Source organism: Streptomyces alanosinicus (genome assembly GCF_014650595.1).
In the GTDB taxonomy this organism is placed as follows: Bacteria; Actinomycetota; Actinomycetes; order Streptomycetales; family Streptomycetaceae; genus Streptomyces; species Streptomyces alanosinicus.
Genome location: NZ_BMVG01000003.1, coordinates 115028 through 229744, shown reverse-complemented (window position 1 = coordinate 229744; position 114717 = coordinate 115028). Strand labels below are relative to the sequence as shown.

99 protein-coding genes and 3 pseudogenes (1 of these 102 running past the window's edge) are annotated in these 114717 nt (G+C 71.8%); 57 read left to right on the top strand and 45 right to left on the bottom strand.

What is annotated here, in order from left to right; translation table 11 throughout:
* Positions 1-226: 226 nt before the first annotated feature.
* Positions 227-724 (top strand): ATP-binding protein, encoded by a 498-nt coding sequence (locus IE277_RS09625; protein ID WP_189950528.1) that lies wholly within the window; start codon positions 227-229, stop codon positions 722-724.
* A gap of 147 nt (positions 725-871) precedes the next feature.
* Here IE277_RS09625 and IE277_RS09620 read toward each other — a convergent pair whose 3' ends face one another.
* On the bottom strand, positions 872-1915 hold the full coding sequence (locus IE277_RS09620; protein ID WP_189950525.1) for a DUF2637 domain-containing protein: 1044 nt from the start codon (positions 1913-1915) through the stop codon (positions 872-874).
* Between the two features lie 461 nt (positions 1916-2376).
* Here IE277_RS09620 and IE277_RS09615 point away from each other — a divergent pair, with 461 nt between their 5' ends.
* Complete coding sequence (locus tag IE277_RS09615) at positions 2377-3174, top strand: GntR family transcriptional regulator (protein ID WP_189950523.1); 798 nt, start codon at positions 2377-2379, stop codon at positions 3172-3174.
* Positions 3175-3321: 147 nt separating this feature from the next.
* Here the strand turns inward: IE277_RS09615 and IE277_RS09610 are convergent, their stop codons facing one another.
* The gene (locus tag IE277_RS09610) at positions 3322-4089 is read right to left on the bottom strand and encodes a hypothetical protein (protein ID WP_189950521.1); all 768 of its coding nucleotides are present in this window, start codon (positions 4087-4089) and stop codon (positions 3322-3324) included.
* A 167-nt stretch (positions 4090-4256) separates the two neighbouring features.
* Entirely contained in the window at positions 4257-5930 is a 1674-nt protein-coding gene (locus IE277_RS09605) for a PucR family transcriptional regulator (RefSeq protein WP_189950520.1), read from the bottom strand.
* A gap of 344 nt (positions 5931-6274) precedes the next feature.
* Between IE277_RS09605 and IE277_RS09600 the strand changes: the two genes are divergently transcribed.
* The 6 genes from IE277_RS09600 to IE277_RS09575 all read left to right on the top strand — a co-directional run bounded on the left by IE277_RS09600 (position 6275) and on the right by IE277_RS09575 (position 13848).
* The gene (locus tag IE277_RS09600) at positions 6275-7168 is read left to right on the top strand and encodes an FAD binding domain-containing protein (protein WP_189950518.1); all 894 of its coding nucleotides are present in this window, start codon (positions 6275-6277) and stop codon (positions 7166-7168) included.
* Positions 7168-7749: a (2Fe-2S)-binding protein gene (locus tag IE277_RS09595; RefSeq protein ID WP_189950516.1), complete on the top strand. Its 582-nt coding sequence runs from the start codon at positions 7168-7170 to the stop codon at positions 7747-7749. Before IE277_RS09600 ends, IE277_RS09595 begins: the two co-directional genes overlap by 1 nt.
* A 1-nt stretch (position 7750) precedes the next feature.
* Complete coding sequence (locus IE277_RS09590; protein WP_189950514.1) at positions 7751-10135, top strand: xanthine dehydrogenase family protein molybdopterin-binding subunit; 2385 nt, start codon at positions 7751-7753, stop codon at positions 10133-10135.
* Between the two features lie 211 nt (positions 10136-10346).
* A complete protein-coding gene (locus IE277_RS09585; protein ID WP_189950512.1) occupies positions 10347-11813 on the top strand; it encodes an NCS2 family permease in 1467 nt (488 codons plus the stop codon).
* A 47-nt stretch (positions 11814-11860) separates the two neighbouring features.
* Positions 11861-13012 carry an XdhC family protein gene (locus IE277_RS09580; protein ID WP_189950511.1) on the top strand — a complete coding sequence of 384 codons (1152 nt, stop codon included), beginning with the start codon at positions 11861-11863 and terminating at the stop codon, positions 13010-13012.
* 188 nt (positions 13013-13200) lie between these two features.
* The gene (locus tag IE277_RS09575; protein WP_189950509.1) at positions 13201-13848 is read left to right on the top strand and encodes a LysE family translocator; all 648 of its coding nucleotides are present in this window, start codon (positions 13201-13203) and stop codon (positions 13846-13848) included.
* Positions 13849-13862: 14 nt separating this feature from the next.
* Here IE277_RS09575 and IE277_RS09570 read toward each other — a convergent pair whose 3' ends face one another.
* Together IE277_RS09570 and IE277_RS09565 are read right to left on the bottom strand one after the other, a co-directional pair.
* Positions 13863-14312: an SRPBCC family protein gene (locus IE277_RS09570; protein ID WP_189950507.1), complete on the bottom strand. Its 450-nt coding sequence runs from the start codon at positions 14310-14312 to the stop codon at positions 13863-13865.
* Positions 14313-14380: 68 nt separating this feature from the next.
* Positions 14381-15148: a polysaccharide deacetylase family protein gene (locus IE277_RS09565; RefSeq protein WP_189950946.1), complete on the bottom strand. Its 768-nt coding sequence runs from the start codon at positions 15146-15148 to the stop codon at positions 14381-14383.
* A 221-nt stretch (positions 15149-15369) separates the two neighbouring features.
* Between IE277_RS09565 and IE277_RS09560 the strand changes: the two genes are divergently transcribed.
* Positions 15370-16026 carry a phosphoribosyltransferase gene (locus tag IE277_RS09560; RefSeq protein WP_189950505.1) on the top strand — a complete coding sequence of 219 codons (657 nt, stop codon included), beginning with the start codon at positions 15370-15372 and terminating at the stop codon, positions 16024-16026.
* Between the two features lie 110 nt (positions 16027-16136).
* Here IE277_RS09560 and IE277_RS09555 read toward each other — a convergent pair whose 3' ends face one another.
* Positions 16137-16985, bottom strand: a complete 849-nt coding sequence (locus tag IE277_RS09555; RefSeq protein WP_189950504.1) for a patatin-like phospholipase family protein — start codon at positions 16983-16985, stop codon at positions 16137-16139.
* Positions 16986-17191: 206 nt separating this feature from the next.
* On the opposite strand from IE277_RS09555, the gene IE277_RS09550 reads away from it, so the two are divergent.
* The 3 genes from IE277_RS09550 to IE277_RS09540 all read left to right on the top strand — a co-directional run bounded on the left by IE277_RS09550 (position 17192) and on the right by IE277_RS09540 (position 21051).
* The gene (locus tag IE277_RS09550; protein WP_189950502.1) at positions 17192-18757 is read left to right on the top strand and encodes an effector-associated domain 2-containing protein; all 1566 of its coding nucleotides are present in this window, start codon (positions 17192-17194) and stop codon (positions 18755-18757) included.
* Between the two features lie 122 nt (positions 18758-18879).
* On the top strand, positions 18880-19059 hold the full coding sequence (locus IE277_RS09545) for a hypothetical protein (protein ID WP_189950500.1): 180 nt from the start codon (positions 18880-18882) through the stop codon (positions 19057-19059).
* Between the two features lie 36 nt (positions 19060-19095).
* Positions 19096-21051 carry an HEXXH motif domain-containing protein gene (locus IE277_RS09540; RefSeq protein ID WP_189950499.1) on the top strand — a complete coding sequence of 652 codons (1956 nt, stop codon included), beginning with the start codon at positions 19096-19098 and terminating at the stop codon, positions 21049-21051.
* 46 nt (positions 21052-21097) lie between these two features.
* Here IE277_RS09540 and fxsT read toward each other — a convergent pair whose 3' ends face one another.
* Entirely contained in the window at positions 21098-25558 is a 4461-nt protein-coding gene (gene fxsT, locus IE277_RS09535; protein ID WP_229881082.1) for an FxSxx-COOH system tetratricopeptide repeat protein, read from the bottom strand.
* Positions 25551-26462 (bottom strand): AAA family ATPase, encoded by a 912-nt coding sequence (locus tag IE277_RS09530; RefSeq protein WP_229881079.1) that lies wholly within the window; start codon positions 26460-26462, stop codon positions 25551-25553. The genes fxsT and IE277_RS09530 overlap by 8 nt, the downstream gene beginning before the upstream one ends.
* Between IE277_RS09530 and IE277_RS47025 the strand changes: the two genes are divergently transcribed.
* Positions 26449-26691, top strand: a complete 243-nt coding sequence (locus IE277_RS47025; RefSeq protein ID WP_229881076.1) for a hypothetical protein — start codon at positions 26449-26451, stop codon at positions 26689-26691. The two genes, IE277_RS09530 and IE277_RS47025, sit on opposite strands and share 14 nt — an antisense overlap.
* Positions 26692-26701: 10 nt before the next feature.
* Here the strand turns inward: IE277_RS47025 and IE277_RS09525 are convergent, their stop codons facing one another.
* A complete protein-coding gene (locus tag IE277_RS09525) occupies positions 26702-28279 on the bottom strand; it encodes a VMAP-C domain-containing protein (RefSeq protein ID WP_229881073.1) in 1578 nt (525 codons plus the stop codon).
* 261 nt (positions 28280-28540) lie between these two features.
* Between IE277_RS09525 and IE277_RS09520 the strand changes: the two genes are divergently transcribed.
* Complete coding sequence (locus tag IE277_RS09520; protein WP_189950495.1) at positions 28541-29422, top strand: S-4TM family putative pore-forming effector; 882 nt, start codon at positions 28541-28543, stop codon at positions 29420-29422.
* 38 nt (positions 29423-29460) lie between these two features.
* Here the strand turns inward: IE277_RS09520 and IE277_RS47020 are convergent.
* The 4 genes and pseudogenes from IE277_RS47020 to IE277_RS09505 all read right to left on the bottom strand — a co-directional run.
* Positions 29461-29619 (bottom strand): annotated as a pseudogene (locus IE277_RS47020) (transporter); the annotation flags it as partial.
* A 356-nt stretch (positions 29620-29975) separates the two neighbouring features.
* Complete coding sequence (locus tag IE277_RS09515; RefSeq protein ID WP_189950493.1) at positions 29976-30767, bottom strand: S1 family peptidase; 792 nt, start codon at positions 30765-30767, stop codon at positions 29976-29978.
* A gap of 205 nt (positions 30768-30972) precedes the next feature.
* A complete protein-coding gene (locus IE277_RS09510) occupies positions 30973-33801 on the bottom strand; it encodes an ATP-binding protein (protein WP_189950491.1) in 2829 nt (942 codons plus the stop codon).
* A gap of 151 nt (positions 33802-33952) precedes the next feature.
* Positions 33953-34783: a helix-turn-helix transcriptional regulator gene (locus IE277_RS09505; protein WP_189950488.1), complete on the bottom strand. Its 831-nt coding sequence runs from the start codon at positions 34781-34783 to the stop codon at positions 33953-33955.
* Between the two features lie 178 nt (positions 34784-34961).
* On the opposite strand from IE277_RS09505, the gene IE277_RS09500 reads away from it, so the two are divergent.
* Together IE277_RS09500 and IE277_RS09495 are read left to right on the top strand one after the other, a co-directional pair.
* The gene (locus IE277_RS09500) at positions 34962-36635 is read left to right on the top strand and encodes an AMP-binding protein (protein WP_189950486.1); all 1674 of its coding nucleotides are present in this window, start codon (positions 34962-34964) and stop codon (positions 36633-36635) included.
* On the top strand, positions 36632-38242 hold the full coding sequence (locus IE277_RS09495; RefSeq protein ID WP_189950484.1) for an AMP-binding protein: 1611 nt from the start codon (positions 36632-36634) through the stop codon (positions 38240-38242). Before IE277_RS09500 ends, IE277_RS09495 begins: the two co-directional genes overlap by 4 nt.
* Before the next feature lie 79 nt (positions 38243-38321).
* Here the strand turns inward: IE277_RS09495 and IE277_RS09490 are convergent, their stop codons facing one another.
* On the bottom strand, positions 38322-39263 hold the full coding sequence (locus tag IE277_RS09490) for a hypothetical protein (protein ID WP_229881072.1): 942 nt from the start codon (positions 39261-39263) through the stop codon (positions 38322-38324).
* Positions 39264-39460: 197 nt separating this feature from the next.
* Here IE277_RS09490 and gcl point away from each other — a divergent pair, with 197 nt between their 5' ends.
* Entirely contained in the window at positions 39461-41248 is a 1788-nt protein-coding gene (gcl, locus tag IE277_RS09485) for a glyoxylate carboligase (RefSeq protein ID WP_189950482.1), read from the top strand.
* A 71-nt stretch (positions 41249-41319) separates the two neighbouring features.
* Here the strand turns inward: gcl and IE277_RS09480 are convergent, their stop codons facing one another.
* The 6 genes from IE277_RS09480 to IE277_RS09455 all read right to left on the bottom strand — a co-directional run bounded on the left by IE277_RS09480 (position 41320) and on the right by IE277_RS09455 (position 47303).
* Positions 41320-42087 carry a S1 family peptidase gene (locus IE277_RS09480; RefSeq protein WP_189950480.1) on the bottom strand — a complete coding sequence of 256 codons (768 nt, stop codon included), beginning with the start codon at positions 42085-42087 and terminating at the stop codon, positions 41320-41322.
* A gap of 122 nt (positions 42088-42209) precedes the next feature.
* Positions 42210-42989, bottom strand: a complete 780-nt coding sequence (locus IE277_RS09475) for an alpha/beta fold hydrolase (protein WP_189950478.1) — start codon at positions 42987-42989, stop codon at positions 42210-42212.
* Between the two features lie 128 nt (positions 42990-43117).
* Positions 43118-43351: a hypothetical protein gene (locus IE277_RS09470; protein ID WP_189950476.1), complete on the bottom strand. Its 234-nt coding sequence runs from the start codon at positions 43349-43351 to the stop codon at positions 43118-43120.
* A gap of 501 nt (positions 43352-43852) precedes the next feature.
* Positions 43853-45310 (bottom strand): catalase, encoded by a 1458-nt coding sequence (locus tag IE277_RS09465; RefSeq protein WP_189950474.1) that lies wholly within the window; start codon positions 45308-45310, stop codon positions 43853-43855.
* 196 nt (positions 45311-45506) lie between these two features.
* Positions 45507-46421 (bottom strand): 2-hydroxy-3-oxopropionate reductase, encoded by a 915-nt coding sequence (locus IE277_RS09460; protein WP_189950472.1) that lies wholly within the window; start codon positions 46419-46421, stop codon positions 45507-45509.
* A gap of 42 nt (positions 46422-46463) precedes the next feature.
* The gene (locus IE277_RS09455) at positions 46464-47303 is read right to left on the bottom strand and encodes a TIM barrel protein (RefSeq protein WP_189950470.1); all 840 of its coding nucleotides are present in this window, start codon (positions 47301-47303) and stop codon (positions 46464-46466) included.
* Between the two features lie 148 nt (positions 47304-47451).
* Here IE277_RS09455 and IE277_RS09450 point away from each other — a divergent pair, with 148 nt between their 5' ends.
* The 9 genes and pseudogenes from IE277_RS09450 (at position 47452) to IE277_RS09410 (ending at position 54205) form a co-directional block, all read left to right on the top strand.
* Positions 47452-47709, top strand: coding sequence for a YkoF family thiamine-binding protein (locus IE277_RS09450; protein ID WP_189950468.1), 258 nt, complete (start codon positions 47452-47454; stop codon positions 47707-47709).
* Positions 47706-48068: a helix-turn-helix domain-containing protein gene (locus IE277_RS09445; protein WP_189950466.1), complete on the top strand. Its 363-nt coding sequence runs from the start codon at positions 47706-47708 to the stop codon at positions 48066-48068. The genes IE277_RS09450 and IE277_RS09445 overlap by 4 nt, the downstream gene beginning before the upstream one ends.
* A gap of 152 nt (positions 48069-48220) precedes the next feature.
* Positions 48221-48733, top strand: coding sequence for a 2-oxo-4-hydroxy-4-carboxy-5-ureidoimidazoline decarboxylase (gene uraD, locus IE277_RS09440; protein ID WP_189950464.1), 513 nt, complete (start codon positions 48221-48223; stop codon positions 48731-48733).
* 4 nt (positions 48734-48737) lie between these two features.
* Complete coding sequence (gene uraH, locus IE277_RS09435; protein ID WP_189950462.1) at positions 48738-49142, top strand: hydroxyisourate hydrolase; 405 nt, start codon at positions 48738-48740, stop codon at positions 49140-49142.
* A gap of 4 nt (positions 49143-49146) precedes the next feature.
* Positions 49147-50070: a factor-independent urate hydroxylase gene (gene pucL, locus IE277_RS09430; RefSeq protein ID WP_189950460.1), complete on the top strand. Its 924-nt coding sequence runs from the start codon at positions 49147-49149 to the stop codon at positions 50068-50070.
* A 52-nt stretch (positions 50071-50122) separates the two neighbouring features.
* Positions 50123-50299: pseudogene (locus tag IE277_RS09425) on the top strand (purine permease); the annotation flags it as partial.
* A 70-nt stretch (positions 50300-50369) separates the two neighbouring features.
* A complete protein-coding gene (locus IE277_RS09420; RefSeq protein ID WP_189950458.1) occupies positions 50370-51755 on the top strand; it encodes an 8-oxoguanine deaminase in 1386 nt (461 codons plus the stop codon).
* Between the two features lie 382 nt (positions 51756-52137).
* The gene (locus IE277_RS09415; RefSeq protein WP_189950456.1) at positions 52138-53505 is read left to right on the top strand and encodes a nucleobase:cation symporter-2 family protein; all 1368 of its coding nucleotides are present in this window, start codon (positions 52138-52140) and stop codon (positions 53503-53505) included.
* A 73-nt stretch (positions 53506-53578) separates the two neighbouring features.
* The gene (locus tag IE277_RS09410) at positions 53579-54205 is read left to right on the top strand and encodes a TMEM175 family protein (protein ID WP_229881069.1); all 627 of its coding nucleotides are present in this window, start codon (positions 53579-53581) and stop codon (positions 54203-54205) included.
* On the opposite strand, the gene IE277_RS09405 is transcribed toward IE277_RS09410, so the two are convergent.
* The 6 genes from IE277_RS09405 to IE277_RS09380 all read right to left on the bottom strand — a co-directional run bounded on the left by IE277_RS09405 (position 54202) and on the right by IE277_RS09380 (position 60405).
* Positions 54202-54624, bottom strand: a complete 423-nt coding sequence (locus IE277_RS09405) for an acyl-CoA thioesterase (RefSeq protein ID WP_189950454.1) — start codon at positions 54622-54624, stop codon at positions 54202-54204. The genes IE277_RS09410 and IE277_RS09405 overlap by 4 nt on opposite strands.
* A gap of 51 nt (positions 54625-54675) precedes the next feature.
* Entirely contained in the window at positions 54676-55299 is a 624-nt protein-coding gene (locus tag IE277_RS09400; protein ID WP_189950452.1) for a hypothetical protein, read from the bottom strand.
* Positions 55300-55418: 119 nt separating this feature from the next.
* On the bottom strand, positions 55419-56018 hold the full coding sequence (locus IE277_RS09395; protein WP_189950451.1) for a histidine phosphatase family protein: 600 nt from the start codon (positions 56016-56018) through the stop codon (positions 55419-55421).
* Positions 56019-56053: 35 nt separating this feature from the next.
* Positions 56054-57214, bottom strand: a complete 1161-nt coding sequence (locus IE277_RS09390; protein WP_189950449.1) for a serine hydrolase domain-containing protein — start codon at positions 57212-57214, stop codon at positions 56054-56056.
* 87 nt (positions 57215-57301) lie between these two features.
* Complete coding sequence (locus IE277_RS09385) at positions 57302-59110, bottom strand: FG-GAP repeat domain-containing protein (protein ID WP_229881067.1); 1809 nt, start codon at positions 59108-59110, stop codon at positions 57302-57304.
* Between the two features lie 86 nt (positions 59111-59196).
* The gene (locus IE277_RS09380; RefSeq protein WP_189950447.1) at positions 59197-60405 is read right to left on the bottom strand and encodes a pyridoxal phosphate-dependent aminotransferase; all 1209 of its coding nucleotides are present in this window, start codon (positions 60403-60405) and stop codon (positions 59197-59199) included.
* 81 nt (positions 60406-60486) lie between these two features.
* Between IE277_RS09380 and IE277_RS09375 the strand changes: the two genes are divergently transcribed.
* Positions 60487-61113 carry a winged helix-turn-helix transcriptional regulator gene (locus IE277_RS09375; RefSeq protein ID WP_189950445.1) on the top strand — a complete coding sequence of 209 codons (627 nt, stop codon included), beginning with the start codon at positions 60487-60489 and terminating at the stop codon, positions 61111-61113.
* Positions 61114-61193: 80 nt separating this feature from the next.
* Here the strand turns inward: IE277_RS09375 and IE277_RS09370 are convergent, their stop codons facing one another.
* Genes IE277_RS09370 through IE277_RS09360 form a run of 3 tightly spaced genes read right to left on the bottom strand, consistent with a single transcriptional unit; the run spans position 61194 to position 64810 of the window.
* Entirely contained in the window at positions 61194-61997 is an 804-nt protein-coding gene (locus IE277_RS09370) for a hypothetical protein (protein ID WP_189950443.1), read from the bottom strand.
* Positions 61997-63259 (bottom strand): VWA domain-containing protein, encoded by a 1263-nt coding sequence (locus IE277_RS09365; protein ID WP_189950441.1) that lies wholly within the window; start codon positions 63257-63259, stop codon positions 61997-61999. Before IE277_RS09365 ends, IE277_RS09370 begins: the two co-directional genes overlap by 1 nt.
* Before the next feature lie 9 nt (positions 63260-63268).
* A complete protein-coding gene (locus IE277_RS09360) occupies positions 63269-64810 on the bottom strand; it encodes an IucA/IucC family protein (RefSeq protein WP_189950439.1) in 1542 nt (513 codons plus the stop codon).
* Between the two features lie 89 nt (positions 64811-64899).
* On the opposite strand from IE277_RS09360, the gene IE277_RS09355 reads away from it, so the two are divergent.
* Entirely contained in the window at positions 64900-66423 is a 1524-nt protein-coding gene (locus tag IE277_RS09355; protein WP_189950437.1) for an IucA/IucC family protein, read from the top strand.
* A 19-nt stretch (positions 66424-66442) separates the two neighbouring features.
* On the opposite strand, the gene IE277_RS09350 is transcribed toward IE277_RS09355, so the two are convergent.
* A complete protein-coding gene (locus tag IE277_RS09350) occupies positions 66443-67198 on the bottom strand; it encodes a CAP domain-containing protein (RefSeq protein WP_189950434.1) in 756 nt (251 codons plus the stop codon).
* Between the two features lie 392 nt (positions 67199-67590).
* On the opposite strand from IE277_RS09350, the gene IE277_RS09345 reads away from it, so the two are divergent.
* A complete protein-coding gene (locus IE277_RS09345) occupies positions 67591-68505 on the top strand; it encodes a HipA family kinase (RefSeq protein ID WP_189950432.1) in 915 nt (304 codons plus the stop codon).
* A 61-nt stretch (positions 68506-68566) separates the two neighbouring features.
* On the opposite strand, the gene aceB is transcribed toward IE277_RS09345, so the two are convergent.
* The gene (gene aceB, locus IE277_RS09340) at positions 68567-70192 is read right to left on the bottom strand and encodes a malate synthase A (RefSeq protein WP_189950430.1); all 1626 of its coding nucleotides are present in this window, start codon (positions 70190-70192) and stop codon (positions 68567-68569) included.
* A 184-nt stretch (positions 70193-70376) separates the two neighbouring features.
* Positions 70377-70979 (bottom strand): nucleotidyltransferase family protein, encoded by a 603-nt coding sequence (locus IE277_RS09335; protein ID WP_189950428.1) that lies wholly within the window; start codon positions 70977-70979, stop codon positions 70377-70379.
* 130 nt (positions 70980-71109) lie between these two features.
* Here IE277_RS09335 and IE277_RS09330 point away from each other — a divergent pair, with 130 nt between their 5' ends.
* Positions 71110-71427, top strand: coding sequence for a DUF5955 family protein (locus tag IE277_RS09330; protein ID WP_189950426.1), 318 nt, complete (start codon positions 71110-71112; stop codon positions 71425-71427).
* 39 nt (positions 71428-71466) lie between these two features.
* On the opposite strand, the gene IE277_RS09325 is transcribed toward IE277_RS09330, so the two are convergent.
* The gene (locus IE277_RS09325; protein WP_189950423.1) at positions 71467-72261 is read right to left on the bottom strand and encodes an IclR family transcriptional regulator; all 795 of its coding nucleotides are present in this window, start codon (positions 72259-72261) and stop codon (positions 71467-71469) included.
* 272 nt (positions 72262-72533) lie between these two features.
* Between IE277_RS09325 and allB the strand changes: the two genes are divergently transcribed.
* The 6 genes from allB (at position 72534) to IE277_RS09295 (ending at position 77686) form a co-directional block, all read left to right on the top strand.
* On the top strand, positions 72534-73874 hold the full coding sequence (allB, locus tag IE277_RS09320; protein WP_189950421.1) for an allantoinase AllB: 1341 nt from the start codon (positions 72534-72536) through the stop codon (positions 73872-73874).
* A 47-nt stretch (positions 73875-73921) separates the two neighbouring features.
* Entirely contained in the window at positions 73922-75055 is a 1134-nt protein-coding gene (gene alc, locus IE277_RS09315) for an allantoicase (protein ID WP_189950934.1), read from the top strand.
* Between the two features lie 123 nt (positions 75056-75178).
* Positions 75179-75997 carry an AIM24 family protein gene (locus IE277_RS09310; RefSeq protein WP_189950419.1) on the top strand — a complete coding sequence of 273 codons (819 nt, stop codon included), beginning with the start codon at positions 75179-75181 and terminating at the stop codon, positions 75995-75997.
* Positions 75998-76071: 74 nt separating this feature from the next.
* Positions 76072-76695: a dihydrofolate reductase family protein gene (locus tag IE277_RS09305; RefSeq protein WP_189950417.1), complete on the top strand. Its 624-nt coding sequence runs from the start codon at positions 76072-76074 to the stop codon at positions 76693-76695.
* 93 nt (positions 76696-76788) lie between these two features.
* Complete coding sequence (locus IE277_RS09300; RefSeq protein ID WP_189950415.1) at positions 76789-77154, top strand: hypothetical protein; 366 nt, start codon at positions 76789-76791, stop codon at positions 77152-77154.
* Between the two features lie 136 nt (positions 77155-77290).
* Positions 77291-77686 carry a guanyl-specific ribonuclease gene (locus tag IE277_RS09295; protein WP_189950413.1) on the top strand — a complete coding sequence of 132 codons (396 nt, stop codon included), beginning with the start codon at positions 77291-77293 and terminating at the stop codon, positions 77684-77686.
* Between the two features lie 193 nt (positions 77687-77879).
* Here IE277_RS09295 and IE277_RS09290 read toward each other — a convergent pair whose 3' ends face one another.
* On the bottom strand, positions 77880-78863 hold the full coding sequence (locus tag IE277_RS09290; RefSeq protein WP_189950411.1) for a ScbA/BarX family gamma-butyrolactone biosynthesis protein: 984 nt from the start codon (positions 78861-78863) through the stop codon (positions 77880-77882).
* A gap of 145 nt (positions 78864-79008) precedes the next feature.
* Here IE277_RS09290 and IE277_RS09285 point away from each other — a divergent pair, with 145 nt between their 5' ends.
* Together IE277_RS09285 and IE277_RS09280 are read left to right on the top strand one after the other, a co-directional pair.
* On the top strand, positions 79009-79638 hold the full coding sequence (locus tag IE277_RS09285) for a ScbR family autoregulator-binding transcription factor (protein WP_189950409.1): 630 nt from the start codon (positions 79009-79011) through the stop codon (positions 79636-79638).
* A gap of 90 nt (positions 79639-79728) precedes the next feature.
* Positions 79729-80502, top strand: a complete 774-nt coding sequence (locus tag IE277_RS09280) for an SDR family NAD(P)-dependent oxidoreductase (RefSeq protein WP_268252294.1) — start codon at positions 79729-79731, stop codon at positions 80500-80502.
* Between the two features lie 57 nt (positions 80503-80559).
* Here IE277_RS09280 and IE277_RS09275 read toward each other — a convergent pair whose 3' ends face one another.
* Positions 80560-81165, bottom strand: a complete 606-nt coding sequence (locus tag IE277_RS09275) for a TetR family transcriptional regulator (RefSeq protein ID WP_189950406.1) — start codon at positions 81163-81165, stop codon at positions 80560-80562.
* Between the two features lie 219 nt (positions 81166-81384).
* On the opposite strand from IE277_RS09275, the gene IE277_RS09270 reads away from it, so the two are divergent.
* The 3 genes and pseudogenes from IE277_RS09270 to IE277_RS09260 all read left to right on the top strand — a co-directional run bounded on the left by IE277_RS09270 (position 81385) and on the right by IE277_RS09260 (position 84743).
* Positions 81385-82197, top strand: coding sequence for an AfsR/SARP family transcriptional regulator (locus tag IE277_RS09270; protein ID WP_189950404.1), 813 nt, complete (start codon positions 81385-81387; stop codon positions 82195-82197).
* Between the two features lie 225 nt (positions 82198-82422).
* Positions 82423-82682 (top strand): annotated as a pseudogene (locus tag IE277_RS09265) (hypothetical protein); the annotation flags it as partial.
* Between the two features lie 129 nt (positions 82683-82811).
* A complete protein-coding gene (locus IE277_RS09260; protein WP_189950401.1) occupies positions 82812-84743 on the top strand; it encodes a helix-turn-helix domain-containing protein in 1932 nt (643 codons plus the stop codon).
* 96 nt (positions 84744-84839) lie between these two features.
* Here the strand turns inward: IE277_RS09260 and IE277_RS09255 are convergent, their stop codons facing one another.
* The 8 genes from IE277_RS09255 to IE277_RS09220 form a co-directional block, all read right to left on the bottom strand.
* Positions 84840-85991 (bottom strand): IS701 family transposase, encoded by a 1152-nt coding sequence (locus tag IE277_RS09255; protein WP_229881062.1) that lies wholly within the window; start codon positions 85989-85991, stop codon positions 84840-84842.
* A gap of 326 nt (positions 85992-86317) precedes the next feature.
* Positions 86318-87520: a 3-hydroxybenzoate 6-monooxygenase gene (locus IE277_RS09250; protein ID WP_189950398.1), complete on the bottom strand. Its 1203-nt coding sequence runs from the start codon at positions 87518-87520 to the stop codon at positions 86318-86320.
* A gap of 42 nt (positions 87521-87562) precedes the next feature.
* Positions 87563-88834, bottom strand: a complete 1272-nt coding sequence (gene aroA / locus IE277_RS09245; protein WP_189950396.1) for a 3-phosphoshikimate 1-carboxyvinyltransferase — start codon at positions 88832-88834, stop codon at positions 87563-87565.
* Between the two features lie 82 nt (positions 88835-88916).
* The gene (locus IE277_RS09240) at positions 88917-89258 is read right to left on the bottom strand and encodes a hypothetical protein (RefSeq protein ID WP_189950393.1); all 342 of its coding nucleotides are present in this window, start codon (positions 89256-89258) and stop codon (positions 88917-88919) included.
* Positions 89246-91159 carry an anthranilate synthase family protein gene (locus IE277_RS09235; protein ID WP_189950391.1) on the bottom strand — a complete coding sequence of 638 codons (1914 nt, stop codon included), beginning with the start codon at positions 91157-91159 and terminating at the stop codon, positions 89246-89248. Before IE277_RS09235 ends, IE277_RS09240 begins: the two co-directional genes overlap by 13 nt.
* Before the next feature lie 26 nt (positions 91160-91185).
* Entirely contained in the window at positions 91186-91845 is a 660-nt protein-coding gene (locus IE277_RS09230; RefSeq protein ID WP_189950389.1) for an isochorismatase family protein, read from the bottom strand.
* A gap of 19 nt (positions 91846-91864) precedes the next feature.
* Complete coding sequence (locus IE277_RS09225) at positions 91865-92635, bottom strand: 2,3-dihydro-2,3-dihydroxybenzoate dehydrogenase (protein WP_189950387.1); 771 nt, start codon at positions 92633-92635, stop codon at positions 91865-91867.
* 62 nt (positions 92636-92697) lie between these two features.
* Positions 92698-93873, bottom strand: coding sequence for a 3-deoxy-7-phosphoheptulonate synthase (locus IE277_RS09220; protein ID WP_189950385.1), 1176 nt, complete (start codon positions 93871-93873; stop codon positions 92698-92700).
* A gap of 635 nt (positions 93874-94508) precedes the next feature.
* On the opposite strand from IE277_RS09220, the gene IE277_RS09215 reads away from it, so the two are divergent.
* Genes IE277_RS09215 through IE277_RS09195 form a run of 5 tightly spaced genes read left to right on the top strand, consistent with a single transcriptional unit; the run spans position 94509 to position 100242 of the window.
* Complete coding sequence (locus IE277_RS09215; protein WP_189950382.1) at positions 94509-95606, top strand: acyl-CoA synthetase family protein; 1098 nt, start codon at positions 94509-94511, stop codon at positions 95604-95606.
* Entirely contained in the window at positions 95606-97003 is a 1398-nt protein-coding gene (locus IE277_RS09210; RefSeq protein WP_189950381.1) for an aldehyde dehydrogenase family protein, read from the top strand. Before IE277_RS09215 ends, IE277_RS09210 begins: the two co-directional genes overlap by 1 nt.
* A gap of 48 nt (positions 97004-97051) precedes the next feature.
* Entirely contained in the window at positions 97052-98014 is a 963-nt protein-coding gene (locus tag IE277_RS09205; protein ID WP_189950379.1) for an oxidoreductase, read from the top strand.
* A complete protein-coding gene (locus tag IE277_RS09200) occupies positions 98011-98511 on the top strand; it encodes a cupin domain-containing protein (RefSeq protein WP_189950377.1) in 501 nt (166 codons plus the stop codon). Before IE277_RS09205 ends, IE277_RS09200 begins: the two co-directional genes overlap by 4 nt.
* 57 nt (positions 98512-98568) lie before the next feature.
* Positions 98569-100242, top strand: a complete 1674-nt coding sequence (locus IE277_RS09195) for an FAD-binding oxidoreductase (protein ID WP_189950375.1) — start codon at positions 98569-98571, stop codon at positions 100240-100242.
* 69 nt (positions 100243-100311) lie between these two features.
* Here IE277_RS09195 and IE277_RS09190 read toward each other — a convergent pair whose 3' ends face one another.
* Positions 100312-100626: an ArsR/SmtB family transcription factor gene (locus IE277_RS09190; protein WP_189950373.1), complete on the bottom strand. Its 315-nt coding sequence runs from the start codon at positions 100624-100626 to the stop codon at positions 100312-100314.
* Positions 100627-100745: 119 nt separating this feature from the next.
* On the opposite strand from IE277_RS09190, the gene IE277_RS09185 reads away from it, so the two are divergent.
* The 4 genes from IE277_RS09185 to IE277_RS09170 all read left to right on the top strand — a co-directional run bounded on the left by IE277_RS09185 (position 100746) and on the right by IE277_RS09170 (position 105661).
* A complete protein-coding gene (locus tag IE277_RS09185; RefSeq protein WP_229881059.1) occupies positions 100746-102284 on the top strand; it encodes an FAD-dependent monooxygenase in 1539 nt (512 codons plus the stop codon).
* A gap of 158 nt (positions 102285-102442) precedes the next feature.
* Entirely contained in the window at positions 102443-103693 is a 1251-nt protein-coding gene (locus IE277_RS09180; RefSeq protein WP_189950928.1) for a sensor histidine kinase, read from the top strand.
* A gap of 62 nt (positions 103694-103755) precedes the next feature.
* Entirely contained in the window at positions 103756-104427 is a 672-nt protein-coding gene (locus IE277_RS09175) for a response regulator (protein WP_189950371.1), read from the top strand.
* Positions 104428-104479: 52 nt separating this feature from the next.
* The gene (locus tag IE277_RS09170; RefSeq protein ID WP_189950369.1) at positions 104480-105661 is read left to right on the top strand and encodes a cytochrome P450 family protein; all 1182 of its coding nucleotides are present in this window, start codon (positions 104480-104482) and stop codon (positions 105659-105661) included.
* A gap of 71 nt (positions 105662-105732) precedes the next feature.
* Here IE277_RS09170 and IE277_RS09165 read toward each other — a convergent pair whose 3' ends face one another.
* Complete coding sequence (locus IE277_RS09165) at positions 105733-106755, bottom strand: Gfo/Idh/MocA family oxidoreductase (protein ID WP_189950367.1); 1023 nt, start codon at positions 106753-106755, stop codon at positions 105733-105735.
* Between the two features lie 118 nt (positions 106756-106873).
* Between IE277_RS09165 and IE277_RS09160 the strand changes: the two genes are divergently transcribed.
* From IE277_RS09160 to IE277_RS09130, 7 genes are all read left to right on the top strand, one after another.
* Entirely contained in the window at positions 106874-107623 is a 750-nt protein-coding gene (locus IE277_RS09160) for a GntR family transcriptional regulator (RefSeq protein WP_189950926.1), read from the top strand.
* A gap of 198 nt (positions 107624-107821) precedes the next feature.
* Positions 107822-108826, top strand: coding sequence for a sugar ABC transporter substrate-binding protein (locus tag IE277_RS09155; RefSeq protein ID WP_189950366.1), 1005 nt, complete (start codon positions 107822-107824; stop codon positions 108824-108826).
* On the top strand, positions 108823-109854 hold the full coding sequence (locus IE277_RS09150) for an ABC transporter permease (RefSeq protein ID WP_189950364.1): 1032 nt from the start codon (positions 108823-108825) through the stop codon (positions 109852-109854). The genes IE277_RS09155 and IE277_RS09150 overlap by 4 nt, the downstream gene beginning before the upstream one ends.
* Entirely contained in the window at positions 109851-110642 is a 792-nt protein-coding gene (locus tag IE277_RS09145) for an ATP-binding cassette domain-containing protein (protein WP_189950362.1), read from the top strand. The genes IE277_RS09150 and IE277_RS09145 overlap by 4 nt, the downstream gene beginning before the upstream one ends.
* A gap of 142 nt (positions 110643-110784) precedes the next feature.
* The gene (locus IE277_RS09140) at positions 110785-111930 is read left to right on the top strand and encodes an ROK family glucokinase (protein WP_189950360.1); all 1146 of its coding nucleotides are present in this window, start codon (positions 110785-110787) and stop codon (positions 111928-111930) included.
* Positions 111927-112508: a sugar kinase gene (locus IE277_RS09135; protein WP_189950358.1), complete on the top strand. Its 582-nt coding sequence runs from the start codon at positions 111927-111929 to the stop codon at positions 112506-112508. Before IE277_RS09140 ends, IE277_RS09135 begins: the two co-directional genes overlap by 4 nt.
* A gap of 97 nt (positions 112509-112605) precedes the next feature.
* Positions 112606-114717, top strand: the 5' portion of a protein-coding gene (locus IE277_RS09130; RefSeq protein WP_189950356.1) for an SCO1167/SCO6262 family helicase. Its footprint extends 759 nt past the window's final position; 2112 of the gene's 2871 nt are visible here — the first part of the coding sequence; the start codon lies at positions 112606-112608; its stop codon lies off the right edge, out of view.

The following is a 114717-nucleotide window of genomic DNA, read 5'->3' as shown; positions in this document are numbered from 1 at the left end:
CGCATCTGCCTTGCCGTTTCGCGGGGTCCGTGGCGCCCAGTGCCCGGTGGGAGGCCGGTGATCCCGGTACGGGATGGATCGCCGGGCGGCCCGGACGCCGTACCGCCGTGGCCGAACCGCCGGTCATCGGGCCTGGGTCATGACTGCCTGTGTGCGGGCTGGGCAAGCATCCCCCGTGAACGTGTTCGACCAGGGGGCAGGGTCCGGCGGCGTGCGGGCGGGGGTCATGAAGAGTCAGGCACGAGGGGGCGGTCCCGCGGTCGCCGAAGGCTCCTCGGCGGCGACGGGGGAGACGGTGGGGGAGTCCACGGGGGAAGTGACCGGCACCATCACGGAACACGCGCACCGGTTCCGGCGCAGACTGGGGCGGGCGGATCTCAGGGCGGTGCCCGAGGCCCGCCGGGAGTTGCGCGAACTGCTGCGGCACTGGGGCAAGCCCGGCCGCTCGGAGATCGCCGAACTGCTCACCAGTGAACTGGTCACCAACGCGCTGGTCCACACCGAGCACGACGCGGTCCTCACGGCCGTCGTGGAGCCGGGCGGACTCCGCGTGGAGGTAAGGGACTTCGTGGCCCGCAGACCGGCGCTGACGGGCCCGGACACCGACGACGACACCCATGGGCGGGGCATGGTGCTGGTGCAGTCCCTCGCGGACGCCTGGGGCGTACGGCCGCACGGGGTGGGCAAGTCGGTGTGGTTCGAACTGGGCGCCGAGGCCGCGTGACGCTCCGCGGGCCTCGCGGGCCCGCACGGTACGGCGGGACAGGGTGCTCTCAGGGTTCGGCGGGACAGGGTGTGCAGGAGGAAGGCCAGGACACGGGTCGGGGCGTGACCCGCGTGGTCACGCCCCGACCCGTCATGAGCGGTGCTCCTAGCCGAACTGCTGCTCCAGATCCTTCAGCTTGCGCTCCAGGGAGTCCAGACGGGGCAGGGCCATGGTGTCGTCCTCGGCGGTGAGGTCGACCGTCGTGTGCTCAGCGGATCCGCTGCGGACCGGCTGCAGGGAGGGACGGGCGCGGACGGGCAGTTGTTCCGCGGTGGATATGGCAGGCTCCGCGGTGACTTCGGCGGAGCCACGTTCCACCGCCTGTACCTCGACCTGCCGGGCGCCACGCCCGACGAACCCGCGATGGCCCCGGCTGATCGCCTTCAACTGAGCCCGCTCCAGGCGGTGCTGCTCACGCCGGCGCTGCCGGGTCTCGTCCTTGGTCCGCTTGTCCTCGCGGACCTCCTCGACGGCCTCGTCCAGGCTGCGCACACCCTCCAGCAGCATCAGCGACCAGGCCTTGTAGGTCTCGCGGGGGGCGCGCAGCCAGCGCACGATGCGGATCTGCGGCAGCGGGCGCGGCACCAGGCCCTGCTCGCGCAGCGCGGCCCGGCGGGTCTGCTTCAGCGCGCGGTCGAACAGGACGGCCGCGGACAGCGACATACCGGAGAAGAACTGCGGGGCGCCCGCGTGGCCGGCTCCCCGGGGCGCGTGCACCCAGTTGAACCAGGCCGCCGCCGCGGCGAACATCCACACGAGGATCCGGGAGCCGAGCGCGGCGTCACCGTGGCTGGCCTCGCGCACCGCGAGGACGGAGCAGAACATCGCCGCGCCGTCCAGGCCGAACGGCACCAGGTACTGCCAGCCGTCGGTCAGCCCCAGGTTCTGCTCGCCGAAGCCGACGAGGCCATGGAAGGAGAGGGCGGCGGCGACCGCCGCACAGCAGAACAGGAGCACATAGGAGGCCGTGCCGTAGATGGCCTCTTTGCGTCTGCGACGCTCCTCGCTGCGCTCCCAGGAGTCATCCGCGCTCGCGTTCTCCCCGGAGGAGCGCTTGCCGCGCGCGAGCACCGCCACCGCTGCCAGCATGCCCAGGAGCAGTACGGCGCCCGGAAGCAGCCAGTTCAGCGATATGTCGGTCAGCTTCATCAGGGGTCCCTTGCATTGGGATAGGGCGTAACGCCCGCCATAGTGGCCCACTCCCGATGGCCCTCAGGGGGTTTCGGGGCAAGAGGCCGCCAATGAAGTGCAAGGGGATGCCCAGGACGGCGTTCTGCTCGAACTGCCGCTTGAGGGGCGGGAGTTGAGTTCGAATAAGACTACCCGGACGGGCGGTTCCGTGGAAACTTCCTGCGACTGGTGGGGAAGGTGTGACGTGCTGTTGCGGGAGCCGTCCGCGCATGGTGGCCGTAGCCGATGATGATCTTAGTGGACCCGGCGGGTCCGGCGGCACCGCCGATCCTTGATCGCGGGCGCCGTGATTAGGCAAGGCTAACCTCGCCCGATCTTCTTGGAGTTTGAACTGTCGCCCCGGGCGCCTATGGTGCTTGACGGACAAGTGACAACTCACCGTTAATGACCCAAGTGCCGACAAGCCGCCAGGAGGACCCGTGAAGCAGAGCACGCAGGGCTCCGCCGGGCCGGGGACCCCGCAGCGCCGTACCGGCGGCGGCCGGGTGCCCGCCCAGGCGCGCGTGGCGGACGTCCTCGACGCCGTCCGTGAGCGGGGCGCCGCCCTGCCCGCCGCGCGGGGCGAGCACACCCACGGTGAGCGGCCGGTTCCCGGTCCGCGATCGGCGGTGCAGCGTTCCTCGGTGCGCGGGCAGATCCTGGACGCGCTGCGTACGGCGCTGGTGACCGGGGAGCTGAAGCCGGGCGAGGTCCACTCCGCGCCGGTGCTCGGCGAACGGTTCGGCGTCTCGGCGACGCCCGTGCGGGAGGCCATGCAGCAGCTCGCCCTGGAGGGCGCGGTCGAGGTCGTGCCCAACCGGGGCTTCCGGGTGGTCGAGCGGGGGGCGCGGGAGTTGGCCGAGCTGGCGGAGGTCCGTGCGCTCATCGAGGTGCCGGTGATGCTGCGGCTCGCCCGGACGGTGCCGGGCGAGCGGTGGGCCGAGCTGCGTCCGCTGGCGGAGGAGACGGTGCGCGCGGCGGCCGACGGCTGCCCGGCGACGTACGCGGAGTGCGACCGGGCCTTCCATCGCGCCCTGCTCGCCCTGTCGGGCAACGACCAGCTGGTCGGGGTCGCCGCCGACCTCCACCGCCGCTCCCAGTGGCCCCCGGTCCGGCACGGCCGGGCGTATCTGGTCGCGGACGCGGCGGAACACATGGCTCTCCTGGACGCGCTGATCGCCGGGGACGTGGATGTGGTGCGGGGGCTGGTGACCGGGCACTTCGCCGGCGTCGGCTGAGGGGCGCTCGGTGGTATGCCCGGGCGGGCCGGGCGCGGCGGCGGGATCATGCGGCCGACGTCAGCCGCAACTCCCGAGGGGCGCGGGGAACCGCGCGACCAGACCCCGCCGGCCCGCACTCGGCAATGAGTCGGCACCCGCCCGCCCCTACGCCGTAGCCACCCCCGGCCCCGGCGGAGTCAGCTGCCGTGCCAGCCACGTCGGGACGCCGCCCAGCAGCCGGAACAACCGCCGCGCCTCCTCCCGCAGCCGCGAAGCCTCCGGCTCGGACTCCGCGTCGGCCAGCGAGGCGAGCGCGGGCGCCGTACCGACCAGATAGCCCAACTCCTCCCGGATGCGCAGCGATTCGGCGAAGCCCTGCCGTGCCTCCGCCAACTCGCCGTCACGCAGCGCCAGTCCGGCGAGGTGGCGCCAGGTGAAGGACAGCAGGAGCGGGTCGGCGTGCGCCGTGGCGCCCGCGTGGGCGCGGCGGTACGCCGCCCGCGCCGCCTGCGGGGAGCGGGTCAGGTTCTCGGCGATCAGCCCCCGGCGGAAGTCCAGCAGGGCCCGGCCCGGCGCCCCCGGAGGGATCAGCGCCGCCGCCCGGCCCAGCGCGGCCCGCGCCTCGTCCGCGCGGTCGCGCACCCCGTGCAGCGTGGCCGTGTAGGCCAGCTGGCCCCGTTCGCAGGCGGCGGCCCCCCGCTCCTCGTCGCCGTGCGCGAGCGCCTCCGCCGTCCGCAGGGCGTCCTCCGCGTCCGCCCAGCCCCGCTCGGTGTACAGGCACCGTTCGACGAGCAGCGCGGCCCGCTGCAGGGCCGTGGCGGGGCTGTCGGGCGGCAGCAGGGCCGCCGCGTCCGCCCAGCAGGCCCGCGAACGCAGCCGCCATACCGCGGTCTGGAGCGGATCGTCACCAGGGGTCGTTCCGTTACCAGACATGGCGGTATGCGCCACGTTGCCCTCCCCGAGCACGCCATCGAGCTGTTGAGTGGTGGCGGCATTCCAGCATCGATCGCCCGGCGGGGCCAAGAGGGTGGGTGAAAGATTTCACAAAGTAGTGGGGCGCCGGCGTGACCGGGTTTGGCCCCTGCGCGCCCCCGCCGGCCTCAGCTCATCCGCAGTGCGAGGAAGAAGTCCAGCTTGTCCTCCAGGCGGGAGAGGTCCCGTCCCGTCAACTGCTCGATCCGGCCCACCCGGTAGCGCAGCGTGTTGACGTGCAGGTGGAGCCGGGTGGCGCAGCGGGTCCAGGAGCCGTCGCAGTCCAGGAAGGCCTCCAGGGTCGGGATCAGCTCGGCCCGGTGCCGGCGGTCGTAGTCCGTCAGCGGGTCCAGCAGCCGGGCCGTGAAGGCGCGGCGGACGTCGTCCGGGACGAAGGGGAGCAGCAGGACGTGCGACGCCAGCTCCTGGTGGCCCGCGGCGCAGACCCGGCCGGGGCGGGCCGCGGCCACCCGGCGGGCGTGCCGGGCCTCCTCCAGGGCGCCGCGCAGGCCCTCGGCCGAGTGCACGGCCGCGCTGACGCCGAGGGTGAGCCGTCCGTCGTCGTTCAAACCCGCCGACAGCGTCTCGCGCACCGACTGCAGTAGAGAATCGGCCAACAATCCCGTCTCCGGGCCGTCGTGCTCGGAGGAGACCGCCGGCAGCGGCACCAGGGCGATCGCCTCGTCGCCGGTGTGCGCCACCGCGATCCGGTCGGACGGCTCCGGACCGGTCGCCGTCGGGTCGACCAGCACTTCCTCCAGGAGCGACTGGGCGACCGGGCCGCCCTCGATCTCGCTGCCGTCCCACTCCACGCGGGCCACCACGACCTGCCAGTGCGGGGCCGCGCCGAGCCCGGGCAGCAGCACCGGGGCCGCGACCCGCAGCCGGGCCGCGATCTCGGCCGGCGCGGCACCGGTCTGGACCAGTTCCAGCACCTCCTGGGCCAGCCGGCGCCGCACGGTGCGCGCCGCGTCCCGGCGGTCCCGTTCGACCGCGATCAGCTGGGTGACGCCCTGCAGCAGGTCGAGGCGCTCCTCGGGCCAGTCGCCGGCGTCCGCGTCGACGGCCAGCAGCCAGTCCGAGAGCACCGACTGGCGCACATCGCGGGCGGCCTGCGGGGAGCGGCCGGAGGAGCGGATCGGGAACAGCGAGTACGTCGTGCCGCCCAGCAGGACCCGGTGCGGGCCGCGTCGGCCGGTGCGGGTGGCCGCCAGGTGCTCGGCGGCGAGCCGGGCGCAGGCCTCCGGGGGCAGCTCCGGGCCCGTGACCTTGGAGCCGGCGATCAGCCGGCCGGTGGGCGAGAGCACCCAGGCGCGCAGGTCCAGGTCGGTGCCGAGCAGGTCCAGGACCACGTCGGGGCCGCCGCCCGCCGGGCCCGAGGTCATCATCCGCCGGTGCCGGTCCACGACGGCCGCCAGATCGCCGGCCCGCTCGCTGGAGACCTGCCGTACGACGTGCTCGGTGATCGTCGCGAAGGCCACCGACTCGTGCACCGCGAACAGCGGCAGCCGGTGCTTGGCGCAGGCGAGCATCAGGTCGTCCGGCACATCGCCGAGCTCCGCCTCGCCGGCCGCGAGCGCCGCCACCCCGGCCTGCACCAGGATCCGGACGAACGGCTCGGAGTCGGCGCCGTCCCGGCGCCAGGCCAGGCCGGTCAGCACCAGCTCGCCCCCGGAGAGGTAGCGGCTCGGGTCGCGCAGGTCGGTTGTCATGACCCCGCGTACCGAGCGGTCCAGCTCGTCTTCGCCGCCGAGCAGCCGCAGGCCCAGCGCATCGGTGTCCAGAAGTGCGCGCAGCCGCATCTCGTCGCCGCCGTTCTTTGTCTCGAAACCTACGATGGATCATGGAGGGTGACGGGATGGGCCCGACACGGGGCCGCACAGGGCGCTCTCCGGAGTCTCCGCACTGTTTCCTGCGTTTCCTCAGGAAAGCGGAGAGGTTACCGATGACCTCCGTTCATACGAATCTACAAGATGCCCGCCGTGGCCAGCCAACTCCTTCATGGTTTCGGTGACTGACCCCTTGGGAGTCGTGGGCGGTGTACTGAGTCCACTCCGCGTTAACAGGACATGAACGAGCCGGGCCCGCCGCACACGGATTGGCTCAATCTGTACGACCCACGAGACGAAGAAGAAGAGAGCCGGTCATGGACTTCCTTCGCCCCGCCAGCTGGGAGGAGGCGCTCGCCGCGAAGGCCGAGCACCCCACCGCTGTGCCGATTGCGGGTGGCACCGATGTGATGGTCGAGATCAACTTCGACCACCGCCGGCCCGAGTACCTGCTCGACCTCAACCGCATCGGCGACCTCACCGAGTGGGAGGTCGGCGAGGAGAGCGTACGGCTGGGGGCCTCCGTCCCGTACACCAGGATCATGGAGAATCTCCGTGCCGAGCTGCCGGGCCTCGCGCTCGCCTCGCACACGGTCGCCTCCCCGCAGATCCGCAACCGCGGCGGCGTCGGCGGCAACCTCGGCACGGCCTCGCCCGCCGGTGACGCGCACCCCGCCCTCCTCGCCGCCGGCGCCGAGGTCGAGGCGGAGTCCGCGGCCCGTGGCACCCGGCTGATCCCGATCGACGAGTTCTACACCGGTGTCAAGCGCAACGCGCTCCAGCCGGACGAGCTGATCCGCGCCGTCCACGTCAAGAAGGCGGACGGGCCGCAGCAGTACTCGAAGGTCGGCACCCGCAACGCCATGGTCATCGCCGTGTGCGCCTTCGGCCTCGCGCTGCACCCCGAGACCCGCACCGTCCGGACCGGCATCGGCTCCGCCGCCCCGACCCCGGTGCGCGCCAAGGCGGCCGAGGAGTTCCTGAACGCGGCGCTCGAAGAGGGCGGCTTCTGGGACAACGGGAAGATCATCACCCCGTCGGTCGCCAAGCAGTTCGCCGACCTGTGCTCGGCCGGCTGCAACCCGATCGACGACGTCCGGGGCACCGCGAGCTACCGCCGCCACGCGGTCGGCGTGATGGCCCGCCGGACGCTCACCTGGACCTGGGAGTCGTACCGCGGCACCCGCCGCACCATCGAGGGAGCTGCGTAATGCGCGTCAACTTCACCGTCAACGGACGCCCGCAGGAAGCCGACGACGTCTGGGAGGGCGAGTCCCTGCTGTACGTCCTGCGTGAGCGCATGGGCCTGCCCGGCTCCAAGAACGCCTGTGAGCAGGGCGAGTGCGGCTCCTGCACCGTCCGCCTGGACGGCGTGCCGGTGTGTTCCTGCCTGGTCGCGGCCGGCCAGGTCGAGGGCCGTGACGTCGTGACCGTCGAGGGCCTCGCCGACTTCGCCCAGCAGCGCTCCGAGAGCGGCTGCGCGACCGGCGCCTGCGGCACGAGCCTGCAGGACGCCCAGCAGTGGCGGGCCAAGGGCACCGACTCGCAGACCGGCGAGGGCACCGAACTCAGCCCGATCCAGCAGGCGTTCATCGACGCGGGCGCCGTCCAGTGCGGCTTCTGCACCCCGGGCCTGCTCGTCGCCTCCGACGAACTCCTGGAGCGCAACCCGAACCCGTCCGACGCGGACATCCGCGAGGCGCTGTCGGGCAACCTGTGCCGCTGCACGGGCTACGAGAAGATCATGGACGCGGTCCGCCTCGCGGCCGCCCGCCAGTCCGAGGGAGTCTGACATGCCGGCCAACGGCGCTCCTACGAAGATCACGCAGGGCTCGCAGACCAAGGGCGGCATCGGCGAGTCGACGCTCCGCCCGGACGGCACCCTCAAGGTCACCGGCGAGTTCGCGTACTCGTCCGACATGTGGCACGAGGACATGCTGTGGGGCCAGATCCTGCGCTCCACCGTCGCGCACGCCGAGATCGTCTCCATCGACATCTCCGAGGCGCTCGCCATGGCGGGTGTGTACGCCGTGCTGACGTACGACGACCTGCCCACGGCCGTGAAGAACTACGGCCTGGAGATCCAGGACACCCCGGTCCTCGCGCACGGCAAGGTACGCCACCACGGCGAGCCGGTCGCGCTCGTCGCCGCCGACCACCCGGAGACGGCCCGCCGCGCCGCCGCCAAGATCAAGGTCGACTACAGGGAACTGCCGGTCATCACCGACGAGGCCTCCGCGACCGCGCCGGACGCGATCCTCGTCCACGAGGGCCGCGACGACCACCACTCGGGTCACGTCCCGCACCCGAACATAGTCCACCGCCAGCCGATCGTCCGCGGCAACGCCGACGAGGCCGCAAAGCGCGCCGATGTGATCGTCAAGGGCGAGTACACCTTCGGCATGCAGGACCAGGCCTTCCTCGGCCCCGAGTCCGGCCTCGCCGTGCCGGAGGAGGACGGCGGCGTCCACCTCTACGTCGCCACCCAGTGGCTGCACTCGGACCTCAAGCAGATCGCCCCCGTCCTCGGCCTGCCCGAGGAGAAGGTGCGGATGACGCTGGCCGGCGTCGGCGGCGCGTTCGGCGGCCGCGAGGACCTGTCGATGCAGATCCACGCCTGCCTGCTCGCCCTGCGCACCGGCAAGCCCGTCAAGATCGTCTACAACCGCTTCGAGTCCTTCTTCGGACACGTCCACCGGCACCCGGCCAAGCTCTACTACGAGCACGGCGCCACCAAGGACGGCAAGCTCACGCACATGAAGTGCAAGATCGTCCTGGACGGCGGCGCCTACGCCTCCGCCTCCCCGGCGGTCGTCGGCAACGCCTCCTCGCTGAGCGTCGGCCCGTACGTCGTCGACGACGTCGACATCGAGGCCATCGCCCTCTACACCAACAACCCGCCCTGCGGCGCCATGCGCGGCTTCGGCGCGGTCCAGGCGTGCTTCGCCTACGAGGCGCAGATGGACAAGCTGGCCAAGCAGCTCGGCATGGACCCGGTGGAGTTCCGGCAGCTCAACGCCATGGAGCAGGGGACCATCATGCCGACCGGGCAGCCGGTCGACTCCCCGGCCCCGGTCGCCGAACTGCTGCGCCGCGTCAAGGCGATGCCGCTGCCGCCCGAGCGCCAGTGGGAGTCCAGCGAGGGCGCCGACGTACGACAGCTGCCCGGCGGTCTGTCCAACACCACGCACGGCGAGAACGTCGTACGCGGTATCGGCATCGCCGTCGGCATCAAGAACGTCGGCTTCTCCGAGGGCTTCGACGACTACTCCACGGCCAAGGTGCGCATGGAGGTCATAGGCGGCGAGCCGGTCGCGACCGTGCACACCGCGATGGCGGAGGTCGGCCAGGGCGGTGTCACCGTCCACGCGCAGATCGCCCGCACGGAGCTGGGCGTCACCCAGGTGACCATCCACCCCGCCGACACCCAGGTGGGCAGCGCCGGTTCGACCTCGGCCTCCCGGCAGACGTACGTCACCGGCGGCGCCGTGAAGAACGCCTGTGAGCTGGTCCGCGAGAAGGTCCTGGAGATCGGCCGCCGCAAGTTCGGCAGCTACCACCCGGCCTGGGCGACCGCCGAACTCCTGCTGGAGGGCGGCAAGGTCGTCACCGACGGCGGCGAGGTCCTCGGCGACCTGGTCGACGTCCTGGAGGACGAGACCGTCGAGATCGAGGCGGAGTGGCGGCACCGGCCGACCGAGGCCTTCGACCTGGTCACCGGCCAGGGCAACGGCCACGTCCAGTACTCCTTCGCCGCGCACCGCGCGGTCGTCGAGGTCGACACCGAACTCGGCCTGGTCAAGGTCATCGAACTGGCCTGCGCCCAGGACGTCGGCAAGGCGCTCAACCCGCTCTCCGTCATCGGCCAGATCCAGGGCGGTACGACCCAGGGCCTGGGCGTGGCGGTGATGGAGGAGATCATCGTCGACCCGAAGACCGCCAAGGTCAGGAACCCCTCCTTCACGGACTACCTGATCCCCACGATTCTCGACACGCCGACCATCCCGGTCGACGTGCTCGAACTCGCCGACGACCACGCCCCGTACGGGCTGCGCGGCATCGGCGAGGCCCCGACCCTGTCGTCCACCCCGGCCGTCCTCGCGGCGATCCGGAACGCGACCGGGCTGGAGCTCAACCGCACTCCGGTACGGCCCGAGCACCTGACGGGAACCGTGTAACAACCCCACAACTCTCCGGGCGGCGCTGGGAACGTCACACACTCCGCCGCGCCGCCCGGAGGATCCCTCTTTGAGTTCCGCACCGCTCGCGGTCCTTGAAGCACCAGGAAACTCGTTCGTCTCGGGCCGTCCCCCGGGTCGTCCATTCCCAAATCCCGTGACCGTCAGGGCGGTTGCACGGGTGCCCCTGTGAACCTTGGGAGATGGCACCATGACCCAGCAGTCAGTGGAGCCCACGAACACCGCCGAAGAAGCGGGCGCGGGTTCGCGTCCGCCGGCCGGCAGGTCGTGGCTCGACCGGTACTTCCACATTTCCGAAAGAGGATCCTCCATCGCGACCGAGGTTCGCGGTGGCGTCACCACCTTCATGGCGATGGCGTACATCCTCCTGCTCAACCCGGTGATCCTCAGCGGCGCGGACAAGTCCGGCGACTCGCTGAGTCAGAAGGCCCTCATCACGGCCACCGCGCTCGGCGCGGCGTTCACCACCCTCCTCATGGGCTGGGTCGGCAAGGTGCCGCTCGCCATGGCCGCCGGACTCTCCGTCTCCGGAGTGCTGGCCGGTCTGGTCATGGGCACCAAGGACCTGACCTGGGCCCAGGGCCTGGCCATGTGTGTCGCCTACGGCGTCGTGATCATGCTACTGGTCGTCACCGGTCTACGCGAAATGATCATGAACGCGATCCCGCTGCCGCTCAAGCACGGCATCACGATCGGCATCGGTCTGTTCATCGCGTTCATCGGGCTGGTCAAGGCCGGGTTCGTACACGCGGGTACGGCGACCCCGGTCACGCTCGGCGACAAGGGCGAACTCGTCGGCTGGCCCGTCCTGCTCTTCGCCGTCACGCTGCTGCTGATCTTCGCGCTGCAGTCCAGGAACGTGCCCGGCGCCATTCTCATCGGCATCGTCACCGGCACCGTCCTCGCGATGATCGTCAACGCGGCGGGCCTCGCCGACGACAAGTCCTGGGCCAACGGCGAGGGCCCCGCACTGCACGGCAGCGCCGTGTCGATGCCGGACTTCTCGCTCATCGGCAAGGTGTCCTTCAGCGGCCTGGGCGGCGTGGGCTACATGACGGTGACCTTCATCGTCTTCACGCTGGTGCTCGCCGGCTTCTTCGACGCCATGGCCACCATCATCGGCATCGGCACGGAGGCCAACCTCGCCGACTCCCAGGGCCGGATGCCCGGCCTCTCCAAGGCGCTGTTCATCGACGGTGCCGGCGGTGCCGTCGGCGGCGTGGTGGGCGGCTCCGGGCAGACCGTGTTCGTCGAGTCCGCGACCGGCGTCGGCGAGGGCGCCCGTACCGGACTGGCCTCGGTCATCACCGGCGGGTTCTTCGCCCTCTGTCTCTTCTTCACGCCGCTCACGGCCATCGTGCCGCGCGAGGTGGCCTCGGCCGCCCTCGTCACCATCGGCGCGATGATGATGATGAACGCCCGTCATGTGGACTGGGGTGACCGCTCCGTCGCCATCCCGGTCTTCCTGACCGTCGTGATCATGCCGTTCACGTACTCGATCACGCCCGGTGTCGCCGCCGGTGTGATCTCCTACGTCGTCATCAAGCTCGCCCAGGGCAAGTGGCGGGAGATCGGCCCCTTCATGTGGGGGCTGACGGTCCTCTTCCTCGTCTACTTCTCCCTGCATCCGCTCCGGGCGGCGCTGGGCGTGCACTGACGCCCGGGTCCCGCCACGCATCCCTTGACCTGATCAGGAGGCCGAACATGCTGGACATCGCCGACGAGTTGAACCGGTGGGTCGAGCAGGGACGTGACTTCGCCGTCGCCACCGTGGTGGCCGTCGGCGGGAGCGCGCCCCGGCAACCGGGCGCCGCGCTCGCCGTCGACAGCGAGGGCACGGCCATCGGTTCGGTCTCCGGCGGATGCGTGGAGGGAGCCGTCTACGAGTTGTGCCGGCAGGCGCTGGAGGACGGCGAGACCGTCCTGGAGCGCTTCGGGTACAGCGACGAGGATGCCTTCGCCGTCGGCCTGACCTGTGGCGGCATCATCGACATCCTCGTCACACCGGTCCGGGCGGACGGTCCCGTCCGGCCGGTGGCCGCGGCCGCGCTGGCCGCCGCCGCCCGTGGGGAGGCGGCGGCGGTCGCGCGGATCGTGGAGGGGCCGGCGGAGCTGCGGGGCCGGGCCCTCCTCGTCCGCCCCGACGGTTCCCGCGACGGCGGTTTCGGCGCCCATCCCGAACTGGACCGCACCGTCGCCGCCGAGGCCGGCGCCTTCCTGGACGCGGGCCGCACCGGCACCCTGGAGATCGGCGAGCAGGGCTCGCGCTGCGGCGCCCCGCTCACGGTCCTGATCGAGTCCTCCGTCCCCGCACCCCGCATGATCGTCTTCGGCGCCATCGACTTCGCCTCCGCGCTGGTCCGCGTCGGCAAGTTCCTCGGCTATCACGTCACGGTGTGCGACGCCCGCCCGGTGTTCGCCACCCGGACCCGCTTCCCCGACGCCGACGAGATCGTCGTCGAGTGGCCGCACAGCTACCTGGAGCGCACCGAGACCGACGGCCGTACCGTCCTGTGCGTCCTCACCCACGACGCCAAGTTCGACGTACCGCTGCTGAAGCTGGCGCTTCGCCTGCCGGTCGCCTACGTCGGCGCGATGGGCTCGCGCCGCACCCACCACGACCGCAACGAACGGCTGCGCGGCGTCGGCGTCACCGAGTTGGAGCTGGCCCGGCTGCGCTCGCCGATCGGCCTCGACCTCGGCGCCCGTACGCCGGAGGAGACCGCCCTGTCCATCGGCGCGGAGATCGTCGCCAACCGGCGCGGCGGCAGCGGGATCGCGCTCACCGGCGCGCACACCCCCATCCACCACGACCCCGCGTCGCGGCAGGCCGCGCGGATCGGCTCGGTGGCCTAGCCTGTCCGGCGGATCAGGCCGCGGGAAAGTGACGGTGCCTCATCGGCGCAGGTGAGCGGGGGGCTGGTGCGTCCAGATGGGCGTGCCGGCCCCCGCGTCCGCGACAGGATCCGCCGGACAGGTCCTGAAGCGGCCTGGCCGAGAAAACCGTTTGCCGGGCGGTACGGACCCCGTGCTTGCATGCACGCATGGTGTCCACCGACCGGCTGGCGGCCTTCGCCGCCCTGTCCTTCCTGCTGATCGTGATCCCCGGCCCGAGCGTGCTCTTCGTGGTCGGACGGGCGCTGGCCCACGGCCGGCGCGTCGCGCTCACCACCGTCGTCGGGAACACGATCGGCGCCTATGCGCTGGTCGCCGCCGTGGCGCTCGGCGTCGGCTCGATCGTGGAGCGCTCGGTCCTCGTCTTCACCGTGCTGAAGCTCGCGGGCGCCGCCTACCTGGTGTACCTCGGCGTCAAGGCGTGGCGGCGGCGCGGCTCGCTGCGGGCGGCGTTCCGGCGGACGGAGAGCGGCGGGCCGCGCCAGGGCGCGCTGCGCACCCTGGGGGAGGGCTTCGCGGTCGGCGTGGCCAATCCGAAGACGATGGTGTTCTTCGCCGCCGTGCTGCCCCAGTTCGTGGACCGCGCGCACGGGCACGTCCCCGCGCAGATGCTGCTGCTCGGCCTGGTCTTCAACGCCATCGCGCTCGCCTCGGACAGCGTCTGGGGGCTGCTCGCCTCCGGTGCCCGCGGCTGGTTCGCGCGCTCGCCCCGGCGGCTGTCCGCCGTCGGGGGGATCGGCGGGCTGACCATGATCGGGCTGGGGGTGACGGTCGCGGTCACGGGGCGTACGGACTGAGCGGTCCACGACCCTCAGGGCGCCTGCGCCCCCCGCAGCAGACGGTTCACGGCCCGACCGAACACGGCACGCGCCGTACGCTCCACCAGCGCGTCGAGAGCCGTGGGCACGAACCGCACCCGCAGCTCCTCCCGCCACTGCACCCGGCTGCGGCCCCCGGGCCCCGGCCCCACCTCGATCTCCGCCCAGCCGAGGACCACCCGGCCGCGTTTCTCCAGGCGGCACAGGCCCGGCTCGTCGGTGGTGGGCGGGCGCCAGCGCGTCACCTCCATGGTGTCGTCGAAGGCGAGCGGACCGATGCCGGAGCGGGCCACGAAGCGCGTACCCACCCGGGTCGGCCCCGGCGTGAGCACCCTGATCCGGGTCAGCGGGACCATATCGGCGTGGCGGGGCCACTCGGTGAGCCGGCACCACGCCTCGTCGAGGGGGAGCGGGGCCGTACGGGTGAAGGAGAAGGTCGGCACGGCATGATCGTAGGCAATGCACGCCGCCGCGCCGGGGGTTCGGCCCGGACCGGGTCCCTCGGGGCGTGTCAGGGCCGGTACACCTTGCCCGGTTCCGCCTTGCCGGGCGCCAGCAGCTGGGGCACCGTCACGAAGACGTACCCGCGTTCCTTCAGCGCGTCGATGATGCCGGGTACGGCCGGCACGGTGCCGGCATAGATGTCGTGCAGCAGGATGATCCCGTCCCGGGAGGCCTGCTCCAGGACGCGCTTCTTGATCAGCGCCGAGTCGTTCGTGGTGTAGTCCTTGGCGGTCACGCTCCACAGCACCTCCGCCATGCCCAGCTCCTTGGCGATCTTGTGCACATTGGAGTCCGTACGGCCCTGCGGCGGGCGCATCAGCGTGGGCTGGTGCCCGATGAGCCGCTCGATCGCGTCGTTCGGGCGCTTCAGCTCCTCGCGCACCTGGGCGTCCGATATCTGCGTGAGGATCTTGTGGTCCCAGGTGTGGCTGGCCACCTCGTGGCCCTCCGCGGCCATCCGCTTGACCAGCTGCGGGTACTTCTCTATGTGGTTCTTGCCGAGCAGGAAGAAGGTGGCCGGGACCTTCTTCTGCTTGAGGATGTCCAGCAGCCGGGGAGAGTTCTCGCTGGGCCCCGCGTCGAAGGTGAGCGCGATGCACTTCGCCTTGCGGCAGTCGACGGTCCCGAACTTCGCCGGTGCCCCGTGCGCCGCCTCGGTCCGCGCGGTGCTCGGGGCGGTCGTGTCGACCTGGGCGCAGCCGGACAGGGTGAGCGCCAGCCCGAGCGCGGCCGACGCGAGCGCGGCCGGACGCAACCTTCGGGCGGTTCTGCGCATCTTCCTGGTGGCATGGGCCGTTCCGGTGGTCGGCTGCGGCATCGGGATCTTGCCGGTCGAGTAAGACATGCGGCGACTATACACTCAGTGTATAGATCATTTGTTCGCCCCTGTGCGGCCCTCTTTGTCCGTCCCTTTTGCCCGTCTCTCTGCCGGTTCACCACCGGGAACGCCGAAGCGGGAGCACCATGGAGGGAGGGGTTCCGCGGAGGAGGTCAGCCATGCGCTTCCGGGACCGTGCCGAAGCCGGGCGAGAACTCGCCGGACTGCTGAGCGAGCTGCGCGATCAGGGCGCCCTCGTCGATCCCCTCGTGCTCGCCCTGCCGCGCGGCGGCATCGCCGTCGCCGAGCCGGTCGCCCGAGCGCTCGGCGCCCCGCTCGACGTACTCGTCGTCCGCAAGATCGGTGCCCCGCACCACCAGGAGTTCGCCGTCGGCGCGCTCGTCGCGGACGACCCGCCCCTCTTCGACGCGCACTCCCTCGGCCTGCTCGGTCTGACCGAGGAGTCCCTCGCCCCGGCGGTCGAGCGCGAGCGGCGGGAACTGCGCCGCCGCGAGCAGCGCTACCGCGGCGACCGCCCCACCCCGGATCCGGCGGGCCGTACGGTGATCGTCGTCGACGACGGCCTCGCCACCGGAGCGACGGCCCGCGCGGCGCTGCGGCATGTGCGGCGCCGCGGGCCGGCACACCTGGTCCTGGCCGTTCCTGTCGGTGCCCCCGACTCCCTGGACCTGCTCGTCGGTGAGGCCGACAGGATCGTGTGCCCGTATCGGCCGGTCGGCTTCAGTGCGGTGGGGCAGTGGTACGAGGATTTCGAGCAGCTCACCGATGCGGAGGTGCTGGCCGCACTGGAGCGGAGGGGGTTGCATCGGGCTTGATGGTGAGTGCGGTTGGGCGCCGTGGGGGCCTTGTGGGTTGCCGGGTGCGGGTGGGTTGTGGCTGGGCGCGCAGTTCCTCGCGCCCCTTGGGTGGGTTCTGTGGGGCGGAGTCAGTTCGTGGGGGTGGTCCACGGGATGGTCAGGGTGTGGGCCTGGGTGCGGCCGGCCTCGGCGGCCGGGATGCGGGTGGCCGGGTCCAGGGGGTTGTCGCCGATGGCCGTCGCCGACGCCTCGTCGGGGGCGATGACCACCACCTGTGCGCCCTGGGCGCGCAGTTCCCCGACGGTCCGCTCCAGCGGCTGCTCGCTGGGGAAGGGCTCGGTGATGCCCAGCGGCACGATCACCAGGACCCGGTCCGCGCCGGTGGCGAGGTCGACGTTGGCGATGGAGCGCACCCCGCCGTCGACGTACCGGCGCTCGCCGATGGTCACCGGCGGCCACACGCCCGGCACGGCGCAGCTCGCCGCGACGGCGTCCACCAGGGGGACACCCGAGGCGCGTTCGAAGACGACCGGCTCGCCGCTCTCCGCGTCCACCGCGACGACCTTCAGTGCGCGCTCCGGCCAGCCGTGCGCCGGCAGCCGTGACTCGATCACCGCGCGGCGCGCCTCCTCGGACACGGTCCGCGAGCCGAGCGCGACCCGCCCGACCTCGCGGCGCACCTCCGCCACGGAGGCCGCGGAGCCGATGACGGCGCCGATCTCCGCCGCGAACTTCTCCAGGTCCATCTCGGCCATGATCTCGGCGGCCTGCAGCGCGGGGTCCACCTGCCGGGCGTACAGCTCCTCCAGCCCCAGCCCGCTGCCCAGTTGGGCGGCCACGGCGGACCCGGCGGAGGTCCCCACGAGCAGATCGGCCCCGCTGACGTCCTGCCCGGCATCCGCGAGCCCCGCCAGCAGCCCGGTCATCCAGGCGATCCCGCCCACTCCGCCGCCACCCAGCACCAATGCCTCGGTCATCGCATCCTCCTCGACAGTCGACGATCACCATGAATGACGCCGGCCGCGGCGCGATCATTCCCGCCCGCATTCCCCGCCGTATTCCCGCCCGTGCGCGGTCGCTTCGGGACTCTGGCCGGTGCCCGGCGCGCATGGAACACTGGCACATGCGAACGTCGCCGTGCCATGCGGCACCCGTGCGCACCCGGCGGCCCAAGGAGGCGTGCGTGTCCACGGTCCCCGACCAACGCTCCGAGGCCGCCGACCGGTTGGGGCCGGAGGCGGCTCAAGCGCTGTACGAATGGGCGGAGTTGAACGACCGGAAGGTGCGCCTGTTCCGGCCGTCCTGGCTGCCGCCGGGCAAGGGGTACACCGGAGCCGTGCTGGCGGCGCTGGAGGTGGCGCCACCGCCGAGGATCGTCATCCTGAAGGTGCTGCCCGAGGGACCGCACCGGACCGAACCCGCCCGGCACAGCAGGGCGTTACGGGAATCGCCGCGCACGTTCGCGCAGGAGCATCTCGTCGAGCAGGCCTTCGAGCCCTGTCCGCTACGGGGCGGGGGCGCCCTGATGTTCCAGGCCGTGGCCGGCGACGGACTGCGCGACGCCCGGCCGCTCGGCGCCCTGGAGGGCGAGGAGTTCACCCGTACCTGCGCACACGTGGTGCGCGGACTGCTCACCGAGTGGAACACGGCGCGGACGCTGCCGCGGCGGATGCCGGCCTCCGCCTACGTGCGCGGGGAGGTGGACCCCGAGGGAGGCGGACTGCGCTCACTGGAGCCATGGCGGCGCGGCGCAGGGCTGGCGGGCTCCTCCCAGCCCTGGTTCGACGCCGGGGACCGCCTGCTGCCCAATCCCTATCTGCTGCTCTCGGGCGGGCACCCGGAGCTGGCCGACCCCGAGGTACCGGTCCTCACCGGACTCACCCACGGGGACCTGCACGTGGACAACGTCATCGTCCCGGTGCGCCGAGGCGCCCCGCAGGAAGCGGCGTACCGGCTGATCGATCTCGGCACCTTCCGTACCGACGGCGCGCTGACCTGCGACATCGCCATGCTGCTGCTGTCGGCGCTCGCGCCGTTCGTTTCGGGGGCCTTGCCGGCCCGGCAGGAGCAGGCGCTGCGCGACCACATCGTCGCCCCGCGCCCGGAGCACACCGACCGGCTGCCCGCCGAGCTGGTGCGCCGCGTCGACTGCGTACGGGACACCGCCGACGGCCTGATGGCCGGGTGGCGGGAACCGTGGGCGGACCAGTTCCTGCTGTCCCTCGTCGCCGGCGCCCTGAGGTACACGACGTTCACCGGTCTCGGCGACCGCGCCCGCGGCTGGTACCTGCTGCTGGCCGCCCAGGCCTGCGCAGCCGTCCTGGAGGCGCACACCGGCGCCCCGCCCGCGCCCCACCGCCCGGGCCCACGCCCGCACGAGCCCTCCCCGCAGCCGTACGAGCCGTCGCCGCCCGACCCGGTGAGCCCGCCGGATCCCGCCCCGGCCGCCCGCCCGGCCACCTGTCCGGACCCGCGGGAAGCGCTGGTGGAGGCCCTCGAAGCGCTGCCCGCCATGAACGACAAGGACGCCCGCGAAGCCCTGCTGCGCGGTCTGCCGAGGACCCTGCGGACGAGCATCCCGAGGTCCAGCATTCTGCGGGTGGAAGTCCTCGGGCTGGTCGACACCTGCCTCACGTTCCCCGACGGGCTGCGCGAACTCCGCGAGGCGATACGGACGGTGGACACCGGCACCAGGGAACGCGGAGTGGTTTTCGGCCTTCTGGAGGCAATGCCCGAGTTCGGCCCCTGACGGACAATGGACGGCGCGAGGGCCGATTTCCCGACTCGGGGTTTCCGGACAAGGGTCGCGGGGACATCATGAAATGACAGGGGAAAGGGCCGAACGCCGGGGGACGGGGAGGGCCGCAGAGGATGGACCAGGCTGGGGCGATCATCGAGTCGGAACTGCCCGATCTCTCACACCTCGCGCTGGAGGACGTACCGGCCTGCCGGAGGGGCCGCGAGTGGCAGCGGGCGGAGCGACGGCTGCTGACGGAGTCCGGCAACCCCGCCGTCTTCGCCGGTGATCCCAAGAGCAGTTTCACGGTGTGATGTCGAGGCCCCGACGGCGACCACGGAGGCTCATCGGTGGGTGGCTCCTCTCTGTCCCCGGGGTGGTCGGCACCAGGACTCCCGCGACACGGGCTTCCTCCCAGGCACTTCGACCTCCTGGCCGGGGGCGGGGCCGGACGCGCGGTCGTCGCCCATCTGTGGGACTCCGAGCGCAGCCACCGGCTGGTGCTGCTGGGCCTGCTCATCGGCACCGCGAGCAGGCGCCCTGACGCGACGGGACCCCTGTCGGGCATCGAGGCGGCCTGGGATCTGCTCATCGCCGCCGAACGGCAGAGCGCCGCGATAGCCGACGACATCCTCCTGCTGCCCGAGACGGGACACTGGCTGCGTCACTGCCTCGGGCGATTACAGAGCCCCGGCTCCGGGCGGGAGCCGGGTGACCCTCCGCTCTGGGCGGACGTGGGCCATCTGCATCTGCTGGCCGCCGTGGCCGCGATGCGCACCGGGCTCCCGTTCCGGCTGACGGTGCCCGTCCGGGCCGGACGGGTCTGGTTCCCCACGCTCGGCTGCGCCGTGCTGCCGACGCAGGCCGGGGTGTGGCGCACGGCCGAGGCGGCCTTCACGTCCCCGACGCTCACCGTGACACCGAGCGGTACGGCGTCCGCCGGCCACGACCCCGTACGCATCGAGCGCCCCTTCGCGGAGCCCTCCTCGCACTGGCAGATCCCGCATGTGCTGTCCCTGGACCTGCCGGACGGGCCCCGCCGGGTCATGCTCCACGAGCTGGGCCCCTACCGCATGCGGGGGCGCGCGTGGGACGACCCGGACCGGGCCGGCGGCCCCGCCGCGGCACCGGCGGTGCACCGCTGGACCGACCTCCTCCAGCGGGCCTGGCCGCTGCTCGCCCGGGTGGATCCGAGCGGCGCCGAGGACGTCACCGCGTGTCTGCGGTCCATCGAACCGCTGCCCGCGGCACGGCCGTTCCGCTGGCACAGCGCCACGATGGAGGACGGCATGGGCGGCATGGCGGCGTCCGAGCCGTCCGGGACCGAACCCGCCGCCGCGGCCCAGTTCGCCGCCGTGCTCACACACGAGGCGCAGCACAGCAAGCTCAGCGCCCTGCTGCACATGTACTCCCTGCACACGCCCGATGTGACACGGCGCTTCCAGGTCCCCTGGCGCGACGACCCGCGCCCCCTGCGGGGCGTGCTCCACGGGGTGTACGCCTTCACGGGAGTGGCCCGGTTCTGGCGCGGCCACCTCCTCAACGGATGCCCGCAGGACGAGGAACCCCTGGCGGCCTTCGAGTTCGCGCTGCGCCGCCGCCAACTGCTGTGCGTACTGCCGTCGTTGGAGCAGGAGCCGGAACTGACCGCCCTGGGGCGCAGACTGGTCGGCCGGCTGCTGGAGACCGTAGAGGAGTGGCAGGAGGAGCCGGTGCTGCCGGAGCCACTCGCCTGGGCGGAACTGGCCGTCGACGACCACGGGCTGAGCTGGCGCTCCCACCATCTGGTGCCCGATCCGGACCTGGTGGCCGACCTGGTGCAGGAGTGGGGCGACGGGCGAGCCGACGCGGCGACGCCCGAAGGGGCCTGGCGCTATCCGCGCCCACGCCTGGTGCCGGACCTGGCAGTACGTCATCTGGACGCCCGCGCCGTGCTCATGCGGATGCGGCTGGCGCCGGCCACCGCCGCACTGGTTCGGGACGCGGACGACCTGGGCGACCTCGTGCTGGGGGCGAGACCGGCGGACGTCGAGTTGCTCGACGGCCGGCCGGCCGCCGCACAGCGGCTGTACGCCGCCGAGATCAGGGCCCACAGCGACGCCGGCCCGGCTCCGGGCACCGTCTGGGCCGGGCTGGCGTGGACGCTGCGAGGGTGCCGGGACCACGAAGCGGCGGCCCGTGCCCTCGCCGTCTGCCCGGAACTGGTCCGGCACGTCTACGCGTCCGTCAACCTCAAGAGCGCCAACGCGCCGGACCCCGTCGCCGTGGCCGGATGGCTCGGCCGCACGGTGGCCGTGCCCCGATGACGGCCCGCGGGGCCGGCCCGGTCGGTGCCCGGCCCCGCCGGGGACGTCAGGGCATCGGGTCGGCGTCGCAGTTGGAGCGCCGCCAGGCCTCGGCGTCCGTGCAGGCCGGGTGGGCGGCTCCCAGCCTGTCGCCCAGTCCCTGCACCGCGGCCAGATGCATGGCCTCGGCCTCCTCGGTCCGGCGCAGCGCCCGCAGATCACTGGCGATGTTGTTCATCAGCGCGAACGCGGTGGGATGCGAGTCCCCCAGAGTGGTCTTGATCCGCTCCAGGGTGCGCTGGTCCAGCTCCAGGGCGCCGGCGGCGTCTCCCTGCGCATACCTGTCGCTGGCCAGGTTGGCCGCGCACACGAGCACCGTGGGGTGGTCCTCGCCCAGGGCCCGGACGGCGCGCTCCAGGGCGTTCTCGTTGAGGGCGCGGGCGTCCTCCACCTGGTTGACCAGCCGCAGGGTGATGGCGAGGTCGATGTCCGCCGCCACCGAGTCGGGGTGCTGCGCGCCGAACACCTCGGCGTACAGATCGCGGGTGCGCTCACCGAGCTTGAGCGCGTCGTCCAGGTTGTTGAGCTGCCTGAGGTCGATCGACAGGCTGAGGGAGGCCACCAGGGAGTCCGGACTGCGCTCTCCGTAGCGGTCGGTGAGCGCCTTGCTGGCCTGCAGACTGAGGTCGTAGGCGGCCTGGTGGTCACCGGCCTTGCGCCGGGACACGGCCAGCCGGGCCAGGGCACGCAGGGTGTGCGGATTCATCTCGCCGAACACATTGCGGTACTTGTCGACGATCTCCTCGAACATCCGGGCGCCGAGGGCGTAGTCGCCCGCCTCCCGGCGGTCCAGCGCCAGTCCCATCTCGGACAGCAGGGTGTCGTAGGCCTCCTCGCCGTAGATGACGACGTTGCGGCGCCAGGTCTCCTCGTCCAGGTCGAGCGCCTCGCGGTAGTGACCGCACGCGCGCAGGGCCACGGCGAGGTTGTGCGTGTGGTCCAAGGTGAGCGGGTCCTCCTCGCCGTAGGCGCGTACGGCCCGCTCGTGCACCTCCCGGGCGATGTCCAGGGCGCCGCGGAAATCGCCGTGCGAACGGCGGTCCACCGCGACCGAGCCCATCGTGGACAGCAGCTCCTCCTCAGCGTCCGAGCCCAGCGCCTGTACGGCGGCCAGCATGCGCTGGCTCAGCGCGGCGGCCTCGCCGTAACGGCCCATCCGCCACAGGACGTACCACAGGCTGCGGCACAGCAGCAGCGTCTGCTGGTCGCTCTCGCCGTACTGCTCCCGCCAGCGCTCGTACGCCTTCTGGCCGAACTCGCGGGCGCTCTCGTGGTCGCCCCAGTAGTAGAGGTAGTCGGCGGTGTTGATGACGAGCTGGCGGACGTTGCCGACCTCCGAGTCGATCGCGCCGGACTCCACCACATGCGGGTACAGATCGCCGAACCGGCTCCAGTGGTCCGGGTCCCGGGGATCGCGGGGCGCGTTGGCCGCCAGGAGCAGATGGGCGCCGTGCCGCATGCGCTGCTGCTGTTCCTCCGTCATCCGGGCGATCAGCACCGCCTGCACCAGACGGTGCATCTGGATGCTGTTGTTGCGGTGGTCGATCTTGGCCAGGGAGTACCGGTTGATTTCCCGGATGGCCCGCGCGAGGCGCAGCGGGTCGGTCAGCGCCCGGTCCAGGTCGGGGGCGATGGGCTGGACCGGCGCCCCGGAGAAGAGCGAGCGCGCGATGGGCTCGGGGGCGAAGTACGCACAGATCTGAAGCAGTTGCAGGGCGGCGGGATTCTTGCTCGCCAGATGGTCCAGCGAGACGTTCCAGGCCGTTGCCACGGTCTGCTCGTAGTGCGTCGGACGGGAAACTGTCATGAGCTCTGCACGTTTCTCTGCGAACAGCCGCAGGTATTCGGCCGCGGGCATGCCGGTCTCGGCCCGCCAGGCCGATGCCTGCTCGACCGCGAGGGGCAGATCGCCCAGGACATGGGCGAGCTGGTCCGCCTCCTCGTCGGACAGGTCGGGGTTACGGCGCTGGAGCAGCTGCATGCTCTCCGCGCGTTCGAACACATCGACTTCCAGCGGGCGGGCGAGGGTGTTCCACTGCGGATTGCGCGACGTAATGATGATGGAGCCGCCCGAACTGTTCTCCGAACTGCTCGGGAAGAATTCCTGGACCGCTTCCGGGCTTTCCGCGTTGTCGAACACCAGCAGCCACTTGCTGTACGGGTTTCCGGTGCGCAGCGCTTCCAGCACGGCCGGCACCGCGGTGATCGCCTCGCTGCTGACCGGCAGATGGAGCCGGTGGGCCAGTTCCACCAGGGCCTGGGCGATCTGCGTGGGGCGCTCGGCGGGAATCCACCAGACAATGTCGTACTGTCCTGCCTGGCGATATACGTATTCCTGGGCGAGTTGGGATTTCCCGACTCCGCCGAGGCCGTGCAGGGCATGCGGAAGCACGGCGGTCGGACCGCCCCGCAGTTCCCTTTCCAGCCTTTGCAGAAGGTCTTCCCGGCCGGTGAAGACAAGATTGCGCGGCGGCATGTTTCCCCACACCAGGGGGCGCACGGTGGAAAGGGGAGCGGGGCGGCTCAGCGTGATTTCCTGCCGTGACCCGGTGTCGGGGTAAGCCGTGACCATGGTGGCGTCTCCTGGGGAGGTGCCAGTATCAGCGTGGCCGAGCCGCTCGGCCAGCACCGGTGCCTCGGAGGTGTTCGGTTCAGTCACTATGCCATAGCTTTCCGTGTGTGGCGCGATGGGTCGCTCGCCGCGTGTCGATTCGCTCATCTGCTGTGTTGATTCCTCGTGCGCCCGAATGAGTTGCCCGATCAAGCGGGCCCGGCGCGCATGGGCACCGGAGAGCGATCGGAGAACCACGCACTCGATCTCGCGGAAATGCCGGTCCTCTTCGGTGACCTTCGGTTTGGAGGCGGTTGCTCCATCCAGGTATGCCAGCATCTCCCGGGCGGCGGCGCTGTGCGGGGCGAGTAACTCCGCCACCACTTTCGTGGCCAGCTCGGTGGCGTGCCGGCTGCTTGCCGCTAGTACTTCCTCGCGGACTCCCGGATGAAAGGAGAAATACCCGTCGTCGGCCGGGTCGGACGTCACCAGGTCGCTCATGAGGAACTCGGCCAGATGCTCCGGACCGGTGCGTGGCAGGGTGCGCCGTTGCAGGGCCGTCATGACCGGCAGGTCCAGCGGCGCGGTGGCGAGCCGGGTGGCCAGCTGAAAGGTGTCGGCGGAGGCCCAGACCCGGAACAGGGCGACGCGTTCCGCCGCGGACTTCTCACGGGGCTGGCGCACGGACGCGGCGGGCCGCCGGGAGGTACGGGGCAGGAGCAGGGCCGCCACCTCGGTCCAGCGCGGGCCCGTGCCGGTCAGGAACGTGGTCCAGGGCAGCAGCCACTCCTCGGACAGTTCCAGGACCGGGACGACGGTGTCGGCCCGGTGTGCCGGGGTGCGTCCGGTCGGCTCGGCGTACTCCCATGACCCGGGGCCGGGCCGGTCCCCCGACGCCCGCAGCCGGACGCGTTCCAGCCGGTGCAGCGCGGTGCGGTACCACAGGTGTTGAGGGACCACGGACAGGACGGCGGTCGGCTGATGGCGGCCCCAGGACGCGAGATGCGCCTGGACGGCACCGGACTGCCAGGCCGGGGCCAGACCGTCGGTGAGGACGAGGACGAGAGTGCGCCCGCCGGGGTCCAGCAGCCGCTTGGGCGAGACGGGGTGCGCCGTGCCCGGCCAGTGCACGGACGCCGAATCGGGCCGGCTGGTGTCGAGATGGAGCAGCCGGAAGTCGCCGAAGCCGCCGTACTGCCGGAACAGGCGTGCGGCGTGTTCGGTGGTGTCGCGCCACACGGCCATCCGCGGTGCGACGTCCAGGAGCAGCACCGCGTGCCAGCGGGGGCCCGGTCCGGGGCGCATGGCGGGCGGCAGTCCGGGGTCCACGGCCAGTCGCTCGGCGGTGGCGTCCGGATCGACCTGGGGTGCCCGGGAGGTCGGGGCCGGACGGCGCAACGGCCTCAGGGCACGCGTGAGTTGAGGCAGCGGAGGGCCGTGCTGCGGATGCAGCGCACGGATCGGGTGGAGGCTGCCCGGGTCCCCCAGATCAGTGAGGTCGGTGAGGTCGTCCGTGAGCGGGATCAGGGGCAGCGGGTCCGGTTCGGTGGGCCGGCGGTCGCCACCCGCGTGGCCGGGCCGGCCGTCGTCCGGGTGGGTCTTCCGGTCGCTGTGCGGGGCGAGCGGGTCCTGGTCCGCCGGCCGGCGCGGGAACCGGGGCGGTGGTGCCTTCTGCTCGGCCGGGGCCGGGGCGGGCGTCTGCCGCGGCCGTCCGGCCGCGGCCGTGTGCTCGGTCAGGACGTCCTGGTCGTCGGTCCGGGCCGCGATCTCCGGGTGGTGGGCGGCGAGCCACAGGGCGTCCGCGATCTCCCGTGGGTGCAGTTCACCGATGGGCACGGCGGAGGCTGCGGCGGCGGACGCTCGAATCGGTCCGCCGGCCGCCACGCGACCGTTGATCTTCGGCGGTTGGTCAGACACCCCAGTCCGCTCCGTCTCCGTTCAGCGGGTGCCAGATAGCTTCGAGGACGGCTTGCCACTCGGCGTGGTCCTCCTCACCGTAGGAGTAGGCACCCGAGGTGACCAGGTGTGCCGCATTGAGTAATTGGTCGGATGCCAGTCCGTCGACCTGAGCACTGCGTGTCATGAACTCCTGGACGAGCCTTTCTTGCATGTCCGACAACCCGCCCCCGAAGTGCGCGGCGACCAACTCGCCCAGCGTCTCCGGTGTGGGGTCCGGTATATCAAGTCGCAGGCATCGGCGCATAAACGCCTCAGGGAACTCACGTTCACCATTGGACGTCATGATGACGATCGGGAATGATCGAGTTTTGATGATCCCGTCATTGATGGTTGCGGTCCTGCCCGGGTCTGCCGTGTAAACGGTGACACTTTCCATCCGCCGCTTCACCCGAACGAGAGGCTGCACCGGGAACCAGCCGTCCTCGAACAACGACAGCAGGTCATTGGGCAGATCGGCATCTCCCTTGTCCAGCTCGTCGATCAGCAGGACGCGAGGCAGCCGGTGCGGCAGCAGGGCGGTGCCCAGCGGACCGAGCTGGATGAAGTCGCCGATGTCCAGGGCGGTCACCGCGCGGTCGTCGGCGGCCTCCTGCTGTCCGGACACCCGCGGTCCGGACCTCCCCGGTCCGGACACCCGCTCCTGTGCCGCGAACCACGCCTGTCCCGCCTGCGCCCGCCCGAGGACGTCGTATTCGAACAGCCCCGAGGCCAGCGTCGTCTTGCTGGTGACCGGCCATTGGAGCACGCGTCCCAGGCCCAGTTCACGCGCGATGCGGTAGGCGAGCGCGGATTTGCCGACGCCCGGCCGTCCCGTCACCAGCAGCGGACGCCTCAGCAGGAGGGCGGCGTTGACCAGCCGCACCTCGGCCGCCGGCGGCCGCCGGTTCGCCGAGGCCGGTCCCAGCCGCCGGTCCGCCTCGCCGTCCTCGGGCGGCGCGGGCTGCACCGGCCCCCCGTCGAAGGTCCGCCAGCGCGGGCCCGGCGGCCAGGCGCGGTCCTCGTACGGCGTCGGGTCGGTGAACGCCGTACCGGTACCCGTGTACAGCGGCCGGCCCGGCGGGCGGCTGTCCGGCGCCGGTAAGCCCGCCTGAGGTGATGCACTCATTCAATCCCCCCTATGAACGCGGCAGGCGCGCCGGCACCACCGTCCAGCAGCTGCTCGGGATCGTCCCAGACGACACACAGATGCTGGGCCGAGGCCGGTGAACGGCCGTCCGCACGCGTCGCGGAATCGCTCTTCCACTGTCGGGCATGGAACGTAAGGCCTGCCAGACCGCCTTCGGTCAGGCCGTCCCGGACCATGCCATGGAACTGCTCGGAGGTCGCCTCACGGTGGAGTATGAAGACAGGAATGCCCAGATCGATGGCCACGCGAACTTCTCCGAGGCCGGCCGCCCGCCCGGCGGCCGGCGGCTCGCTGAGCACCATGGCGACGACGTCCTTCTTCGCGCCGACGGTCTTGTCCAGGCGTTCGAGATGGTCCTTCAGCGGGCGCCCCGCCTGATCGCACCAGTGGACGGCCTCCTCGTTCTCCGGGTCGTCCTTCCAGCGCGCCCAGCGCAGCCGCCAGACCTGGTGGGCGTCCCGCCGGTGCAGGCGTTCCAGGCTGTGCAGCACGATCTCCGGATACTTGCTGAACAGCGGGTTGGCATAGCCGAGCGAGGGATCGCGGTCCCACCACTCGACCGGCTCGTTCAGCAACTCCGTGGGCAGGAAGAACTCCAGCACCACCTCTTGGGCGCGGGTGTGCCACAGCGACGCCATGCGTCTCAGCAGACCTGCCACCGCGGCCGGTATCTGCGCGCGGGAGACCGGCTGCTGGACCTCGCCCTCCTTGGCGTGATGCAGCTCCGGGGACTCCGCGTACTTCACCCGGGCGGACACCCAGTAGCGGCGTTTCCCGCGTGCCTGCCGTCGGCCGGTGCCGATGCCGGGCAACGGCGTGAGGTCCGGCACGAGTTTGACGTACAGCCTGATCACCGGCCGCTGCGGCACGACGGGCGGGTCCGCCGGCGGCGCGGGCGGGGCGGCCGGCTCGGCGGCGGCGCGGTCCGCCGGGGACGGGCGGCCGTCGAGCAGGGACGCCCGTAACGCCGCGAGGCCGTACTCGCCGTCGGTCAGCTTCCAGCATCGCGCGAAGTGGTCGTTCCAGCCGTGCAACTCGCCCACGTGTGCGGCGAGTTCGGTGTGGAGTGCCAGGTGTTCCAGCAGCAGCATGCCGGGCGGCAGGTCCGTGTCCGGCACACTCGTGAGGCCGGAGAGGTACAGGAACGCGTGCCAGGCCGTCGTGCAGTACCTGGGCAGCCGCACCCGGCCGCCCATGATCACCGCGACCGTCGCGTCGAGTTCCGGCAGGCTGAGGTACAGGGCGTCACGCAGTGCCGTCCAGTCCCGGCCCTCGTAGAGCCGCAGCGCGCAGAGCTCTTCCACGAGCGGCCTCAGACGGTGCTCCAGCGCGGGCGCCACGTAACAGGTCGCGTCCGCCAGCACCGCCAGCCCGCCCGGCAGTCCCTCGCACACATACACCGCCTCCAGGAACTCCTGCCGCGCGGTGGGGAACTCCTCCAGGGCCTGACCGCGACTGCCCAGAAGCCGCGTCAGTTCGCGCCGCCACTGGTGCCGGCCGCGCGTGTCCGTCAGGGCCGACGACTCCTCCAGGACTCCCACGACCCCGAGCACGATCCGATGGTGCTGTTCGGTCTGGACAGCGAGTCCCCGTGGCATAGGCGTCTCTCCCCCGCACACAGCCCTACCTGGCGCCTCGGCTCCAACACCCGATCAGAGTATGGGGATTGGCCGCACAGCCAAACACGTTCGACGAGATTCGCGGGTAGGAAGATGGTCCGGGACGCCGCACCGCGGTGGACCCCGCACTAGGGTGCTGCACGACCAGGGGTGAGCAGGGGGGACCACGTGAGTCAAGGCATACCGGCTCCGATCGTGCGACGCCAGAACGACGAGGACATGCTGACCGTGCTGCGCGCCGGAGAGTCCTCGCACGCCCGCGCCCGACGGCTCGCCTCCGCCCGTGTCGTCGTGTCCGTGGTGCTGGCCGCCGGCGCGGTTCTCGCGGTCGTGGTCCCGGCCCTGCAGACCGTGCTCACGACGATCGGCTTCCTGTGGGCGCTCGTGTACGCCGTCGGGGCCGGGGCGTGGACGGAGAGCGAGTTCCGTACGGCGGCACTGCTGCAGGAGACGTTCGACACCCGGCTGTACGACGTCCCGTGGAACGAGACGCTGGCCGGGAGCCCCCCGTCCGCCGACGAGATCAGCCGGCTGGCCCGGCGCTACACGGGTCCGGTCGAGCGGCTGCGGGACTACTACGAGATCCGTGAACTGCCGCGTCCCCTGGACGTGTTGTCCTGCATCCTGCAGAACCTCGCGTGGGGCGCGCGGATCCGCAGGCGTTATGCCGCCGCGGTCCAGGCCGGCGTGATCGGGTGGATCGTCACCGGGGTGGCCGTGGGCGTGGCCACCCGTATGACCCTCGCCTCCCTGCTCACGACCTGGTTCATTCCCTCGCTCGGCCTGCTGCTGCTCGGTGTCGACATCGTCCGCGCACAGCGCGAGACCGCGGCCGCGCGCGAACAGGCACGGCTGGTGGTCCTGCGGGAGATGCGCGAGCACGCGCACACGGGGCTGCCCGCGGACCGGGTGCCGCAGCTGCTGCTGCTCGCCCGGCAGGCCCAGGACGTGCTGCTGCGCACCCGGCTGGCGCAGGCCCGGGTGCCCAACTGGTTCTTCAGGAGATTCCTCGACACCGACCGCGCGGACTTCGCGGCCGCCATGGACGAGGTCGGCAGCTGGCTGCCGCGGCCCTGAGACCGGCCACCGCGCCGGTCCTTCGGAGCCAGTCCCCCCATCGCGAGGGGACGCAGGTCGAACTCGGCGGCCAGCGAGTGCGGATCGGCCCCGGTGGGCCGGGCGAGGCCGATCCAGACCATGCCGGAGGGCTGCTCGCGCAGCGCGCGGTAGGTCTCGGCGAGCGTGGCGGGGGAGGAGACGCGGACGCCGGCGCGGCGTCAGACGGACCTGCGCCCGCCGTTCCTGCCGTTCTCTCGCCCGGACATCGGCCGCCTCTCCGTCGAGCCTGCGCCCGCCTGATCACTCAGCGGGCCAGGCCGGCAGGATATCCGGGCACTCGGCACGGCCGGCCCGTGGCATCCGGGCAGCGTGGTACGTCGGCCGGTGGTGGCGCTCCCGCCTCCGGGCCCGCCGGACGGTGACCCGGGTATCGCGCAAACGGGTGAGCACCGGTTTCACGCGCCGCTTGCGCGGGGGGCGGAGGTGGAGAGGGAGGCGCTGCGGGCCGCTCGTGGTGGCTCGCAGCGCCCCCCTGGCATCTACCCGAGGGGTGCTCGGGAGGTCTTCCGGGTCACGAGTTGATCTGCGCGGTCACGAGGTCCGAGAAGGTGGTCAGCCGGGTGTACACACCCGGGTAACCGGCCTCCGCGCAACCCTCGCCCCAGGAAGTGATCCCTGCCAGGACGCCCCCGATGAGCAGGGGACCGCCGCTGTCGCCCTGGCAGGTGTCTACGCCGCCGGTGGTGAGTCCGGCGCATACCATGTCGGACTGGACGAAGTCCGAACCGTAGGAAGTCTTGCAGCTGGTGTCGGCCACGACCGGGACGGTCGAGGTCCGCAGCTGGTTGGAGGAGCTGCCGTTCTCCGACGTGGTCCCCCAGCCGAGGATCCGGGCCTGGGTGCCGGCCGCGTACACGCCCGTCTGCGAGGAGGAGACGAACGACACCGGGGTGTACGGCATCGCCGTCGACAGGGTCAGCACGGCCACGTCGTCGCCGTTGGTGGCATCCGTGTAGTCCGGGTTGACCCAGATCTTGCTGACCTGACTGACCGTGCCGTCCGTGCCGTTCAGATAGGTCCGGCCGCCGACCACGCGGACATTGCCGGTGGACTCGCCGGCCATGCAGTGCGCGGCCGTCACGACCTTCTTGGCGGCCACCAGGGTGCCGCCGCAGAACTGGTTGCCTGAGGCGTCGGTGATCTGCACGACGAACGGATACTCCGCGCTGGTGGTGGTCGTACCACCGACGATGGGCTGCGGGGCGGCGCCGGCCGTGGGGGAGGCGAACAGCGCGGTCGCCGCGGCGGCGGCGGTGGCCACCAGGATCGCGGCGGTCTGTCTGGCACATCTGAGCCCGAACATGAGTCTCCTCAGTGGGGGTTGCACCGGTGGGGGGTCGCACGGGTGGGGGCTGTGCACGGGGGTCGCGGGACCGACCCCCGTATGCCCGGGCGAGCGGCACGCCCTTTACGCTAGGACCCGGAACCCTTGGCTCCCAATGAGGGAACCCCCTAGGGGGTTGGGTGAGGGAAAACCCTCGGTCCGGTTCAGTTAACCGGCCGCGTTCTCACTTCGCGCGGCGAGCCGCCGCCAATCGGACGATATCCACGCGCGAGCGGATCCCCAGCTTGCGGTAGACCCGGGTCAGCGTCGCCTCCACCGTTTTGACGCTGATGAACAGCCGGGCGGCGATCTCCCGGTTGGTGGCGCCCTCCATGACCAGCGCGGCGACCTGACGCTCCATCGCGGCCAGCACCTGCAGCCCCTCCAGGCCCGCCAGGGCGTCCGGCGCGGCGAGCGCCGCTTCCGGCTCGGCGGTGGTGAGGGATTCGTCCACTTGGCGCAACCAGGGCAACGCCCGGCAGCGGCGGAACATCCGGGTCGCCTCCTCGTAGGCCGTGGAACCGGGGCGTCTGTCGCGCAGCCGCGCCAGTGCGAACGCGGCCCGCGCCTCCTCCAGGCCGTAGCCGAGCTTGCCGAGTCGGTCCTGAGCGGATGTCAGCTGGGCCACGGCGGCCTCCAGCTCGCCCTGCGCGGCCTTGACCAGGGCCTCGGCCCGGTCCAGGACGGCGAGGACACTCTCCCGGCCGAGCCGCAGGGCGTGCTCGCGGCTGGTGTCGATGACGTCCTGTGCCTCGGCCGGCTCACCGATGCGGACCAGTGCCTCGGCGAGGTCGGCCTGCCAGCGGCCGCGCGCCGGGTCGGTGATGCCGAGCCCCAGCTCCAGCCGGCGCACCCGGCGCAGCGAGCGGACCGTGCCCGCCGGGTCCCCGGCCACCAACTGGGCGTACCCGAGTGCGCCCAGCGCCCGGGAGAGATACATCTGGTCGCCGTCCTCCTCGGCGTGCTCCACGGCCTCCCGGGCGAGGGCCAGGGCCCGGTCCACATCGCCGCCGGAGGCCTCAGCGAGCGAGGTGAGCATCGCCGAGGCGGTCTCGCCGATCCCGGAGTCCCGGGCGAGGCGCAGGCTGTCCCGGGCCAGCTCCAGGGCGCGCCCGCAGTGCCCGGCGCGCAGTTCGGTCTCGGCCAGTCCGCGCAGGAAGTGCACCTCGCTCTCCACCGAGCCGCGCCGGCGCACCTCGCGCAGCAGCGCGGTCACCGTCACTCGCGCCTCGGTCAGCTGGTCGCCCATGACCAGCCAGCGGAACCGGGCGCTGCCCGCCCCGTTGTGGTGCCAGGCGACCCGGGGGTCCTGGGGCTCCTTCAGGGCGCGTTTGATGGTCCGCGGTGCCTCCGGATGGCCCATCAGGGTCTCGGTCTGCGCCTGGAAGGCGAGGGAGAGCAGTTCGGTGCGCCGGTCCTGGCTGCGCGCGGCCAGCTCGGCGGCGTGCGCGGCGGCCTCGCGGGCCTGCGTGAAGTCGCCCTCCACGATCAGCGCCCGCCAGGCCAGCTGGTAGTGGACCAGGCCCAGCAGCCGGGGGTTCTCGCCGGCGTCGGCGAGGGCCTGCGGGAAGACCGCGTCGACCTCGGCCATGGTGTGGCCGGCGCTGTCGATGACGATGATCCAGGCGCGCACCCGGTCGGCGGGCACGCTCGCCCGCAGGAGCACCTCGCGGGCGATGTCCCGGGCCAGGTCGAGTTCGCCCGCGGTGATCGCGTCCTCGGCGGCCTGCAGCCGGCGCTCCTGCGGGCTCGGCGTGCCGTCGGCGGGGGTGTGCCGGGCGGCCAGCAGCCCCAGCTGGGCGGCGACCGAGGGGGCGCCGCGGTCCCGGGCGAGGGCCGCGGCCTCGGCGAGCCGGGCGGCGACCTCCGGATCGGTGCCGCTGCTGGCCAGGGCCAGGTGCCGGGCCCGTTCGATCGGGTCGGAGGCGGCCGTGGACAGGGCCGCGTGCGCGGCGCGTCGCTCGTGCGCGGGTGCCTCCGCGTACAGCGCGGCCGAGATCAGCGGGTGCGCGAACCGTACGGCCGGGGCGTCGGCCTCGGTGGCCAGCAGCCCGAGTTCGGCGGCCTGGGCACACTCGGCCTCGGCGTTCTCCCGGCCGGCCGCGTGCAGCAGCGCCGGCGTGGGACGGGCACCGGCACTGGCCACCAGCAGGGTGCGGCGGGCCTCGACGGAGAGCATGTCCAGTCGGCTCAGGACCAGGGCGCGCAGGCTGGTCGGCACCGGCAGCGGCTCGCCCGGCCGGGGCGGGGTGGGGCTCTCGGCGAGGGCGCGGCCGAGTTCGAGGGCGAACAGCGGGTTGCCGCCGCTGGTGCGGTGGATCTCGCGAACCGTGGAGCGGGGCAGCGAGCCATGGCCGCGGTGGTCGAGCAGCTGGGCCACCTGGGCGCGGGAGAGCGGCCCCAGCCGGACCGCGAGGGTGCCCGGCGGGCAGGCGCGCAGATGCCGGTCGTACTCCTGGCTCTCCTGGCCCTCGGTGCGCACTGCGCACAACAGCTGCACCGGGGTGCCCTCCAGGCGCCGGGCGGCGAAACCGAGCAGTTCGGCGCTGGCCGGGTCCAGCCACTGCAGGTCGTCGGCGACGACGAGGACCCCGCCCTCGGCGGCCAGCGCGCGCAGCGCGGAGAGCACCGCGAGGCGCAGGGCGAGGCCGTCGCGCTGGAGGCTGGATTCGCCGCGTCCGGTGAGCGCCGACTCCAGGGCGGTGCGCTGGGCGGCGGGCAGCCGGGGCGAGACCTCGTCGAGGACCAGGCCGAGGAGATCGGCGAGGGCCAGGAACGGAAGGTGGGATTCGGACTCGGTGGCGGAGCAGCGCAACACGGTCCGCGCGGTGGCGCCGCATTCCTCGGTCAATGCCCGCAGGACGGTGGATTTCCCTATTCCGGCGGGACCGTGGAGCAGCACACTGCCACCCGAGGCGAGTTGGTCACGGGCGCCGGCGAACAGCTCCTCGCGGCCGATGACCAGGTCGGGGCGGCACCTGGCAGGCTCCTGGAAGTCCCGTCGCACGGTCACCGCTCCCCTCGTGTGTCGTGTCCGGGCCAAATTCTAGGCAACGATCCTTGAAATTCGGCCGGAAGTCGTGGTGAGGGAAATAACAAACGGTCAGGCACCAGGAAATTCAAGACGTCCCGCTTGAATGGGCAGGTTTCCTTACCGCCTGGTCTCACGGCAGCAGCCCCGATCTGCGGGCCGCGGTCACCGCCTCCCCTCGGGTGTGCGCACCCAGCTTCCGCATCGCCGAGCGCAGATAGCCCTTCACCGTCTCCGGGCGCAGCCCCAGCCGCTCGGCCACCGCCGCGTTGGTCGCCCCCGCTGCCACCCAGGACAGCACGTCCAGCTCACGCGGCGCCAGGGTCACGGCCCCGGCCCGCCGCGGCGCGGTCAACAGGCCGCAGACCGCGAGCAGTTCGGCGCGCAGGCCCGGATCGGTGATCCGCGGGGCCAGGACCCGCAGCGCCGCATGCGCCTCGCGCACCTGCTCCCAGGCGGCACCCCGCTCCGGGCCGCCCGGCTCCGGGCGGCCCGCCGCCAGCAGCCCCCGTGCCTCGTCGCGCACCACCAGCGCCTGCTCCACGTCCCGGGCGACCGCCATGGCCGCGCCCAGCGTGCGGTCGCCGAGCGGGTCCGCCGAGCGCAGCGCGCCGTAGAGCACCCCGCGCACCCGGCGGTGCACCACCACCGGAACCGCGAGCACCGAGCGGATGCCCTCCGCGGCCACCTGGATGTCGTACTCGTGGCTGATCTGCCGGGAGCTGGAGTAGTCCGTCACCGCGCACGGCCGGGCCAGCATCACCGCCTTGCCGCCGAGCCCGTTGCCGGAGGTCACCGCGAGCGAGCGCAGGGCGGCGGTGGTCGTGCCGCTCAGCTCGCTGATCCGGATCCGCGGCCGGCCGGACTCGACCAGCCCGCCGAAGGCCACCGGAAGTCCCGTCGCCCGCCGCAGCCGGGCCAGTGCGCCGCCGATCTCGACCGTCCCCACCGCGTCCGCCGTCACGTGAGCGCCCCTTCCGCGTCCCCACCCCCGTTCGGGGGTAGTGAGACCTGCATCACGGATTAGACGATGACAGAGAGCCACCCGGCAATGGTCCGGGACAGAGAGAGTGCGCCGCGAGGGTGCCGACACCGGCTGAGCGCGCCCGCGGGGGAACGACCCACAGCACGAGGAGTATGCGATGACGACGGCGACCGAGGAGTTCCGCACCGCCCGGGACTTCCTGCTGGCGCACCGTGCGGACTACACCGCCGCCTACGAGGGCTTCGCCTGGCCGCGGCCCGCGCACTTCAACTGGGCGCTGGACTGGTTCGACGCGATCGCCGCCGGCAACGACCGGACCGCCCTGCACATCGTCGAGGAGGACGGCACCGAGACCCGGCTGTCCTTCGCCGAGATGGCCGAGCGCTCGAACCGGGTCGCCCGGTGGCTGCGCGAGCGGGGCGTCGGCGCCGAGGACCGCATCCTCGTCATGCTCGGCAACCAGGCCGAGCTGTGGGAGACCGCGCTGGCCGCGATGAAGCTGCGCGCGGTGGTCATCCCGGCCACCCCGCTGCTGGGGCCCGCCGATCTGCGCGACCGGGTGGCGCGCGGCCGGGTCAGGCATGTGATCGCACGGGCCGAGGACACCGCGAAGTTCGCCGACGTGCCCGGCACCTACACCCGGATCGCGGTCGGCGCCGCGCCCGCGCCGGGCTGGGAGCCGTACGAGGCCGTGTACGCCGCCCCCGCGGACTTCCGCCCCGACGGCCCCACCCTGGCCGACGACCCGCTGATGCTCTACTTCACCTCCGGTACGACCGCCCGCCCCAAGCTGGTCGAGCACACCCACGCCTCCTATCCGATCGGGCACCTGGCCACCATGTACTGGATCGGCCTGGAGCCCGGCGACGTGCATCTGAACATCTCCTCGCCGGGCTGGGCCAAGCACGCCTGGTCCAATCTGTTCGCGCCGTGGAACGCCGAGGCGACCGTCTTCCTCTTCAACTACACCCGCTTCGACGCGGCCCGGCTGATGGCCGAGATGGACCGAGCCCGGGTGACCACCTTCTGCGCCCCGCCGACCGTGTGGCGCATGCTCATCCAGGCCGACCTGGGCCTGCTCGCCACCCCGCCGCGCGAGGCCGTGGCCGCGGGCGAGCCGCTCAACCCCGAGGTCATCGAGCAGGTCCGGCGGGCCTGGGGCGTCACCGTCCGGGACGGCTTCGGCCAGACCGAGACCGCCGTGCAGGTCTCCAACAGCCCCGGCCAGGTGCTGAAGACCGGCTCCATGGGCCGTCCGAGCCCCGGCTACCGCGTGGAACTGCTCGACGCGGTCTCCGGTGCGCCCGGCGCCGCCGAGGGCGAGATCGCCCTCGACCTGTCCGGGCGGCCGGTCGGTGTGATGACCGGCTACCACGGCGACCCGGACCGCACGGCCGACGCCATGGCCGGCGGCTACTACCGCACCGGTGACATCGCCTCCCGCGACGCGGACGGCTATCTGACCTACGTCGGCCGCGCGGACGACGTCTTCAAGGCCTCCGACTACAAGATCAGCCCGTTCGAGCTGGAGAGCGCGCTGCTGGAGCACGAGGCGGTGGCCGAGGCCGCCGTGGTGCCCGCGCCGGACGAGTTGCGGCTCGCCGTGCCGAAGGCGTACGTCGTCCTCGCCGAGGGCTATGAGCCCGGCCCGGACACCGCGAAGGTCGTCTTCGAGCACTCCCGCCAGGTCCTCGCCCCCTACAAGCGCATCCGCCGGCTGGAGTTCGGCCCGCTGCCCAAGACCGTCTCCGGCAAGATCCGCCGGATCGAGCTGCGCGAGGCGACGGCACACGGCTCGGCGAACGAGTACCGCGAGGAGGACTTCCGGTGACCCCTCAGTTGTCGTACACGCACGGGACGAGTCCGACGGTCCTGCTCGCCGACACCATCGGCGCCAATCTGGACCGGGCCGTGGCGAGGTGGCCGGAGCGCGAGGCACTGGTCGACGTGCCCTCGGGACGGCGCTGGACCTATGCCCGATTCGGCGCGGACGTCGAGGAACTGGCGCAGGCGCTGGCCGCGGCCGGCGTCGCCAAGGGCGACCGGGTGGGTATCTGGGCGGTCAACTGCCCGGAGTGGGTCCTGGTCCAGTACGCCACCGCCCGCATCGGCGCGATCATGGTGAACATCAACCCGGCCTACCGCACGCACGAGGTCGAGTACGTCCTGCGGCAGGCGGGGATCTCGCTGCTGTTCGCCTCCCCGCGGCACAAGACCAGCGACTACCGGGCGATGGTCGAACAGGTGCGGGGCAACTGCCCCGAACTGCGCGAGGCTGTGTACATCGGCGACCCGAGCTGGGCGGAACTGCTCGGGCGGGGGACCGGTGACGCCCCGTACGAGGAACTGTCCTGCGACGACCCCATCAACATCGAGTACACCTCGGGGACCACCGGCTTCCCGAAGGGCGCCACGCTGTCCCACCACAACATCCTCAACAACGGTTACTTCGTCGGGGAGTCGGTCGGCTACAGCGAGCAGGACCGGATCTGCATCCCGGTCCCCTTCTACCACTGCTTCGGCATGGTGATGGGCAACCTCGCGGCCACCTCGCACGGCGCCTGCATGGTCATCCCGGCGCCGTCCTTCGAACCGAGGGCCACCCTGGAGGCGGTGCAGCGCGAGCGCTGTACGTCCCTGTACGGCGTGCCGACCATGTTCATCGCCGAGCTGAACCTGCCCGACTTCGCGTCGTACGACCTCTCGACCCTGCGCACCGGCATCATGGCGGGCTCGCCCTGCCCCGTGGAGGTGATGAAGCGGGTCGTCGCCGAGATGCACATGGCGGAGGTCGCCATCTGCTACGGCATGACCGAGACATCCCCGGTGTCGCTGCAGACCCGCAGGGACGACGACCTGGAACACCGCACCGCCACCGTCGGCCGGGTCCTGCCGCACCTGGAGGTCAAGGTCGTCGACCCGGACACCGGGGTCACCCGACCGCGCGGCACGGCGGGCGAGTTGTGCACCCGCGGCTACAGCGTGATGCTCGGCTACTGGGACGAGCCCGAGAAGACCGCGGAGGCCGTCGACGCCGGGCGCTGGATGCACACCGGGGACCTGGCGGTGATGCGCGACGACGGCTACGTCGAGATCGTCGGCCGGATCAAGGACATGATCATCCGGGGCGGCGAGAACATCTACCCGCGCGAGGTCGAGGAGTTCCTCTACGCCCACCCGAAGATCAGGGACGTACAGGTCGTCGGGGTGCCGCACGAGAGGTACGGCGAGGAGGTCCTCGCCTGTGTGATCCCGCGGGACGTGGCCGGCCCGCCGACCCTGGCGGAGCTGCGCGACTTCTGCCAGGACCGGCTCGCGCACTACAAGATCCCCACCAGGCTGCGCGTTCTGGAGGCCTTCCCGATGACGGTGAGCGGAAAGGTGCGCAAGGTCGAGCTGCGGGAGAAGTACGGCACGCCGGACACGCCGGTCGAATAGCGCACGGGTGCCCAGGAATGGGTGCTCAGGAACCTCGCCTCTGCTCAGGAACCTCGCCTCGTCGGCCCCGCCCGCGTGCTCAGGCGCCCGCGGCGACCAGCCGGTCCGCCGGGGTGTTGACCGGGCGGGGCAGGCCCGTGAGGTCGAGCACGAACAGGGGGACGCGCAGGGTGTCGGCCCGGCCGCGGGCGTCGTGCGTATAGCCGGCCAGGGAGAAGTACACGCAGTCCGCGGACTCGGTCATCGCCGTCAGCCACAGACACTCCACGTCCCGCGGCGCCGCCGGACGCACGGTCGGGTCCACCTGGGCGAGGAGCCCATGGGCGGCGAGCCCGATGCCGTTCGGCGGACGCTGGTCGGCGCGCCGGATGTCCTGGTAGCCGAGCCAGCGCAGATAGAGCGCGGCGGTGGTGACGGCGTCGCGCGCGGTACGGATGGCGCGCTGCTGGAAGGCGGGACGGGCGGCACGGGTACCGGGCCCGGTGGCCGCCGCCGACGACGCGGGTGACGGCGGGGTGGGCGACGGCGCGGCGGACTGTGGTGCTGACGCGGGCTGCGGCGCCGGGGCGGAGGGTGGCGCAGGGGCTGACGGTGACGTGGGCGCGGACGGTGACGCGGGCGTGGAACGTGACGTGGGCGTCGGTGGGGGTGGTGACGCCGGCGAGGGCTGTGCGGCAGGCGCCGGTGCCGCTCCCGGCTCCGCTCCCGGTGTCGCGGCCGGCTCCGGCGCCACCGGGATGCGCAGGACCGTCCCGCAGGGGCAGCCGAGCTCCGGGTGCGGCCATTGGTTGCGGCGGCCGCAGGCGGCGCACGACAGCGCGAGCCACTCGTCGTCCCAGGCCCGGTGCTCCGTCACGACGGGGCCGCCGGCCGGATCGAGTCGTGGGGCGGTGGGCGCCCCGCACGCGCACGGATACACCGGCGCGGTATAGACGTGCTCGCGCCGACAGGCCGGACAGCGCACCGGCACGCTCTCGGGCATGGCCCACTCCCAGGCGTCGCGTCGGGACAGCGGTCTCATCGTCCTCCCCCTCCACCCCGCTTGTCCGGCGCTTGCCATGTCTCAACCTCTCTTGACGCCATTGCCCCACGCTTCTACATTGATTCCAGATAGTAGAAGTTAAGTTCCGCAATGCGGAATTTTGAAGTTTCTGGAGACTGTGCTCACCGCGGGGCGCGACGGGAGTACGCATCCGACAGCCGAAGCAGGAGTACTCGATGGCTCGTATGACCGCTGCCCGCGCGGCAGTTGAGATCCTCAAGCGCGAGGGCGTCACCGACGCCTTCGGTGTGCCGGGCGCTGCGATCAACCCCTTCTACAAGGCACTCAAGGAGGGCGGTGGCATCAACCACACCCTCGCCCGCCATGTCGAGGGCGCCTCGCACATGGCCGAGGGGTACACCCGCACCAGGCCGGGCAACATCGGCGTCTGCATCGGCACCTCCGGCCCGGCCGGCACCGACATGATCACCGGCCTGTACTCGGCCATCGGTGACTCCGTCCCGATCCTGTGCATCACGGGCCAGGCGCCCACCCATGTGATCCACAAAGAGGACTTCCAGGCCGTCGACATCGCCTCGATCGCCAAGCCGGTCACCAAGATGGCGGTCACCGTCCTGGAGGCCGCCCAGGTCCCGGGCGTCTTCCAGCAGGCCTTCCACCTGATGCGGTCCGGCCGTCCCGGCCCGGTCCTGATCGACCTGCCGATCGACGTCCAGCTCACCGAGATCGAGTTCGACCCGGAGACGTACGAGCCGCTGCCCGTCTACAAGCCGGCCGCGACCCGCGCCCAGATCGAGAAGGCGATCTCCTTCCTGCTGGCCTCCGAGCGCCCGGTCATCGTCGCCGGCGGCGGCGTCATCGGCGCCGACGCCACCGAGCTGCTGGTGGAGTTCGCCGAACTGACCCAGACCCCGGTCATCCCGACCCTGATGGGCTGGGGCACGCTGGCCGACGACCACGAGCTGAACGCCGGCATGGTGGGTGTGCAGACCTCGCACCGGTACGGCAACGCCAACTTCCTGGAGTCGGACTTCGTCCTCGGCATCGGCAACCGCTGGGCCAACCGGCACACCGGCTACAAGCTCGACGTCTACCGCGGCGAGCGCAAGTTCGTCCACATCGACATCGAGCCCACCCAGATCGGCAAGATCTTCCCGCCGGACTACGGTGTCGTCTCCGACGCCAAGGCCGCGCTGGAGCTGTTGGTCGAGGTGGCGAAGGAGCTGAAGGCCGAGGGCAGGCTGCCCGACCGCGCCGACTGGGTCGCCTCCACGCAGGAGCGCAAGGCGACCCTGCTGCGCCGTACGCACTTCGACAACGTCCCGATGAAGCCGCAGCGCGTCTACGAGGAGATGAACAAGGCCTTCGGTCCGGACACGCGCTACGTCACCACCATCGGCCTCTCCCAGATCGCCGGCGCGCAGATGCTGCACGTCTACAAGCCGCGCCACTGGATCAACTGCGGCCAGGCCGGCCCGCTCGGCTGGACCATCCCGGCCGCGATCGGCGTCGCCAAGGCCGACCCGGAGGCCCCGGTCGTCGCGCTGTCCGGTGACTACGACTTCCAGTTCATGATCGAGGAGCTGGCGGTCGCCGCCCAGCACAAGATCCCCTACGTCCACGTCCTGGTGAACAACGCCTACCTGGGCCTGATCCGGCAGGCGCAGATCGGTCTGGACATCAACTTCCAGGTCAACCTGGAGTTTGAGAACATCAACACGCCTGAGCTGGGCGTCTACGGCGTGGACCACGTCAAGGTCGCCGAGGGCCTCGGCTGCAAGGCGATCCGGGTCACCGAGCCGGACCAGCTGGGCGCGGCCTTCGAGCAGGCCAAGAAGCTGGCCGCCGAGCACCAGGTGCCGGTCGTCGTCGAGGCGATCCTGGAGCGGATCACCAACATCTCGATGAGCCGCACCATGGACATCAGCGACATCTCCGAGTTCGAGGACCTGGCCACCGAGCCGGGCCACGCGCCGACCTCGATCAAGCCGCTGAAGGTCTGACACCACCACGCACACCAAGGGCGGCCTGTCCACTGAACGGGCCGCCCTTTCACGTTACTCAGTCGGGTCGATCAGAGGTGGCTCAGAATCCAGGTCTGCAAAGAGCCGGCGCCCACTTCGCTGTAGTTCGCGGTGCTGGAGCAGTTCTGGCCCTTCATGACGCCCACCTGGAAGAGCTCACCGCCGATGCTCACCATCAGCGGGCCCCCGCTGTCGCCTGGGCAGGGGCCGCCACTGGTCGGGATCGACTTCAGCCCCACGCCGTCCGGTTCGGCCGGCATGATGGACACGCCCTTGAACTGCAGCCGATCGGGAAGCTGCCCGGCACCGTTCTGGCCCCATCCGGCAATGACGCCGTCGTCGTACTGCGTGAAAGGACCGCCCTGCTGGCCGTCCCACCGGTAGCTCTGGCCGGAATCGGCCAAACTGATCGGCACGATGCCGGCCACCGGAGATTCCAGTTTCAGGAGGGCTATGTCATTGTGCCCGCCGGTGTATCCGGGATAGGAGTAGAGCGCGATGGCCTTCCTCACCTGCCCGCCGGTGTCCTTGAGATCAGTGCCGACACGCACGGTCATGTCGCCGGGATCGGTGACACCGCCCACACAATGCGCTGCGGTGAGCACCCAGTTGGTTCTGATGAGGGTTCCGGTGCAAAAGGTTCCTCCGACATAGGAGACCTTGGCCACGAAGTCGAAGGAATTGTCGGTGACCGCGTTGCCGCCGGTTATCGCCTGGGCGGGAGATGGGGTGAGGCCCGCTATTCCTGCGCTGATCAGGACGCTGACGACTGATAGTCGCAATGAATGCCCGAGAGTTCCTTGACGTTCGAAAGACATGGTCTTTTTCCTTGTCTCCGCGCCGGTCAGGATGCCCTTCGACCAGTCTTGCGTACCCTGCTCAACTCCGCGATCTGGATGGCTTGCGGGACGCCGAGCAGTGTTCGCGGCGCGCGGCCTGCTCAATCCCGGTCTCGGTCCGTGAGCGCCGCCACGGTGGCTCTCACGAAGGCTTCCGGGTTGTCCAGCATGATGTTGTGTCCGCAATCCGGGATCGCCACGACGGACACCCCGGCTTCGGTGAGGGCATCGGCGCCCGGGAGCGGGCCGTCGGCCTGGGGCAGCAGGTAGGTGCGGGGAATCCTCAAGTCCAGCAACAGCTCACGCATGGTGGGGACGGTGCCGCGGGCGAGGTGGACCGCGCTGCGATGCAGGGCTTCCCGGCCGGCCAGGCGCATCGTGGACCACCAGTGAGCACCGGCCCGGTCGCGGACCTCTTCCCAGCCGCCCGCCAGGAACTCCTCCTCGGAGTAGGCGGCGATGCCTCTGCTGCCTGTCGCGCCGGGCGTGGGCGGGATCGGGTCGAGATTGGCGTGGACCAGGACCAGCCGGGAGACCAGGTGGCGGTGGCGGGCGGCCAGGACGATGGCCACGGAGCCGCCCATGCTGTGCGCGATCAGCTCGGCGCCCGTGACACCCGCCGAGGTCAAGGCCGCAGCAAGCGCATCGGCATGTGACTCCGGCGTGTAGTCGAAGTCCGTCGGCCGGTCGCTGATGCCATGACCCAACAGGTCGATCAACAGGGAACGGCGGCCGGCCAGCAGAGGATGAACCGCGACCTCCGTGAAGTAGGCAGGCGACGTAGAACCCAACCCATGCACATAGACACGCGGCGGCTCCTGCCCCGGTAGCTCAACCCACCGGATCTGATCGCCCCCGGGCGTCACGGCGGCACTGCGCACAGTCTGCTCCCCCTGCGATCAAGATCGATAGAGGGACGAGACTAGCAATCGATACCGGGTGAACCGCGACGCTTCGCCCGCCCACCCGCTAGGGCATGTTGCGAAAGTCCCGCCTGCCGCCCGACGCCCTAGAGCTCGTGCTCCGACAGTCCCGGCCAGTCGTCGGGGCCGCCGCCCTGCCACTCGATGAGATCGCTCTCCTCCACCTCGATGCGGTCCAGATCGGCCAGCCGCAGGATCTCCACGACGTCGTCCAGATGCGAGGCGATCCCCAGGGTCACGTCCCCCTCGGTGACCCGCCGGGAGCCGTCCAGGGCGGGGGAGTGGACCACGATGTGCGGGAAGTGCGTCGGATTGCCCATGCCTTCAGCGTGCGTCGCGGGGCGACGAAGCGCACGCCGGTGACTGTCAGTGGTGTAGCGCACCGTTCTCCGTCACATGCACCGCACGAGCACCCGGGAGGAGTGCGGCATCGGGACCCGGACCGCCCGGCAACGCCGAACGCTCCCTCGCCGGCGGTGTCGAGCCGGCGCAGGGAGCGTTCTCGGGTGATGGCCGTCCGACGGCACGAGGCTGGGCGCGACAGGTCGTTCGCGCCGCCGGACGGAGTGTGTGGCCCCCGTTGCGGGGGACTGGGTGGGACCGCGGCGGATGCGACGGAACCGGGAGCCCCTTCCCTCAGGTCGAGAAGGGGCCTCGGTCCTTCACCACCGCACTGGCTCGCATGCCGCCGCGGTCCTCGCCCTGCCCGCGCCCACCGCCGTAGACCACCCCTCATCCGGGCCGTACGGCATGTCGCGCGGGCCGCGTACGGAATCCTGACCTCCTGTCAGATTCCGTACGCTGCTTGCGGGTTACCTGTCTCAGTCCTCGCGCAGGGCGCGGACCGCCTCCTCCACGCGCTTGCCGTACTCGGGGTCGGCGGCGTGGAAGTGGGCCAGGTTCTTCTCGATCACGTCGTCGCGGGAGACCTGCGAGAGGCCGCCGGCGATGTTCGCGACGAGGCGGGACTTCTCCTCCTCCGACATCAGGCGGTACAGCTCGCCCGCCTGGAAGAAGTCGTCGTCCTTGGTGTGCAGCGGGGCGGAGTGGTTGCCCGTGTAGCCCGACACCGCCAGCGGGGCGGACAGCGGGCGGCCGGTCTCCGCCGGGCCGTCGTAGGAGTTCGGCTCGTAGTTCTTGGCGCCGCGGCCCTGGCCGTTGACCGCCATGAAGCCGTCGCGGCCGTAGTTCTGCGCGGTGGTCGCCTTGGGGGCGTTCACGGCGAGCAGGGTGTGGTTGACGCCCAGGCGGTAGCGGTGGGCGTCCGCGTAGGCGAACAGCCGGCCCTGGAGCATCTTGTCGGGGGAGGGGCCGATGCCCGGAACGAAGTTGTTCGGGGAGAACGCGGCCTGCTCGACCTCGGCGAAGACGTTGTCCGGGTTGCGGTCGAGGACCAGCCGGCCCACCCGCTGCAGCGGGTAGTCCTGGTGCGGCCAGACCTTGGTCAGGTCGAACGGGTTGAAGCGGTAGTCCGCCGCCTCGGCCGCCGGCATGATCTGGACGTACAGCGTCCAGGACGGGTGCACTCCGCGCTCGATGGCCTGCAGCAGGTCGGTCTGGTGCGAGTTGGCGTCCTTGCCGGCCAGCTCGGCGCCCTGCTCGGCGGACAGGCAGCGGATGCCCTGGTTCGTCTTGAAGTGGTACTTGACGAAGAAGGCCTCGCCCTCGGCGTTCGTCCACTGGTAGGTGTGCGAGCCGTAGCCGTTCATGTGCCGGTACGACGCCGGGATACCGCGGTCACCCATCAGCCAGGTCACCTGGTGCGTGGCCTCGGGGGCGTGCGCCCAGAAGTCCCAGACGTTGTCCGGCTCCTGCTTGCCGGTGAACGGGTCCCGCTTCTGCGAGTGGATGAAGTCGGGGAACTTGATCGGGTCCTTGATGAAGAACACCGGGGTGTTGTTGCCGACGAGGTCGTAGTTGCCCTCCTCGGTGTAGAACTTCAGCGCGAAGCCCCGCGGGTCACGGACCGCGTCCGCGCCGCCGAGGGAGTCGGCGACCGTGGAGAAGCGCAGGAAGACCTCGGTGCGCTTGCCGATCTCGCTCAGGAAGTCGGCGTGGGTGAAGCCGGTGACGTCGTCGGTCACCTCGAAGTGGCCGTACGCGCCGGAGCCACGGGCGTGCACCACGCGCTCCGGGATCCGCTCGCGATTGAAGCGCGCGAGCTTCTCCAGGAGCTGCTGGTCCTGGAGCAGGAGCGGGCCGCCGACGCCGGCGGATGCGGAGTTCTGGTTGTCGGCGATCGGGGCGCCGGCCTCTGTCGTGAGCACGCGCTTCGACATCGTGGACCTTCCGTGCGGATGGCAGCGGAAATCTTCTTCCGCTTTGTGGAGCCTAGAAGTCTTGTGGAGCCTAGAAGTGGGCAATCCGAACGTCAACAGTTTGTTGAAGTGGATCTGAAGGTGATTCCGGGCGGCGCCGGCGCCTGGGCGCGACAGGACAGGTGTCAGCGGCGACGCCGCCCGGAAGCTCTGTGGGTCAGACCTGGGCGCCGGAGAGGCGCTCCACGGCCCGCAGCAGGGCCGAGTGGTCCAGGCCGCCGTCGCCCTGGGCGCGCAGCGAGGCGACCAGCTGTGCGACCACGGCGCCGACCGGCAGCGCGGCACCGACGTTGCGGGCGGCGTCGGTCACGATGCCCATGTCCTTGTGGTGCAGGTCGATGCGGAAGCCCGGCTTGAAGTCGCGGCTGAGGAAGTTGTCCTTCTTGCGCGTCAGCACGGTCGAGCCCGCGAGGCCGCCGTTGAGGACGTCCAGCGCGGCCGCGAGGTCCACGCCCGACTTCTCCAGGAAGACCACGGCCTCGGCGCACGCCTGGATGTTCACGGCGACGATCAGCTGGTTGGCCGCCTTCACGGTCTGGCCGGAGCCGTGCGGACCGCACAGCACGATGGTCTTGCCGAGGGCGTCGAAGATCGGCTTGGCGATGTCGAAGTCGGCCTGCTCGCCGCCGACCATGATCGACAGCACGGCCTCCACGGCGCCGGCCTCACCGCCGGACACCGGGGCGTCGAGCACCCGGATGCCCTTGTCCTTGGCGGCCTTCGCCAGGTCGATCGAGGTCTGCGGGGTGATCGAGGACATGTCGATCAGCAGGGCGCCCTGCCGGGCGTTCTCCAGGATGCCCTCGGGGCCGTAGGAGATGGCCTCGACGTGCGGGGACGCGGGCACCATGGTGATGATCACGTCGGCGTCGCGCACGGCCTCGGCGATCGAGGGGGCCGCGGTGCCGCCGGCGGCGGCCAGGCGGTCCAGCTTGTCCTGCTCCAGGGTGAAGCCGGTGACGCTGTAACCCGCCTTGATCAGGTTCTCGGACATGGGGGAGCCCATGATGCCGAGGCCGATCCACGCAATCGCCGGGCGGGTCGCGCGGGAAGAATCTGCGAGGTTGCTCATGATGGGGGTGCCTCTCTCAACTGCTCTGCAAAGTCGGGGGGTTCAGCGGGCGGCGCGTGCTGCGCGCGGCAGCCAGTCGAAGGACTCGGCGCTCGGGCGGTCGCCCGGCTTGTACTCCAGGCCCACCCAGCCGTCGTAACCGGCCTTCGTCAGCTGGTCGAGCAGCTCCTCCAGCGGGAGCGAGCCCGTGCCGGGGGCGCCGCGGCCGGGGTTGTCCGCGATCTGGACATGACCGGTCTTGGCGGCGTACTGCTCGATGGCCGAGGGCAGGTCCTCGCCGTTCATGGACAGGTGGTACAGGTCCATCAGGAACTTCGCGTTCCCGAGGCCCGTCGCCTCGTTGACCTTGTCCACGATCTCGATCGCCTCGGGCGCGCTCACGATCGGGCACTTCGGCGACTCGGGCCGGTTGAGGGCCTCGATCAGGACGGTCCCGCCGACCCGGCCGACCGCCTGGGCCGCGAGGACCAGGTTCTCCAGGGCGAGCGCGTCCTGCTCGGCCGGGTCCACGCCGTCGACACGGTTGCCGTACAGGGCGTTGAACGTCGTGCAGCCGAGGGACTGGGCGAAGGCGATGGCCACGTCGATGTTGGCGCGGAACCGGTCCGACTCCGCACCGGGGACCGACAGGGCGCCGCGGTCCGGGCCCGGCAGCTGTCCGGCGTAGAAGTTCAGGCCCGTGAGCCGGACGCCCGCGTCCTCGATCGCCTTCTTCAGGGCGTCGAGCTCGGACTGCTCGGGGGTGGGGGCGTCGACCCAGGGCCACCACAGCTCGACCGCCGTGAAGCCCGCCGCGGCGGCGGCCGCGGGGCGCTCCAGGAGCGGGAGTTCCGTGAAGAGGATCGACAGGTTGACGTTGAAGCGCTGGTCTGCGAATCCCATTCGGGCCGCGCTCCCTTCCGTAGTCGAGATTCCATATTGCGGAAGTTCGTTTCTGCTTAATGGAAGATTGCCGTCGTGTGTCGGCGCTTGTCAAGGGGGGTCGGTCGCCGGGTGCCCGAAAAGTGCCGCCGGGCGCTAGGTTGTGCGCGTGCGATTGAGAGTGGAGTTCACGACCGAACCCTTCGACCTGGACGAGGCACCCGCGCACGCCCTGGTGGCGCGGGAGGTCATCGAGACGGCCGAACTGGACGCCGTCGATGTCGGCCCGTTCGGCAACACGGCCGAGGGCGGCGCCGACCGTGTGCTCGACGCCGTTGACGCGCTGCTGCGCAAGAGCCTGCAGGCCGGCGCCACCCGGATCTCGCTCCAGGTCAATGTGATCGGCATCGGGGAGGGGGAGAGATGACCGGGGACGAGCCCTTCATCACGGCCGTGAAGCCGCTGGTCGACGCCATGGGCGGGGAGCTGATCCCGCCGGACGAGGCCGGCCCCGAGGATGTCGTCCTCGCCTGGGAGGGCGTCGACGCCGTCGCCGTGCGCCTGCCCCAGCTCGCCGACTCCCTCGATCACATCCTGGCCGCCATGGAGCGCCGCCAGGGCCGGCCGCTGGCCGATCTGGACCGCAAGGCCAAACAGGGGATCGTGCGTACGCTGGAAGCGCGGGGCGCCTTCGCCGTACGGCACGGTGTGGAGACCGTGGCGGGCGCGCTCGGCGTCAGCCGTTTCACGGTCTACAACTATCTCAACCGGGAGAAGGGCGCCTGATCGGCCACGGCGGCGGGGCGACGGGAGGGCCCCGGAGCCGCCCTGCTTGTTACGCGGAATTTTCAACAAAGTGTTGACGTGGCGTTTCCGGGAGCGTTAGCTATCGGCAGCCCGCTTCAGCACGAAGGCCGAATCCGGCCACGGAGGCTCCCGTGACTTCGACTTCCACGCCCCCGGGTCTGGCCCGGTTCAATGATCTGGAGGAGCGCGCGGCTCTCGCCGCCCTCCATGAGGCGTGTGCCTCCGCCGAGTGGGCCCGGCGACTGCTCGCCGCCCGCCCCTACGCCACCCGCGAGGACCTCTACGCGGCCAGTGACGCCGCCATGGCCGAGCTGACCACGCCGGACCTCGCGGAGGCCATGGCGGGGCACCCGCCGATCGGCCGTCCCAAGCCCGGCGACCCCACCTCCGCGCGGGAGCAGGCCGGCATGGCCGGCGCCGCCGAGGCGCTCAAGGCCGAGATGCTCGAACTGAACCTGGCCTACCAGGAGAAGTTCGGCCATGTGTTTCTGATCTGCGCCACCGGGCGCACCGGTGAGCAGATGCGCGACGCGGTCAAGGAGCGGATCGGCAACGCGCCGGAGCAGGAACGGGAGATCGTCCGCACCGAGCTGGGCAAGATCAACCGCATCCGACTGGCCCGACTCGTCGAAGAGGACGCCTGACACCATGAGCACCAGCACCACCGCCTCCGTGTCCACCCACATCCTGGACACCTCGATCGGCCGCCCCGCCGAGGGCGTCGCCATCCAGCTCTCCGCCCGCGGCGGGCGTGACGCGCAGTGGCAGACGCTCGGCGGCTCGGCGACCGACGCCGACGGCCGGTGCAAGGACCTGCCGGCACTGCCGCAGGGCACCACACACGTACGGCTCGACTTCGCCGTCGAGTCGTATTTCGAAGCACACAGTGCGAAGAAGCAAGCCGATGCGCAGCAGGACGCCCCCGCGAATCGGGACAGCGGTGACGTGTTCTTCCCCGAGGTGGCGATCACATTCGCCGTGCAGCCCGGGGAGCACTACCACGTGCCGCTGCTGCTCAACCCGTTCGGCTACTCCGTTTACCGAGGGAGCTAGCTAAATGCCCACCATTCTGGGACAGAACCAGTACGGCAAGGCCGAGAACCGAGTCGTAAAGATCACGCGGGACGGCGCCACCCACCACATCAAGGACCTCAATGTCTCCGTCGCCCTGAGCGGCGACATGGACGAGGTCCACTACTCCGGCTCCAACGCCAACGTCCTGCCGACCGACACCACCAAGAACACGGTGTTCGCGTTCGCCAAGGAGTACGGCATCGAGTCCGCCGAGCAGTTCGGCATCCATCTCGCCCGCCACTTCGTCACCTCGCAGGAGCCGATCAAGACGGCCCGGATCCGTATCGAGGAGTACGCCTGGGAGCGGATCGCCACCTCCGACGCCAACTCCAAGTTCATCGGCGCGGACGAGGTCAACCACTCCTTCGTCCGCAAGGGCCAGGAGACCCGCGTCACCCAGGTCACCTACGACGGTGCGAAGTGGGAGGTCGTCTCCGGCCTCAAGGACCTGGTCGTGATGAACTCGACGAACTCCGAGTTCTGGGGCTACGTCAAGGACAAGTACACGACCCTCCAGGAGGCGTACGACCGCATCCTGGCCACCCAGGTCTCCGGCCGCTGGCGGTTCAACTGGACCGACGACGAGCAGCGGATGCCCAACTGGGAGAAGTCCTACGAGCAGGTCAAGAAGCACATGCTCCAGGCCTTCGCCGAGACGTACTCCCTCTCCCTGCAGCAGACGCTGTACCAGATGGGCTCGCGCATCATCAACAACCGCAGCGAGATCGACGAGGTCCGCTTCTCGCTGCCGAACAAGCACCACTTCCTGGTCGACCTGGAGCCCTTCGGGCTCAAGAACGACAACGAGGTCTACTACGCCGCCGACCGGCCCTACGGCCTGATCGAGGCGACCATCCTCCGGGACGGCTGTGAGCCGAAGATCCCGGTCGACATGACCAACCTCTGACGAGGGACGCGTGTCCCCGGTCCCGCCACCCGGGCCGGGGACTCGCAACACCGGAGGGATCCCCATGGCACAGCCTGCACAGGGGTCGACCGAAGCCCCGGCCTGGGCGCGGACCGTGCTCGGTTCCGGCATCAGCGCGGGCGCGCTCGTCGCCGTCCTGCTGAACCTGCTCTTCCATCATCTCGGCACCCGGAGCGGCAGCCCCGCCCCGGCACTCAAATCCTCCTAGGGTCCTGCCGTGCCCTCCTCGTGGACACCCCTTCGGTCCACGGGCCGCCACTGAAAGACAAGGAAGCACCATGGCAGCATCGGCAGCCCAGCGCATCGTCATCGAGAACTGCGCGATCGCCACCGTGGACGCGGGCGACGCCGAGTACGCCTCCGGGTATCTCGTCATCGCCGGCAACCGCATCGAGTCGATCGGCGCGGGCCAGGCCCCCGAGGGCCTGGAGAACGTGGTGCGCCGGATCGACGCGAGCGGCCATCTGGCCACGCCCGGTCTGGTCAACACCCATCACCACTTCTACCAGTGGATCACCCGGGGCCTGGCCACCGACCACAACCTGTTCAACTGGCTCGTCGCGCTCTACCCCACCTGGGCGCGCATCGACGAGCAGATGACGTACGCGGCCGCGCAGGGCTCCCTCGCCATGATGGCCCGCGGCGGTGTCACCACCGCCATGGACCACCACTACGTCTACCCGCACGGCTCCGGCGACCTGTCCGGCTCGATCATCCGCGCCGCCGCCGAGATGGGCGTCCGCTTCACGCTGGCCCGTGGCTCGATGGACCGCAGCGAGAAGGACGGCGGCCTGCCGCCGGACTTCGCCGTGGAGACCCTGGAGGGCGCGCTCGCGGCGACCGAGGAGACCGTCAAGCAGCACCACGACGCCTCCTTCGACGCCATGACCCAGGTGGCCGTGGCCCCCTGCTCCCCGTTCTCCGTCTCCACCGAACTCCTCAGGCAGGGCGCCGAGTTGGCCCGCCGCCTCGGCGTACGGCTGCACACCCACGGCTCGGAGACGGTGGAGGAGGAGAAGTTCTGCCACGAACTGTTCGGCATGGGCCCGACGGACTACTTCGAGTCCACCGGCTGGCTCGGTGAGGACGTGTGGATGGCGCACTGCGTCCACATGAACGACTCCGACATCGCCGCCTTCGGCCGGACCAGGACCGGTGTCGCCCACTGTCCCTCGTCCAACGCCCGCCTCGCCGCCGGTATCGCCCGGGTCCCCGACATGCTCCGGGCCGGCGTCCCGGTCGGCCTCGGCGTCGACGGCACCGCGTCCAACGAGTCCGGCGAACTCCACACCGAACTGCGCAACGCGCTGCTGATCAACCGCCTCGGCGCCCACCGCGAGGCCGCTCTGAACGCCCGCCAGGCACTGCGGCTCGGCACCCACGGCGGCGCCCAGGTCCTCGGCCGCGCCGACCAGATCGGCTCGCTGGAGCCCGGCAAGCTGGCCGACGTGGTGCTGTGGAAGATGGACACCCTCGCCCACGCCTCCATCGCCGACCCGGTGACCGCGCTGGTCTTCGGTGCGGCGGCCCCCGTCACCGCGTCCTTCGTCAACGGCGAGCAGATCGTCGACAACGGCCGTCTGGTCACCGTCGACGAGGACGCCATCGCCCGCTCCACCCGCGAGGAGGCCCAGCGCCTCGCCCGGATCGCCGCCCAGGCCTGATCCCCGCCGACGCGAGGCCGGCCGCTCCCACGGCCGGCCCACCGGACCAACTCCACAGACCTGGCGGTCGCCGCGTACAGGCGGCTCGCCGGAAAACATGGCGGTCGCCCGGTACGGGCGGCTCGCCGGAAAGCACTCCGGCCGGGAGGGACGGCTCTCGGCCGGGGTCCGTGGACCCGAGCGGGGTCCACGGCAGCCGCTCCGGGGCGCGTGTCGGATACACGCGCCCCGGAACGGTCACCGCTCCGCCGCTCAGCGCCACCCCGTCCCCGGTCCCTCCCCCAACTCTCGACTTCGCTCGAGCCGGGGGTGCCCCCAGACCACTTGCACCACCTCCATGAAACCCGCGTAGACGACGCGTTACCCGACCGGAGGAGCCGCCGTGGCCGCCCATCCAGTAGACGAGAAACTCCCCGCCCTCAAAATGGCGACCAGCGGACTGCAGCATGTGGCTGCCATGTACGCGGGAGTCGTCGCCCCACCCCTGATCGTCGGCGCGGCCGTAGGCCTGTCCGCCACCGATCTCACCTTCCTCACCGGAGCCTGTCTGTTCACCGCCGGGCTCGCCACCTTCCTGCAGACCCTCGGCTTCTGGAAGATCGGCGCCCGGCTGCCCTTCGTCAACGGCGTCACCTTCGCCGGTGTCGCCCCCATGACGGCGATCGTCGCCTCCGCCAAGGACAAGTCCGACGCCCTGCCGATGATCTTCGGCGCGGTCATCGTGGCCGGCCTCCTCGGCTTCCTCGCCGCCCCCTTCTTCAGCAAGGCCGTCCGCTTCTTCCCGCCCGTCGTCACCGGCTCGGTCATCACCCTGATCGGTGTCTCCCTGCTCCCCGTCGCCTTCGGCTGGGCCCAGGGCCCGAACCCCGCCGCGCACGACTACGGTTCGACGACCAACCTCACCCTGGCCGGCTGCACCCTCCTCATCGTCCTGCTGCTGCGCCGCTTCACCCGCGGCTTCGTCAAGCAGATCGCCGTCCTGCTCGGCCTGATCCTCGGCTCGCTCCTCGCGATACCCTTCGGCGCCACCGACTTCAGCCCCGTCGCGCACGCCGACGTCATCGGCTTCCCGACGCCGTTCCACTTCGGCGCCCCCACCTTCCACATCGCGGCGATCCTGTCGATGTGCGTGGTCATGGTCGTCTCCATGACCGAGTCCACGGCCGACATGCTGGCGCTCGGCGAGATCGTCGAACGTCCGGCGGACGAGCGGACCATCGCGGCCGGCCTGCGCGCCGACACCCTCGGCTCCGCCCTCAGCCCGCTGTTCAACGGCTTCATGTGCAGCGCCTTCGCCCAGAACATCGGACTGGTCGCCATGACCCGGATCCGCAGCCGGTTCGTGGTGGCCGTGGGCGGCGGCTTCCTGGTCCTGATGGGTCTGTGTCCGATGGCCGCCTCGCTCATCGCGGCCGTCCCCCGTCCGGTCCTCGGCGGCGCCGGCGTCGTCCTGTTCGGCTCGGTCGCCGCGAGCGGCATCCAGACCCTGGTCCGGGCCGGACTGGAGAAGGACAACAACGTCCTCATCGTCGCCGTCTCCCTCGCGGTCGGCATCATCCCGATCACCGCGCCGGCCTTCTACCACGCCTTCCCGGAGACCGCCAGGATCGTCCTGGACTCGGGCATCTCCACCGGCTGCGTCACCGCCGTCCTGCTCAACCTCGTCTTCAACCACCTCGGCAGGAGCAAGGAGGCCGAGGACGTCACCCATCCGATGGAGGCGGGCCAGGAACTCACACCGGCCCACTGAACACCCGCCCGGGACACGGCAGGCGCGACACCTGCCGTGCCCCCGCGCCTGTCGATCGGGCAGTCTTGAGCACATGCCCATGAACGAGTCCGGCCGTGTCGAGGCCTTCAGCGACGGCGTGTTCGCCATCGCCATCACGCTGCTCATCCTGGACATCAAGGTGCCCAAAGCCGGTGACCACGGCGGCCTGTGGACGGCGATCGGCGCGCAGTGGCCGTCGTACGCCGCCTATGTGGTGAGTTTCCTGGTCATCGGCATCATGTGGGTGAACCACCACCAGGTGTTCAGTTACGTCGTCCGGGTCGACCGGCCGCTGATGTTCCTGAACCTGCTGCTCCTGCTGGTCGTGGCCGCCGTGCCCTGGCCGACCGCCATGCTCGCCGAGTATCTGCGCGAGGGCACCGCCTCGCACGCGGCCGCCGCGGTCTACAGCCTGGTCATGGTCGCCATGGCGCTCACCTTCCAGGCCCTGTGGTGGCACCTCACCCGCACCGGCCACCTCTTCGACCCGCGCGTGGACGCCACGGCGGCCCGGGCGACCCGGCCACGGTTCGCGCTGGGCTCCCTCGGCTACCCCCTGACCGTGGCCCTTGCCTTCGTCTCCGCCCCCCTCACGCTGGCCGCCCACGGCCTGCTGGCCCTCTACTACGGCTTCAACCAGGTACCCGTGCCCCTCCGCGGCGACGAGCCCACGCCCTAGAAGCCGAACAGGCCCGGGTCGGCGGCCAGTTCCCTGAATGCCTTGCCCGGGTCGGGGACCAGCTTTCGCTGCTTGAGGTCCAGCAGACCGCAGACCGCGACGATCTCGGCCGCCACCGTGCCGTCCGCTCTGCGGACCTCCTGCACGATCCGGAAGGTCTTGCCCTCACCCCACTCGAACCCGCAGGTCACATCGGCCTCGTCACCGGCGAGCAGCTCATGCCGATAGCGGATCGTCGTCTCCAGCGTCACCGGCCCGACCCCCTGGCCTATCAGCTCGGCCTGGGTCAGTCCGGCCGCCTTGAGTAAAGTCCAACGGGCGTGCTCCGCGTAGTTGATGTACACCGCCTGGTTCAGATGACCCTGTACATCGGTCTCGTAGCCGCGGACGGTCACGGGCACGGAAAACGGCTCACTCACAAGCTCCCCCATCTCTGGACGGCACACTGCCTCTCCGATCCTGGCACGCCGTCACACCCGGCGCGGTGAGGCCAGCAGATAGCGGGCTCTCGTCCGCGGCTCGGTGTACTCGCCCGGCTGCCAGCCCGCGCGCTCCAGCGTGGCCGCGCAGGCCGCGAGGCTCGCGGTGTCCGGTGCGTACACGGCGACCGCCTCCGGCTGCGGGGTCGCGCGCACCCGGTACCCGTCCGCGTCCCCGCTCGCCGGACGGTGCCCGGCCGCCTCCAGGGCGAGTGCGGCGGCCCGCACCAGATGCGTGCGCTCCCAGCCGCACGGCCGGTCCACGGCGCCGTCCGGATTGGTCATCCGGCGCAGCTCCAGCAGTCCCTGCCAGGCGCTGTGCACCTCACGCGGCCGCGCCACACCGTCCGCCGCCGGCTCCCCGTCGCCGCCGGCCCGCGCCACGAACACGCCCCCGTCCGGCGCGGGCCGGTGCGCGCTCTCCTCGGGCGCGGCCTGCCGTATCCGATGGCCCGCCGGGGTCAGGAAGTGGTCGTGCGGCGGTCGCGGGTGCCGGAAGGCCAGCCCGTGCTTCACCAGCGCCGCCAGCTGCGCCGGGGTGCCGCGCAGCCGCCCGGTGACCGGATCGGCGCCCTCGATCACACGCCGCTGCGCGGCGCTCGGCGGTCGGCTCACAGCGCGCTCCCTCCGCTCCCGCCCCTCACCCGGGCCGCCCGGAAGACGCCCCATCCGAAGAGTACGGTCCGGGTCTGACAATGCCCCAGGACGCGGTACGCGGGCCCCGGTCCGGCCGCTTACGCCGGCGGCCGGATGTTCCAGCCCGCCACCACCGGCCGGTTGTGCTCCGTGCCCAGCCGGCCCAGCGCCCCCGTCGCCAGCTGGAACAGCGCCCCGTGCCGGGGCGGGAGGCCGAGGCGGCGGGCGGTGAGGACCCGCAGGAAGTGGCCGTGGGCGATCAGGACGACGACTCCCTCGGTGTTGGCGAGGGCGGCGTCGGCCTTGGCCAGCATCCGGTCGGCGCGCTCGCCGACCTGCTCCGGACTCTCGCCCGGATGCTCCGGCGGCCCCGGCGCGACCCCGTCCGTGAACAGGAACCAGCCGGGCCGGCTCCGCTGGATCTCCACGGTGGTCACGCCCTCGTACCCGCCGTAGTCCCATTCGCGCAGGTCGGTGTCGACCCGGGCGTCATCGATCCCGATCAGCTCGGCGGTCTCCCGGGCGCGCTGCAGGGGGCTGACGAACGCGGCCCCGATCCGGTGCGAGCGGATCAGCGGCACCAGCCGGCGCGCCTCCTCCCGCCCGTGCTCGGTGAGGGGTACGTCGGTCCAGCCGGTGTGCCGTCCGGACCGCGACCACTCGGTCTCACCGTGCCGGACGAGAAAGAGGTCACCCACGTCAGCGCCCTTCCCGCTCGCCTGTCAGCACGGTGTCACAGGGCGGCGGCCGCCCGCAGGACGGACTGCGCCAGACGGCCGTTCTCCAGGGCCGCGCCCACCCCCGAGGGGAAACCGAAGCGGCGCCGGGTGTAGCCGTACGCGATGCCGTTCGCCGGGTCGGCGAAGCCCAGCGAGCCGGTCGCGCCGCTGTGTCCGAAGGTGCCGGGGGCGAGGAACGGGAAGATCGCGGGCGTGTGCTCGAAGCCACGCGCGAAGTGGTCGTCCATGCCGGTGACCAGGTCCGGCCCGCCCGGGGTGCGCAGCGCGGCGAAGTCGGCCGCGGTCGCGGGCGTGAGCAGCGGCGGCCTGCCGTCCACGGTGCTGACGGCGGCCGCGAACATCCGGGCGACACCGCGCGCGTTGCCCACCCCGCCCGACGACGCCGGCCCGAGCGCCTTCACCCGGGGGTGATTGCCGAAGGCCACCAGGTCGAGCGGCGCCGGGGCGTGCGCGTTGAAGGCGATGCCCCGGATGCTGTCCGGGGCCGCCGCCCGCTCCTTCAGCAGCGCGGCCTCCTCGGCGGTCGGCACCAGCGGCTGCACGTCCACCCAGCGTGCCTCGGCCGCCGCCGGCAGGCCCAGGTGGTAGTCCAGGCCGTACGGCGCCCGGATCCGCTCCTCGAACAGCTCCTGGACGGACCGTCCGGTCACCCGGCGCACCACCTCGCCGGTGAGGGCGCCGATGACGAACGCGTGATAGCCCCAGGCGGTGCCCGGCTCCCACAGCGGCCTGCGCCCCGCCAGCCGGGCCGCGGTGATCCGGTCGTCGGCCAGTTCCTCGACGGTGAAGGGCTGTTCGGCGTCGCCGACGAGTCCGGCCCGGTGCTCCAGCAGTTCGCCCAGTGTCAGCCGGTCCTTGCCATGGGTGCCGAACTCGGGCCAGTACGCGGCCACCGCACGGTCGAGGTCCAGCACGCCGTCCTGCACCAGAAGCGCGACGACGAGGTGGGCTGCGCCCTTGGCGATGGAGTACAGCGACGTCAGCGAATCCCCGTCGATGCCGTCGCCGCCCCACAGGTCCACCACGCGCCGTCCGTGCCGGTACACCACGAGCTGCGCGCCCGGATCGTCCCGTTCCCCGGCGAGTACCGAAGCGAACTCCTCGCGTACGCCCTCGAATCCCTCCGCGACCGTTCCGTGCACGGCGATCGTCATCTGTGTTCCCCCTGTCCGGTGACGGACTGTCCGTCGGAGATCGTCAACGGACGGCCGGCGCCGGGCATTCCCCGGTGCCCGTGCGGGTCAGGTGCCGGGGGTGACCAGGGTGTTCTCGGTGCCGAGGGACGTGGCGCCGGTGTCGGCGTACAGCGTGGTCTCGCCGTCGGACCAGCGCACGGCCAGGTCATCGCCGGTGTGGTCGGGGGTGAGGTCGCCGGTGGTCAGGGCCTGGGCGTGCGGCCACAGGCCGTTCGGGCCGGCCAGCCGGTGCCTGACGCCGAGTCCGGCGGCGGAGGTGCCGGTGTAGGTGTCGAGGGAGCCGTCCGTCCAGCGCACCAGCAGTCCGGCGGCCGTGCCGAAGGTCCCGCCGGTCAGCAGGGCGGCCTTGGTCCAGGTGCCGTTCGCCGCCTGGAGCTGCCGTCCGGTGCCGAAGCCGCCGGCGCCGACCCCGGTGTAGAGGGTCAGCCGGCCGTCGGACCAGCGGACGAGCAGGTCGGTCGAGCCCTTGCCGCCGTCGAACTGCCCGGCGGCGAACTGTACGGCGTTCGTCCACGCGGAGCGGGGGGCGGCCATCTGTATCTCCCGGCCCAGGCCGGAGGTGCCGACCTGCGGGTACAGGGTGGTCTCGCCGTCGGACCAGCGCACCAGGAGGCCGGGGTGGCCGGTGCCGGTGAAGTCGCCGGCGGCGAGGGTGCGGGCGTGTGTCCAGGTGGTGTTGGCCTTCAGCAGCCGCTGCTCCGCCCCGAACCCGCCCTTGCCGTCGCCGGCGTACAGGGTGACCCCGCCGTCGGACCAGACGACGAACAGATCGCCGAGCCCGTCGCCGGTGTAGTCGGCACTGGTCAGCAGCGCGGCCTTCTGCCACCGGGCCGCGCCGCCCGGCAGCGGGTCCTGGTATCCCTTGTAGGGCGGCAGGTCGGTGCGCGGGGTCTGGTTCGCCACCGCCTCGGCGAGGAGGTTCGCGGCGTCGTCGCCGAAGGCGGGGGCGTAGCTGATGTAGTCGACGTCGGCGTCGTTGCCGCCGCCGTTGTAGCCGCCGAGGTTGCCTATGACATGGCCGGTCTGCGCGTCGTCCTTGTAGTCGGTGATCCACGGGCTGCCGGACACGCCGCCGTAGTAGCCGCCGCAGGTCATCGACATCTGCCGGTAGCCGGGCAGCTGCTGGGTCGGCACCGTGCACTTGACGGCGCTTCCGGCGCTGTTGTGCTTGGAGGAGGGGTAGCCGACGACGGTCACGTTCTTGTGGGTGTAGCCGCCGGCGGGGGTGAAGGTCAGTCCGCCGCCGACCGCGTCCTGGAGGGACTGGCCGCGCTGGTTGGCCGAGACCCTGGCGAACGTGGTGTCCAGGTCCGACACGGGCTTCTTCGTGGTGCTCGACCCCTTGTCGGGCACATAGCGGGGGTCGGTGAACAGCCGCTGGATGTGGAAGATCCCGTACGGCTGCCGGTCCGGGCTCGCGCCCTTCACGAACTTGGGGACGAAGACGTAGTCGCCCTTCATGCTCAGCGCGCAGTGGGCGGCCGTGAGGACGATGTTGCGCGCCTTGGTGTCGATCACGCTGCCGGTGCAGTGCCAGGTGGTGCCGCTGGGGCCGTCGGATCCGAAGAACGTCCCGACGAGCCGCGTCCCCGGGAACAGGGTGCCCTGGGGCCGGCCCGCGGCCGCGACCGACTGCCGGCCACCGTCCGGTGCCTTGCGCAGGCCGTCCAGCGGCCGTGCGCCGGCCATGCGCTGCGCGGTCCAGAACCGGGCCGCGTCTCGGGCCTCCTGTCCGGCGGAGGGGCCGGGCGGCACGGGCGACGCCGCCTGGGCGGCCGGGGCCGCGAGTCCGGTCGCGGCCCCGCACAGCGCGGCCACCGCCACGGCCGTCCAACGCATTCGGTACGACAACACACTTGCTCCCCGTGGTCAGATCATGAGGGGCGATCTTCGCACAAGTGCGCGGTCCGTACCTCCATCGACGCCGTTCGCCGTCGCCGCTACTGCCGGTATCCGCTGAGGAACCGGCCGATCCGGCCGATCGCCGCCTCCAGATCCTCCGCGTGTGGCAGGGTGAGGATGCGGAAGTGGTCGGGGGAGGGCCAGTTGAAACCGGTGCCCTGGACCACCTGGATCTTCTCGCGCAGCAGCAGGTCCAGGACGAACTTCTCGTCGTCGTGGATCGCATGCACCTTGGGGTCGATGCGCGGGAAGGCGTACAGCGCGCCCTTGGGTTTCACGCAGGACACGCCGGGGATCTCGTTGAGCTTCTCCCAGGCGACCTCGCGCTGCTCGTACAGCCGGCCGCCGGGCAGCGTCAGGTCGCGGATGGACTGGCGGCCGCCGAGCGCGGCCTGGATGGCGTACTGGGCGGGGGCGTTGGCGCACAGGCGCATGGAGGCCAGCATGGTCAGACCCTCCAGATAGTCCTTCGCGTGCTGCCGGGGGCCGGTCACCACCAGCCAGCCGGAGCGGAAGCCGGCCACCCGGTACGTCTTCGACAAGCCGCAGAAGGTGAGGACGACCAGGTCGGGGGCGAGGGACGCGGCCGAGTGGTGCACGGCATCGTCGTACAGGATCTGGTCGTAGATCTCGTCGGCGAACACCATCAGGCCGTGCCGGCGGGCCAGGTCGAGGATGCCCTCGACGACCTCCTTCGGATACACCGCGCCCGTGGGGTTGTTGGGGTTGATGATGACGACGGCCTTGGTGCGGTCCGTGATCTTCGAGGCCATGTCGGCCAGGTCCGGGTTCCAGTCGGCCTGTTCGTCGCACAGGTAGTGCACGGCCTTGCCGCCGGCCAGCGTCGTCGCGGCCGTCCACAGCGGGAAGTCCGGAGCGGGGATCAGGATCTCGTCGCCGTCGTCGACCAGCGCGGTCACGGCCATGGAGACCAGCTCCGAGACGCCGTTGCCGAGGAACACGTCGTCGACGCCCACCTCCAGACCCAGGTTCTGGTAGCGCTGGGCGACCGCCCGGCGGGCGGAGAGGATGCCGCGCGAGTCGGTGTAGCCATGGGCCTGCGGCAGCATCCGGATCATGTCCTGGAGGATCTCCTCGGGCGCCTCGAAACCGAAGGCCGCGGGGTTGCCGGTGTTCAGGCGCAGCACGCTGTGCCCCGCCTCCTCCAGCGCGTTGGCGTGCTCGATCACCGGGCCGCGGATCTCGTAACAGACCTCGCTGAGCTTGTTCGACTGCCGGAACTCCATGCGTCCCTCCGGAAACTCGTGTTGCTTGGTTTTACCAAGTGGGAGCTTGGAAAGTCCAACAACATGTCTAGACTGCGTCGCATGCCATCACGCCGAAGCTACGACCAGTACTGTTCCGCAGCCCGCGCCCTCGACCTCGTGGGCGACCGCTGGACCCTGCTGATCGTCCGGGAGCTGCTGGCCGGTCCCCGCCGGTACACGGACCTGCACGCGGACCTGCCCGGCGTGAGCACGGACGTCCTCGCCTCCCGGCTGAAGGACATGGAGCAGGGCGGCCTCACCACCCGGCGCCGGCTGCCCCCGCCGGGCGCGGCCTACGTCTACGAACTGACCGGACGCGGGCGGGAGTTGCTGCCCGTACTGCAGGCGCTGGGCCGCTGGGGCGAGAGCGAGCTGGGGGAGCGGCGGCCGACCGACGCGGTCCGCGCGCACTGGTTCGCGCTGCCGCTGCTGCGCGGCCTGGACGGGCAGGGGCTGGTCGAGGTCCGGCTGGAGGAGGGGGACTTCCATCTGCGGGTCGGCGCCGAGCAGGGCCCGGTGTACGGCGACGGACCCGCGCCCGGCGAGGCCGACGCCCGCCTGACGCTGGACGCGGCGACCTGCGCGGCGGTGGCCACAGGCGAGCTGGACCTGACGGAGGCGGTACGGCTCGGGCGGGTGACGGTGACGGGGGACGGCACCCTGGCCAAGGCGCTGCGCGAGGCATGAGAACGGAAGAGGCGTGAGAGCGGAAGAGGCGTGAGAACGGAAAAGGCCCGCCTGGCAGGCGGGCCTTCGACGCGGTCGGGTCAGACGCCCGGCGGCACCCGCGACGGCCGTCCCGAGCCCCGCGTCAGCGCATAGCCGCCGATCCCGGCGAGCGCCGCCAGCACGGCCCCGATCCCGGTCCACACCCACCGGTCGGACCACCAGCCGGAGGACCAGCCGTCGTGCGAGCCGAAGCTCGACAGCACGGCCGTCTTCGAACCGTCCGTCTTCTCCGCGGACGTGACGGCGATACCGGGCACCAGCGGCTTGCCCAGCGAGCCGTCGGCCGCGGCCGCACCGCCGATGTCCACGGTGTCGGCGCGCACCTCGGCGCTCACCGGCTGACCGAGGTCGGTGGCGCCGAGATCCACGACGGTCAGCCGGATGTAGTACGTGCCCGGCAACGGGTCATCGGCCCACGGTTCCGCCCAGCCGCGCACCGTCCGCAGCACACAGGTCAGCTCGGCCGAGGGGGCGTCCTGCACGGCGGTACGGGTGTTGGCGCCGTACTGACAGGCCTGCCGGCGCCGCAGCCCGTCGTACACGTCGAGCTGCCAGGTCTGCGCGCCGTGCGTCCGGGGGAGCTTCACCGTCGCCTTGACGGTGGGTCGCCGGCCGATGTCCGCCGGGAACGACCAGTACATGTAGTCACCGGTGGAGGCGGACGCGGTGGCCTGCTGCCCCTGCTCCAGCTCCGTCGCCGTCCGGAAGGAGGTGCCCGCCTTGGTGGGCGCCGAGCCGTCGGCGGAGGTGCTCGGCGAAGGGCTCGGGGTGTCGGCGGCGGCCGGCCCGGCCCCCAGGCCCAGCGCCAGCAGCGCGCCGCCCAGTACACGAGTGATCCGCATCAGTTCGTCCTCCAGATCGCCACCCGCCAGCGCGACAGCCAGCCCCACAGCACACCCGCCACGAAGCCGATCAGCACCAGCGTGCCCAGCAGCCACCAGCCGCGGCCGAGGCCGAAGGACGCCACGTCATGATGGCCCGAGGGCCCGTCGACGACGTCGACGGTCAGCTCCAGCGGCAGGCCCGGCGTGGTCTTGACTCCGGCGGCGGCCGCGAAGGAGTTGGTGACCTGCAGACACACCGTCTCCGCGGGCGCGTTGTCGTCGTCGCTGCCGGCCTTCGGATAGCGCAGACCCGTGGAGATCACATCGGTACGGCCTGTGCCGGCGGCCTCACCGCGGACGATCTCGCGTCCGTGCTCGGTCACCGCCCGCAGCAGCACGCCGTAATTCGGTCCCACGGCACGGTCGTCGGCCACGCTCACCGAGGCGCGCAGCTCCTTGCCGGGGTCGACGGCGACCTTGTACCAGCGCTGCTGACCGAACTCCTCGCGGTCGGTGTACAGCCCGGACTTCAGTGCCGGCGCCTTCTCGCACTGGGCGGCGCCCTCGGTGGCCACCGGCGTCACCACCGGATCGGCCGCCCGGTCGACCAACTGCCCGACCCGGCTGCTCAGCTGCTCCTTGTGCCGTACGTCGGTGTAGGTGCCGCCGGTGGCGTCCGCGATGCAGCTGAGCTGGTCACGGGTCTTGGCGTCCGGCACCAGACCGAGCGTGTCGATGGTCAGCCCGATGCCCTTGGCGGCTATCTCGCGGGCCACCTCGCACGGGTCGAGCGGCTGGCAGGTGTCCTCGCCGTCGCTGATCAGGACGATACGGCGGGTGCCGTCACCGCCGTTCAGATCGTCCGCCGCCTTCAGCAGCGCCGGCCCGATCGGCGTCCAGCCGGTGGGCTGCAGCGTGGCCACCGCGGTCTTCGCGTCGGTCCGGTTCAGCGGGCCCACCGGGTAGAGCTGCGCGGTGTCCTTGCAGCCCTCCTTGCGGTCGTTGCCGCGGTAGTTGGCGCCCAGCGTGCGGATGCCGAGCTGGACCTCCTGCGGGGTCGCGTCCAGCACCTCGTTGAACGCCTGCTTCGCCGCGGCCATCCGGGAGTCGCCGTCGATGTCCCGGGCCCGCATCGAACCGCTGACGTCCAGCACGAGTTCGACCTTCGGAGCGGCCGTCTGTGTCTCGTCGGCGACGGCTCCGCCGGGAAACGCGATCCCGGCCGCGAGGGCGGCGAGCAGAGCACAGACTCCCGCCGCCAGCCGTTGTCTTGTGATCATCGCCGGATCCTATTGATCAGACGGGCCGGGCTCCAAAACGAGCGGATTCGGCAGGGACGCCCACTGGTCGCCCGGCGTGTGCGGGGACAGCCGCATCAGCGTCAACGCCTTCGCCGGCAGCGGCCCTTCGCGCAGGGCACGCAGATCCGGAGTGTCCGGCAGGTCCGGTACGGCGGCCGACAGGGCCGTTGCCAGCGCCGGGCCCGAACCCGCCGTACCGGCCAGGGCGCCCGCCACCAGGGAGCCGAACAGCTTGCGGCGCAGCACCGTCTCCTCGTCGGTGATCAGCCGTCCGGTCAGCGGCGGAGGGGCGATGCCGTGCCGGCGCAGCCGGTCCGGGCTGATCCGGATGTCGGCCAGATCGCGGTAGACCAGCCGCACCGGGGAGCCGTCGGCCGCCAGGACCACCAGCAGGTTCTGGCCGTGCGCCTCCAGCGCCACACCGAGGTCGAGCAGCCGCAGCCCCACGGCCAGCGCCAGCCGGGTGAACGCGGCGAGCCACCCCGGCGCGCCCGGCAGCCCGGTCATGGGCAGCGCGGCCACCGGAAGGACCCGCTCGCCCGGACCCGCGTACACCTCGGGCGACTCCCGCAGCAGCGCCGCCAGGCCGGGGGAGCGGGCCGAGACCGCGCCCAGTGTGCGGGTGATGTGCAGCAGACCGTCCGCGCGCGCCGCCAACTCCTCGGCGAGCGCGTTCAACGGCACGGCGGCCCGCACCGAGTACGCGGAGATGTCCCGCACGGAGGAGGTCAGCCGGGCGCTCAGCGTGGTCTTCACATGCGAGCCGTCCGGCAGCGCGAGGGTACGCAGGGACAGCAGAGGACGGGCGGGGCGCCAGGGGTCGTACGACCGCTTCAGGACATGGCGGGCCTGCCACGGGTGGACCGGCACCAGGACCCGCTCGCCGTCGCGCAGTTCCGCCGGCCAGTCCCCGGCGACCAGGCATCCGTCCGCCGGCACCGGCACCGTCCCCAGCTCCACCACCGGCCGGTGCTCGGGGCCGTACGCCAGCTGCTCCGCCACCGAGAAACCGGGCCGGGAACGGCAGTTGGGGTGGAACGGATGCCCGTCGGTCACCCGCTGCTCCCACGCCCAGTCCTTCCCCCAGCCTTCGGCCGGGGGGACCCCCACCGGCCACTCCTTCGAGTGATCCGCGTCGGCCCGGGACAACGCCAACGAGGCTGCACTGTCGGCCAGTTCGGCCGCGAACTCGGCCGCGTGCGGCACCGCCAGCGCGGTCATCAGCGCGGCCGGATCCACCTGGCGCTCCCGGCCGAGGCGGACCCCGGTGACATACGCGCTCGTGGCGTACGGGTCGGCGGGCGGGCCGTACAGCGTCCGTCCGTCGCCGAGCCGCAGCGCGAGGCTGTGCGCACCATGTGTCCGGCCGGTGATCCAGGGCAGCGGCTCGTGCGCCAGCGCCCGCCACAGCCGGGTCAGCACGGCGGCACGGGCGCCCGGCAGTTCCGCCGTGTACCGGGGCAGCAGCGCGGGCCGGACGGCGGCCAGCTCCTCGGCGACCTCGGCCTCGGCGGCGGGGGGACGGTGCACGGTCGGCTCCTCGGGGGCGGGGCTGCGCGGGGCGCTGGGCGAAGGACGATTGTCGGGGACGAGAGACATACTGGGCGCGACGACCCCCGATGAAACGAACGGAACGCGTGGACCCCACACCCGCCACCGACGCCGTCGGCCCCCGCGCCGACGCCTACGCGGCCGCGCCCCTGTTGAACTGCCTGCTGCGCGAGGTGGCCGAGCCGCTCGCGTCCGACGGTGACCTGCGCCTGCACCGGCTGCCGAGCGGACGGCGCCTGCGGGTGCGGGCGGGCCGGCGCCCCGCCGACCCCGAGGTGTGCGCCGCCGGGACCTGGCACCGCGTCGGCCACACCGAACTGGTCAAACTGGTGGCCGAGGAACTGCGCCGGCACACCGGGCTGCCGGGCGGCGATCTGCCCGCCGAGATGGTCGACAGCCGGGACGCGGTCGCCGCACTGCTCACCGCCCGCGCGCGGGCGACCGCGCCCGCGGACCCCTATCTGCGCTCCGAACAGTCCCTGATCACCGGCCATCCGTACCATCCGGCGCCCAAGGCCCGCGGCGGCGGCCCGGTCGCCTCCTGGCTGCCGTTCGCCCCCGAGGCCTACGCCCGCTTCCCGCTGGTGCTGCTCGGCGTCCGCGAGGACCAGCTGGTCGAGGAGGGCGACACCGGCGCCCTGGACGCGCTCGGCACGGCACCGCCCGGCTACCGGCTGCTGCCGGCCCACCCCTGGCAGCTGGACCTGGTGGGCCGGGAGCTGGCGGACGCCTTCGCGGACGGCCGGCTGCTCCGCCTGGGCACGACCGCCTTCGACAGCTGGCCGACGGCCGCGATCCGCACGGTGTACGAGCCCCGGCGCGATCTGTTCCTGAAGTTCAGCCTGGATGTGCGCATCACCAACGACATCCGCCGGCTGTGGCGCCACGACCTGAGCCGGCTGCGCCGCACCGACATGGCCGTCGGGCAGGCCTTCGCGGCGCTGCGGCGGGGGAGTGCCGCGTCCGCGGCCTGGCTGAGCGACCGCGGCTACCGCACGGCCGCCTTCGCCTTCGAGGAACTGGCCGTCCTCGTCCGCGACGGGCTGCGCGGCCATCTGCCGCCGGGCGCCACCGCGCTGCTCGCGGCCGGCCTCGCCGAGGGCTTCGACGGCAGCCCGCTGGCCGCCACGGCCGACCCCGGCGCGTGGTGGGAGGCGTATCTGCGCCAGGTCGTCCCGCCCGCGCTGAAGGCGTTCGACGACCACGGGGTGGTCCTGGAAGCTCATCTGCAGAACACGCTCGTCGCCGTCGACGCGGCCGGCACACCCGTCCAGGCGCTGTTCCGGGACGCCGAGGGCGCCAAGGCGCTGCCGGACGTGACCCGGGCGGCGGGCTGGGAGCGGCTGGTGTACTGCCTGGTCGTCAACCATCTCACCGAGATCGCCGCCGCCCTCGCCGAACACCACCCGGGCTTCGACGCCTGGCCCGCCGCCCGCCGGGAACTGGCCCGGCACGCGCTGCCCGAGATCCCGGCCCTGCTCAGCGCGCCGACCCTGCCCGGCAAGACCAACCTGCTGCTGCGCTGGACCGGCGCGGACGGCGCGGCCGCCCGCTATCTGCCCGTGCCGAACCCACTGGCGGGCGGCCACTGACCTGTCGTGGCCGGGGGGATCACCGGGCCGTGCCGAAGTCCTGGGTCCAGTAGCTGCCCGGCTGCGCGAGGCCGACGCCGATCTCCTTGAACGAGCAGTTGAGGATGTTGGCCCGGTGCCCGGGGCTGTTCATCCAGCCCGCCATGACCTGGTCGGCGGTGCTGTACCCGTAGGCGACGTTCTCGCCGTAGGCGCTCCAGTCGAAGCCGGCCCGTGTGATGCGGTCGCCCGGGGAGGAGCCGTCGGAGCCGGTGTGCGACATGTTCCGGTGGGCCGCCATGTCCGCGCTGTGGGCCTGCGCGGCCTTGGTCAGCACCGAGTTCAGGATCAGGGGGTGGCAGCCCACCTTGGCGCGCTCGGCGTTGACGAGCTGCAGGATCCGCGCGATCACGCCGGACGCCGTGGCGGTGGGCTTCGGGGCGCTCGGGGCGGCGGGGGCCTGGGACGCGGTGGCGGCGGGCTTGGGGGCGGCGGTCCGCTTCGGCTGGTGGGCCGTGGCCTTCTCGGTGCCGCTCGGGTGGGCGCCGGCCGTGGGCTTCGCCGGGGCGGTGGGCCGCGGGGAGTGGTGGTGATTGCGATGGTGATGCCGGTGCGCGTGGTGCTCACGCTGCTGGGGCGTGACCGTCGCGGCGACGTCGGACGGGGCCGCCTGGTCCGCCTTGTCTCCCGGCCAGTCGGAACAGGCCAGGGCGACGGACGGTATGCCCACGGCGCCGATGGCGACGGCGGCGACGACTATTCGCCGGAAACGCTGCGTTTTGCGGTGCTTGGCCATGCGTGAACCTCACTCGGTGATCGCCGAGCACTCATTTTCGGAACGGCTTCACATGGAGCGCAAAGGCGCCTTCTACTACCTCGCCTCGTAGACTTCCATGACTCTTGCCAGGCGGGCGGAGAGATGCCGCGTTCGCTCCCGCGATGTTTGCGTCAGGCCTGGTGCCCCGTCAGGAGAAGGTGGTAGGCCGTGAATCGGGCAGGGTGCCGGGCGGAAGGGTCTTCGGCACCCGCGGTGCACCCCGTCCGCACGGCAAGCCGGACAAATCCCATATGTCATCGGAGCCGTTTCTACTATGCGACACGCCTAGTTGCCGAGTGGGATGTGAGGGATGTCACGCCGGGAAGGGCAACCGGCCCGGCCCTCCCCGTGGAACGCCTACGCTGATCGATGTGCTGCGCGACGTGACTGCTGTTCGATACGTGACCCCGCTGCGGTCCGGCGGCTCCGTGCCCGGAGTCGTCGAGGCCGACGACGACGGCACCTATGTCGTGAAGTTCACGGGTTCGGCGCAGGGACACAAGGCGCTGGTCGCCGAGGTGATCGTCGGGGAACTCGCCCGCGCGCTCGGCCTGCGCTTCCCCGAGCTGGTCCTCGTCCACTTCGACCCCGCGATCGCCGCCGCCGAACCGCACCAGGAGGTGCGGGCGCTGCACGACGCGAGCGCGGGCGTCAACCTCGGCATGGACTATCTGCCGGGCGCCCGTGACTTCACTCCGCAGCTCGCGAAGACCTTCCCCGTGGATCCGCTGGAGGCCGGCCGGATCGTCTGGCTGGACGCGCTGACCGTCAACGTGGACCGCACCGTCCACAGCTCCAACCTCATGATCTGGCCGACCCTCGGTACCGCGCCGCCGCGCCTGTGGCTCATCGACCATGGCGCCGCCCTCGTCTTCCACCACCGCTGGGACACCACGGCCCCGGGCAAGCGGTACGACTTCCGGCAGCACGCCCTCGGCCACTACGGCCCCGACGTCCGCGCCGCCGACGCCGAACTGGCCCCACGGGTGACCGGGGAACTGCTGCGCGGGATCGTCGCCGAGGTCCCGGACGCCTGGCTCGCCGAGGACGCCGGCTTCGCGACCCCGGACGACGTCCGCGCCGCCTACGTCGACTACCTGCTGGCCCGCGTCCGCCTGTCCCACGCGTGGCTGCCCGCCGACTTCCCGAGCCCCGAGCAGCTCGCCGCCGAGGAGAGCGCCCGCGCGGCGAAGACCCGGCAGAGCCGCCCGGCCTGGCTCAAGCAGGTCCCCGACCTGCACGGCAAGCCCGCGGCGGAACAGGACTGGTCGGCCCATCTGGGCTGAGGGACGAACCGAGCGGCCCCGGGACGGTGTGGTCCCGGAGCCGCTCGCACGCGATGACTGGTCAGCCGCGCAGCTGCTCGTACGCCGGCAGGGTCAGGAAGTCGGCGTAGTTCTCGTCCAGGGAGACCCGAAGCAGCAGATCGTGGGCCTCCTGCCAGTGGCCGGCGGCGAAGGCCTGCTCGCCGATCTCCTGGCGGATGTTGGACAGTTCCTCGGCGGCGACCTTGCGGGCCAGCTCGGGCGTCGCCTTGTCGCCGTTCTCGAACTCGACGCCCGCGTTGATCCACTGCCAGATCTGCGAGCGGGAGATCTCGGCGGTGGCCGCGTCCTCCATCAGGTTGAAGATGGCGACCGCGCCGAGCCCGCGCAGCCAGGCCTCGATGTAACGGATGCCGACCTGGACGGCGTTGACCAGGCCGTTGTACGTCGGCTTCGCGTCCAGCGAGTCGATCGCGATCAGGTCGGCCGCCTCGACATGGACGTCCTCGCGCAGCCGGTCCTTCTGGTTCGGCTTGTCGCCGAGGACCTTGTCGAAGGACTCCATGGCGATCGGGACCAGGTCGGGGTGGGCCACCCAGGAGCCGTCGAAGCCGTCGTTCGCCTCGCGGTCCTTGTCGGCGCGGACCTTCTCGAAGGCCACCTTGTTGACCTCGGCGTCCTTGCGGGACGGGATGAAGGCGGCCATGCCGCCGATCGCGTGCGCGCCGCGCTTGTGGCAGGTGCGGACGAGGAGTTCGGTGTACGCGCGCATGAACGGGGCGGTCATCGTCACCGCGTTGCGGTCCGGCAGGACGAACTTCTGTCCGCCGTCACGGAAGTTCTTGACGATGGAGAACAGGTAGTCCCAGCGGCCCGCGTTCAGGCCCGAGGCGTGCTCGCGCAGTTCGTAGAGGATCTCCTCCATCTCGTACGCGGCCGTGATCGTCTCGATCAGGACCGTCGCGCGGACGGTGCCCTGCGGCACGCCGACGTAGTCCTGCGCGAACACGAACACCTCGTTCCACAGCCGCGCCTCAAGGTGCGACTCGGTCTTCGGTAGATAGAAGTACGGGCCCTTGCCGAGGTCCAGCAGCCGCCGGGCGTTGTGGAAGAAGTACAGACCGAAGTCGACGAAGGCGCCGGGCACCGCCCTGCCGTCGGCGTCGACCAGGTGCCGCTCGTCGAGGTGCCAGCCGCGCGGGCGCATGACGACCGTCGCCAGCTCCTCGGCCGGGCGCAGGGCGTACGACTTCTGGGACCTCGGGTCGGTGAAGTCGATGTTCCGGGTGTAGGCGTCGGCCAGGTTGATCTGGCCCAGGACCACGTTCTCCCAGGTGGGTGCGGAGGCGTCCTCGAAGTCGGCGAGCCAGACCTTCGCACCCGAGTTGAGCGCGTTGATGGTCATCTTGCGGTCGGTGGGGCCGGTGATCTCGACGCGCCGGTCGTTCAGCGCGGCCGGGGCCGGGGCGACCCGCCAGGAGTCGTCCGCGCGGATCGCGGCCGTCTCGGGCAGGAAGTCGAGCGTGGAGGTGCGGGCGATCTCGGCGCGGCGCTCGGCCCGGCGGGCGAGGAGTTCGTCACGGCGCGGGGTGAACCGCCGGTGCAGCTCCGCCACGAAGGCGAGCGCGGCGTCCGTGAGGACCTCTTCCTGCCGGGGCAGGGGCTCGGCGTCGACGATGGCCAGCGGGGACGGCGCTGGTGCGGACATGAGCTGTCACTTCCTTCAGCGGTGGCACCGGGTGTCTAGCGTTACAAATAGGGCAAACAGCGCCAGCTGTGCGGTCAGGCGCTTCTGAACAGTGGATACTAGTTTCCTCATTGTGGAACTTCAATGGTTTGTTGATGTCGAGATTCTCTGGGTCGAGGCAAGGTGGCGCCCAGTGCCACCCCCCTCACTCAAGGTGGCGCAGGTCGGCCTCGGTGTCGATGTCGTACGGCTCGGCCACATCCGCGCACTCCACGAGCCGGATCCCCGCCGCGTGCTCCTTCAGATACGCGCGGGCCCCGCGGTCCCCGGTGGCCGTCGCCGCGATCCCGGGCCAGTGGGCCGCGCCGAACAGCACCGGATGCCCGCGTGTGCCGTCGTAGGCGGCCGAGGCCAGTGATTTCTCGTCCTCGTAGGCGCCGAGTACCCGCGCCACGGCCGCCGGTCCGATGCCCGGCTGGTCGACGAGGCTCACCAGGGCCGCGCGCGCCCCCGTGCCGTCGAGCGAGGCCAGTCCGGCCCGCAGCGAGGAACCCATGCCCTCGGCCCAGTCGGGGTTGTCCACGAGTACACAGTCGCCCAGGTCGGCCCGTGCCCGCACGTCGTCGGACCGGGCGCCCAGCACGATGTGCACCCGCGTGCATCCGGCCGCCCGCAGCACCCCGACCGCGTGCTCGACCAGCGGCCGTCCCCGGTGCACCAGCAGCGCCTTGGGCCGCCCGCCGAGCCGTCTGCCCCCGCCGGCCGCGAGCAGCAGCCCGGCGACCTCCTCGTGATGGTTGTCCGTCATGTGTCCTGCATACCTGACGGGAGCGCAAGCGGCCCGATCCCCTTGGGCTGAATTTCGGTCCGCGCTGTGGCGCTCCCGGGCACGGAGGCGTTTACTGGCCCGCGCACGACGGCGTGTGAGGGGGAGGGCTGTGTTGCGGAGCTTGGGGCAGAGACCGGTGACCGGCAGCTACGAGGACCCGAGAGTGGCGGAACTGCGGACCGCGGTGTCCCAGCTGCGCCGCCAACTCGCCGCGCTTCCCTCGGAGTTCCCCGACCGTGCCATAGCCGAGGACGAACTGGCCGCCCTCGCCGCGATGGCCTCCGGCGGCTCCCCGGAGATCCCCCGTCTGCGTAACTCCCTGCTGCTGATCGCGGGCGCGATCGGCTCGGTCAGCGCCCTGGCGAGGGGCCTGACCGGCGTCCGGGACGCGGTGGACCTCTTCGGGGAACCGACTCAGAGGGGCTAGGTGTGCCCACCCGGCGACGGTGAACGCGCCTTCGAGCCCTCAGGTGCCAGAACTGGCCAACGCCTGAGACAGCTCAAGGGCGATCTGCTGCAGCACCGGCACGATCTTGTCCGTCGCGGCCTCGGTGACCCGGCCGGCCGGACCGGAGATGGAGATCGCCGCGGCGGTAGGCGACTCCGGTACGGACACCGCGAGGCACCGCACTCCTATCTCCTGCTCGTTGTCGTCCACGGCGTACCCCGTCCGCCGTACGTCCTCCAGCGCCGCGAGGAACCCGTCGGGCGTGGTGATGGTCTTCTCGGTGGCCGCGGGCATCCCGGTGCGGGACAGCAGCGCCCGCACGTCGTCGTCCGGCACTCCTGCCAGCAGCGCCTTGCCCACCCCGGTCGAGTGCGGCAGCACCCGTCGGCCCACTTCGGTGAACATCCGCATCGAGTGCTTCGACGGCACCTGCGCCACGTACACGATCTCGTCGCCGTCGAGCAGCGCCATGTTCGCGGTCTCGCCGGTCTCCTCGACCAGCCGGGCGAGATACGGCCGCGCCCAGGTGCCGAGCAGCCGGGACGCCGACTCGCCGAGCCGGATGAGCCGGGGGCCGAGTGCGTACCGCCGGTTCGGCTGCTGGCGGACGTAGCCGCAGGCGACGAGCGTGCGCATCAGCCGGTGGATGGTCGGCAGCGGCAGTCCGCTGGTCGCGGACAGCTCGCTCAGGCCGACCTCGCCGCCCGCGTCCGCCATCCGCTCGAGCAGGTCGAAGGCGCGCTCCAGGGACTGGACACCGCCCCCGGCGGAGGGCTTGGTGGAGTCGGTGGTGCTGGCGCTGGACGTCGGCACGGCACGTTCCTTTCGGGGCTGGCAGGGGGAAGAAGCCTACCCGGCGGTCGGTTGACTCCCTGCTTGTACGTAGCTACGTTCTGCTTGCTGGAATTCTAATTCCGCTTTGTGGAAACGTCCAGAGTGTGTGCGGGGTGCATGCTGTCCGGAAGTGTGCCCCTTGACGACGGAGAAGTGGGAGTGAAGACTCCTTCAACAGAACGTTGAAATCCGTTACGTGGGTGTAAATCCCGTTTCTGGAGCGTAAAACGGCGGTACAGAGAGGGGTTCGGGTGTCCGACGCTGAACTGGTCCTGCGCTCGACGCGCGTCATCACTCCGGAAGGGACGCGGGCCGCCTCGGTCGCCGTCTCCGCCGGGAAGATCACGGCCGTCCTGCCGTACGACGCGGAGATCCCGGCCGGCGCCCGGCTGGAGGACTTCGGCGACCACGTCCTGCTGCCCGGCCTGGTCGACACTCACGTGCACGTCAACGACCCGGGCCGCACCGAGTGGGAGGGCTTCTGGACCGCCACCCGCGCGGCGGCGGCCGGCGGCATCACCACGCTGATCGACATGCCGCTCAATTCCCTCCCGCCGACCACGACCGTGCCCAGCCTGCGGGTGAAGCAGGATGTGGCCCGCGACAAGGCGCACATCGACGTCGGCTTCTGGGGCGGCGCCCTGCCCGACAACGTCAAGGACCTGCGCCCGCTGCAGGACGCCGGTGTCTTCGGCTTCAAGGCCTTCCTGTCCCCGTCCGGCGTGGACGAGTTCCCGCACCTCGACCAGGACCGGCTCGCCCAGTCCCTGGCGGAGATCGCCGGCTTCGACGGCCTGCTGATCGTGCACGCCGAGGACCCGCACCACCTGGACGCCGCCCCGCAGCAGGGCGGCCCCAGGTACGCCGACTTCCTCGCCTCCCGCCCGCGCGACGCCGAGGACACGGCCATCGCGAACCTCATCGCGCAGGCCAGGCGGCTCCGCGCCCGGGTGCACATCCTGCATCTGTCCTCCAGCGACGCGCTGCCGCTGATCCGCGCCGCCCGCGCCGAGGGTGTCTGCGTCACCGTGGAGACCTGCCCGCACTACCTCACGCTCACCGCCGAGGAAGTCCCGGACGGCGCCAGCGAGTTCAAGTGCTGCCCGCCCATCCGTGAGGCCGCCAACCGGGACCTGCTCTGGGAGGCGCTGGCCGACGGCACCATCGACTGTGTCGTCACCGACCACTCGCCCTCCACCGCCGACCTGAAGACGGACGACTTCGCCACCGCCTGGGGCGGTATCTCCGGCCTCCAGCTCAGCCTGTCCGCCGTATGGACCGAGGCACGCGCGCGTGGCCACGGACTTGAGGACGTCGTGCGCTGGATGTCCACGCGGACCGCCGCGCTCGTCGGCCTCGGTGCCTCCAAGGGCGCGATCGCCCCCGGCCACGACGCCGACTTCGCCGTCCTCGCCCCCGACGAGACCTTCACCGTCGACCCGGCCGGCCTCCAGCACCGCAACCGGGTCACCGCGTACGCCGGCAAGACCCTCTCCGGCGTCGTGAAGTCCACCTGGCTGCGCGGGCAGCGGATCGCCGTCGACGGCGCGTTCACCGAGCCGAAGGGCACCCTGCTCACCCGCCCCCAGTAAGCCACCCCCGCTCCCGCAACCGGCCGACGCCCAGAAAGGAACCCCTGATCACCGTGACGGCGACGACACCCAGCTTCACCGGCGACGCGAACCCCTACGGAGGCGGCGACCCGTACGCGGACTACCGCACCGCCGACTTCCCCTTCACCCAGTACGCCAACCTCGCCGACCGGCAGCTCGGCGCCGGTGTCATCGCCGCCAACGACGAGTTCTTCGCCCAGCGGGAGAACCTGCTGGTGCCCGGGCCGGCCGAGTTCGACCCCGAGCACTTCGGGCACAAGGGCAAGATCATGGACGGCTGGGAGACCCGCCGCCGGCGCGGTGCCCGTGCCGAGCACCCGTGGCCGACCGCCGACGACCACGACTGGGCGCTGGTCCGGCTCGGCGCGCCCGGTGTGATCCGCGGGATCGTCGTCGACACCGCCCACTTCCGCGGCAACTACCCGCAGGCCGTCTCCGTCGAGGGCACCTCGGTCGCCGGCTCCCCGTCCCCGGAGGAGCTGCTGGGCGACGACGTGAAGTGGACGACCCTCGTCCCGCGCACCCCGGTCGGCGGCCACGCGGCGAACGGTTTCGCCGTATCGGTCGAGCAGCGCTTCACCCACCTGCGCGTCAACCAGCACCCCGACGGCGGCATCGCCCGGCTGCGGGTGTACGGCGAGGTCGTCCCGGACCCCGAGTGGCTCGCGGTCCTCGGCACCTTCGACGTGGTCGCCCTGGAGAACGGCGGCCGGGTCGAGGACGCCTCCAACCTCTTCTACTCCCCGGCCACCAACACCATCCAGCCGGGCCGCTCCCGCAAGATGGACGACGGCTGGGAGACCCGCCGCCGCCGTGACCAGGGCAACGACTGGATCCGCTACGGCCTTGTGGCCCAGTCCCAGATCCGCGCGATCGAGATCGACACGGCCTATCTGAAGGGCAACAGCGCCGGCTGGGCGTCGGTCTCCGTGAAGGATGTCGACGAGAACGGGGTCGGCGAGTGGACGGAGATCCTTCCGCGCACCCGCCTGCAGCCCGACACCAACCACCGTTTCGTGCTGCCCGCGCCGGCCGTCGGCACGCACGCGCGGGTGGACATCTTCCCCGACGGCGGCATCTCCCGCCTCCGGCTGTTCGGCTCCCTGACCGAGCAGGGCGCGGCGGGCCTCGCCGCCCGGCACCAGGAACTGGGCGCCTGACCCACCCCGAACGCGCGCGGGGCGCCCCGGCCTGGACAGCACCGGGCGCCCCGCGTGTCACCCGCACGGACCTGTTTCCGGCCGCCTGGAACTTACCGGTCCGTGTCCGGCGTTCTTCCCCACGTGACCCTTCAGCAAGAGATCGTCGGCAACGCCATGCAGATGGCGGTCGTCAACCTGTACCCCGGCCAGACCGTGTACTGCGAGGCCGGGAAGTTCCTGTTCAAGACGACGAACGTGACCATGGAGACGCGCCTGTCCGGTCCGTCCGGAAACGGCAGCGGCGGCCAGCAGGGGCAGGGCGGCGGGGGCATGGGCGGCCTGTTGCGCCAGGCCATGGGCACCGCCATGCAGGTGGGCCAGCGCGCCCTGGCGGGCGAGTCGCTGGCGTTCCAGTACTTCACCTCCCAGGGCGGTGAGGGCACGGTCGGCTTCGCCGGTGTCCTGCCCGGCGAGATGCGGGCCCTGGAGCTCGACGGCACGCGCGCGTGGTTCGCCGAGAAGGACGCCTTCGTGGCCGCCGAGTCCACCGTCGAATTCGGCATCGCCTTCGCCGGCGCCCGCACCGGCATGAGCGGCGGCGAGGGCTTCATCCTGGAGAAGTTCACCGGGCACGGCACGGTGATCATCGCCGGCGCGGGCAACTTCATCGACCTCAACCCGGCCGACTTCGGCGGCCGCATCGAGGTGGACACCGGTTGTGTGGTCGCCTTCGAGGAGGGCATCCAGTACGGCGTCCAGCGCATCGGCGGCCTGAACCGCCAGGGGCTGATGAACGCCGTGTTCGGCGGCGAGGGCCTGTCCCTGGCCACCCTCGAAGGCAACGGCCGGGTGATCCTCCAGTCCCTCACCATCGAGAGCCTCGCCAACGCCCTGAAGAAGGCCCAGGGCGGCGACAAGCAGGGCCCGACCGGCGGACTTTTCTCCACCCACGCCGGCTGAACCGATGAGTTCCGGGTGCCCGCGGGGTCTGCACCGATGACCGCAGACCCCGCACCCGGAAGAAGGCACCCGCCATGAGCAAGCTCGTCTCCACCATCTTCGTCACCCTGGACGGTGTGTACCAGGCGCCCGGCGGCCCCGAGGAGGACACCAGGGGCGGCTTCACCCACGGCGGCTGGAGCTTCGTGTACGGCGACGAGGACTTCGGCCGCTTCGTCACCGAGGTCTTCGACCGCGCCGGAGCCTTCCTGCTCGGCCGCCGTACGTACGACATCTTCGCCGCCTACTGGCCGAAGATGACCGACCCGGCCAATCTGATCGCCGCCAGGCTCAACGCACTGCCGAAGTACGTCGTCTCCGCCACCCTCCAGGCCCCGCAGTGGTCCGGCACCACCGTGGTCGACGGCGACCTCGTCAAGAAGGTGCAGGCCCTGAAGGAGCACACGGACGGAGAACTCCAGGTCCACGGCAGCGGCGCCCTGGTCCGCTCCCTGATCGACCTGAGGCTCCTCGACACCCTCCACCTGGTGACCTTCCCGGTCGTCCTCGGCACCGGCCACCGCCTGTTCACCGAGGGCATGGTCCCCACCGGCTTCCGGCACACCGGCGGCCGCGTCACGCCTGCGGGTGTCTCCCTCCAGACGTACGACCTCGCGGGCAGCCCGGAATACGGCTCCTACGACCTCCCGGACGCGTAGCCCCCGCCCCCCCCGCCCCGCCCTCGTGGACCGTGGGCGGCTCGCCGTGCCATCTATGCTGACCCGCAGTGGCACACGGGGAAAGGACAGCTGGTGGACTCGTTCTGGTGGGTGCTCATCGTCTTCGGGACCGGTGGCTTCGGATGGGCCGCCGACAACGTCCGTACCGCACTGCGCAATCGGCACGAGCGTAAGATGGAGCTGCTGGAGGTGGCGAAACAGGAGCGCCTGGCCGTCGAGGCGGCGAACAAGGCCCCGGAGCCCGTGTGCGGGTGCACCCACCATCTCGCCAAGCACGACAAGCAGGGCCGGTGCCACGAACGGGTCGAGGTGCCGACGGCCTGGGACGAGAACAAGAAGCCGCTGCGGTACGAGGCCGGCGAGTGCAACTGCCAGCAGTACGTGGGTCCGCAGCCCCTGTCACAGGTGTTCGCCGAGGAACTGACGGACCGCGCCTGACCGGGATCGGCGCTCGTGGGGGCCGCGTGGGGGTGCGGATCGGCAGGTTAAATCCCCGAAAACTGATCTGACATGAAGGGAAAATCTTCAACTTTGTCGTTGACATGTCAAGGTCTACGCGCGTCATCATGAGTGCATGAGATTCCCCCCACGCGCCACTCGCATCGGCGCCGCAGCAGCGCTCCTGTCCGCCCTTCTCGTGGGCGGCACCGTCTCCGCCACCACGGCGGACGCCTCCGCCCAGTCGGTCGGCAGCATCTGCTACGGCGACCTCCCGTCGCAGGCTCACGACACGCTGGACCTCATCGCCCAGGGCGGTCCCTACCCGTACTCGCAGGACGGCGTCGTCTTCTCCAACCGTGAAGGCGTCCTGCCCAGCCAGTCGAGCGGCTACTACCACGAGTACACGGTGATCACCCCCGGCTCACCCACCCGCGGTGCCCGACGCATCGTCACCGGTGAGCAGAACCAGGAGGACTACTACACCTCCGACCACTACGCCACGTTCAACCTGGTCGACTTCAGCTGCTGAACCGGTCGGCAGGATCATGAAGAACAGCGCGGCACAGCGGTACATGTGACACACGGACCCCGTCCGCGGCCGTCTCCCCCCACCGGACGCCCGCGGGCGGGGCGGCAGTTCCACGTCACCAGCGGGCCGCCGGGAACCCGTCCCGGCGGCCCGCTGTCGTGCGTGTCGTGCGCTCCTGGCAGGCCCGGCAGTCCTAGCAGGCCCGGCAGGCGGCCGGTGCCGCCCGTCCCGCGGTGGTGGTGGTCGTGGCGGTGGGGTCGAGGGCGATGGACGGGGAGTCGAAGGTCACGGTCGTGGAGAAGGCCTCCGCGCCGTTCTGGGTGCCGGTCACCAGCAGTCGTGAACGGCCTTGCTCGTCCGGCGACTTCTGGACGACATCGATCCAGCAGGGCGCGTCGAACTCGACGTAGCGCCGGAAGGCGGTGTCGAGGGCGGCGAGCGGTGCCCGCCCGGATGCCGAGGTGCGCACGGCCTGGACCACGGCTTCGAGCAGCACCATGCCCGGCAGATGGTCGTGCGGGTGGTCGAACAGCACCGAGTTCGAGGTGTCCGTGCGCAGTTGGTAGTGGTGCGGCTTGGACGTGGGTGCGATGACGACGTCCCGGGGGCCGGCGCGGTCGACCAGGAGCGGTGGGACGGGCGGGCCCGGCGGCAGCGCGGCGGCGAACGCGCTCTGTGCGTCGGCGTACTCCTTGCGCAGCCGGTCGTAGATGGCGGGTGGATGGGTGACGTACCTGATCTCGGAGGATCCGAGGGGTTCGCCGTCACAGCTCGCCTCGATCCGGGCGGTCAGCCGGACCGTGCCCAGCCGGCGCCGGGTGATGTCGCTGTGGGTGACGCGCAGTCGGATGTCCACGGGTGCCGTACGCTCCCGGAAGAGTGCAGGAGCGAATGCGCAGCGGGCGTACTCCCAGCCGAGGCGATGATCGAGCGGTATCTCCTGGGTGGTGTGGGACAGGACCGCGAGGGCCTGCCGGGCGGACTCGACGAGGAGCAGCGGGCTGGTGGTGCCGCTGCGAAGCGTGTAGAAAACGTGGGAACGTGGCCAGCTCAGGGCTACGACATGGGTCTGTGGGGACTCCTCGTGCCAGTGGCGGACGAAGACCTCGCCGGGCTTCGACTTGCGGGCGAACCGCTGCAGTGCTGCGGCGGGCAGACCGGGGTGCGGGCGGGGCATGGGTGTCCTTTCCCCCTGCGATGTCGAGGTGCGGAAGGCAAACAGCGGGAAACGGGATCGATCCCTTGTTCGGGTCATCCTTGGGTAAAAAATAAATGTTGTTCTTTTCATTGTCGAGGGACATCGAGAGACCGGGAAAGGTGACATGGCCGGGCGAGTGGTCAGACAGGAGAGGGCGGTACGGACGAGGGCGACGCTGTTGCGTGCCGCCGCGGAGGTGTTCGCCGAGTCCGGGTACGCCGGGGCGAACGTCTCGGCCATCGCCGATCGCGCCGGACTCACGCTGGGCGCCCTGTACTTCCACTTCCGGAACAAGGGGGACCTCGCCCGCGAGATCGTGCTCTCCCAGCCGGGGCTCGTGGTGCCGCCGCACAAGTCCGAGGGCCTGCAGCACGCCGTGGACGTCACCCTCACCTGGGCCTACCGGCTGCTCGACAACCCGGTGCTGCTCGCCGGGGCGCGGCTGGTGATGGAGCAGGAGCACTTCGTCGAGCCCAGCGAGAACTCCCATCAGCAGTGGACGCGTGTCGTGTCCGAAGACCTCTACGAGGCGCGACGGCGCGGCGAACTGCGGGCGGACGTCGATGTGGAGGCGCTCTCCCGGATCGTGGTCAACGCCTGCACGGGGGCGCAGATGCACTCCCACCTCGAAACCAGCCGGCGTGACCTGCCGATGCGGGTGGAGGAGATGTGGCACTGCCTGCTGCTGGCGATGGCGGAGCCGGGCGTCCTCGACCGCGTGGAGTTCGGCGTGTCCCGGGCGCGCGGCGCGTGAGGGGGCGCACGTGCGTACGGGCGGCCCGACCCGTACGGTCTTGACCATTGCTTGATCACTGCTTGATCGGAAACGTGAGAAGGGAACGGCGTGGCGGAGTCTGCGCACGGTCTGCTCCAGGGCAAGGCCGTCATGATCACCGGAGCCTCCAGCGGTATCGGAGAGGCGGCGGCCCGGCTGTTCGCCGCGCAGGGGGCGGCGGTGACCGTCATGGCACGCCGCGAGGACAGGCTGCGCGCCCTCGCGGACGACATCGCGGCCGCCGGCGGCAGAGCCCTGGTGGCGGTGGGTGACGTGACGTCACCGCAGGACGTGGAGCGGGCCGTGACCGAGACGGTCACGGCGTACGGCCGGCTGGACGCGGCCTTCAACAACGCCGGTTGGGGGAGTGTCGGCACCACGCTGCACGAGACGGACGACGCCGTCTATGAGCAGATCATGGACGTGAACGTGCGCGGTGTGTGGAACTGCCTCAAGCAGCAGATCCCGGTCATGCTGGCGCAGCGGACCGGGGCGATCGTCAACACCTGCAGCACGGCGGGGTCGTTCGCGACCGGGGCGATCGCCCCCTATGTGGCGGCCAAGCACGCGGTGCTCGGCCTGACCCGGGCCGCGGCCGCCGAGTACGGCCCGCGCGGCATCCGCGTCAACGCGCTGATGGTGGGCGCCACCCGGACCGAGCTGATGGAGACGGTGATCGAGCAGGTCCCGCAGCTGGAGCAGGCCGCCGTCGCGCGCGCCGTGCAGCAGCGGCTCGCCGATCCGAGGGAAGTGGCGCAGGCCGCCCTCTGGCTCTGCAGCGACCACGCTTCGTTCGTCACGGGAGCCGGCGTGCCCGTGGACGGGGGATGCAGCGCCGTGTGAGGGCGGTGCCGCGACGGCGGGTGCGGGGGAGCGCTCTCAGGCGGGTGCCGGGGGGGCTCAGCGCCGTCCGCCGTCGCACCCGAGCGGCGCCGACCGGTGCAGGACCTGGTGCCAGATGCGGGCCAGCAGCGCGGAGTTGCCGCGGTCGCTGTCGGGGCGGCCGCGGTGCGCGAGGGTCGCCTCCATCCCGCAGACCAGGTGCTCGGCCAGGGCGGTGAGCGCGGTCGTGTCCGTCCCCGGGCACAGCTCCGCGTCGGTCGTCGCCCGCAGGCGCTCGCGGATCAGCGGCGCCCAGACGCCCCGCCAGCTGTGCCGCGCGTCGGCCGCCTCCCGCTCCAGCCGGGCGGCGGCCCGTACCGAGGCGTCGGTCTCCAGCAGTTCGACCAGGCCCAGCGTGAGGGACACGACGCACTGGACGGGAGGCTCCCGGCGGGCGGTCGTACGAGCCACGAGCGCCTGGGTGGCGGCGTTGCCCTGCTCCCTGACGGCCGTCGACAGGGCCTCCTTCGACGCGAAGTGGAAGGTCAGCGCGCCTGTCGAGATCTGCGCGGCGCGGGCGATCCGGGCGAGCGAGGCTCCCGCGTAGCCTCGGCGGTCGAACTCTCCCGCAGCCGCTGTCAGCAAGGCCTGACGTGTGCGGCTGGCCCTCTCCTGCTTCATCATCGCCCTTCCTCGGAGCAGCACACCGACGCCGCTTGTGGCTGGTGACGAACGCCCCGCGAGATTAGCCCTGTTCGAGGGTAGCCAGCAGAAGGCAAAAACAAAAAAATGACTATGTTACTCTTTGTTGAGCTGGCAACGGTCGGGCCGGAGTTGACATGCGTGTCTCGTGACGCGGCGTGTGAACGGTGCATCGCGAGGCTCGAGTGGGAGGGGGACCACATGGACCTGAGGGTGCTTGGCGGGCTGACCGTGTATGAGGCGGGAGTTCCGATCTCGCCGCCGACGGCGCCCACCCGGCAGGTGCTCGCGCTGCTGGCGGCCTCCGCCGACCGCGTCGTGCCCACCTGTGCCATCGCCGAGGAGCTGTGGCCGGAGGGGTCGCCCGCGGAGGCCGAGTTGCTGCTGGACACGCACGTCCGTCAGCTGCGGGCCGTCATCGGCGCCGCGCTCCAGGCGCAGGGCAGTACCCGGTCCGCCGAGGACGTGCTGACCTGGGCGCCCGGCGGATACCGGCTGGACACCGGCGGCGGCTCCAGCGACGCACGGGCCTTCGAGCGGACGGCCGGAGCGGGCTACCGCGCCATGGAGGCGGGAGATCTCCAGCTGGCGAGCCTGCGGCTGCGCGAGGCGCTGGACCTGTGGACCGCCGCCCCGTTCACGGGAGTGACCCAAGGGCCGCACCTGCGTGCCCAGGCGGCCCAGCTCACCGAGTCCTGGCAGCGGGCCGTGGACCAGTGGGTCGACGCGGACTTCCGGCTCGGGCACTGGCGCGAACTCTGCGTGGACCTCGCCGAGGTCCTCACCCGCTTCCGGTCACCGGCGCTGCTGTACACCCAGTTGAAGGCGGATCTGGACGACAGGGGCCAGGATCCCGAGGTGATCCGGCGGTATCTGCGCCGCCGCCGCACCTCGCCGGCCCCCGCGGCCCCTCGCGTCGTGGTGGGCCGGGACGGGGCGCGCACTCCGTGCGGCGGCGAGCGGACGCGCAGCCGTACGGCCGCCCGCGGGGCCGCGCTGCTGCAGCGGATCTGACGGTCCCGGTGGATGCCAAGTGCCGGGTACTCCAACGGACTTGATGGACTGCCGGCCGACCTGACGAGCTGTCCCGAGGGCCCTGGCGGGAGCCGGCCGGGCCCACCAGCATGGTGCGCGTACGAGCCCGAGGAAGGACCGGAGTTGAGCATCGTCAGGAAGGCCGCGGTGGACGCCATGGACACCGGCTGGACAAGGCTGTCGATGACGATGCCGCCGAAGCGGGCGGTGCTGCTCGGCGGCGGCGCGACCGCCGCCTCCGCCCTGGCCGCGCCGGCCCGCATGGGCGCCCGCGAGGTCGCTGCCTGCGTCCGTGGCGCGGCGCGGGCCGAGGAGATGCTGAGCGCGCCGCTCGTCGTCTCGGCCTGCTGGTGCATCAGGCGGCGCTGCAGGTGGAGGTGGTGACGGGACGGTCCCCCGGACCGCTGCGCGCCATGCGTGCGGCGGTCGAACGCGTCATCGGTGCGCGCCCGGCGCGGAGTTGACCTCCGGACTCTGCCCGGCCGGGCATTTCGGGCGTTCCCGGGGGCCGGCTGTGCGGTGGGCACGCGCTTGACTGGCCGATCTTGGACTGTCTAGGTTCAGCAGTGCCGCACAGCCAGGGGGGCAGGGGCATGGCAGACGAAGCAGACACACATGGCCTCGGCCTGCTCACCGTGCTCCGCCTCCTCGCCGAGGAAGCGCCGCTGGACAGCTACGAGGAGCTGCTTCTGCGCGCCGGCCAGGAGTGCACCGCGGCCGAGCGGCTCCGGCTCGAACAGGCCGTCAGACTGGCCTATGTCATCCATGCTTCGCAAGGCCGCCGCCGGCAGCGCGAGGACGCCCTCGCCGAACTGGTCGACACGGCCCGCGACATGACCCACCCGCACGACCTGAACGAGCTGCTGTCCGTCATCACCCGACGGCTCAGACGGATCATCAACGCCGACCTCGCCTATATCTGCCTGCGCGAGGACGAGGACCATCTCGTGCTGCGCGCCGCCGAGGGGGCCACCACGGCCATCACCCCGGGCATGCACCTGGACGGCGGCCCCGGGCACCAGGCCATCGTCACGGGCGCCCCGCTGTGGACGGCCGACTATCTGCGCGACCCCGCTCTGGAGCACTGCCCGGAGGCCGATGAGGTCATCCGCGCGGAGGGCGTCAAGTCGCTGCTGGCCGTGCCCCTGATCCATGGGGACAGCGCCCTGGGCGTGCTGTTCTGCGCCTCGCGCTCGGTGCGCCGGCTCACCCCGGACGAGATCGGCCTCGTGTGCTCGCTGGCCGCGCTCGGCGCCGTGGCGATCGAACGCGCGGAGCGGCTGCAGGACGCCAGGAGCGAGGTGAGCGCACTCGAACTGGACGGCTTTCGCGCCCGTACGACCATGGCGCGGCTGGAGCAGCTCGGGGACTCCCACGGCCGCATGATGAGCCTGCTGCTGTCCGGGGCGGATCTGGCCACCGTGGCGCAGGCCGCCGCCGACGCGCTGGACAGCACCGTGCAGCTGCGCGACCCGGCCGGCCGGATCATGGCGGCCACGGCCGAGCTGGCGGACCTGGACGAGGCGGCGGTGGCCAGGACGTCCTGGGAGGCCCACGCGTACCGCACCCCCGTACCGCACGGCGAGGGAACGTGGGTGGCGCCCGTGCTGGCCGGTGCCGAGAACCTTGGGTTCGTCGTGCTGCGCCCCAGCACCGCGCTGGTCGGTGTGGACCAGCAGCTGCTGCGCCTGGCCACCCAGTCCTTCGCGCTCCAACTGCTCCTGCAGCGTGGCGCGGCCGTCACCCAGGCCCCCGTCCACGACGCCCTCTTCGACGAACTGCTCGCACTGTCCTCCCGCGGCCCCCAGCAGGCCCGCCACCTGGAACAGCGGCTGAGCGGCATCGGCCTGGACCTGACCGAGCCGCATGTCCTGCTGGCGGTGCGCCCCGAGGGCGGCGGCTATGGCCGGGCCATCGTGTGGGCCTCCTCCTACGCCCATGGGCAGGCCGGCCTCAAGACCGTCCAGGACGGCTGCATCATGCTGCTGCTGCCCGGTACGGACGCCTCGGCCGCCGCGCGTTCGGTGGGCGGCGAGCTGACGGCGCTGCTCGGCCATCCGGTGACCGTGGGCGCGGCCGGTCCGGGCCGGGACCCGGGCGACGTCGGCCGCCTGCACGCCGAGGCGCTGCGCTGTCTGGAGGCGCTGACGACGCTCGACGCCAGCGGAAGCACCGCGGCCCTGGAGGACCTCGGCTTCATGGGGCTGCTGCTGTCCGAGGCGCACGACGTGAGCGGCTTCGTCGCCACCGCCATCGGGCCGGTGCTCGACTACGACCGCACGCACGCCACCGAACTCACCGAGACGCTGGAGGCCTACTTCGCCACGGGCGCGAGCCCGAGCAAGGCCGCCGAGACGCTCCACGTCCACGCCAACACCGTCTCTCGACGCCTGGAGCGCATCACCGCGCTGCTCGGCGCCACCTGGCAGCAGCCCGACCGGGTGCTGGACGTCCAACTGGCCCTGCGGATGCACCGGATGCGGGCCGTACTGCGCCTCGGCGTGCCGAGCGCCGACCGCTCCTGAACCGCAGGCTGCTCCTCGGCCGCAGACCGCTCCTGAGCCGCCGACCGCTCTGAGCCGCCGGCCCGCGGCCACCGGCGGCCGTGCCCCCGGGAGGCCTCACTCGGCGGCGCCCAGGGCGATCGCCGTATGGGCCACGGAGGCCAGCGTCATATGGCGGTGCCAGCCACGGAACGAGCGGCCGACGAAGTCGCGCAGCCCGGCCCGGTCGCCGATGCGCGCGCAGTCCGACTCCACCCGGCCGCTCAGCTTCGCGATGCGCAGCAGTGATCCGGCCGACGCCCGTGTCATGCCGGTGACCCACAGCTGGGCGGGCGGCTGCGCCGGGTTGGTCCACTCACCCACCAGGAGCAGCCGCCGGGGGCCGGCTCCGGCGGGGCCGGGCAGCGCGACCGGGACGGCTGCGGCCAGGGTGGTGCGCGGGGTGTTCCCGTGGGCCGCGTCGCGCCAGGAGACGGGGGTCCGTATGCCCTTGACCAGTTCGAGGATCCGCTGGGCGGGCAGCGAACCGGCCCGGTGGCCGGGCAGCGCCTGGTCCGCGACGGCCATCCGGTACGACGGACTGATCCGCGCGAGGAACGGCACACCCTCCGCCGTGAGCCGGCCGGCCGCGGCCGCGATGCCGCCGCGCCGCAGATCGAGCAGGACCGGCCGGCGCGGCACGCCCCACCGCTGCGCCATCTCCACCGCGGCCGACACGGCGCACTCCTCCGCGCTCTCCGCGCCGAGTCCGTCGGGCAGCGCGGCCTGCTCGCGCCGCTCGGGATCGTTGATCCAGGGTTCGGGCAGCACCATCCGCCAGTTGACGGGCGCGCTCAGCTCGGGCGAGGCGAGCCAGACGCCGAGCGCCTGCTGGCCGCGGAAGACCTGACCCAGATGGGGCGCGAACTGCTGGTCCACACCCACCGAGTGCTTGCCCGCCTTGGGGATGTGGATCGGACGCACCACCCACGCCTGCGGTGCCATGGTGTGTTCCAGGTGGCCGGCCAGGGCGATACGCAGGGGCCGCCAGTCCCAGGCGGAGCTGGAGATGAAGTGATGCAGGCTCTGTTCCACGCCCGCCGCGCCCAGATGGGAGGCGATGTTACGGATGGACTTGCGGCCGCGGGTGGCCAGCAGACCGCGCAGATACTGCTCCGCGCGCAGCCGGCGGTCCCTGCGGCCCAGCAGGGAGAACAGGACGGCGCACAGCTCGGTGACGACGTCGTCGGACACCTCGGCACCGCAGGGGAGGCCGCGCTGGTGAGGCATGGTCAGTATGTCGGCAGAGTCGTCCGTATCGAGGATCACTGTGTTCACGATGCTCCAGCCGTGTGGGCGGCACTGTTGGGTTACCTGTCCACCATCGCGGGCCCGCCCCCGTCCCACGAGGTGCTCCGGACACCTGAATATGTGCCTCACTGCGCCGGTGGTCACCTGGTGTCGGCGTATGTGAACTGCATATGACCCAGCCGGTTGACGCACCCTGTACGGCGCACTGCGCTGTCGATACGGGGTGTGTTCGGACAACAGTCGACAAGGGGCCGGTGTGGGGTCGCACCCCACACCGGCCCGTTTCTGCCTCAGGCACAGCCTGCTCAGCGCACGCCCGCGACACCGCTGTCGGTGAAGTCGCGGTCACCGTGCAGCCAGGACACCTTGTCCTGCAGCTCGCGCTGCGACAGCCCGGAGAGCATCGCGTTGCGCTCCTCGGCCCGCTCGCCCGCCGGATGGTACAGCTCGCTGCCCATGAGCCGGGCGATGAGCTGGGCGCGGCCCGCGCGTTCGTGGCGCACGGCGTTGAACTTCTCCAGCCGCTGGACGACATCGTCCTCGCCCATGCCGTCGAGCAGATCACCGAGGACCACGGCGTCCTCCAGCGCCTGGCAGGCGCCCTGGGCCGCGTACTGCAACATGGGATGGGCGGCGTCACCGAGCAGGGCGACCCGCCCGTCGGTCCAGGTCCGCACCGGGTCGCGGTCGCACAGCACCCACTCGCGCCACCCCTCGCCGAGTTCCAGCAGCCGGCGGGCGGTGGCACCGATGCCGGGGAACTGGGCGAGCACATGGCCGCGTTCGGCCTCCGGCCCGGCCACCGGCACGGTCGCCCCGTCATCACGGGTGACCGCCAGGTTGAGGTACTCGCCGCCGCCGATGATGTAGTGCACGAAGTGCCACTTGGGTCCGGCCCACAGGGTGACCGTGTTCCAGCGCAGCTCCTGCGGCACCTTCTCGATGGGGATCACCGAGCGGTAGATCGTATGACCCGAGACGCGGGGTTCGCCGTCGCCCAGCATCGCCGCGCGCACCGTGGAGCGGATGCCGTCCGCCCCGATCAGCGCCGCGCCGCGGGCGGTCCGCCCGTCGACGGTGAGCACGGTGACGCCCGTGGCGTCCTGCTCGTACTCGCTCACCGCGGCGTCCGCGACCAGCTCGACGCCGTCCAGCTCCTGGCAGGCGGCGAGCAGCGGCTGGTACAGGTCACCCCGGTGCACCACCGCGTACGGGTTGCCGAAGCGCTCGCGGTAGGCGCCGGTCAGTTCCATCGCGGCGACCTTCTCACCGCTGGTGCCGTCCATGAACCGCAGCTCGTCGATGAACACCGCGCGCTCGCGCACCCGCTCACCCACACCGAGCCGGTCCAGGGCGTGGAAGGCGTTGGGTCCGAGCTGGATGCCGGCGCCGATCTCGGCGAACGTGTCGCTGCGTTCGAGCACGGTGACGCGGTGTCCGTGCCCGGCCAGCGACAACGCCGTGGCGAGTCCGCCGATGCCGCCCCCGGCGATCACTGTGTGTGCCATGGTCCGTGAGGTCCCTTCGGGTCGATACGTGGTGAACAGAGGTCACTGGAGCGGGTGTCGGGGGAAGAGCCGGTGCAGCTCCGCATGGAAGCCGGGGAACGTCTTCGCGACACAGCCGGGGTCGTCGAGCGTGAGGTTCTGGGTGCGCAGGTTCAGCACGGAGAAGGCCATCGCGATCCGGTGGTCGCGGTGGCAGGCGATCCGCGCCGCAGACGTCTCGCCCGGGTGCACGGTGATCCGGTCCCGGCCGGTCTCGGTGCGTACGCCCGCCGCGCGCAGGTTCCGGGCGACGGCCTCGATCCGGTCCGACTCCTTCAGCCGGGCGTGGGCGATCCCGCGCACGGTGATCGGGGCGTCGGCGAGCGGGGCGATCGCCGCCAGCGTCATGAAGGTGTCGGAGATCTCGCCCATGTCCACCGTGAACCCGCCCCTGAGGGCGCCGGTTCCGGTGACCGTGGTCGACTCGGAGCCGCGCCGCACCAGGGCCCCGGCGCGCTCCAGCACATCGACGAAGCGCACATCGCCCTGCAGACTGTCACGGCCGAGCCCGGCCACGGTCACCGCGCTCCCGGTGACGGCCGCGGCGGCGAAGAAGTACGACGCGGTGGAGGCGTCCGGCTCGATGCGCAGCCCGGTGGCGCGGTAGCCGGTGGGCCGGACCGCGAACTCGCCCGGCGCGTCCTCGCTCACCTCGGCGCCGAAGTGCCGCATCAGCGCGAGCGTCATGTCGACGTAGGGACGGCTGACCAGATCCCGCACCCTGATCAGCAGGGGGGTGCGCAGCAGCGGGCCGGCCATCAGCAGCCCGCTCAGGAACTGGCTGCTGAGCCCGCCGTCGACCTCCAGACCGCCGCCGTCGAGGCCCGCTGCCTCCACCCGCAGCGGCAGCGTCCCGCCCCCGGCGGTGTGCACCCGGGCGCCCAGCCGGCGCAGCGCGTCGGCGAGCGGAGCGAGAGGGCGGGCGGTGAGCTGGGCGCTGCCCTCGAACACGAAGTCGCCGTGGCCGGTGGCCGCGAGCGGCGGCAGAAAGCGGGCGGCCGTGCCCGCGTCCGCGCACCAGATCCGGCCGGCGCCTTTCGGGCCGCGGCCGAGCCCGTCGACCTGCCAGCCGCTGCCGTCGGCCAACGACACGATACGGCAGCCCAGTTGGGCCAGTGCGGCACGGAAGGCGGTGGTGTCCTCGCTGACGAGCGGGGCGGCGAGCACACTGCTCCCGCCGGCCGCCGCGGCCAGCAGCAGGGCTCTGTTGGTGAGTGATTTCGAGCCGGGGACATGGGCGTGGAACGCCTGGGGCGGCGCGCCGGCGGTGGTCATCGGGGGTCCTTCGGGGTGAGGGGGGCGATCCGGCCGGCCGTGCCCCGTCGTCATCGGTGTCGCGGACGGGGGTGATGGGGCGTCAGGGGCCGGACGGTTCGAGTGCCAGGCCGCGCCCGGCCAGTGCGGACCGCAGGAACTCGCCCTCGACCGTCGCCTCCACGTCGAAGGCGTACCGCTCGGTCGGCGGAGCGCCGATCAGCTCGGCGGCCCGCTGGGGCAGCGGGGCCTGCGCGGCCTCGCGCGACTCCCACAGCAGCACCGCACCCCACCGGCCGGCCGCCGCGTCGGAGATCCAGAACTTCAGCCGCAGCCCGGGCATGTGCGAGAAGCGCTCCACCGCCTCGTCGCGCAGAAACCCCCGCAGCGAGTCGACGGTCTGCGCCGAGTGCGCCAGGTCCCACCACACGATCACCGCGTGCATGTGCGGGACACCTCCGTCAGCAGCGAGCCGATGATGCGCGGCCCGTCCATGGTCAGTACGGACTCGGCGTGGAACTGCATGGAGGCGAACCCGGCCGCCCGCAGCGCGTGCACCTCGCCCGTCTCCGCGTTCCGGCTCACCTCGACCGTGCCGTGCACCGGGTGGGTGAAGGAGTCGGTGGCGCAGTGGGCGGCGAAGGTGTTGTAGAAGCCCACGCGCTCCGCGGTGCCGAACAGGTCGATCTCGTGCTGGGCGCCCTGGTTGGGCACCGGACGGCGCACCAGATCCAGGCCGAGCAGCGTGCCGAGCACCTGATGGCTCAGGCACACGGCGAGGAACGGCCGCCGCTCGTCGAGGAGTTGGGCCACCGTCGCACGCAGATGCGTGATCTTCGGATGCGTGGTCTCCCGCGGGTCACCCGGCCCCGGGCCCATCACCACCAGGTCGTACGCGCCGATGTCGTACGGCTCGTCGAAGCGGCGCACACGCACCGCGCAGCCCAGCGAGCGGATCTGGTGCGCGATCATCTCGGTGAACGTGTCCTCGGCGTCGACCACCAGCACCCTGCGGCCGGCGAGCGGGCCGGCGGGCCGGCCGGCGCCTGCCGTGTCCTTCAGCCAGAACCGGGCGACGCCCTCGTTGCGCGCGTCGAGCGCCTCGCGCACCGCCGGGTGCGAGCCGAACCGGGTGGGCTCGCTGCCGCCGAGCGCCGCCAGCAGCCCCGCGGCCTTGGCGCGCGTCTCCTGCACCTCGGAGGCGGGGTCGGAGTGGCGTACCAGTGTCGCGCCCACCCCGACCCGCATCACTCCGGCCGCGTCGATGTCGGCCGTGCGGATCAGGATCGAGGAGTCCAGGGTGCGCCCGCCCGCGGCGTCCCGACCGATGAGGGCGGCCACGCCGCTGTAGTAGCCGCGCCCCGCCGGCTCGTACCGGCTGATGACCCGGGCGGCACTCTCCAGCGGGGAGCCCGTCACGGTCGGCGCGAACAGGGTCTCGCGCAGGATGTCCCGCACATCGCGGTCGGTGCGGCCCTCGATGAAGTACTCGGTGTGCGCGAGCCGCGCCATCTCCTTCAGATACGGCCCGGTCACCCGGCCGCCCCCGGGGCAGATCCGGCCCATCATCTTCAGCTCTTCGTCCACGACCATGTACAGCTCGTCGGCTTCCTTCGTGTCGGCGAGGAAGGCCAGGACGCCGTTCAGGTCGGGCCCGGACACGGGGTAGCGGTAGGTGCCGCTGATGGGGTTCATCACGGCCCGGCCGTCGTGGACGCTGATGTGCCGCTCGGGAGTGGCCCCGACGAACGTCCGCTCGCCGGTGTGGATCAGGAACGTCCAGTAGGCGCCCGCCTCCCGCTCGACCAGCCGGCGGAAGAACGACAGCGCGGCCGGTACCCCGAAGTCCGGCAGCTGGGCGACGAAGGACCGCTTCATCACGAAGTTGGCGCCCTCGCCCGTGCCGATCTCGTCGGCGACGACGCGCCGTACCATCTCGGCATAGGCGTCGTCGTCGATGTCGAAGTGGCCCTCGGCCACCTTCACCGGCTCGTTCGGCAGCAGTGCGAGGCTTTCGCGCAGCGGGAGGGTGGCCTGGGCGCGCACCCGCATCGTCAGCAGCGGGCTGCCGTCGTCCGGGGCCGCGAAGCCGCGTTCGGCCAGCTGCCGGTAGGGGATGAGCACCAGCAGTTCCTGCCGGGCGCCGGTCCGCGTCCTGTCGTCGGCCTCGATGCCCGGGCCGTGGTCGAGTTCGAGGTCGGCGAGGGTGCCGGCCTCGGCGATCTCACCGGTCAGCACTTCCAGAGCGTCGTCTCCGGCCGCCTCGGGGCGGTGCAGCAGCGCGAAGCCTTCCGCGGCGCCGTCGAGGACACGCGTCAGCAGCAGCGCGCCGTCCTGCGTTGTCATGGGGATCCTTTCGCCTTCGGGCGCGCTCAGCGCGCCGCGACGGTGGCCGCGTCGAGTTCGGTCAGCACCGCCTGGGCCGTCACGACCTTGGCGGCGCGCTCGGCGGCATAGGTGAGGGCCAGTCGGTGGTAGTCGGCGGAGAAGTCGGCCACGGCGTCGGCCACCAGGAACGCCTGGATGTCGTTCGTGTAGGCCTCCACCGCGGTCATCAGGACGCCCACGTGCGCGTACACGCCGCACAGGATCAGCTGGTCGCGCCGGTGCTCGCGCATCCGGGCCAGCAGGTCCGACTTGAAGAAGGCGCTGTAGCGCCACTTGGTGAACGTCCAGTCGCCGTCCTCGGGCTCCAGCGGCGGGACCACCCGGCGGTGTTCGGGCGTGGCCCGCATGCCGGGTCCCCAGAAGTCCGCGAGGAGTCCGCGCTGTTCGGGCGTCATGCTGCCGGGCTGCGCGGTGTAGGCGACGGGGATGCCCAGCGCCCTGGCCCGCGCGCGCAGCCGCGCCGTGTGCTCGACCAGGCCCCGGCCCGGCTCGGTGGTGCGCGGGAACGGCTTGAGGAAGTACTCCTGCATGTCGTGCAGGAGCAGCACCGCGCGCCGTGGGTCCGGCCGCCAGTCCACGGTGTTCTCGGGGAGCTGCTCCGCGGTGGGCAGCGGATAGGGCGCGATGGGGGGGATGCCGGGCATCAGCCGGTTCCTTTCGTTCTCAGACACCGAGGGTGGCTCCGCCGTCCACGGTCAGTTCGTGCATCGTGATGTGCCCGGCGTCGTCCGACAGCAGGAAGGCGACGGTCCGCGCGACGTCCTCGGGGCTGGCGACCTTGCCCAGCGGGATGCCGACCCGGAACTGCTCCGCGTTGCCGGCGATGGATGCCTTCGCGGCGGTGTCGGCGGTGTGCATGCCGCGCAGCATCGGGGTGTCGGTGGAGCCGGGCGCCACCACGTTGCAGCGGATACCGGTGTGCGCCACCTCCAGGCCCAGGCACTTGGTGAACGCGGTCGCGGCGGCCTTGGACGCGGCATAGGCGGCCATCTCGGCGCGCGCGGTGCCCGCGGCGTTCGACGCGACGGTGACGATCGCGCCGGTGCCGCGTGGGATCATGCGGTTGACGACGGCGCGCGACACATGGAACACACCGGTGGCGTTCACGGCCAGCGTGGCGTTCCAGTCCTGGTCGGACAGGGCGCGGGCCTGGCCGAGGCGGAGCACACCGGCGGCGTTCACCAGGTGCCGCACCGGGCCGAGCCGGCTCTCGACCTCGTCGACGAGCGCCTCCACGGCGGCACTGGAGGTGACGTCGGCGGCGAAGCCGGTCACATCGAGTCCCTCCACGCGCAGGGCGGCGGCGGTGCCGGCGATCCGCCGCGGGTCGAGGTCCACCGCCGCCACCTTCGCTCCGCGCGCGGCGAGCAGCCGGGCGACGGCCTCTCCGATGCCGCCGGCCGCCCCGGTGACCAGGGCGAGGGTTCCTTTCATGTTGCCAACCTCCTTGTGAGATCGGTGAGTTGGTGTATCGGCACGCACTTCGGCCGCGCCGGTCAGCCGCGCCAGGCGGAGGCCGCCTCGACGGCCTGCTGCGGATTCAGCCGCGGATCGCAGAAGCTCAGGTACTTGTCGCCGATGCGCCGCAGGTCCACCTCGTCCGAGACGCACTCGGTGACCGCCTCGGGAGTCGTCTCCAGATGCAGGCCGGCCGCGACACCGCCGGCCGCGCGCACCGCCTGCTGGAACGCCTGGATCTCGCAGACCACGGTCTCCAGCAGCCGGGTCTTCAGCCCCTCGGGCCCGCTGACGGTGTTGCCGTGCATGGGGTCCGACAGCCACAGCACCGGATGGCCGCCGTGGGCGACGGCCTCGGCCAGGGCGGGCAGCTTGTGCGGGGCGTTCTCGGCGCCCATCCGCGCGATCAGCGTGAGCCGGCCGGGGATGCGCTCGGGGTCCAGCAGCTCGCACAGCCGCAGCAGTTCCCCGCTCGTCATGCCCGGCCCGACCTTGACGGCGACCGGGTTGGACACGGCGGCGAGCAGCGCGACATGGGCCCCGTCCAGCTGCCGGGTGCGTTCGCCCACCCACGGCCAGTGGGTGGAGGCCAGCAGCAGCGAGCCGTCGGGTTCGCGGCGCAGCATGGGCAGTTCGTAGTCGAGGAGCAGGGCCTCGTGGCTGGTCCAGACGGGCACACCGAACTCCGAGCGCAGACCGGCGGTGCCGCGCCAGCCCAGGTAGTGCATGGTGTCGCTGGCGGCCCGGTAGCCGGAGAGCAGATGGGCCGGGTCGGGGCGGCGCAGCTCGGGGTCGGGCTCCGGGCGGTTGACCATATGGCCCCGGTAGACGGGCAGTTCGACGCCGTGCACGGACTCGGTGGGCTTCGAGCGGGGCTTGGCGAACTGCCCGGCGAGGCGGCCCACCCTGAGCACCGGCTTCCCGGAGGCGAGCTTCATCGTCCCGGCGAGTACGTCGAGCAGCGCCGTCTTGCGCGCCACGTCCTCGGGGGTGGCCTCGGCCGGGTCCTCGGCGCAGTCGCCGGCCTGGACGATCTGCAGCTGGCCGGCGGCGGCCTCGCTCAGCAGGGACCTGAGGCGGTGTACGGCCTCGATGTCCACGAGGGCGGGCATGCGCCGCAGATGGGCGCGGGCCTCGGCGAGGCGGGGGTGGTGGGTCCAGTCGGGCTGTTGGAGAGCGGGCAGGGAGCGGACGTAGGACTCAATGTCGGTCATCGGATTCCCTCGGCGGGGCGTGCCGGAGTCACTCCGGCTGATGGCGGGCTTGGCCGTGTGTGCGGCGGCACGGGTGTCCGTGCTCGCGGGCAAGGTGTCGGCCCGGTGGTGACGTGTGTCGTCCCGTGGGCTCGCATCCGGCTCGGCCGGGCGGACACCACTGTCGAGGGGAGTGTCCGTGGCCGCAACGCACCGACGCGTAGTCCGTCGCGATGGCCGGTAGTCCGTCACTTTGCCCGGTGTACGGCCACCACGGTCCGGAATGCGGCGCGTGCAGGGCCCCCGTACCCGGTCCGGCCGCGGGGCGGAGCCGGTCCGCTTCCCTCGCGATGGTCGCTGCCGTACGCGTGCGGCGCCCCCGGGCGGGGGCGGGATGATCCGTCGGCGGGGTGCCGGGCGTCGAACGGCGGTGGCCGACTTCGTCAGGTCGTCGGCGCCCTTGTGACGAAGTCTGCCGCGGATGACAGAGTCCGCGGCCCGACCTGCGAGGACGGCCGGCCCTGTGCCCAGAATGCAGGCCGATCCCACCGCCCCGTGCACCGACCAGCAGGAGCGTTCCCCCCATGACCGTCGCGGCCGGCACCGTTGCCACGCGCACGCCACCCTGCCGGACCTGGCCGAAAGGAAGCCCTCCGATGTCTGCCGCTGATCCCCTTCTCGAACTGCCCTACGGCACCGTGCCCGACCCCGACGCGTTCCTCCGGGCCGCGATCCGCTGGCACTTCTCCAAGGAGACCGGGGCGCCGTTCTGGCTCGACCGCGTCGGCCGGCTGGACTTCGACCCCATCGAGACCATCCGTACCTTCGACGACCTCAAACGCTTCCCGAACGTCGCCAACGAACTGCGCGAGGTGCGCGCCGAGGACCTGATCCCGCGCGGCTACGGCGCCCGCCCGGAGATCGTCGGCGTCTTCGACAGCGGCGGCACCACGGGCGCCCCCAAGCGTGTCGTCATGCTCCAGGAGTGGCTGGACATGCTGCTCGCCCACAGCGACGCCCAGTTGGACGCGCACGGTGTGCCGCGCGGGACGAACTGGCTGCTGGCCATCCCGTCCGGACCGCACATGGTCGGCGCCTCCTTCCAGCAGCTGGTCGCCGGGCGCGGCGGCCTCGCCTTCGCCGTCGACATCGACCCGCGCTGGGTGAAGCGGATCATCGCGCGGGGCGACCGGGCGGAGGCCGACGCCTACACCGAGCACCTCGTCGACCAGCTGCAGCATCCGCTGCGCTCCCAGGACATCGGCGTGCTGATGCTCACCCCGCCGGTGCTGGAGCGGCTGTGCCGCCGCGACGAACTCGTCGAGCTGGTCCGCGAGAAGGTCAGGGCCATCATGTGGGTCGGCACCCAACTCGACCCCGACACCCGGCACCTGTACCGCACCGAGCTGTTCCCCGACACCGTGCTGTGCAGCGGCTTCGGCAACACCATGACGCTCGGCCATGTCACCGAGCGGCCGGGCCTCGGCGACGACGACCCCTGTGTCTACGACCCGTTCTCGCCGTACATGACCTACAACGTGGTCGACCTGGAGGCGCGCCGGCCGGTCGAGTACGGCGAGCGCGGCCGCGTGGTCATGCACTACGTCGGCAAGAGCCTGTTCCTGCCCAACAACGTGGAACGGGACGAGGCCACCCGCATCCGCCCGCTGCCGGGCCAGGTCGGTGACTCGGTCGCGGACATCGCGCCGGTGCGCGAGTTCGACGACGAGAAGGTCATCGAGGGGGTGTACTGATGCCCGCCGCCGAGCCGTACCCCTTGGACGCGCTGGGCCCCCAGGGCCCGTACCGCGCACGCAACCGCGAGACCGTCACCGACACCGCCGGCCGCACGGTGGCCGAACTCGGCCTCGTCCCACGGCTGTTCGTCACCCGGGCGCTCACGGCGCTGCGCAGGGCGACCCCGCTGCCCCGTGAACGGCGCCTGACCGCCCTCGCCCGTGCGGCGCGCGTCTTCCGCGAGGAGGAGGTGCACGGGCTGACGTACGAGGCGTACGAACGCACCGTCGCCCGGGTCTCCGGCATCCCACTGCCCGCCGTGCGCTCCGCCGCCGACGAGATCGCCGACTCCGCGCGCCGCGCCCTGGCCGGAGCCTACGGCGCGCTGCCCGGCGGCGCCGTGCTCGACTGGCAGGACGCCCGCACCCGCACCGGCAGCGCGGTGTGGACACGCCGCGGCGAGGTGCTCGCCGTGAACGCGGCGGGCAACCACCCGGCCCCGCACGCCCTGTGGCTGGAGGCCCTCGCACTGGGCTACCGCATCGCGATCCGGCCCTCACGCCGGGAGCCGTTCACCCCGCACCGGCTGGTCGCCGCGCTGCGCACGGCCGGATTCGCGGACGATCACGTGGTGCTCCTGCCCACCGACCACGCGGTGGCCGACGAGGTGCTCACCGGCGCCGACCTCTCGCTCGTGTACGGCGGCGACGACGTCGTACGCAGGTACGCCGCCGACCCCGATGTGCTGGTGCAGGGGCCCGGCCGCGCGAAGATCCTGGTCACGGCCGGGGCGGACTGGCGCGCACACCTGGACACGATGGTGGACTCCATCGCCCACCACGGCGGCATGAAGTGCGTCAACGCGACCGCGGTCCTCGTCGAGGGCGACCCGGCGCCGGTGGCGCGGGCGCTGGCCGAGCGGCTCGCGGCGCTGCCCAGCCTGCCGGCCGAGGACGAGAAGGCCGGGCTGCCGGTGCAGCCGGTCGAGCGGGCGCGGACCCTGGAACGGCATCTGCTGGCGCGGGCCGAGGGCACCACCGCCCACCTCGGCGGCGCAGGCGTCGTGGACGAACTCGTGGGCGAGGGCGCGGTGTTGCGCCCCGCCGTGTTCGAGGTGCCGCATCTGTCGGGCGACTGGCACACCGTCGAACTGCCCTTCCCCTGCGTCTGGGTGGCGCCCTGGAGCCGCTCCGACGGGACCGCGCCGCTCGGCGACTCGCTCGTGCTCGGCGTGCTCACCGGCGATGAACTCGACGACACAGACGCCGAGTTGATCGACGAGCTGGTCGCCGACCGCACCATCCGCAATGTCCACGTCGGTGACCACCCCACCCACTGGATGGACCGCAGCGTGCCGCACGACGGATATCTCGGCGAGTTCCTGATGCACAGCAAGACCGTCATCCGCGGCTGATCAACACCCCCGACCACAGTCCCCCCTTCATGTTCGAGGAGCACATCCATGCCTTCCAGTGATACGACCGCCGACGCCGTGTCCGCTGCCGAGGCGGGCGAGTTCGTCCTGGCCGGTGAACTTCCCGTCCGCCGGATGGGGTTCGGCGCCATGCAGCTGCCCGGCCCCGGCGTCTGGGGCCCGCCGAAGGACCGGGCGCGGGCGGTGAGCGTGGTCCGGCGCGCGGTGGAACTGGGCGTCAACCACATCGACACCAGCGACTACTACGGCCCCTACGTCGCGAACGAGGTCATCCGCGAGGCCCTCCACCCCTACGCCGACGACCTGGTCATCGTGACCAAGGTGGGCGCCTTCCGCACCCCGGACCAGGCCTGGCCGTCCGCCCTGAAGCCGGAGCAGCTGCGCCGGGCCGTGTACGACAACCTCCGTGGCCTCGGCCGCGACCATCTCGACGTGGTGAACCTGCGGATCGTCGAGGAGGCGGGCGGTCTCGGCCCGTCCGACTCGATCGCCGAACCCTTCGGCGCCCTCGCCGAACTGCGCGAGCAGGGCCTCATCCGGCACCTCGGCGTCAGCAACGTCACGGCACAGCAGTTCGCCGAGGCCCGCGAGATCGCCCCGGTCGTCTGTGTGCAGAACGAGTACAACGTCGTACGCCGCCGCCACGAGGACCTGGTGCGCACCTGCGCCGAGGCGGGGATCGCCTTCATGCCGTTCTTCCCGCTGGGCACGTTCACCCTGCAGCACGAGAAGGACCCGGCGACGGACACCAAGGTGCCGCGGCAGGTGCCGCTGGACGCCCAGGTCATCCACGCCGTGGCGGAGCGCCACGGGGCCACCGCCTACCAGGTCGCCCTCGCCTGGCTGCTGCGGCACTCCGCGAACATCTGCTGCATCCCCGGCACCTCCAGCCCGGACCACCTCCAGGAGAACATCGCCGCGGCCGGACTGCGCCTGACGGACACCGATGTGAAGGAGCTGGACGCGCTCCACGAGGGCGGTGACCGGTGAGCCTCGGCTTCTTCGCGGGTCAGAACAAGAACGAGGTCGTCATCGTGCCCCCCGGGGAAGGGCCGAGCCGATGGGCCTTCGGCGACCGATACACCGTCAAGTCCGGTGAGCACAACACCGGGAAGTCGCTCTTCCTCATCGAGGCACTCGTACCCGAGGGCGGCGGCCCCCCGCTGCATGTGCACCACTGGGAGGAGGAGGCCTTCTACGTCCTGGAGGGCAGCGTGGAGTTCCGGGACAGGAACGGCATCCACACGGCCCCGGCGGGATCCTTCGTCTTCGTCCCACGGGGCACGGAGCACGCGTTCAAGAACGTCTCCGAGCAGCCCGCCAAGATGCTGTTCATGACGGTTCCCGGCGGCAAGGAGAGGTTCTTCCTGAACGTCGGGGTCCCCGCGGACAAGGACACCCCGCCGCCCTCGGAGGAACAGCGCCTGAAGGATGTGGCCTACGGCTATGAAATGGGCCCTGAATTCGGTGACGAGTACCTGGAATAGGCGCCGCGGGCGGTACAGGCGCGCACAGCTGATCGGTCGGTCGATTCGGGAGTGTCAATGTCACGTCATGGAAAACAGCCCTCACGCCGCACTGTCCTCGCCGCCGCGGGCGGGGCGGCCGGCGCCTCCGCGCTCGGCCTCGCACAGCCGGCCGTGGCCGCCCCGGCCGGTGCCGCGGCGGAGCAGCCCCCCTTCGTCACCCCCGCGGTCCGCCCGGGCGACGCGCGCTTTCCCGACCTCACGGTCGGCCTGAACCAGCGCTGGACCGCCGCCCCGGACCGCGTCCACCTCGTGTCCGGCACCGAGCAGGTGGTCGCCGTCGTCGCCGAGGCCGCGGCGGCGAAGAGACGGGTGTCGGTCCGCAGCGGCGGACACTGCTACGAGGACTTCGTCTACAACGCCGGCATCGACGTGATCGTCGACATGTCGGAGATGAACCGCGTGTACTTCGACGCGGAGATGAAGGCGTTCGCGGTCGAGCCCGGCGCCACGCTCGGCGAGGTCTACGACCGGCTGTACCGCGGTTGGGGCGTGACCGTCCCCGGCGGTATGTGCTACTCGGTGGGCGCGGGCGGACATGTCGCCGGCGGTGGCTGGGGGCTGCTGTGCCGCCGCGACGGACTGATCGTGGACCATCTGTACGCGGTCGAGGTCGTGACGGTGGACGGCACCGGATCCGCCAAGGCGGTCATCGCCACGCGCGAGGACACCGGACACCTCCACGACCTGTGGTGGGCGCACACGGGCGGGGGCGGCGGAAGCTTCGGGATCGTCACGCGCTACTGGTTCCGCTCCCCGAAGGCCCAGGGCGACGAGCCCTCTGGCCTGCTGCCCAAGCCGCCGGCAGAGGTCCTCGTCAGCGCCCTGTCCTGGCCGTGGGCGAAGATGACACAGGCCGACTTCACCACGCTGGTGCGCAACTTCGGCGCCTGGCACGAGGCCCATGGCGCACCGGGCGACACGGGCGGGCTGGTCTCCCTGCTCAATCTGAACCACCGCTCAGGCGGGGAGATCGGGCTGCTCACGCAGGTGACGGGGGACACCCCGAACGCCGAGGGCGTGCTGCAGGACTACCTCGACTTCATCGGCCGGGGCATGACGGTCGCTCCCGAGCGGCCCTCGGAGAACTCCAGCGAACACGGTCCGCTCGCCAACTTCTTCGTGCCCCGGCGCTGGAGCTGGCTCAAGGCCACGCACTACCTCGGCACGAGCAACCAGGTGATGACGAACCCCGTGCTGCGGGGCGACGAGAAGTCCGCCTACCACCGCCGCGCCTTCACCGACCGGCAGATAGCCACCCTCTACCAGCACCTGCGGTCCGGTCAGTTGGACAATCCGATGGCCCAGGTCGTGGTGAGCTCCTACGGCGCCCAGGTGAACGCGGTGCCGTCCGCGGCCACCGCGCAGGGACACCGCGACTCGGTGTTCAAGGTGCTGTACCAGACCAACTGGACCGAGGCGGAGGACGACGCCGTCAACCTCGCCTGGCTGCGCGCCCTGTACCAGGAGACGTACGAGGACAAGGGCGGGGTGCCGGTACCGGACGAGCAGACCTCCGGGTGCTTCGTGAACTACTGCGACATCGACCTCGGCGACGCGAGGTACAACACATCCAAGGTGCCCTGGCACGACCTGTACTGGGGCGCCAACTACCCGCACCTGCAGCAGGTCAAGGCGTACTGGGACCCGACCGACTTCTTCCGCCACGGACAGTCGGTCCGCCTGCCCTGACGTACCACCGCCCCTCGCCCCTGGTCCGGCCGGACCAGGGGCGAGGCGTGCCCGGGGACCAGGCGGGCCTCACCCGGGCGCCGGCACCCGGGCGGCCCGCAGCACGGCGTCCAGGAGCCCGGGGAACCGCTCGTCCAGGTCGGCCCGGCGCAGCGTCAGCGTGTACTCCCGCCCGAGGGCCTCCTGCCGGATCAGCCCGCCCTCGCGCAGCACCCGCCAGTGGTGGGTGAGGGTGGACTTCGGGACACCGTCGAGCAGGCTTCCGCACGGCGTGGGACCGGACTCGGCGAGGGTGCGCACCACCTTGAGGCGCATCGGGTTGCTGAGCGCGGTGAACACGTCCTCAAGCCGGATCTGGTCGGTCTGCGGGTGACGGAGTCCCATGCCGCCATATTACGAACGTACGCGGACCGTGCACCGGCTCGCCTTGCGGCCTCCTTGTCTACGATGGTACGAGTAAATACGTATCTTCAGGAATGGACGCGGGAAGGTGAGGAAGCCCAGTGGCCCGACAGTCACCCCACGCCGGGGGCGAGGCGGAGGAACCGGTCACCGCGGAGGTGGTGATCGTGGGCGGCGGTCCCGTGGGGATGCTGCTCGCGCACGAACTCGCACTGCACGGCCTGCGGCCGCTGGTGGTGGAGAAACTCCCGGCCCCCTCCGGAGTGTCGAAGGCCGGCACGCTGCACGCCCGTACCGTGGAGAGCCTGCACCGCCGGGGGCTGCGCGAAGCCGTACAGCCACGGCCTGCGCGCGGCGGACAGAGCAGCGTCCCCTTCCACTTCGCCGGCATGTTCGACCTCGACCTCGCCGAGGTGAGCGCGGAGGGCCCGGTCATCGTCGGCAGTCCCCAGGCGTACGCCGAGCACATCTTCGCCGAGCGGGCCGCCCGGCTGGGCGCACGGATCCTGCGCGGCCAGGAGTGCACCGGCGTCCACGACGAAGGGGACCGTGTGCGCGTCGGCCTCCAGGGCGCGGACGGCACCCGGCACGAGGTCACCGCGCACTGGGTGGTCGGCTGCGACGGCGTGCGCAGCGCCGTCCGCCGCACCGCGGGCATCCCCTTCACCGGCACACCCGCGACCGTGTCGGCCCTGATGGGCGAGGTACGGCTGCTCGACCCCTGGTCCGCCCCGGCCGGCTGGCAGCGCACACCGCGCGGCTGGACCCTCGTCTGGCTGAACCCGGGCGGGTACAGCCGGGTGTGCACCTACGACTTCCGCGGCCCCGTGCCCGACCGCCAGGCGCCGGTGACCTTCGAGGAACTGCAACAGGAGATGGACCGCATCGCGGGGCGCCCCGTGCCGATGACCGACCCGCACGACCTCACCCGGTTCAGCGACGCCGCCCTCCAGGCCGAGCAGTACCGCAGCGGCCGCGTGCTGCTGGCCGGAGACGCCGCCCACGCCCATTTCCCGATGGGCGGACAGGGCCTGAACACGGGCCTGCAGGACGCCATGAACCTCGGCTGGAAACTCGCCGCCGAGGTCAGGGGATGGGCCCCGCCCGGACTCCTGGACACCTACCACGCCGAACGGCATCCGGTGGCGGCACGCGTCCTGTACAACGTCCGCGCCCAGGTGGCCCTCATGCACCCCGGCGTGCTCACGGACTCCCTGCGGGACCTCTTCCGCGACCTGATGCACCTGCCGCAGGTCAACGACTTCCTCACCGGCATGCTCAGCGCCACCGACATCCGCTACGACGTCTCCGCGCCCGGCGACGCCCTCGCCGGGACGTTCGCCCCCGACCTGCGGCTGAAGACCGGCCAGGGGGCCACGACGCTGGCCGCCCTGCTGCACGACGGGCGCCCGCTGCTGATCCACACGCCCCAGGCGGCCGGCCAGGTCACCCCGGCCGCGCCCTGGTCGGACCGGCTGTCCGTCGTGGAGGCGGTACCGGAGCCCTCCTCCGCGCTCCCTGCCCCGGCCCTCCTCGTCCGCCCGGACGGCTACATCCTCTGGAGCGCCCCCGATCACCGGACCACCCGGGCCCCTCAGCTGACCGAAGCCCTCACCCGGTGGCTCGGCACACCGGCCTAGCGCGGGACACGGGCAGCGTGGGCACGGGGAACGTGGGGTGTGCCGTCGAAAGTCCATGAGGCCGCGACTTTGGTAGCCGATACCCCGCAGGATGCGGCCCATGCCCCGCGCGCTGCGTAGATTGGTCGACCGTGACGGAGAACGGGCTGGGCCACAGCATGGCGAGCGAGGCGGGACCCCGCCGGTGGATGCTGCCCTCGGCCCTGCTGCACGGGCTCGACCCGGACTCCGGCCAGGGCGGCCGGCCGCCCCGGCGCACCGCACGGGACTGGGTCGTCGACACCAGCTGCTTCCTGCTGGCCGTGCTGCTGTACCTCGCGACCGCCACCGCCCTGCTCCAGCACCCGGACGTGCCGCAGGGCTTCGCCGTCGCCGACGTGGTGCTCGGCGCCCTGTCCTGCTGCACCGTCTGGCTGCGCCGCCGCTGGCCGGTCGCCCTGGCCGTCGCGATGGTCGCCGTCGGCTTCGTGTCCTCCACCGCGGGCGGCGCGGGCCTGGTCGCCCTGTTCACCCTGGCCGTGCACCGGCCCTTCCGGTACGTCGCCTGGATCGGCGGGGCGAACCTCGCCCTCGTCCCCCTCTACTACTGGGTGCGCCCGGACAACGACCTGCCCTACGCGGGCTCCGTCGTGTTCGCCGTCCTGCTCGCCGTCTCCGTCATCGGCTGGGGCATGTTCGTGCGCTCCAAGCGGCTCCTCATGCTGAGCCTGCGCGAGCGGGCCCACCGCGCGGAGACCGAGGCACGGCTGCGTGCCGAGCAGGCGCAGCGACTCGCCCGTGAGGCCATCGCCCGCGAGATGCACGATGTGCTCGCCCACCGGCTGACGCTGCTCAGCGTGCACGCGGGTGCCCTGGAATTCCGCCCGGACGCGCCGCGCGAGGAGATCGTGCGGGCCGCCGGCGTGATCCGGGAGAGCGCACACGAGGCCCTCCAGGACCTGCGGGAGATCATCGGCGTGCTGCGCGCCGGGGAATCCGAGGACCCGGCCGACGAGCGCCGCCAGCCGACCCTCGCGGCTCTGGACGCCCTCGTCGCCGAATGCCGCGAGGCGGGCATGAAGGTCGGCCTGGACCACCGCGTCGCCGACCCGGCCGCCGTCCCCGCCTCCGTCGGCCGCACCGCCTACCGCATCGCCCAGGAGACCCTGACCAACGCCCGCAAACACGCCCCCGGCGCCGAGGTCACCCTGACCCTCACCGGTGCCCCCGGCGACGGCCTCACCCTCACCATCAGCAACCCGGCGCCCACCGCCCCGCCCACGCCCGTCCCCGGCTCGGGACAGGGCCTGATCGGTCTCACCGAGCGCGCGACCCTCACCGGCGGCCGGCTGGAGCACGGCGGCACGGCCGACGGCGGGTTCGAGGTCCGGGCCTGGCTGCCCTGGGCACAGTCCGGCGCGGCACCCTGACGACGCCTCAGTACGCCGATACGCCCCCCACGCGCCGCCCGCACCGTGATTACGTAAGGCCCATGACGCCGATCAGACTCCTCCTCGTCGACGACGACCCGCTGGTCCGGGCCGGGCTCGCCCTCATGATCGGCGGAGCCGCCGACATCGAGATCGTCGGGGAGGCCGCGGACGGCGGGGAGGCCGAGGAACTCGTCGCGCGCACCCGGCCCGACGTCGTCCTCATGGACATCCGGATGCCCTCGGTGGACGGCCTCACCGCGACCGAGCGGCTGCGCGCACGGGCCGACGCCCCGCAGGTCGTGGTCCTCACCACCTTCCACGCCGACGAACAGGTGCTGCACGCCCTGCGCGCGGGAGCCGCCGGATTCGTCCTCAAGGACACCCCGCCCGCCGAGATCGTCGACGCCGTGCGCCGGGTCGCGGCCGGCGACCCCGTGCTGTCGCCCGCCGTCACCCGGCAGTTGATGCGGCACGCGGCCGGCGGCGCCGCCGACGCGCGCCAGGCACGCGCGCGTGAACGCCTCGCCGTCCTCAACGACCGCGAGCGCGAGGTCGCCGTCGTCGTCGGCCGTGGCCTCGCCAACGCCGCGATCGCCGCCGAGCTGTACATGAGCGTGGCCACCGTCAAGACCCATGTCTCCCGCATCCTCGCCAAGCTCGGCCTCGACAACCGCGTACAGATCGCCCTGCTCGCGTACGACGCAGGCCTCCTGGAGGACGACGGGCACTGATCGCGCGCCCCGGACGTTGTCGCAACACGCCCTAGGGGAGGACGGGAAGGTCATGGAACGGATCGATCTGGGGGAGTACGGCGACGAACTGCGCCGCGATCCGCACACGGTGTACGCGCGTCTGCGCGAGCAGGGTCCGGTCCACCTCGTCCGGCCACCGGGCGCCGACGCGGACTACGTGAGCTGGCTCGTCGTCGGGTACGAAGAGGCCCGCGCCGCACTCGCCGACCCCCGCCTCTCCAAGGACGACAGCAAGATCGGTGTGCGTTTCCTCACCGAGGACCTGATCGGCCCGCACCTGCTGACGGTCGATCCGCCGCACCACACCCGCCTGCGCGCCCTCGTCACCCGCGCGTTCACGATGCGGCGGGTGGAGCGGCTGCGCCCGCGCGTCCAGCAGATCACCGACGACCTGCTGGACGAGATGCTCCCGGCCGGCCGCGCCGACCTCATCGCGTCCTACGCCTACCCACTGCCCATCACCGTCATCTGCGAGCTGCTCGGCGTCCCCGAGATCGACCGCGAGGAGTTCCGCAAGATCTCGACGGAGACGGTCGCCCCGACCACCACGCAGAGCGGAGAGGCCGCGGTCGTCCGCCTCGCCGAGTACCTGACGGAGCTGATCGCGGACAAGCGGTCCTCCGGTCCGGCCGACGACCTGCTCAGCGACCTGATCCGCACCACCGCCGAGGACGGCGACCGGCTCTCGCCCGAGGAACTGCGCGGCATGGCCTTCCTGTTGCTGGTCGCCGGCCACGAGACCACCGTCAATTTGATCGGCAACGGCCTCCTGGCCCTGCTCACCCACCCCGACCAACTCGCCGCCCTGCACGCAGACATGGGCCTGCTGGACGGCGCGATCGAGGAGATGCTGCGCTACGACGGCCCGGTGCAGACCGCCACGTTCCGCTATGCCGCCGAGCCCCTGGAGATCGCCGGTGTCCCGATCGAACAGGGCGACCATGTGATGGTCGGCCTCACCGCATCCCAGCGGGACGCCGCCCGCTACGCCGAACCGGACCGCTTCGACATCCGCCGCGATCCGCGCGGCCATCTCGCCTTCGGCCACGGCATCCACTTCTGCCTGGGCGCGCCTCTGGCCCGTCTGGAGGGCCGCACGGCCATCGGCACCCTGCTGCGCCGGGCTCCCGCCCTGGCCCTCGACACCCACCCCGAGGACTGGCTCCCCGGCCTTCTGATGAGAGGCCCCCGCACCCTCCGGCTCCGCTGGTGACACCGGCCGGCCCGCAGGTGCTCCGCCGGCGCCGCCGAGGCGGCGGGCCGGGGCGGCCGGCCGCGGCGTGCTCAGCCGTGCGACGCCCGCGCCCGGTCCGGGATCTCCGCGAGTGCCACCGGGCGGTGCTCGCGGCGGGAGCGTTCGCAGGCCTCGGCGATCCGCAGGGCCTGCAGCGCCTCCCGGCCGTCACACGGGTTGGGGCGCTCGCCGCGCACCACGTCCACGAAGGCGTTCAGCTCGGCCTCGTACGCGGGCCCGAACCGCTCCAGGAAACCCGTCCACGGCTTGTCCGCGGGCGGCGGCCCGGTCGGCTCGGTGGACGCGAGCGGCGTACGGTCGTCCAGGCCCACCACGATCGTGTCCCGCTCCCCGGCCAGCTCCATGCGTACGTCGTAGCCGGCGCCGTTCAGCCGGGCCGCCGAGGCCGAGGCGAGCGTGCCGTCGTCCAGCGTGAGCAGCGCCGCGCCCGTGTCGACGTCGCCGCTCTCGCGGAACATCGCGGGCCCGCGGTCCGACCCGGTGGCGTACGCCTCGCTCACCTCACGGCCCGTCACCCACCGCAGCACATCGAAATCATGGATCAGGGTGTCCCGGAACAGCCCGCCGGACAGCGGCAGCCACTCGGCCGGGGGAGGGGACTGGTCACAGGTCAGCGCGCGCACGGTGTGCAGCCGGCCGAGCCGTCCCGCGCGCACGGCCTCGCGCGCGCCCGCGTATCCGGGATCGAAGCGCCGCTGGAACCCCATCTGCAGAATTGTTCCGGCCTTCTCCACCTCGGCGAGCGCCTGCAGGGTGCCCGGCAGGTCGAGCGCGATCGGCTTCTCGCAGAAGACCGGCAGTCCCGAGCGGGCTGCCCGACCGATCAGTTCGGCGTGGGCCGACGTCGCCGTGGTGATCACCACCGCGTCCACGCCCCAGGTGAAGATCTCGTCCATCCCTGGCGCCGCCGTCTCGCCCAGCCGGTGCGCCAGGCCCTGCGCCCGTGCCGGATCCGCGTCCGTCAGGATCAGCGATCCGACATCACGGTGGCGGCTGAGCGTTCTCGCGTGAAGGGTGCCGATGCGGCCCGTACCGATGACCCCGATGCGCATGGAATCAAAGTGAGGGCGAAGCCCGCATGCTGTCAATGCGTATGTCCGGACAATCGGACTACACAACTTCCCGTCAACCGATCACACGGCTACGCTCAAGTCCGTGCCGAAACCAGATGTGGACCCGACCGTCTCGCTCGACCTCAGTGTGGACCGTAGCTCCCCGGTGCCGCTGTACTTCCAGCTCTCCCAGCAGCTGGAAGCCGCCATCGAGCACGGCAACCTCACCCCGGGCAGTCTGCTGGGCAACGAGATCGAGCTGGCCGCGCGGCTCGGTCTGTCCCGGCCGACCGTCCGCCAGGCCATCCAGTCCCTCGTCGACAAGGGGCTCCTCGTGCGCCGCCGCGGCGTCGGTACGCAGGTGGTGCACAGCCAGGTCAAGCGCCCGCTGGAGCTGAGCAGCCTCTACGACGACCTGGAGGCGGCCGGCCAGCGCCCCGCGACCAAGGTGCTGGTCAACACCGTGCTGCCGGCCTCCGCCGCCGTCGCCGCCGCGCTCGGTGTCCCCGAGGGCGGCGATGTGCACCGCGTCGAGCGGCTGCGCCTCGCCCACGGCGAGCCGATGGCGTACCTGGTCAACCACCTCCCGACGGGCCTGCTCGACCTGGGCACCGAGCAGCTGGAGGCCACCGGCCTGTACCGGCTGATGCGCTCCGCCGGCATCACCCTGCACAGCGCCCGCCAGTCCATCGGCGCCCGCTCGGCCACGGCCGCCGAGGCCGAGCGGCTCGCCGAGGCCGAGGGCGCCCCGCTGCTCACCATGCAGCGCACGACCTTCGACGACACCGGCCGCGCGGTCGAGTTCGGCGACCACATCTACCGTCCGACGCGCTACTCCTTCGAGTTCCAGTTGCTCGTCCGCCCCTGACCGCCGCCCCCGATTTCGTCGCAATGTCCGGACAATCGAACGGGCAGGCGCTCCCCGGCTGTGTCATGGGTGTTACCCGTGTTCGATACTGGAGCGTTTGGGGCTGCCGAGAAATGCGGTGGCCCCTCTCGTCCGTCGGCACCCAGCGATCCGCTGGAACACAGCGAGCTGGAACACAGCAAGAAGGGGCACCGCCTCGTGGCACGGTTTCGGACCTGGGCAGTCATCGCGCTGACCGGGGCACTTTCGTTGTCCCTGGGAGCGTGCAGCAGCACCGGGGGCAAGCGGGCGGAGGACGCCCGCAAGGCCGCCGCGGCCCAGGGCAGGGCGGCGGTGAACACCCCGCGCTGGACCTTCGCGATGATCACCCACTCGGGAGACGGCGACACCTTCTGGGACATCGTGCAGAGCGGCGCCAAGCAGGCCGCCGTCAAGGACAACATCAACTTCCTGTACTCGCACGACGACGAGGCCCAGCAGCAGGCCCAGCTGGTGGACGCGGCGGTCGACAAGAAGGTCGACGGCATCATCGTCACCCTCGCCAAGCCGGACGCCATGAAGGCCGCCGTGGCCCGTGCCGAGAAGGCCGGCATCCCGGTGATCACGGTGAACTCCGGCTCCGCCGAGTCCAAGACCTTCGGCGCCCTCACCCACATCGGCCAGGACGAGACCATCGCCGGCGAGGCCGTCGGCGACGAGCTGAACAAGCGCGGGAAGAAGAAGGCCCTGTGCGTGCTGCACGAGCAGGGCAACGTCGGCCACGAGCAGCGCTGCGACGGCGTTGCCAAGACCTTCCACGGCACCCTGCAGAAGCTCTACGTCAACGGCACCAACATGCCCGACGTCCAGTCCTCCGTCGAGGCCAAGCTCCAGGCCGACACGTCCCTGGACGCCGTGGTGACGCTCGGAGCGCCGTACGCGGACACCGCCGTGAAGGCCAAGGCGGACGCGGGCAGCAAGGCCGAGATCGACACCTTCGACCTCAACGCCCAGGTCGCCGCCGAGCTGAAGAACGGCACCCTCGGCTTCGCCGTGGACCAGCAGCCGTACCTCCAGGGCTATGAGGCGGTCGACCTGCTGTGGGCCTACAAGTACAACGGCGATGTCCTCGGCGGCGGCAAGCCGGTCCTGACCGGCCCGCAGACCATCACCAAGGACCAGGCGTCCGCGCTGGCCGCGTACACCGAGCGGGGCACCCGATGAGCACAGCCGCCGATGAAAGGATTCTGCGGAGCTCGCCGCTGCGGAAGCTGCTGCTCTCCCGGCCGGAACTGGGCTCGGTGGTCGGCGCGCTCGCCGTCTTCCTCTTCTTCGCCTTCGCCGCCGACGGCTTCCTCAACGCCTCCAGCCTCAGCACGGTCCTGTACGCCTCCTCGACCATCGGCATCATGGCGGTCCCCGTGGCCCTGCTGATGATCGGCGGCGAGTTCGACCTGTCGGCCGGTGTCCTCGTGACATCCTCGGCGCTGATCTCCTCGATGTTCAGCTACCAGTTGACGGCGAACACCTGGGTCGGCGTGGGCGTGTCCCTCCTGGTCACCCTCGCCGTCGGCGCCTTCAACGGCTTCATGCTCACCCGCACCAAGCTGCCCAGCTTCATCATCACGCTGGGCACCTTCCTGATGCTGACCGGCATGAACCTCGGCTTCACCAAGCTGATCGACGGCACGGTGTCGACGAAGACCATCGCAGACATGGAGGGCTTCCCCGCGGCCCACGCCCTCTTCGCCTCGACCCTCACCGTCGGCGGCGTCGACGTCAAGGTCACGATCCTGTGGTGGCTCGTCCTGGTCGCCCTCGCCTCCTGGATCCTGCTGCGCACCCGCGCCGGAAACTGGATCTTCGCCGTCGGCGGCAACGAGGACGCGGCCCGCGCGGTCGGCGTCCCCGTCGCCAAGACCAAGATCGGCCTCTACATGGGCGTCGCGTTCGGCGCCTGGATCTCCGGCCAGCACCTGCTCTTCTCCTTCGACGCCGTCCAGTCCGGCGAGGGCGTCGGCAACGAGCTGATCTACATCATCGCGGCCGTCATCGGCGGCTGTCTGATCACCGGCGGCTACGGCAGCGCGATCGGCTCCGCCGTGGGTGCCCTCCTCTTCGGCATGACCAGCAAGGGCATCGTCTTCGCCGAGTGGAACCCCGACTGGTTCAAGTTCTTCCTCGGAGCGATGCTGCTCCTCGCGACCCTGCTCAACGCCTGGGTCAAGAAGCGCGCGGAGGCGACGACATGACCGAGACCACCGAGCGCACAGCGCTGGTCGAGCTGACCGGCGCCGGCAAGCAGTACGGCAACGTCCGCGCCCTGGACGGCGTCTCCCTGGAGGTCCACGCCGGCGAGATCACCTGCGTCCTCGGCGACAACGGCGCCGGCAAGTCGACGTTGATCAAGATGATCGCGGGCCTGCACCGGCACGACGCCGGCACCCTGCGCATCGAGGGCGAGGAGACCCGCCTCGACTCCCCGCGCGAGGCCCTGGACCGCGGCATCGCCACGGTCTACCAGGACCTGGCCGTCGTCCCGCTGATGCCGGTCTGGCGCAACTTCTTCCTGGGCTCCGAGCCCAGGAAGGGTGTCGGCCCCTTCAAGCGCCTGGACACCGGCCTCATGCGGCGCACCACCCGCGAGGCCCTGCTGCGCATGGGCATCGACCTCCGCGATGTCGACCAGCCCATCGGCACCCTCTCCGGCGGCGAACGCCAGTGCGTGGCGATCGCCCGCGCGGTCCATTTCGGCGCGAAGGTCCTCGTTCTCGACGAGCCGACGGCCGCACTGGGCGTGAAGCAGTCCGGTGTGGTCCTCAAATATGTGGCCGCAGCACGCGACGAGGGCCTGGGCGTTGTCTTGATCACCCACAACCCTCACCACGCGTACCTGGTGGGCGACCGCTTCGTACTCCTGCGGAGGGGCACGATGGTGGGCCGTTACACGCGGGACGAGATCACGCTGGACGAGCTGACGAAGCAGATGGCCGGGGGATCCGACCTGGAGGCTCTGGTCCACGAACTGCGGCGAAGCTGACGGGGCGCGGGGCTGTGCCGATGTGCGGCTCCGCAGCGGGGCGCGACGAGCCACGACGCACCCGCGAGCCGGCCGTGCTCGCGCGCCCCCTCTCCTTGCCCGTACAGCACCCCTACCGGCGGTGAGGCAGAATCGACAAACGATGAGCACCTACCGCGACCTCACCGCCCCCATCGGCTCCCGCCGCGCCCCGGTCCTGCGCACCGTCGGCACGCGCGAGCGCCGCTCCCACCTGACCGCACCCCGCGTGCCCACGGTCGGCATCGACATCGGCGGCACCAAGGTCATGGCGGGCGTCGTGGACGCCGACGGCAACATCCTGGAGAAGCTCCGCGCGGAGACCCCGGACAAGTCCAAGAGCCCCAAGGTCGTCGAGGACACCATCGTCGAACTGGTCCTGGACCTCTCCGACCGGCACGATGTGCACGCGGTCGGCATCGGCGCCGCCGGCTGGGTCGACGCCGACCGCAACCGCGTCCTGTTCGCACCCCATCTGTCCTGGCGCAACGAACCGCTGCGCGACCGGCTGAGCGGCCGCCTGTCCGTGCCGGTCCTCGTGGACAACGACGCGAACACCGCCGCCTGGGCGGAGTGGCGCTTCGGCGCCGGCCGCGGCGAGGACCACCTCGTCATGATCACCCTCGGTACCGGCATCGGCGGCGCCATCCTGGAGGACGGCCAGGTCAAGCGGGGCAAGTTCGGCGTCGCCGGCGAGTTCGGCCATATGCAGGTCGTCCCCGGCGGGCACCGCTGCCCGTGCGGCAACCGCGGCTGCTGGGAGCAGTACAGCTCCGGCAACGCCCTCGTCCGCGAGGCCCGGGAGCTGGCCGCCGCCGACTCGCCCGTCGCCTACGGCATCATCGAGCACGTCAAGGGCAGCATCGGCGACATCACCGGCCCGATGATCACCGAGCTGGCCCGCGAGGGCGATGCCATGTGCATCGAGCTGCTCCAGGACATCGGCCAGTGGCTCGGCGTCGGCATCGCCAACCTCGCCGCCGCCCTCGACCCCTCCTGCTTCGTCATCGGCGGCGGGGTCTCGGCCGCCGACGACCTGCTCATCGGACCGGCCCGGGAAGCCTTCAAACGCCATCTCACCGGCCGCGGCTACCGCCCCGAGGCCCGGATCACCCGCGCCCAGCTCGGCCCCGAGGCCGGCATGGTCGGCGCCGCCGACCTGGCCCGGCTGGTCGCCCGCCGGTTCCGCCGCGCCAAGCGCCGCCGGGTGGAGCGGTTCGAGCGCTACGAGCGGTACGCCCAGGCCCGCCGCGACAGGGACTCCGCATGATCGCCTCACTGCCCCGCCAGGCCGCCCCGCCGGACGAGCCGCGCCGCCCCGCAGAGGGCACGGGGCACAAGGCCAGACGGCGCGCGCTCACGCTGCTGATCATCGGCCTGCTGATCGGCGTCCCGGCCGGTTATCTGGTGATCTCCGCCAACCAGAGCCGTAACAGCGGCAAGGACAAGGAGGCGAAGTACTCGGCGACCGGCCTCGTCGCGGGCTACCCGTCGAAGGTGCAGCGCCGCCTCTACCAGGTGAGCGTCCCGCACCCCGCCGACTACGTCGCCTTCTACGAGACCAACAACTGGAAGACCAGCCGGCTCTATGTGCAGTTCCGCACCAACGCCGCGGGCCTGGACAGCTTCCTGCAGACGATCCGCACCGGCCGGGACAAGCTGAAGAAGGACGACATCAGCATCGGCGCCCGCGACCAGAAGGTCAGCGGCTGGCACTTCACCGGCCCCGGCCCCTGGTGGGGACTCACCCACGCGCAGAAGAACCCGGCGCCCACCCAGGACGTGGTCGTGAACATGTCCGACCCGAGCAACCCCATGGTGTACGTCGTCTCCCGCACCGTGCCGTGAGCACCGGCCCCGACCGGTCTCCGGGGCCCATTGTCAGACCCCGCCCGTAGAGTCGAAGACGGCTGATCGGCACAGGGGCGGGAGGTGGCAGGACGTGATGAGCAGTGGCTCGGCGGTGATGGCCGAGCGCAGGGGAGGGTCCGGGCGGACCGGGAGCGCGGTCCCCGTGCGCCTCGCGTCCGTCTATCTTCCCGCGCCCCTCCCGCGCGAGGGCCGCATCGCCTTCTGGGACCCCGAAGGCGGCGCCCTGCCCGCCGCGGCCGGCCCCGAGGCCGGCCCCGAAGGCGACAGGTCCGAGCTGACGGTCGTACGACGCCATGGAGCCGGTGTGCGCCGCCGTCAGGTGCCCGCGCTGACCCTGCCGCTCGCCGAGGCGCTGCCGCTGCTGGTCCGGGCCCGCCGCGACCCGTCCGCCCATCCGGCCACGGCCTGCTGGGGAGCCGCCGCGCTGCACGCGCTGCGCCTGGTCGCGCGCGGCCGGCTGCTGCCGGGCCTGACCCCCGCGGGCCAGGACGCCTGGCGGGCCGGCCCACTGGAGCCCGACGACATCGCCCATCTGCGCGCGGTGGCCGCGGCGCTGCCCCCGGAGGGCCACGCCGTGCCGCTGCCGGACCCCGGCCCGCTCCGGCTGCCCGAGCCGGAGGCCCTGGTCCGCTCCTTCCTGGACGCGGTCGCCGACACCCTGCCCCGCACCCCGGCCGCCCCGTACTCCTCCGGCCGGCCCTTCGCCGCCCGGGAGCCGGTGGCCCTGCCGGGTGCCCATGAGTGGGCCGCCGAGGTCGCCGCCGGCATGGACGCGGGCGTGCGGATCTCACTGCGCCTGGACCTGTCCGCGTACGACGTCTTCGACGCCGGTGCGCTCGACGGCGCCCGTGCCGCCGGAGCCGCCGTCGTGCAGGTGCACAGCCTCGCCGACCCCACTCTGGTGGCCGACGCGGCGGCCCTGTGGGCGCGGGAGGCCAGCGCCGCGTTCGGGCCCCGCGCACGTGTGGACGCCGCCCTCGCCGTACGGCGCGCCGCCCGCGTCTGGCCGCCCCTGGACCGGCTCGCCGAGCACGAGGTGCCGGACGTTCTCGCCCTGTCCGAGGAGGAGGTGGGCGAACTGCTCGGTGTCGGCGCCGCCCGGCTGGCCGCCGCCGGGGTCGCCGTGCACTGGCCGCGGGACCTCGCCCACGATCTGACGGCCGCCGCGGTGGTCCGCCCGGCCCCCGGCTCGGCGACCGACGGCACCGGCTCCTTCGAGAGCGAGGAGCTGCTGCAGTTCCGCTGGCAGCTGGCGATCGGCGGGGATCCGCTCAGCGAGGCAGAGATGGACGCCCTCGCCGAGGCCCACCGCCCGGTCGTCCGGCTCCGGGACCGCTGGGTGCTGGTCGACCCGGCCCTCGTCCGCAAGGCCCGCAAACGCGAACTGGGCCTGCTCGACCCGGTCGACGCCCTGTCCGTCGCGCTCACCGGCACCGCCGACGTCGACGGTGAGAGTGTCGAGGCCGTCCCGGTCGGCGCGCTGGCCGTGCTCCGCGACCGGCTCACCGCGGGCCTGCGCCCCGCCGCCCCGCCCCCGGGCCTCGCCGCCACCCTCCGCGACTACCAACTGCGGGGTCTCGCCTGGCTGGACCTCATGACCTCCCTCGGCCTCGGCGGCTGCCTCGCCGACGACATGGGTCTCGGCAAGACCGTCACCGTCATCGCCCTGCATCTCCAGCGCGCCCGTCCCGAGCCGACCCTGGTGGTCTGCCCCGCCTCCCTGCTCGGCAACTGGCAGCGGGAGATCAGCCGCTTCGCGCCCGGCGTGCCCGTCCGCCGCTTCCACGGCCAGGGTCGCACCCTGGACGGCCTCGACGGCGGCTTCGTCCTGACCACGTACGGCACCATGCGCTCCACCGCGGCCCGCCTGGCCGAACAGCCCTGGGGCATGGTCGTCGCCGACGAGGCCCAGCATGTGAAGAACCCCTACTCCGCCACGGCCAAGGCGCTGCGCACCGTCCCGGCACCGGCGCGGGTGGCGCTCACCGGCACCCCGGTGGAGAACAACCTCTCCGAACTGTGGGCCCTGCTCGACTGGACCACCCCCGGACTCCTCGGCCCCCTGAAGTCCTTCCGCGCCCGCCACGCCCGCGCGGTGGAGAACGGCGAGGACCAGGAAGCCGTCGAGCGCCTCGCCCGTCTGGTCCGCCCCTTCCTCCTGCGCCGCAAGAAGTCCGACCCGGGC

What these genes read in the sequence shown, in the direction of transcription:
- IE277_RS09220 (WP_189950385.1), bottom strand. Translation starts at nt 93,873, where the DNA reads ATGACCGACATTGAGTCCTACGTCCGCTCCCTGCCCGCTCTCCAACAG.
- IE277_RS09225 (WP_189950387.1), bottom strand. Translation starts at nt 92,635, where the DNA reads ATGAAAGGAACCCTCGCCCTGGTCACCGGGGCGGCCGGCGGCATCGGA.
- IE277_RS09260 (WP_189950401.1), top strand. Translation starts at nt 82,812, where the DNA reads ATGGCAGACGAAGCAGACACACATGGCCTCGGCCTGCTCACCGTGCTC.
- pucL (WP_189950460.1), top strand. Translation starts at nt 49,147, where the DNA reads ATGCCCACCATTCTGGGACAGAACCAGTACGGCAAGGCCGAGAACCGA.
- IE277_RS09170 (WP_189950369.1), top strand. Translation starts at nt 104,480, where the DNA reads ATGGAACGGATCGATCTGGGGGAGTACGGCGACGAACTGCGCCGCGAT.
- IE277_RS09560 (WP_189950505.1), top strand. Translation starts at nt 15,370, where the DNA reads ATGCGCTTCCGGGACCGTGCCGAAGCCGGGCGAGAACTCGCCGGACTG.
- IE277_RS09335 (WP_189950428.1), bottom strand. Translation starts at nt 70,979, where the DNA reads ATGACGGACAACCATCACGAGGAGGTCGCCGGGCTGCTGCTCGCGGCC.
- IE277_RS09575 (WP_189950509.1), top strand. Translation starts at nt 13,201, where the DNA reads ATGGTGTCCACCGACCGGCTGGCGGCCTTCGCCGCCCTGTCCTTCCTG.
- IE277_RS09190 (WP_189950373.1), bottom strand. Translation starts at nt 100,626, where the DNA reads ATGGGACTCCGTCACCCGCAGACCGACCAGATCCGGCTTGAGGACGTG.
- IE277_RS09235 (WP_189950391.1), bottom strand. Translation starts at nt 91,159, where the DNA reads ATGACAACGCAGGACGGCGCGCTGCTGCTGACGCGTGTCCTCGACGGC.
- IE277_RS09150 (WP_189950364.1), top strand. Translation starts at nt 108,823, where the DNA reads ATGAGCACAGCCGCCGATGAAAGGATTCTGCGGAGCTCGCCGCTGCGG.
- IE277_RS09250 (WP_189950398.1), bottom strand. Translation starts at nt 87,520, where the DNA reads ATGGCACACACAGTGATCGCCGGGGGCGGCATCGGCGGACTCGCCACG.
- IE277_RS09375 (WP_189950445.1), top strand. Translation starts at nt 60,487, where the DNA reads ATGCCATCACGCCGAAGCTACGACCAGTACTGTTCCGCAGCCCGCGCC.
- aceB (WP_189950430.1), bottom strand. Translation starts at nt 70,192, where the DNA reads ATGTCCGCACCAGCGCCGTCCCCGCTGGCCATCGTCGACGCCGAGCCC.
- IE277_RS09600 (WP_189950518.1), top strand. Translation starts at nt 6,275, where the DNA reads ATGGACTTCCTTCGCCCCGCCAGCTGGGAGGAGGCGCTCGCCGCGAAG.
- IE277_RS09290 (WP_189950411.1), bottom strand. Translation starts at nt 78,863, where the DNA reads ATGCCCCGCCCGCACCCCGGTCTGCCCGCCGCAGCACTGCAGCGGTTC.
- IE277_RS09380 (WP_189950447.1), bottom strand. Translation starts at nt 60,405, where the DNA reads ATGGAGTTCCGGCAGTCGAACAAGCTCAGCGAGGTCTGTTACGAGATC.
- IE277_RS09195 (WP_189950375.1), top strand. Translation starts at nt 98,569, where the DNA reads ATGTCACGTCATGGAAAACAGCCCTCACGCCGCACTGTCCTCGCCGCC.
- IE277_RS09445 (WP_189950466.1), top strand. Translation starts at nt 47,706, where the DNA reads ATGACCGGGGACGAGCCCTTCATCACGGCCGTGAAGCCGCTGGTCGAC.
- IE277_RS09545 (WP_189950500.1), top strand. Translation starts at nt 18,880, where the DNA reads ATGGACCAGGCTGGGGCGATCATCGAGTCGGAACTGCCCGATCTCTCA.
- IE277_RS09500 (WP_189950486.1), top strand. Translation starts at nt 34,962, where the DNA reads ATGACGACGGCGACCGAGGAGTTCCGCACCGCCCGGGACTTCCTGCTG.
- IE277_RS09180 (WP_189950928.1), top strand. Translation starts at nt 102,443, where the DNA reads ATGGCGAGCGAGGCGGGACCCCGCCGGTGGATGCTGCCCTCGGCCCTG.
- IE277_RS09230 (WP_189950389.1), bottom strand. Translation starts at nt 91,845, where the DNA reads ATGCCCGGCATCCCCCCCATCGCGCCCTATCCGCTGCCCACCGCGGAG.
- IE277_RS09270 (WP_189950404.1), top strand. Translation starts at nt 81,385, where the DNA reads ATGGACCTGAGGGTGCTTGGCGGGCTGACCGTGTATGAGGCGGGAGTT.
- IE277_RS09370 (WP_189950443.1), bottom strand. Translation starts at nt 61,997, where the DNA reads ATGCGGATCACTCGTGTACTGGGCGGCGCGCTGCTGGCGCTGGGCCTG.
- IE277_RS09515 (WP_189950493.1), bottom strand. Translation starts at nt 30,767, where the DNA reads ATGTTCGGGCTCAGATGTGCCAGACAGACCGCCGCGATCCTGGTGGCC.
- IE277_RS09455 (WP_189950470.1), bottom strand. Translation starts at nt 47,303, where the DNA reads ATGGGATTCGCAGACCAGCGCTTCAACGTCAACCTGTCGATCCTCTTC.
- IE277_RS09140 (WP_189950360.1), top strand. Translation starts at nt 110,785, where the DNA reads ATGAGCACCTACCGCGACCTCACCGCCCCCATCGGCTCCCGCCGCGCC.
- IE277_RS09135 (WP_189950358.1), top strand. Translation starts at nt 111,927, where the DNA reads ATGATCGCCTCACTGCCCCGCCAGGCCGCCCCGCCGGACGAGCCGCGC.
- IE277_RS09610 (WP_189950521.1), bottom strand. Translation starts at nt 4,089, where the DNA reads ATGTCTGGTAACGGAACGACCCCTGGTGACGATCCGCTCCAGACCGCG.
- IE277_RS09460 (WP_189950472.1), bottom strand. Translation starts at nt 46,421, where the DNA reads ATGAGCAACCTCGCAGATTCTTCCCGCGCGACCCGCCCGGCGATTGCG.
- IE277_RS09210 (WP_189950381.1), top strand. Translation starts at nt 95,606, where the DNA reads ATGCCCGCCGCCGAGCCGTACCCCTTGGACGCGCTGGGCCCCCAGGGC.
- IE277_RS09365 (WP_189950441.1), bottom strand. Translation starts at nt 63,259, where the DNA reads ATGATCACAAGACAACGGCTGGCGGCGGGAGTCTGTGCTCTGCTCGCC.
- IE277_RS09420 (WP_189950458.1), top strand. Translation starts at nt 50,370, where the DNA reads ATGGCAGCATCGGCAGCCCAGCGCATCGTCATCGAGAACTGCGCGATC.
- IE277_RS09465 (WP_189950474.1), bottom strand. Translation starts at nt 45,310, where the DNA reads ATGTCGAAGCGCGTGCTCACGACAGAGGCCGGCGCCCCGATCGCCGAC.
- IE277_RS09625 (WP_189950528.1), top strand. Translation starts at nt 227, where the DNA reads ATGAAGAGTCAGGCACGAGGGGGCGGTCCCGCGGTCGCCGAAGGCTCC.
- IE277_RS09565 (WP_189950946.1), bottom strand. Translation starts at nt 15,148, where the DNA reads ATGCGCAGAACCGCCCGAAGGTTGCGTCCGGCCGCGCTCGCGTCGGCC.
- IE277_RS09390 (WP_189950449.1), bottom strand. Translation starts at nt 57,214, where the DNA reads ATGACGATCGCCGTGCACGGAACGGTCGCGGAGGGATTCGAGGGCGTA.
- IE277_RS09295 (WP_189950413.1), top strand. Translation starts at nt 77,291, where the DNA reads ATGAGATTCCCCCCACGCGCCACTCGCATCGGCGCCGCAGCAGCGCTC.
- IE277_RS09590 (WP_189950514.1), top strand. Translation starts at nt 7,751, where the DNA reads ATGCCGGCCAACGGCGCTCCTACGAAGATCACGCAGGGCTCGCAGACC.
- IE277_RS09175 (WP_189950371.1), top strand. Translation starts at nt 103,756, where the DNA reads ATGACGCCGATCAGACTCCTCCTCGTCGACGACGACCCGCTGGTCCGG.
- IE277_RS09355 (WP_189950437.1), top strand. Translation starts at nt 64,900, where the DNA reads ATGAAACGAACGGAACGCGTGGACCCCACACCCGCCACCGACGCCGTC.
- IE277_RS09585 (WP_189950512.1), top strand. Translation starts at nt 10,347, where the DNA reads ATGACCCAGCAGTCAGTGGAGCCCACGAACACCGCCGAAGAAGCGGGC.
- IE277_RS09275 (WP_189950406.1), bottom strand. Translation starts at nt 81,165, where the DNA reads ATGATGAAGCAGGAGAGGGCCAGCCGCACACGTCAGGCCTTGCTGACA.
- IE277_RS09490 (WP_229881072.1), bottom strand. Translation starts at nt 39,263, where the DNA reads ATGAGACCGCTGTCCCGACGCGACGCCTGGGAGTGGGCCATGCCCGAG.
- IE277_RS09255 (WP_229881062.1), bottom strand. Translation starts at nt 85,991, where the DNA reads ATGCCTCACCAGCGCGGCCTCCCCTGCGGTGCCGAGGTGTCCGACGAC.
- IE277_RS09215 (WP_189950382.1), top strand. Translation starts at nt 94,509, where the DNA reads ATGTCTGCCGCTGATCCCCTTCTCGAACTGCCCTACGGCACCGTGCCC.
- uraH (WP_189950462.1), top strand. Translation starts at nt 48,738, where the DNA reads ATGAGCACCAGCACCACCGCCTCCGTGTCCACCCACATCCTGGACACC.
- IE277_RS09205 (WP_189950379.1), top strand. Translation starts at nt 97,052, where the DNA reads ATGCCTTCCAGTGATACGACCGCCGACGCCGTGTCCGCTGCCGAGGCG.
- IE277_RS09595 (WP_189950516.1), top strand. Translation starts at nt 7,168, where the DNA reads ATGCGCGTCAACTTCACCGTCAACGGACGCCCGCAGGAAGCCGACGAC.
- IE277_RS09555 (WP_189950504.1), bottom strand. Translation starts at nt 16,985, where the DNA reads ATGACCGAGGCATTGGTGCTGGGTGGCGGCGGAGTGGGCGGGATCGCC.
- IE277_RS09470 (WP_189950476.1), bottom strand. Translation starts at nt 43,351, where the DNA reads ATGGGCAATCCGACGCACTTCCCGCACATCGTGGTCCACTCCCCCGCC.
- gcl (WP_189950482.1), top strand. Translation starts at nt 39,461, where the DNA reads ATGGCTCGTATGACCGCTGCCCGCGCGGCAGTTGAGATCCTCAAGCGC.
- IE277_RS09240 (WP_189950393.1), bottom strand. Translation starts at nt 89,258, where the DNA reads ATGCACGCGGTGATCGTGTGGTGGGACCTGGCGCACTCGGCGCAGACC.
- IE277_RS09410 (WP_229881069.1), top strand. Translation starts at nt 53,579, where the DNA reads ATGCCCATGAACGAGTCCGGCCGTGTCGAGGCCTTCAGCGACGGCGTG.
- IE277_RS09480 (WP_189950480.1), bottom strand. Translation starts at nt 42,087, where the DNA reads ATGTCTTTCGAACGTCAAGGAACTCTCGGGCATTCATTGCGACTATCA.
- IE277_RS09580 (WP_189950511.1), top strand. Translation starts at nt 11,861, where the DNA reads ATGCTGGACATCGCCGACGAGTTGAACCGGTGGGTCGAGCAGGGACGT.
- aroA (WP_189950396.1), bottom strand. Translation starts at nt 88,834, where the DNA reads ATGACCACCGCCGGCGCGCCGCCCCAGGCGTTCCACGCCCATGTCCCC.
- IE277_RS09165 (WP_189950367.1), bottom strand. Translation starts at nt 106,755, where the DNA reads ATGCGCATCGGGGTCATCGGTACGGGCCGCATCGGCACCCTTCACGCG.
- IE277_RS09285 (WP_189950409.1), top strand. Translation starts at nt 79,009, where the DNA reads ATGGCCGGGCGAGTGGTCAGACAGGAGAGGGCGGTACGGACGAGGGCG.
- IE277_RS09605 (WP_189950520.1), bottom strand. Translation starts at nt 5,930, where the DNA reads ATGCGGCTGCGCGCACTTCTGGACACCGATGCGCTGGGCCTGCGGCTG.
- IE277_RS09350 (WP_189950434.1), bottom strand. Translation starts at nt 67,198, where the DNA reads ATGGCCAAGCACCGCAAAACGCAGCGTTTCCGGCGAATAGTCGTCGCC.
- IE277_RS09305 (WP_189950417.1), top strand. Translation starts at nt 76,072, where the DNA reads ATGAGCAAGCTCGTCTCCACCATCTTCGTCACCCTGGACGGTGTGTAC.
- IE277_RS09620 (WP_189950525.1), bottom strand. Translation starts at nt 1,915, where the DNA reads ATGAAGCTGACCGACATATCGCTGAACTGGCTGCTTCCGGGCGCCGTA.
- IE277_RS09145 (WP_189950362.1), top strand. Translation starts at nt 109,851, where the DNA reads ATGACCGAGACCACCGAGCGCACAGCGCTGGTCGAGCTGACCGGCGCC.